General features: G+C 70.7%; 98 protein-coding genes (2 of these 98 running past the window's edge). 56 read left to right on the forward strand and 42 right to left on the reverse strand.

Going from position 1 to position 114011, the window contains the following annotated elements:
• On the forward strand, nt 1–1983 hold the 3' portion of the coding sequence (locus O0S08_RS05535) for a poly(A) polymerase (protein ID WP_269037949.1). It extends 1041 nt beyond the left edge of the window; only the last 1983 of its 3024 coding nucleotides appear in the window; its start codon lies beyond the left edge, outside the window; the stop codon is at nt 1981–1983.
• A 286-nt stretch (nt 1984–2269) separates the two neighbouring features.
• Complete coding sequence (locus tag O0S08_RS05540) at nt 2270–4144, forward strand: NHL repeat-containing protein (RefSeq protein WP_269037950.1); 1875 nt, start codon at nt 2270–2272, stop codon at nt 4142–4144.
• A 170-nt stretch (nt 4145–4314) separates the two neighbouring features.
• Here the strand turns inward: O0S08_RS05540 and O0S08_RS05545 are convergent, their stop codons facing one another.
• Nucleotides 4315–6480 (reverse strand): lamin tail domain-containing protein, encoded by a 2166-nt coding sequence (locus O0S08_RS05545; RefSeq protein ID WP_269037952.1) that lies wholly within the window; start codon nt 6478–6480, stop codon nt 4315–4317.
• 31 nt (nt 6481–6511) lie between these two features.
• Between O0S08_RS05545 and O0S08_RS05550 the strand changes: the two genes are divergently transcribed.
• Both O0S08_RS05550 and O0S08_RS05555 read left to right on the forward strand, forming a co-directional pair.
• A complete protein-coding gene (locus O0S08_RS05550; RefSeq protein ID WP_269037953.1) occupies nt 6512–6883 on the forward strand; it encodes a hypothetical protein in 372 nt (123 codons plus the stop codon).
• A gap of 970 nt (nt 6884–7853) precedes the next feature.
• Nucleotides 7854–8324: a GlcG/HbpS family heme-binding protein gene (locus O0S08_RS05555; RefSeq protein WP_269037954.1), complete on the forward strand. Its 471-nt coding sequence runs from the start codon at nt 7854–7856 to the stop codon at nt 8322–8324.
• 217 nt (nt 8325–8541) lie between these two features.
• On the opposite strand, the gene O0S08_RS05560 is transcribed toward O0S08_RS05555, so the two are convergent.
• The 3 genes from O0S08_RS05560 to O0S08_RS05570 all read right to left on the reverse strand — a co-directional run bounded on the left by O0S08_RS05560 (nt 8542) and on the right by O0S08_RS05570 (nt 10226).
• Nucleotides 8542–9099, reverse strand: coding sequence for an NUDIX hydrolase (locus tag O0S08_RS05560; RefSeq protein ID WP_269037955.1), 558 nt, complete (start codon nt 9097–9099; stop codon nt 8542–8544).
• An 89-nt stretch (nt 9100–9188) separates the two neighbouring features.
• Nucleotides 9189–9710: an EXPERA domain-containing protein gene (locus tag O0S08_RS05565; RefSeq protein ID WP_269037956.1), complete on the reverse strand. Its 522-nt coding sequence runs from the start codon at nt 9708–9710 to the stop codon at nt 9189–9191.
• A 159-nt stretch (nt 9711–9869) separates the two neighbouring features.
• Complete coding sequence (locus O0S08_RS05570) at nt 9870–10226, reverse strand: hypothetical protein (protein ID WP_269037958.1); 357 nt, start codon at nt 10224–10226, stop codon at nt 9870–9872.
• A 90-nt stretch (nt 10227–10316) separates the two neighbouring features.
• Between O0S08_RS05570 and O0S08_RS05575 the strand changes: the two genes are divergently transcribed.
• The gene (locus O0S08_RS05575; protein ID WP_269037959.1) at nt 10317–11003 is read left to right on the forward strand and encodes a trimeric intracellular cation channel family protein; all 687 of its coding nucleotides are present in this window, start codon (nt 10317–10319) and stop codon (nt 11001–11003) included.
• Between the two features lie 4 nt (nt 11004–11007).
• Here the strand turns inward: O0S08_RS05575 and O0S08_RS05580 are convergent, their stop codons facing one another.
• Together O0S08_RS05580 and O0S08_RS05585 are read right to left on the reverse strand one after the other, a co-directional pair.
• Nucleotides 11008–11682 (reverse strand): glycoside hydrolase domain-containing protein, encoded by a 675-nt coding sequence (locus tag O0S08_RS05580; RefSeq protein ID WP_269037961.1) that lies wholly within the window; start codon nt 11680–11682, stop codon nt 11008–11010.
• Between the two features lie 143 nt (nt 11683–11825).
• Entirely contained in the window at nt 11826–13031 is a 1206-nt protein-coding gene (locus O0S08_RS05585; protein ID WP_269037962.1) for a hypothetical protein, read from the reverse strand.
• 708 nt (nt 13032–13739) lie between these two features.
• Between O0S08_RS05585 and O0S08_RS05590 the strand changes: the two genes are divergently transcribed.
• The 4 genes from O0S08_RS05590 to O0S08_RS05605 all read left to right on the forward strand — a co-directional run bounded on the left by O0S08_RS05590 (nt 13740) and on the right by O0S08_RS05605 (nt 17133).
• Nucleotides 13740–14810 (forward strand): tetratricopeptide repeat protein, encoded by a 1071-nt coding sequence (locus O0S08_RS05590; protein WP_269037963.1) that lies wholly within the window; start codon nt 13740–13742, stop codon nt 14808–14810.
• 85 nt (nt 14811–14895) lie between these two features.
• Entirely contained in the window at nt 14896–15390 is a 495-nt protein-coding gene (locus O0S08_RS05595; protein WP_269037964.1) for a hypothetical protein, read from the forward strand.
• A 107-nt stretch (nt 15391–15497) separates the two neighbouring features.
• Nucleotides 15498–16007, forward strand: coding sequence for a hypothetical protein (locus O0S08_RS05600; RefSeq protein WP_269037965.1), 510 nt, complete (start codon nt 15498–15500; stop codon nt 16005–16007).
• Nucleotides 16008–16155: 148 nt separating this feature from the next.
• Nucleotides 16156–17133, forward strand: coding sequence for a fibrinogen-like YCDxxxxGGGW domain-containing protein (locus O0S08_RS05605; RefSeq protein WP_269037966.1), 978 nt, complete (start codon nt 16156–16158; stop codon nt 17131–17133).
• Nucleotides 17134–17334: 201 nt separating this feature from the next.
• On the opposite strand, the gene O0S08_RS05610 is transcribed toward O0S08_RS05605, so the two are convergent.
• The 6 genes from O0S08_RS05610 to O0S08_RS05635 all read right to left on the reverse strand — a co-directional run bounded on the left by O0S08_RS05610 (nt 17335) and on the right by O0S08_RS05635 (nt 24196).
• Nucleotides 17335–18648, reverse strand: coding sequence for a WD40/YVTN/BNR-like repeat-containing protein (locus tag O0S08_RS05610; RefSeq protein ID WP_269037967.1), 1314 nt, complete (start codon nt 18646–18648; stop codon nt 17335–17337).
• Between the two features lie 330 nt (nt 18649–18978).
• Complete coding sequence (locus O0S08_RS05615; protein ID WP_269032845.1) at nt 18979–19299, reverse strand: hypothetical protein; 321 nt, start codon at nt 19297–19299, stop codon at nt 18979–18981.
• On the reverse strand, nt 19296–20402 hold the full coding sequence (locus O0S08_RS05620) for an IS630 family transposase (RefSeq protein ID WP_308477869.1): 1107 nt from the start codon (nt 20400–20402) through the stop codon (nt 19296–19298). The genes O0S08_RS05615 and O0S08_RS05620 overlap by 4 nt, the downstream gene beginning before the upstream one ends.
• Before the next feature lie 99 nt (nt 20403–20501).
• Nucleotides 20502–22055, reverse strand: a complete 1554-nt coding sequence (locus O0S08_RS05625; RefSeq protein WP_269037969.1) for a right-handed parallel beta-helix repeat-containing protein — start codon at nt 22053–22055, stop codon at nt 20502–20504.
• A gap of 207 nt (nt 22056–22262) precedes the next feature.
• Entirely contained in the window at nt 22263–23411 is a 1149-nt protein-coding gene (locus O0S08_RS05630) for a BPSS1187 family protein (RefSeq protein ID WP_269037970.1), read from the reverse strand.
• An 80-nt stretch (nt 23412–23491) separates the two neighbouring features.
• A complete protein-coding gene (locus tag O0S08_RS05635) occupies nt 23492–24196 on the reverse strand; it encodes a glutathione S-transferase N-terminal domain-containing protein (protein ID WP_269037971.1) in 705 nt (234 codons plus the stop codon).
• A 174-nt stretch (nt 24197–24370) separates the two neighbouring features.
• Between O0S08_RS05635 and O0S08_RS05640 the strand changes: the two genes are divergently transcribed.
• From O0S08_RS05640 to O0S08_RS05650, 3 genes are all read left to right on the forward strand, one after another.
• On the forward strand, nt 24371–25558 hold the full coding sequence (locus tag O0S08_RS05640) for a sensor histidine kinase (RefSeq protein WP_269037972.1): 1188 nt from the start codon (nt 24371–24373) through the stop codon (nt 25556–25558).
• Between the two features lie 276 nt (nt 25559–25834).
• Nucleotides 25835–27202, forward strand: a complete 1368-nt coding sequence (locus O0S08_RS05645; RefSeq protein ID WP_269037973.1) for an MYXO-CTERM sorting domain-containing protein — start codon at nt 25835–25837, stop codon at nt 27200–27202.
• A gap of 160 nt (nt 27203–27362) precedes the next feature.
• Nucleotides 27363–28385, forward strand: a complete 1023-nt coding sequence (locus O0S08_RS05650) for a hypothetical protein (RefSeq protein ID WP_269037974.1) — start codon at nt 27363–27365, stop codon at nt 28383–28385.
• Between the two features lie 3 nt (nt 28386–28388).
• Here O0S08_RS05650 and O0S08_RS05655 read toward each other — a convergent pair whose 3' ends face one another.
• Nucleotides 28389–29834 (reverse strand): DUF1552 domain-containing protein, encoded by a 1446-nt coding sequence (locus O0S08_RS05655; RefSeq protein ID WP_269037975.1) that lies wholly within the window; start codon nt 29832–29834, stop codon nt 28389–28391.
• A 24-nt stretch (nt 29835–29858) separates the two neighbouring features.
• Nucleotides 29859–31964 carry a DUF1588 domain-containing protein gene (locus O0S08_RS05660; RefSeq protein WP_269037976.1) on the reverse strand — a complete coding sequence of 702 codons (2106 nt, stop codon included), beginning with the start codon at nt 31962–31964 and terminating at the stop codon, nt 29859–29861.
• 397 nt (nt 31965–32361) lie between these two features.
• Between O0S08_RS05660 and O0S08_RS05665 the strand changes: the two genes are divergently transcribed.
• The 6 genes from O0S08_RS05665 (at nt 32362) to O0S08_RS05685 (ending at nt 39068) form a co-directional block, all read left to right on the forward strand.
• On the forward strand, nt 32362–33399 hold the full coding sequence (locus O0S08_RS05665) for a DUF2169 family type VI secretion system accessory protein (RefSeq protein ID WP_269037977.1): 1038 nt from the start codon (nt 32362–32364) through the stop codon (nt 33397–33399).
• 113 nt (nt 33400–33512) lie between these two features.
• Nucleotides 33513–34469 (forward strand): beta-ketoacyl synthase N-terminal-like domain-containing protein, encoded by a 957-nt coding sequence (locus O0S08_RS51210; RefSeq protein ID WP_371879598.1) that lies wholly within the window; start codon nt 33513–33515, stop codon nt 34467–34469.
• The gene (locus tag O0S08_RS05670) at nt 34466–35638 is read left to right on the forward strand and encodes a DUF4150 domain-containing protein (protein WP_269037978.1); all 1173 of its coding nucleotides are present in this window, start codon (nt 34466–34468) and stop codon (nt 35636–35638) included. Before O0S08_RS51210 ends, O0S08_RS05670 begins: the two co-directional genes overlap by 4 nt.
• 7 nt (nt 35639–35645) lie before the next feature.
• Entirely contained in the window at nt 35646–36392 is a 747-nt protein-coding gene (locus O0S08_RS05675; RefSeq protein ID WP_269037979.1) for an SMI1/KNR4 family protein, read from the forward strand.
• 160 nt (nt 36393–36552) lie between these two features.
• Nucleotides 36553–37545, forward strand: a complete 993-nt coding sequence (locus tag O0S08_RS05680; protein WP_269037980.1) for an STAS domain-containing protein — start codon at nt 36553–36555, stop codon at nt 37543–37545.
• Between the two features lie 263 nt (nt 37546–37808).
• Nucleotides 37809–39068 (forward strand): hypothetical protein, encoded by a 1260-nt coding sequence (locus O0S08_RS05685; RefSeq protein WP_269037981.1) that lies wholly within the window; start codon nt 37809–37811, stop codon nt 39066–39068.
• Nucleotides 39069–39072: 4 nt separating this feature from the next.
• Here the strand turns inward: O0S08_RS05685 and O0S08_RS05690 are convergent, their stop codons facing one another.
• Together O0S08_RS05690 and O0S08_RS05695 are read right to left on the reverse strand one after the other, a co-directional pair.
• Complete coding sequence (locus tag O0S08_RS05690; RefSeq protein ID WP_269037982.1) at nt 39073–40218, reverse strand: serine hydrolase domain-containing protein; 1146 nt, start codon at nt 40216–40218, stop codon at nt 39073–39075.
• Nucleotides 40219–40319: 101 nt separating this feature from the next.
• On the reverse strand, nt 40320–41066 hold the full coding sequence (locus O0S08_RS05695; RefSeq protein ID WP_269037983.1) for a hypothetical protein: 747 nt from the start codon (nt 41064–41066) through the stop codon (nt 40320–40322).
• Nucleotides 41067–41668: 602 nt separating this feature from the next.
• On the opposite strand from O0S08_RS05695, the gene O0S08_RS05700 reads away from it, so the two are divergent.
• Entirely contained in the window at nt 41669–42316 is a 648-nt protein-coding gene (locus O0S08_RS05700) for a hypothetical protein (RefSeq protein ID WP_269037984.1), read from the forward strand.
• 62 nt (nt 42317–42378) lie between these two features.
• Here O0S08_RS05700 and O0S08_RS05705 read toward each other — a convergent pair whose 3' ends face one another.
• From O0S08_RS05705 to O0S08_RS05720, 4 genes are all read right to left on the reverse strand, one after another.
• Nucleotides 42379–43350 (reverse strand): hypothetical protein, encoded by a 972-nt coding sequence (locus O0S08_RS05705; RefSeq protein ID WP_269037985.1) that lies wholly within the window; start codon nt 43348–43350, stop codon nt 42379–42381.
• 305 nt (nt 43351–43655) lie between these two features.
• Nucleotides 43656–44453 (reverse strand): leucine-rich repeat domain-containing protein, encoded by a 798-nt coding sequence (locus tag O0S08_RS05710; protein ID WP_269037986.1) that lies wholly within the window; start codon nt 44451–44453, stop codon nt 43656–43658.
• 80 nt (nt 44454–44533) lie between these two features.
• A complete protein-coding gene (locus tag O0S08_RS05715) occupies nt 44534–44923 on the reverse strand; it encodes a hypothetical protein (protein ID WP_269037987.1) in 390 nt (129 codons plus the stop codon).
• 339 nt (nt 44924–45262) lie between these two features.
• Nucleotides 45263–46624 carry a serine/threonine protein kinase gene (locus O0S08_RS05720; RefSeq protein ID WP_269037988.1) on the reverse strand — a complete coding sequence of 454 codons (1362 nt, stop codon included), beginning with the start codon at nt 46622–46624 and terminating at the stop codon, nt 45263–45265.
• Between the two features lie 109 nt (nt 46625–46733).
• Here O0S08_RS05720 and O0S08_RS05725 point away from each other — a divergent pair, with 109 nt between their 5' ends.
• From O0S08_RS05725 to O0S08_RS05770, 10 genes are all read left to right on the forward strand, one after another.
• On the forward strand, nt 46734–47378 hold the full coding sequence (locus tag O0S08_RS05725; protein WP_269037989.1) for an RNA polymerase sigma factor: 645 nt from the start codon (nt 46734–46736) through the stop codon (nt 47376–47378).
• Between the two features lie 31 nt (nt 47379–47409).
• Nucleotides 47410–48759, forward strand: coding sequence for a hypothetical protein (locus tag O0S08_RS05730; RefSeq protein WP_269037990.1), 1350 nt, complete (start codon nt 47410–47412; stop codon nt 48757–48759).
• A gap of 154 nt (nt 48760–48913) precedes the next feature.
• The gene (locus O0S08_RS05735; protein WP_269037991.1) at nt 48914–49855 is read left to right on the forward strand and encodes a matrixin family metalloprotease; all 942 of its coding nucleotides are present in this window, start codon (nt 48914–48916) and stop codon (nt 49853–49855) included.
• A 33-nt stretch (nt 49856–49888) separates the two neighbouring features.
• Nucleotides 49889–50743 carry a hypothetical protein gene (locus O0S08_RS05740; protein ID WP_269037992.1) on the forward strand — a complete coding sequence of 285 codons (855 nt, stop codon included), beginning with the start codon at nt 49889–49891 and terminating at the stop codon, nt 50741–50743.
• Between the two features lie 33 nt (nt 50744–50776).
• Nucleotides 50777–52000, forward strand: a complete 1224-nt coding sequence (locus O0S08_RS05745) for a DUF1501 domain-containing protein (protein WP_269037993.1) — start codon at nt 50777–50779, stop codon at nt 51998–52000.
• Nucleotides 52001–52111: 111 nt separating this feature from the next.
• Nucleotides 52112–55099, forward strand: a complete 2988-nt coding sequence (locus tag O0S08_RS05750; protein ID WP_269037994.1) for a hypothetical protein — start codon at nt 52112–52114, stop codon at nt 55097–55099.
• A 642-nt stretch (nt 55100–55741) separates the two neighbouring features.
• A complete protein-coding gene (locus tag O0S08_RS05755) occupies nt 55742–57601 on the forward strand; it encodes a hypothetical protein (protein ID WP_269037995.1) in 1860 nt (619 codons plus the stop codon).
• A 130-nt stretch (nt 57602–57731) separates the two neighbouring features.
• A complete protein-coding gene (locus O0S08_RS05760) occupies nt 57732–58544 on the forward strand; it encodes an aKG-HExxH-type peptide beta-hydroxylase (protein ID WP_269041940.1) in 813 nt (270 codons plus the stop codon).
• Nucleotides 58545–58557: 13 nt separating this feature from the next.
• Nucleotides 58558–59478: an aKG-HExxH-type peptide beta-hydroxylase gene (locus O0S08_RS05765; RefSeq protein WP_269037996.1), complete on the forward strand. Its 921-nt coding sequence runs from the start codon at nt 58558–58560 to the stop codon at nt 59476–59478.
• Nucleotides 59478–60254 carry an aspartyl/asparaginyl beta-hydroxylase domain-containing protein gene (locus O0S08_RS05770; protein WP_269037997.1) on the forward strand — a complete coding sequence of 259 codons (777 nt, stop codon included), beginning with the start codon at nt 59478–59480 and terminating at the stop codon, nt 60252–60254. The genes O0S08_RS05765 and O0S08_RS05770 overlap by 1 nt, the downstream gene beginning before the upstream one ends.
• Here the strand turns inward: O0S08_RS05770 and O0S08_RS05775 are convergent.
• Complete coding sequence (locus O0S08_RS05775; protein ID WP_269037998.1) at nt 60220–60867, reverse strand: nucleotidyltransferase domain-containing protein; 648 nt, start codon at nt 60865–60867, stop codon at nt 60220–60222. The two genes, O0S08_RS05770 and O0S08_RS05775, sit on opposite strands and share 35 nt — an antisense overlap.
• Before the next feature lie 181 nt (nt 60868–61048).
• Between O0S08_RS05775 and O0S08_RS05780 the strand changes: the two genes are divergently transcribed.
• The 3 genes from O0S08_RS05780 to O0S08_RS05790 all read left to right on the forward strand — a co-directional run bounded on the left by O0S08_RS05780 (nt 61049) and on the right by O0S08_RS05790 (nt 63679).
• Nucleotides 61049–62248: an FAD-dependent monooxygenase gene (locus tag O0S08_RS05780; protein ID WP_269037999.1), complete on the forward strand. Its 1200-nt coding sequence runs from the start codon at nt 61049–61051 to the stop codon at nt 62246–62248.
• A gap of 18 nt (nt 62249–62266) precedes the next feature.
• On the forward strand, nt 62267–62899 hold the full coding sequence (locus tag O0S08_RS05785; RefSeq protein WP_269038000.1) for a TetR/AcrR family transcriptional regulator: 633 nt from the start codon (nt 62267–62269) through the stop codon (nt 62897–62899).
• Between the two features lie 138 nt (nt 62900–63037).
• Nucleotides 63038–63679, forward strand: coding sequence for a hypothetical protein (locus O0S08_RS05790; protein WP_269038001.1), 642 nt, complete (start codon nt 63038–63040; stop codon nt 63677–63679).
• Between the two features lie 183 nt (nt 63680–63862).
• Here the strand turns inward: O0S08_RS05790 and O0S08_RS05795 are convergent, their stop codons facing one another.
• The 9 genes from O0S08_RS05795 to O0S08_RS05835 form a co-directional block, all read right to left on the reverse strand.
• Nucleotides 63863–64093, reverse strand: a complete 231-nt coding sequence (locus O0S08_RS05795) for a hypothetical protein (RefSeq protein ID WP_269038002.1) — start codon at nt 64091–64093, stop codon at nt 63863–63865.
• 207 nt (nt 64094–64300) lie between these two features.
• Nucleotides 64301–66565 carry a glycosyltransferase gene (locus O0S08_RS05800; RefSeq protein WP_269038003.1) on the reverse strand — a complete coding sequence of 755 codons (2265 nt, stop codon included), beginning with the start codon at nt 66563–66565 and terminating at the stop codon, nt 64301–64303.
• A complete protein-coding gene (locus tag O0S08_RS05805) occupies nt 66565–67386 on the reverse strand; it encodes an FkbM family methyltransferase (protein WP_269038004.1) in 822 nt (273 codons plus the stop codon). Before O0S08_RS05805 ends, O0S08_RS05800 begins: the two co-directional genes overlap by 1 nt.
• A gap of 14 nt (nt 67387–67400) precedes the next feature.
• Nucleotides 67401–68819 carry a hypothetical protein gene (locus O0S08_RS05810; protein WP_269038005.1) on the reverse strand — a complete coding sequence of 473 codons (1419 nt, stop codon included), beginning with the start codon at nt 68817–68819 and terminating at the stop codon, nt 67401–67403.
• A 36-nt stretch (nt 68820–68855) separates the two neighbouring features.
• Entirely contained in the window at nt 68856–69464 is a 609-nt protein-coding gene (locus O0S08_RS05815) for a phage tail protein (RefSeq protein ID WP_269038006.1), read from the reverse strand.
• Complete coding sequence (locus O0S08_RS05820) at nt 69464–72316, reverse strand: hypothetical protein (protein ID WP_269038007.1); 2853 nt, start codon at nt 72314–72316, stop codon at nt 69464–69466. The genes O0S08_RS05815 and O0S08_RS05820 overlap by 1 nt, the downstream gene beginning before the upstream one ends.
• Nucleotides 72317–72368: 52 nt before the next feature.
• The gene (locus tag O0S08_RS05825) at nt 72369–72986 is read right to left on the reverse strand and encodes a hypothetical protein (RefSeq protein WP_269038008.1); all 618 of its coding nucleotides are present in this window, start codon (nt 72984–72986) and stop codon (nt 72369–72371) included.
• Between the two features lie 27 nt (nt 72987–73013).
• Nucleotides 73014–73631: a hypothetical protein gene (locus O0S08_RS05830; protein WP_269038009.1), complete on the reverse strand. Its 618-nt coding sequence runs from the start codon at nt 73629–73631 to the stop codon at nt 73014–73016.
• Nucleotides 73632–73712: 81 nt separating this feature from the next.
• Nucleotides 73713–74702: a GH25 family lysozyme gene (locus tag O0S08_RS05835; RefSeq protein WP_269038010.1), complete on the reverse strand. Its 990-nt coding sequence runs from the start codon at nt 74700–74702 to the stop codon at nt 73713–73715.
• Nucleotides 74703–75061: 359 nt separating this feature from the next.
• On the opposite strand from O0S08_RS05835, the gene O0S08_RS05840 reads away from it, so the two are divergent.
• From O0S08_RS05840 to O0S08_RS05870, 7 genes are all read left to right on the forward strand, one after another.
• Nucleotides 75062–75949, forward strand: coding sequence for an FHA domain-containing protein (locus tag O0S08_RS05840; protein WP_269038011.1), 888 nt, complete (start codon nt 75062–75064; stop codon nt 75947–75949).
• A gap of 1 nt (nt 75950) precedes the next feature.
• On the forward strand, nt 75951–76859 hold the full coding sequence (locus O0S08_RS05845; protein ID WP_269038012.1) for a serine/threonine-protein kinase: 909 nt from the start codon (nt 75951–75953) through the stop codon (nt 76857–76859).
• A 310-nt stretch (nt 76860–77169) separates the two neighbouring features.
• A complete protein-coding gene (locus O0S08_RS05850) occupies nt 77170–78045 on the forward strand; it encodes a M23 family metallopeptidase (RefSeq protein ID WP_269038013.1) in 876 nt (291 codons plus the stop codon).
• A 110-nt stretch (nt 78046–78155) separates the two neighbouring features.
• Nucleotides 78156–79055 (forward strand): DUF8467 domain-containing protein, encoded by a 900-nt coding sequence (locus O0S08_RS05855; RefSeq protein WP_269038014.1) that lies wholly within the window; start codon nt 78156–78158, stop codon nt 79053–79055.
• A 110-nt stretch (nt 79056–79165) separates the two neighbouring features.
• Nucleotides 79166–80008: a hypothetical protein gene (locus tag O0S08_RS05860; RefSeq protein ID WP_269038015.1), complete on the forward strand. Its 843-nt coding sequence runs from the start codon at nt 79166–79168 to the stop codon at nt 80006–80008.
• A 56-nt stretch (nt 80009–80064) separates the two neighbouring features.
• Nucleotides 80065–80622, forward strand: a complete 558-nt coding sequence (locus O0S08_RS05865; RefSeq protein ID WP_269038016.1) for a hypothetical protein — start codon at nt 80065–80067, stop codon at nt 80620–80622.
• A 257-nt stretch (nt 80623–80879) separates the two neighbouring features.
• Nucleotides 80880–81305, forward strand: a complete 426-nt coding sequence (locus O0S08_RS05870; protein WP_269038017.1) for a hypothetical protein — start codon at nt 80880–80882, stop codon at nt 81303–81305.
• On the opposite strand, the gene O0S08_RS05875 is transcribed toward O0S08_RS05870, so the two are convergent.
• Nucleotides 81292–82629, reverse strand: a complete 1338-nt coding sequence (locus tag O0S08_RS05875; RefSeq protein ID WP_269038018.1) for a cytochrome P450 — start codon at nt 82627–82629, stop codon at nt 81292–81294. The two genes, O0S08_RS05870 and O0S08_RS05875, sit on opposite strands and share 14 nt — an antisense overlap.
• Nucleotides 82630–82780: 151 nt before the next feature.
• Complete coding sequence (locus O0S08_RS05880) at nt 82781–83425, reverse strand: TetR/AcrR family transcriptional regulator (protein WP_269038019.1); 645 nt, start codon at nt 83423–83425, stop codon at nt 82781–82783.
• 199 nt (nt 83426–83624) lie between these two features.
• Between O0S08_RS05880 and O0S08_RS05885 the strand changes: the two genes are divergently transcribed.
• Together O0S08_RS05885 and O0S08_RS05890 are read left to right on the forward strand one after the other, a co-directional pair.
• A complete protein-coding gene (locus O0S08_RS05885; RefSeq protein ID WP_269038020.1) occupies nt 83625–84536 on the forward strand; it encodes an alpha/beta hydrolase in 912 nt (303 codons plus the stop codon).
• A gap of 242 nt (nt 84537–84778) precedes the next feature.
• A complete protein-coding gene (locus O0S08_RS05890; RefSeq protein WP_269038021.1) occupies nt 84779–86431 on the forward strand; it encodes a DUF4419 domain-containing protein in 1653 nt (550 codons plus the stop codon).
• Nucleotides 86432–86434: 3 nt separating this feature from the next.
• On the opposite strand, the gene O0S08_RS05895 is transcribed toward O0S08_RS05890, so the two are convergent.
• A complete protein-coding gene (locus O0S08_RS05895) occupies nt 86435–89452 on the reverse strand; it encodes an FG-GAP repeat domain-containing protein (protein WP_269038022.1) in 3018 nt (1005 codons plus the stop codon).
• A gap of 579 nt (nt 89453–90031) precedes the next feature.
• Here O0S08_RS05895 and O0S08_RS05900 point away from each other — a divergent pair.
• The gene (locus O0S08_RS05900; RefSeq protein ID WP_269038023.1) at nt 90032–91594 is read left to right on the forward strand and encodes a hypothetical protein; all 1563 of its coding nucleotides are present in this window, start codon (nt 90032–90034) and stop codon (nt 91592–91594) included.
• A gap of 83 nt (nt 91595–91677) precedes the next feature.
• Here O0S08_RS05900 and O0S08_RS05905 read toward each other — a convergent pair whose 3' ends face one another.
• The gene (locus O0S08_RS05905) at nt 91678–92394 is read right to left on the reverse strand and encodes an MBL fold metallo-hydrolase (protein ID WP_269038024.1); all 717 of its coding nucleotides are present in this window, start codon (nt 92392–92394) and stop codon (nt 91678–91680) included.
• Between the two features lie 344 nt (nt 92395–92738).
• Here O0S08_RS05905 and O0S08_RS05910 point away from each other — a divergent pair, with 344 nt between their 5' ends.
• Nucleotides 92739–93290 carry a hypothetical protein gene (locus O0S08_RS05910; RefSeq protein ID WP_269038025.1) on the forward strand — a complete coding sequence of 184 codons (552 nt, stop codon included), beginning with the start codon at nt 92739–92741 and terminating at the stop codon, nt 93288–93290.
• A 74-nt stretch (nt 93291–93364) separates the two neighbouring features.
• Here O0S08_RS05910 and O0S08_RS05915 read toward each other — a convergent pair whose 3' ends face one another.
• Nucleotides 93365–95098, reverse strand: a complete 1734-nt coding sequence (locus tag O0S08_RS05915; protein ID WP_269038026.1) for a hypothetical protein — start codon at nt 95096–95098, stop codon at nt 93365–93367.
• A 239-nt stretch (nt 95099–95337) separates the two neighbouring features.
• On the opposite strand from O0S08_RS05915, the gene O0S08_RS05920 reads away from it, so the two are divergent.
• Together O0S08_RS05920 and O0S08_RS05925 are read left to right on the forward strand one after the other, a co-directional pair.
• Nucleotides 95338–95823 carry a hypothetical protein gene (locus O0S08_RS05920; RefSeq protein WP_269038027.1) on the forward strand — a complete coding sequence of 162 codons (486 nt, stop codon included), beginning with the start codon at nt 95338–95340 and terminating at the stop codon, nt 95821–95823.
• Nucleotides 95824–96245: 422 nt separating this feature from the next.
• A complete protein-coding gene (locus O0S08_RS05925; protein ID WP_269038028.1) occupies nt 96246–97319 on the forward strand; it encodes a DUF4215 domain-containing protein in 1074 nt (357 codons plus the stop codon).
• A gap of 155 nt (nt 97320–97474) precedes the next feature.
• Here O0S08_RS05925 and O0S08_RS05930 read toward each other — a convergent pair whose 3' ends face one another.
• The gene (locus O0S08_RS05930; RefSeq protein ID WP_269038029.1) at nt 97475–97624 is read right to left on the reverse strand and encodes a hypothetical protein; all 150 of its coding nucleotides are present in this window, start codon (nt 97622–97624) and stop codon (nt 97475–97477) included.
• A 134-nt stretch (nt 97625–97758) separates the two neighbouring features.
• Here O0S08_RS05930 and O0S08_RS05935 point away from each other — a divergent pair, with 134 nt between their 5' ends.
• Nucleotides 97759–98190, forward strand: a complete 432-nt coding sequence (locus O0S08_RS05935; RefSeq protein ID WP_269038030.1) for a hypothetical protein — start codon at nt 97759–97761, stop codon at nt 98188–98190.
• Between the two features lie 269 nt (nt 98191–98459).
• Here O0S08_RS05935 and O0S08_RS05940 read toward each other — a convergent pair whose 3' ends face one another.
• On the reverse strand, nt 98460–99197 hold the full coding sequence (locus O0S08_RS05940) for a hypothetical protein (protein ID WP_269038031.1): 738 nt from the start codon (nt 99195–99197) through the stop codon (nt 98460–98462).
• A gap of 1183 nt (nt 99198–100380) precedes the next feature.
• Between O0S08_RS05940 and O0S08_RS05945 the strand changes: the two genes are divergently transcribed.
• Nucleotides 100381–101370, forward strand: coding sequence for a hypothetical protein (locus O0S08_RS05945; RefSeq protein WP_269038032.1), 990 nt, complete (start codon nt 100381–100383; stop codon nt 101368–101370).
• A gap of 76 nt (nt 101371–101446) precedes the next feature.
• Here O0S08_RS05945 and O0S08_RS05950 read toward each other — a convergent pair whose 3' ends face one another.
• Both O0S08_RS05950 and O0S08_RS05955 read right to left on the reverse strand, forming a co-directional pair.
• On the reverse strand, nt 101447–102631 hold the full coding sequence (locus O0S08_RS05950) for an FG-GAP repeat domain-containing protein (RefSeq protein ID WP_269038033.1): 1185 nt from the start codon (nt 102629–102631) through the stop codon (nt 101447–101449).
• Nucleotides 102632–102946: 315 nt separating this feature from the next.
• Nucleotides 102947–103432 (reverse strand): hypothetical protein, encoded by a 486-nt coding sequence (locus tag O0S08_RS05955; protein ID WP_269038034.1) that lies wholly within the window; start codon nt 103430–103432, stop codon nt 102947–102949.
• A gap of 317 nt (nt 103433–103749) precedes the next feature.
• On the opposite strand from O0S08_RS05955, the gene O0S08_RS05960 reads away from it, so the two are divergent.
• The 3 genes from O0S08_RS05960 (at nt 103750) to O0S08_RS05970 (ending at nt 105896) form a co-directional block, all read left to right on the forward strand.
• The gene (locus O0S08_RS05960) at nt 103750–104577 is read left to right on the forward strand and encodes a HEAT repeat domain-containing protein (RefSeq protein WP_269038035.1); all 828 of its coding nucleotides are present in this window, start codon (nt 103750–103752) and stop codon (nt 104575–104577) included.
• A gap of 154 nt (nt 104578–104731) precedes the next feature.
• Nucleotides 104732–104938, forward strand: a complete 207-nt coding sequence (locus tag O0S08_RS05965) for a KTSC domain-containing protein (protein ID WP_269038036.1) — start codon at nt 104732–104734, stop codon at nt 104936–104938.
• 91 nt (nt 104939–105029) lie between these two features.
• Nucleotides 105030–105896, forward strand: coding sequence for an alpha/beta hydrolase (locus tag O0S08_RS05970; RefSeq protein ID WP_269038037.1), 867 nt, complete (start codon nt 105030–105032; stop codon nt 105894–105896).
• Between the two features lie 49 nt (nt 105897–105945).
• Here the strand turns inward: O0S08_RS05970 and O0S08_RS05975 are convergent, their stop codons facing one another.
• Together O0S08_RS05975 and O0S08_RS05980 are read right to left on the reverse strand one after the other, a co-directional pair.
• Nucleotides 105946–107145: a hypothetical protein gene (locus tag O0S08_RS05975; RefSeq protein WP_269038038.1), complete on the reverse strand. Its 1200-nt coding sequence runs from the start codon at nt 107143–107145 to the stop codon at nt 105946–105948.
• 582 nt (nt 107146–107727) lie between these two features.
• A complete protein-coding gene (locus tag O0S08_RS05980; protein ID WP_269038039.1) occupies nt 107728–109173 on the reverse strand; it encodes an aminotransferase-like domain-containing protein in 1446 nt (481 codons plus the stop codon).
• A 132-nt stretch (nt 109174–109305) separates the two neighbouring features.
• On the opposite strand from O0S08_RS05980, the gene O0S08_RS05985 reads away from it, so the two are divergent.
• The 5 genes from O0S08_RS05985 to O0S08_RS06005 all read left to right on the forward strand — a co-directional run bounded on the left by O0S08_RS05985 (nt 109306) and on the right by O0S08_RS06005 (nt 112764).
• Nucleotides 109306–109803: a cupin domain-containing protein gene (locus O0S08_RS05985; protein ID WP_269038040.1), complete on the forward strand. Its 498-nt coding sequence runs from the start codon at nt 109306–109308 to the stop codon at nt 109801–109803.
• Nucleotides 109800–110693: a dihydrodipicolinate synthase family protein gene (locus tag O0S08_RS05990; protein ID WP_269038041.1), complete on the forward strand. Its 894-nt coding sequence runs from the start codon at nt 109800–109802 to the stop codon at nt 110691–110693. Before O0S08_RS05985 ends, O0S08_RS05990 begins: the two co-directional genes overlap by 4 nt.
• Before the next feature lie 204 nt (nt 110694–110897).
• Nucleotides 110898–111290 carry a hypothetical protein gene (locus tag O0S08_RS05995; protein ID WP_269038042.1) on the forward strand — a complete coding sequence of 131 codons (393 nt, stop codon included), beginning with the start codon at nt 110898–110900 and terminating at the stop codon, nt 111288–111290.
• Nucleotides 111291–111581: 291 nt separating this feature from the next.
• On the forward strand, nt 111582–112136 hold the full coding sequence (locus O0S08_RS06000; protein WP_269038043.1) for a hypothetical protein: 555 nt from the start codon (nt 111582–111584) through the stop codon (nt 112134–112136).
• Between the two features lie 103 nt (nt 112137–112239).
• Nucleotides 112240–112764, forward strand: a complete 525-nt coding sequence (locus O0S08_RS06005; RefSeq protein ID WP_269038044.1) for a DUF3565 domain-containing protein — start codon at nt 112240–112242, stop codon at nt 112762–112764.
• Between the two features lie 24 nt (nt 112765–112788).
• Here the strand turns inward: O0S08_RS06005 and O0S08_RS06010 are convergent, their stop codons facing one another.
• Complete coding sequence (locus tag O0S08_RS06010; protein ID WP_269038045.1) at nt 112789–113340, reverse strand: hypothetical protein; 552 nt, start codon at nt 113338–113340, stop codon at nt 112789–112791.
• 266 nt (nt 113341–113606) lie between these two features.
• Between O0S08_RS06010 and O0S08_RS06015 the strand changes: the two genes are divergently transcribed.
• A protein-coding gene (locus O0S08_RS06015) for a hypothetical protein (protein WP_269038046.1) crosses the window boundary here: on the forward strand, nt 113607–114011 show its 5' portion. It continues 123 nt past the right edge of the window; 405 of the gene's 528 nt are visible here — the first part of the coding sequence; its start codon is at nt 113607–113609; the stop codon falls past the right edge of the window.

The raw sequence follows: 114011 nt of genomic DNA on the forward strand, positions 1-114011 counted from the left end.
CTGGCGGCGCTGGCGACCCGCACCGGCAGGGCGGCCCGCTTCGACCGCGCGCTGCTGCGCTCGCCGGCCGGGGCGCTGGCGGCCATCGACGCCACGCTGTTCGGGGACATGCCCTTTGCGACAGGTCCCGATGGACAGGGAATGTTCGCGTCGGACCACTTCGGCGTGTGCGCGCTCTTGCAGGTGGTCGCCGATGCCGACGCGGCGGCGCGCCGGGCCCGGCTGGCGGACGCGAGCCCGGTGCACCGCAGCGCCCTGGTGGTGATCCCGCCGGCGCAGGCGTGGCCGCCGATCGAGGCGATCCGCGAGGGCCACGACCCGAGCCACGGGCGCTGGATGCCGCACATCAACCTGGTCTACGGGTTCGTGCCGGAGGAGCTGTTCGCCGACGCGGCGGCGGCGTTGACGGCGGCGCTGCGCGGGCTGCTGCCGCTGCGCGTGGAGCTGAAGGAGCTGCGCCGCTTCGACCACCGCGGCAGCACGACGGTGTGGATCGAGCCGATCAGCGATCCGCCCGGCGCGTTGATGGCCCTTCAGGCGGCCGCGGCGGCGCTGTTCCCCGGCTGCGACGAGCAGTCGTCGCGCGGGCCCGGGTTCGTGCCGCACCTGACGATCGCGCGGCTCACTGGCGGCGAGGCGGAGATCGCGGCCGCGATCGCGCGCTGGCAGGCGAGCTGGCGCCCGCTGTCGTTCACGGTCGAGGCGGTGCATCTGATCAGCCGCCGCGACGACGAGCCGTTCGCGATCCGGGCGTCGGTGCCGACCAGTCCCGAAGGACAGGTCGAGGCGGAGGGGCCGTGGGGGACGCTGCCGCCGTTCGGCCGCTGGCCGTCGCCGACGCACCAGCGGGTGACCGAGGCGTTCAAGCGGGCGACGGCGGCGGTGCGCGATGGTTCGCAGCTGCACGTGGTCGGCTCGGCGCGGCTCGGAGTGGCGCAGCCGGACGGCGACCTCGACCTGGTGTGGGCCGGCGAGGACGGGGTCCGGCGCGAGGAGCTGTTCGCGGCGGTGACGGAGCGGCTGGCCGCGGCCGGCGAGCTGCAGGCGGTGCGCACCGTGAAGAGCGCCGGGCTGCCTGTCCTGAAGTGCAGGTTCGAGGGGATCGCGGTCGACCTGCAGTACGCCGGGCTGCCGCCGCCGCTGCAGACGCGGGTGCTCGGGTCGCTCGACCCGGACGAGCTGGCGACCCTCGACGAGGCCAGCCGCCGCGCGGCGCTCGGCTGCATCGACGCCGACGCGCTGGTGTGGCTGGTCAGCGAGCACTTCGACTCCGGGGTGTTCCGCGAGACGCTGGCGCGCGTGCGCCGGTGGGCCCGCGCGCGCCAGCTCGACGCCGGCGCGTGGGGGCTGCTCGGCGGCTACACGTGGGCGATCGTGGCGGCCTGGGCGGTGCGCGCGGCCGGAGAGGCGGGGGTGGCTGCCGAGCCCGAGGCGCTCCTGCGGCACTTCTTCATGCTGCTGGCCGCCCGCACGCCGGGGGCGCCGATCGCCCTGGCGCCGCCGCCGGAGACCAGGGGCGGGCGCAAGCTGCTGTGGCCGATCTACACGCCGACGCCGCCGTCGTTCAATTCGGCGCGCCACGTGACGCGCTCGACCCTGATGCTGCTGCACGAGGAGCTGCGCCGCGGACACGCGCTGGCGAGCGCGGGCGACCCCGCGCTGACGAGCGCGGTCGATCCGGCGGCGCACGAGCGGCGGATCGAGCTGACGCTGACGGGCGCCGGAGACGAACCGGCCGAATGCATCGGCTGGCTCGAAGGACATGTGATGGGGCTGCTCCTGGCGCTCGAGGACGCAGGGGCGCGCGTGCGGCCGTACCCGCGACCGCTGCGCGCGGGCGAGTCGACCTGGGCCATCGGGCTCGCGGGCGGGGAGCCGGCGGCCCTCGCGGCCGCAGGGGCGGCGTTCGCGGGGAGCTTCGCGGCGTGGACGGAGCGGCCGACGGCGGCGGAGCTGACGGCGCGGTTGATCGCGGGGGCGTGACAGACGCCTGACAGCAGGTCGGCTCGAGAGCAATGCACGGCCGGGGTCGTGGCGAGGCGTGACGCCTTCGCCGCACAGATCTTCCTCGACGGGTCACGCTGCGGCGTCAGCACGCCTCAAGTCGCATGAAACGGGCTGTCCGTCGCGACGGACGCGCGCGCCGGCGCCTCTGATCGGCCGAAGGCGTGTCTCTGCGCGCCGGCGCACTCTCGGCTCGAGCCGAGATTGCGCGCTCGACTTCTTGCCCCAGCGACATCGAGGTTCGGCGCGGGTTGTAGGCCGGCGTATGCGACAGCTTCCATTTGTTCTCTTCCCTGCGTTGCTCGCGGCATGTCCCGGGGCTCCTGGCGATACGACCGCGACCGCCACCACCGACGGCACGGCCTCGACGACGACTGGCACCGCCGATACGACGAGCACGCCATCCACCACGGCGCACGAGCCGACCACGACGAACCCGGGCACCGAGACCCAGGGGAGCGTGACGAGCGTCGAGTCGACCACGACGGACGACCCGACGGCGGTCGATCCGACGACGCTCGACACGACGACGACGCTCGACACGACGACGACGCTCGATACGACGTCGAGCAGCACGACGACGCTCGACACCACGACGGGCGAGACCACCGTCGCGGACACCAGCACGAGCACGGACACGACGGACACCGGCGTCTCCGGTGATTGCGTCCCCGGCGACTCGCAGACCTGCTACAGCGGACCGGGCGGCACCGAAGGCGTCGGGAAGTGCATCGCCGGCGAGCGGCAGTGCCTCCCGGACCAGACCTGGGGGCCGTGCGAGGGCGAGGTGGTGCCGGCGCCCGAGACCTGCGACGAGGCCGGCGACGAGGACTGTGACGGCGCCGACCCGTGCGTGGGCGACGGCGCCTATGCGTGGGGTCTGACCTTCGGCGAGGGCGGCAACGACGAGGGCGAGCGCGTCGTGTTCGACGGCGCCGGCAACCTCGTGCTCGCCGCGTGGGGCGACGGCCCGATCGATTTCGGCGGCGGTCCGCTGGTCAACGCCGGCCACGACGTGTTCCTGGCCAAGTTTTCGCCCGCGGGCGACCTCCTGTGGGGCAAGCGCTTCGGCGACGCGAGCGCCCAGGGCGGCCCCAACTACGGCCTGGCGACCACGCCCACCGGTGAGATCGTCCTGGCCGGCGGGTTCGTCGGCGCGATCGACTTCGGCGGCGGTCCGCTGCAGAACCCGTCGCAGTTCAGCGATCTCTTCCTCGTCAAGTTGAACGGCGACGGCGGGCATGTGTGGAGCAAGTCGTTCCACTCCGGGGGCGGAGCGGGGCCGTCCGATCTGGCAGTCGCCAAGAATGGGGACATCCTGGTCACCGGCAATTTCCGCACCTCCCTCGACCTCGGCGGTGGCCCTCTGGCCAGCGCCGGCGAGACAGACATCTTCGTCGGCAGGCTCACGTCCGCCGGCGCGCACGTGTGGAGCCGGGGCGTCGGCGATCCGACGGACCAGGTCGTCTCCGGCATCGACGTCGATGCGACCGGCAATGCTTACGTGACCGGGTGGTTCCACGGCACCATCGACCCCGGGAGCGGTCCGCTCGTCTGCGCCGGCTCCGACGACATCTTCCTGTTCAAGCTCGACCCCACAGGCGACGCGGTGTGGGGCAAGCGCTTCGGCGACGCGGGCGCCCAGGACGCCCGCGGCGTGGCGGTCGACGGCAAGGGGCGCGTCACGATCACGGGTGCTGCCGATGACGTCGACTTCGGCGGCGGCCTGCTGGACGGACCCTCGGTCATCAGCTACCTCGCCCAGTTCGACAGCGACGGGGCGCATCTGTGGAGCCGCGAGCTCTGCGTCGACAGCTCGCTCGCCGAGGACGTGGCCACGGACGGCCTCGACAACATCCTCGTCACGGGTACTTTCAGGAACACGTGCGAGCTCGGCGGCGTCCCGCTCGTGTCGGCCGACAAGTGGGACGTGTTCGTCGGCAAGTTCAGCCCGGTGGGGCAACACGGGTGGAGCAAGCGGCTCGGGGGCGCTCAGGACCAATTCACCGCCAATGTCGCCGGGTCGGCCGGGGGCTCCGTCGCCGTGACCGGCACCTTCTACGGCGGCATCGACCTCGGCAGCGGCGTCGAGGCCCCCAAGGGCGGCCGGGACGGCTTCGTCGTCGTGTTCGATCCGTGAGCGGTTCGACGCGAGCAACCTCGGCAAGTACGCGACGATCGGCGTCGAGCCGGGTCGGCGCCCGCGGATTGAATGCGTATAGTACAGAAGGACATGGACATTTCGCCATGTCCTTCGGCGCTATCGATGAGGTCGACCGGCAGCGCCGCGTCTGAACGCGGCCCGCGCGATCAGGGCACGTTGGCGGTGCCCGGGGTCGGGGTGGCGACGAACTTCCAGTCGACGCCCATCTGGTTGGTGTCGATGCCGTTGGGGATCCGGCTCAGCGAGCCGGGGTTGTTGCTGGAGTCGGCGAGGTTGGCGGGCATGCCCTCGACGAGGTCGAAGGGGCCGACGCCCATGAAGGTCACGCCGGTGATCGAGCCGGTGTAGGAGAGGGCGTCGATGTACTGCTTGCTCGGCACGTGGACCAGCGCGACGCCGTCGGGCGCGCCATTTTGCAGGATGTTGCTGATGGCGCTGGTGATCAGCTTGAGCTGGCTGCCGGGGACGGTCGTGTCGCCCCAGATGACGACGAGGTACTGCCCCGCGTTGAGGGTGGGGAACGCCGCGCCGAGGTCGACGGGCGAGTAGGACTGCTTGTTCGCACCATTGATCGGCACGAGGTGATAACCCGCGAGGCTCACCGGGCCGCTCGAGACGTTCAAGATCTCCACGAACTCCGCGGTGTCGGTGCCAGGCTGGTCGTAGTCGACCTCGTTGATCACCAGGCACTGCTTGGGGCAGGGGCCGCCGCAGTCGACGCCGAGCTCGCCGGCGTTCTGGATCCCGTTGACGCACAGGCCGAGGGTGCAGCTGTTGGTGCAGGCGTCGTCGTTGTTGGCGTTGGCGTCGTCGCACTGCTCGTGGCCGGCCCAGACGATGCCGTCGCCGCAGGTGGCGGGCTTGCAGGCGTTGGTGCAGGCGTCGGTGGCGACGTTGTTGTCGTCGTCGCACTGCTCGACGCCGGCGTGGAGCAGGCCGTCGCCGCAGCTGGCGTCGACGCACTCGAGCACGCAGGCGTCGGTGTCGTCGGTGTTGCCGTCGTCGCACTGCTCGACGCCGGCGTGGACGAAGTCGTCGTGGCAGGCGGCGGACTTGCAGGTGGCGAGGCAGGCGTCGCTGCTCGACAGGTTGCCGTCGTCGCACTGCTCGCCGGCGCCGGCCTGGACGAAGCCGTCGCCGCAGGCGGGGAGGGTACAGGTGAGGGTGCAGGCGCCGGTGTTGTCGTTGGCGACGCCGAGGTCGCACTGCTCGCCGGGCTGCTTGAAGCCGTCGCCGCAGGTGGCGGGCTTGCAGGCGCTGGTGCAGGCGTCGTCGTCGTCGTCGTTGCCGTCGTCGCAGCCCTCGCCGGGGCCCTTGTCGCCGTCGCCGCAGAAGTTGGCGAGGCAGCCGGCCTTGCACGCCTTGCCGGGGCCGTTGTTGGCGCCGTCGTCGCACTGCTCGACGCCGGCCTGCACGAGGCCGTCGCCGCAGGCGGCGTCCTTGCAGAGCAGGGTGCAGGCGCCGGTGTCGCTGTTCTGCGGGCCGAGGTCGCAGCCCTCGCCCTCGTTCGGCTGCTCGAAGCCGTCGCCGCAGGCGGGCAGCTTGCACAGGTCGGTGCAGGCGTCGTCGTTGTCGCCGTTCTGGCTGTCGTCGCAGGCCTCGCCGGGGTCGAGCACGCCGTTGCCGCAGGCCTCGAGCGTGCAGCTCGCGGAGCAGCCGTCGCCCGGATCGACGTCGCCGTCGTCGCAGGCCTCCTCGGGGCTCTGGTCGCCGTCGCCGCAGACGTTGAGCTTGCAGTCGGACTTGCACGCCTTGCCGGGGCCGTTGTCGCCGCCGTTGTCGCACTCCTCGTCGCCGTCGCCGGTGGCGAAGACGTGGCCGTCGCCGCAGACCGCGAGCTTGCATTCACTGGTGCAGGCGGCGGCGTCGGCGTTGTCGGGGCCGTCGTCGCACTCCTCGCCGATGCCGGCCTGCAGGTGGCCGTCGCTGCAGGCGGCCAGGGTGCAGGTCTCGGTGCATTCGTCGGTGCTGTCCATGTTGCCGTCGTCGCACTCCTCGCTCGGGCCGACGATGGCGTCGCCGCACGAGGCGAGGGCGCACATGTTGTTGCAGTCGTCGTCGTCGACGTCGTTGCCGTCGTCGCAGCCCTCGCCGGGTCCCTTGGCCCCGTCGCCGCAGACGTTGTTGGTACAGTCGGCCTTGCAGCTGTTGCCGTCGGCGTTGTCGGCCCCGTCGTCGCACTCCTCGCCAGGGCCGGCGTCGCCGTCGCCGCAGACGTTGAGGACGCAGGCGGCGCTGCACTGCTGGCCCGGCCCGTTGTCGACCCCGTCGTCGCACTCCTCGCCGGCGTCGAGCGTCCCGTCGCCGCACACGCCGTCGCCGCCGGTGGTGTCGGGTTCGCCGGTGGTGGTGGTGGTCGTCGTCGTCGCCGTTTCGCCGGTGGTGGTCGTCGTGGTCGTGGGGATCGTCGTGGTCGGCGGGGTCGTGGTCTGCGATTCGGTGGTGGTCTCGGTGCCGCCGCTGCTACTGGTGGTGTCGGTCTCGGTGCCGCTGGTGGACGGTGTATTCGGGCAGGCGGTCAGCCACAGGCAGCCGGCCAGGCCGAAGCTCCAGCGCCGCGGCGCCGAGGGGCGAGAAACAGAGCGAGCTATGCGTCGAATGGAATGCATCGCGCGGACGCTACCACAGCGAGGTGTGGCCGCCGGCCGGCGGTCCGCCGCGGAACAGGACGGCGATCGCAGGCGGGGGCCCGCAGTCGTGGTCGCGCGACGATGACGGCGTCGCGACGCGCTCGCGAGCCGGGCCCCGGTGCGGCTAGCGACACGATCTCGGCCGCCCGATCGTGAGATCGCGGGGCGTCTCGGGCGAGATCGATCTGCCTGCTGCGCCATGTCATGCCAGTCGCTGGAGTGAGGAGGTGGCCGCGACGACGGCGCGAGAATGGTTCGCGTCAAGGCGGCGATGCCATCAATCCGGATCGTGCGAGCGTCCGAGCGTTCGACGTCGGCGACCAGGTGTCCGATTGGGTGGAGAGCCGGACGGCGACGTCGGCGACCAGGTGTCCGATTGGGTGGAGAGCCGGACGATCGTGCGGTTCGACGACGGCGTCGAAATCGTTAAAGGGCCTCGTGGGCGGCTCGGCGGCTTTGCAGGTCCGCTGAACGACCGAGGTAGGGGCTGCGCAGGCGGTTGCGCGGGCGGACCGACGGCGGGCGCCGATCGGTGTCCGGTGGAACAGGATCGAAAGCGGTCGGCGCAATCGACGGTCGGCGCATTGTCGGCGATCGGGCGTCACCGACGGCACCGGGAGCGATCGGCGTATTCGGCCGCGGCTCGTGGTATCCGCCGGTGCTTCCCCTCGGGGCGCGTCACGACGACGCGATGGCGTAGCCGTCGGAAAAGGAGCGAGAGGGTGGTTGACGATGATACGTCGCGCGACTGAAATGTGTCGGTCCGCACGCGCTGGCGCCGTCGCAATCGCGGACATGTGTACTGCCAGGCCCAGCCTGCCATCGACGCATTCCTGCGCCGGCGGACGCGGGCGCGAGGCCGGCGGCGCTGCGGCCGGTTCACCCCCACGCCGGCCGGCCGCAGACGGCCGCGCTGGCCCCGCGTGAGGCGAGTATGATTCGCCGCCGCTGCGTCGGCGGGTGAGCGGGGCGTCGTGAGCGTCGTTTCGACCGATGGGATCGCGGACTTGCGGCCAATGAGCGTTACGAACGATCGCGCGGCAAACGAAAGGACGATGATGGAATCGAGCCACGTCAAGTTCAGCGTCTCGCACCTCACGGCGCAGGCGGTCGTGCACGCCGTGATCGAGCGTGCGCGAGCGCTCGGGGTGCCGCAATCGGTGGCGGTGCTCGACGCTCGCGGGCTGGTGCTGGCGCTGTGTCGGATGGCCGGGGCGCCGCTGGTCAGCATCGAGACGGCGCGGAGCAAGGCCCTCACCGCGCTGTTCGGGTCGTCGGCGCCGGCGGACGCCGAGGCGCTGCCGCCGGGGGTGTCGCGCCTGCCGCGATTTTCGTCAGTCGGCGGCGGGCTGCCGATCGTGAGCGGCGATCGCTCGATCGGCGCGATCGGGGTCAGCGGCGGGACTGCCGAACAGGACCTCGAGTGCGCGCACGCCGGACTGGCCGCCGTGCACGGGGCCTCGGCGCCGAAGGGTCACGACGGCGAGGTCGCCGGGCGCCGCTCCGGCGGCGCGGACAGGCGCTGATTCGGGGCCTCGCGGGCCCCGTCCGCGGGAGCTCGGGCGCAGCGGGCCGCCCGAGGCGGGGAGCTTTCAATTCAAGATCCTCGTCGCCACGAGCATCATCATCCGCCGCTCGTGCTCGATGCCGTCGTCGCGGCTGTCGGCGCCGAGCACGGGATCTCCATCACGCGCTCCTGGGTCCGCGGCATGTCCTAGAGGACATGACCTATGAGAAATGTTCTCAAGGCCATGTGACTCGGCCCTGGCGCTCGAACCACCAGTAGAGGCCGCAGAAGACCATCGAGTTGAGGACGGTGTCGCCGAGCTGGGGCCGCAGCTCGGCGGGGCTGCACAGGACGATCTCGATGTCCTCGCCCTCGTCGAAGGCGGTCTCGCCGGTGCGGCGGCAGCCCTCGGCGAGGACGGTGAAGCAGCGGTTGGCCTGGAAGGCGGCGTTGGGGGCGACCTCGCCGAGGCGGACGATCGAGGCGGCGGAGTAACCTGTCTCTTCGAGCAGCTCGCGGGCGGCCGCCTGCTCCGGCGTCTCGCCCGGCTCGATCGCCCCGGCCGGTAGCTCGAGCTCGAAGCGGCGGGTGCCGTGGCGCCACTGGCGGACCAGGACGAGCTGACCCTCGGGGGTCAGCGCGATCAGGTTGACCCAGTCGGGCGCGTCGAGGGTGACGTACGGCCGCAGGCTGCCGGTGCGCGGGTGCTCGGCCTCGACCTCTTGCAGGCGGAAGATCGGGGTGGTCGCCAGCTCGCGGCTCGCCCCGTAACGGAAGGGCTTCAACGTGGTCACGCGGGTGCTCCGCCGCCGACGTTAGCACGGGCCCGAGGTGCGCCGCGGCGGGCGAAGTCGCGGCGCCGTCGCGCGCCCGCGCCGCGCGATCACGCGGCGGTGCTGGTGCCGCGCAGGCGCGCGGCGAGGTAGCGGCACGAGTCCCAGGCCATGTAGGCGTAGCCGAGCAGCCACGGCAGGTTGGGCGCGTAGAACAGGAAGAACGTGTAGGGCGACTGGTACCGCATGTCCGGGTAGCCGGTGACGTGCGCGGCCCAGAAGTAGAGCACCACAGAGTAGGCGAGGTACGAGCCGACCACGAGCTGCAGGATGTGGCGATAGTACACGCGCTGGACGATCGCCCACAGCAGCCAGACGTTGACGATCTGGGTGATGAACACGTTGATCTGCTCGAGCCCGATCGCCATCGGCGTGACCCGGTCGAAGTAGGCCCGGTCGGCGTCGCCGTAGATCTGGAACAGCCGGGCGAACAGCTCGTGGTCGGCGCGGGCGACCAGGCTGTCGTTGTAGACGATCCAGTAGAGCTCGAGCGAGAAGGCGATGCAGAGGAAGAACGCCAGCAGGCCGATGATGACCCGGTCGCTCGTGGACATGGTGTCTGGGGTGGACATGGCCGGCGCAGTCTAGAGGCCCGGCGCGCGCGGCGATGCCGACCGGATCACACCGCGATGCGCGGTGAATCCCGATGGACACGCGTGGATCGCCGTGCATCGCGCGACGGACGTCCCGCTCGCTGCAGGCTTCGCGGCGCGAAGCGGACGTAGCGAGGCTCAGCGCGGGCGGGTCACGTAGGTGACGTCGGCGATCGCGTCGGACAGCGCCTGGTAGCGCTCGGCGAACCGCGCCTCGACGTTGAGGGTGCCGCGGCCGGTGGCGGCGTTGTAGAAGCTGCTCTCGACGCGCGCCTCCTCGGTCTCGTTCGGCAGGCGGACGAAGCCCTCGAGGAGGAACTGGCCGGTGTGTTCGGCCTCGCGCCTGAGGCCCGTGACGCGGACCAGGAGGGCCGCGCCCGGCTTGTCGCCGTAGAGCTCGACGGTGCCGCCCGCGGGCAGCGCGAGCAGCTGCTCGGCGCCGGGATTGGCCGGGTTGGCGGGGTTGTTGACGATGTCGATCGACTGCGTGGCCATGCGACGGATGGTAGCAGCGAGCGCCGGCGGGCGACGCGGCGGAGTTGTTTGCGGATCCGCGCCCGCGCCTCGAGGGCTATGCTCGGGCACGTGGTCGCGGTCCACCCCGAGGCGTTCTTCCAGCTGCCGCTCTACTTCGACCTCGGCGCGACGCTGCTGTTCGGCCTCAGCGGGGCGCTGCTGGCCGCGCGCCGCGGCTACGACCCGGTCGGGCTGTTCGTGGTGGCGCTGGTGACGGGGGTCGGCGGCGGCCTCTTGCGCGACGGGCTGTTCCTGCAGCAGGGCCCGCCGGTGTGCGTGCAGGACGGGCGCTACTTGCTGGTGGTGCTGATCGCCAGCGTGGCCGGCTACTTCTTCGCGGCGGCGCTCGACCGGATCCGCGGGCTGCTGTTCGTGGTCGACGCGATCGGCCTCGGCACCTACGCGGTGGTCGGGGTGCAGAAGTCGCTGGCGCTCGGCCTCGGCGTCGGCGCGGCCAGCTTCGTCGGGGTGCTCAACGCCGTCGGCGGCGGCCTCCTGCGCGACGTGCTGGTGCGCGAGGAGCCGTTCCTGTTCAAGCCCGGCGAGTACTACGCGCTGGTCGCCGGCGCCGGGGCGTCGCTGTTCTGTCTGCTGACCGTGGCGCTCGAGTGGCCGGCTCCGCGGGCGGCGGCGGTGGCGATCGCGGTGACGTTCGCGCTGCGGGTGGTGTCGCATCGCCTCGGCTGGACGACGGCGCCGGCGCGCACGGGCCCGCACCCGCGCGTGGAGGCGCCGCTGCGACCGGACCAGGAGTGAGCGATCAGCTGACGGGCAGGTCCTCGCGCGCAGTCCACCACGTCGGCAAGCCGCCGAGGTTGTCCGCCTGGATCGCGTCGTGATCGACGTGGATGCCGTGGACGAGGTCGTTGGGCGGCCCGAGCTGCAACATTTGATAGCCGCGGGTCTGGACGTCGACCTGGGTGATGCCCGACTTCCAGTAGTTGCGGAACTTGAAGCCGCGGTACAGCTGCGCGCTCGTCAGCGGCAGGCGACCGACGTAGAGCCCGGGCGTGAAGCCGGCCGCCGCGACTGCGGCGTACCACGCGTTGCCGTAGGTGAGGATGTTGTTGGGCGGGGCGTCGGGGTCGACGCCCTCGACGTCCGTCCACACGGTGAGCCGCGGCGGCGCGCCGAGCTCGGCGAGGTGCCGCGCCGCGAGGGCGCCGTCGCTGCTGCCGAGCGCCGCGGTGGGCGACCAGCCGGAGCGGCGGACGTGCTGGACGATCATCAGCGCCAGGCCGGCGCCGAGGATCGCCTCGACCTCCGTGCGCGAGATGTCGGACTCGCCCTCGGTGGCGCTGTGGCTGACGTAGCGCACGCAGAAGCGATAGCCGTCGGCGACGAACTTGCGCGCGACGTCCGGCGCGACGACGACGTTGGTGTCGAACCCCCGCGCCGCCGCGGCGCTCTCCACCAGCCCGAAAAGATCACTCATGCAGAGCTCCCCCTCGCGTCATGATGCGACCGGCGAGGGCGGGCGCGTCAAGCCGCGATTGCGCGCAGGGGCGCCGCGCGCGGACGAACGCGGGAGCGAGGCCGGTGCGAATCGTCGTTATCGCCGGCGCGGCGGCGCTGCCCTCATTGGGGGATCGGCGGCGGCGGCTCGAAGCCCTGGACGATGTAGACGCGATCCTGCCCGGCGCCCCAGGTGAGGAACATGAAGTCGCCGGTGAGCGGCTCGAAGTAGGCGCCCCACGGGTTGGGGAAGTCGAGGTAGAAGTCCTTGCGCGACTCGGGCAGCGGGTCGCCTTGGTCGTCGACCTGGTAGACGCCGACGGTCCCGGCCGACCACTCGGAGACGATCAAATGGTCGACCTCGAAGCCGGGCGAGCCGTCGGGCACGTAGGCGAAGCCGCCGGGGCCGAACGGGAGGGTGGCGACGTGCTGGGCGCCCGCGAGGGTGAAGGTGTTGCCATTGGCGGCGCGGTCGAGGTGATACCATTTGCCGCCGGACCAGGTGATCGTGCGCATGCCGCCCTCGTCGACGAAGCCGGGCGGGACGAAGCCGAGCCCGCTGACCGAGCTCTCGACGCCGAGCGCGGTCATGTCGGTGGTGACGGCCGGCATCATCTGGCCGGGCAGCAATTGACCGATCTGGTTGATCGGCCAGGCGGTGTAGAACATCAGGCCCGACTCGACCAGCGCGAGGTTGGCGTCGACGTAGGGCGCCTCGGCGACGACCTGGGCGATGCCCTTGAAGTTGACGATGTGGTCGCAATTGCCGCGCACGACCTCGATCGCCCACACCTTGCCCGTGGAGGCCTCGGAGTCGCCGGCGATCAGGAGGATGTCGGGGTTCTCGTTGGAGATCGCGCAGCCGCCGAGGCGCGAGTCGGTGGGGATCCCGGGGACCTGGCCGAGCTCGTAGGTCTTGTAGAACTCGGCGAACTCCGGCGCGAGCACGACGTCGGGCCCGGCCGGGATCGGCGGCTCGTCGCTGCAATCGACGGGCTCGCCGGTGGTGCCGGGATTGGCGGTGGTGCCGGAGGTCGAATCGTCGGTGGTGAGATTGGCGGTGGTGCCGGTCGAGTCGCCGGTGGCGCCGGTGGTGGAGCCGGTGACGCCGGCGGTCGTCGTCGCGGTCGGGCCGGTGGTCGGCTCGGCGGCGGTGGTCGAGCCGCTGGTCGCAGCGGTGGCGCTCGTGCCGGTGGGATCGCCGGCGGGCCCGCCGGTCGGATCGCCGGGCGGCTCGCTGGTGTCCGTCGTCATCATGCCCTGATTGCCAGGACAGGCCGCGACGGCCAACCCCGCCAGCGTCACCCCGATCGCCGTGTGCCTCTGCATCGCCCGCGAGTCTACGCCAGGCTCCGCGCATGGCCGCCCATTCGCCCGCAAGCGGGGGATTGGCGGGAAAATGGTCGTTGTGGTCTCGGTCCCCCAGTGGTCCGCGGGGCCGGCGTTCATTGCATCATCGACAGACACGCGGCGGCGAGCGCCGCGTGGTGCTCACATTGATGAGCCGCGAATGCGATGAGAGGATGAGCGGTGCAGGTCGTCCTCGCGAGGCGCGGACAGGTGTCACACCGGACGCTCGTCGGAGCGCGGCTCGCCGTGGATCGCGGGCCGCGCAGGGGGCGAAGCTCGCATCTCCGGAGCTGCGCCGCGCCCGGCCGATCGGCGCCGCGTGGCTTGCGAGGGCCGCGCAGGGCCGCGATCGCGAGGGCTCGGCGAGCACGTCCGCGAGGGCGCGATCCAGCGCACGGCGGCGCGAGCGAGCGAGTGTGTGAGGGCGACAGATTCATCGCTGCGTCGCCGGTATCCGCTGGGCGCCGAGCGACATACAGGCCGCCGTGGCGCACCGCTGCGAGATTTTCGTTGACGTGGCCGCGGACCTGGCCTTTTTATGGCGGGGTGCGCCGCAAGGGTCGCTGTCTCCGCTTCGCATTCATGCTCTCGCTCGCGATTGCGGGCTGTCACAGGGAGTCGTCGCAGCCGCCGCCGAGCGATGACTCGTGCTTCGGCGCGCAGTGTGTCGAGCAGGCCGAGGCGGCCATGTTCTACAAGGATTACGACAACGCGCGCGAGCCGTTGAAGGCGGTGTGCGAGAAGAACGACGGGTTCCAGTGCTTCCGCCTGGCGGAGCTGTACCAGAACGGGCGCGGCGGGCCGGTCGACCTGCCCAAGGCGGCGGAGGTGTACGAGAAGTCGTGCGCGGCAGACTACCCGGAGGCGTGCGAGCGCCGCTCGGACATGGCGCGCGACGGCACGGGGACGCCGGCGATCGAGCTCGAGTACGCGATCAAGGCGTGCACCGGCGGGCGACCGGCCGCGTGCACGCGGGCGGGCCAGCAGCTGAGCGCCGGCCGCGGGGTCGAGGCCGATCAGACGCAGGCGATCGACCTGTATCAGCAGGGCTGCAAGCTCGGCGACATCGACGGCTGCACCGGCGTCGGCGACATCCTGCTCGCGCCGGACAGCTCGGCCGAGGCCAAGATGCGCGGGGTGACGGCCTACATCAACGCGTGCATCGGCCACAGCGCGTACGGCTGCTTCAAGGCGGGCCTCGCGTTCCACGACGGGACCGGCACCAAGCGCGACGTCGTCAAGGCCGAACAGCACTTCGCCCGCGCGTGCGAGTGGCAGCACGACGACTCGTGCCACGTGGTCAAGCAGCTGGCCGAGGCCGCCGGCAAGCCGGTGGAGCTCGAGCTGACGACGAAGGCGGCGGAGCTGGGCGCCGGCGGGCTCGAGACGCGCGACGTGTCGTGCCGCATGAGCGAGCAGGGCGTGCCGGCGCTGGCGAAGGTGATCGCCGGGGTGGCGAAGAGCAAGGATTCGCTCGACTCGTGCGCGAAGGAGGGCGCGGCGATCGCCGTCCGCTGGGCGTTCGAGGACGGTAAGCTCCGCGAGGCCAAGGTGGTCGGCAAGGCGCCGAAGCAGTTGAAGGAGTGCGTGTCGTACGTGCTGCGCAAGAAGGCCAAGTACGCGCGCACGGGCACGTGCCAGGCGGTGCTGCTGGTCGGCGATCCGGACGGCGCGGCCAAGGCCCTGGCCGCGCGGGCCAACGCGCCGGTCGACGACGGCCGGAAGCACATCCGCATGAGCCACGAGGACGAGGAGTAGCGCGCTCGCGTCCGCCACGGCTCGCGCGTTCGCTCCGCGGATGAGCCTGGTTGTGGTACGGCCGACGGCGGGGTACCGTCGGCGAATGAGTGGCTTGCGACTCCACCCATTCCTGGCCGCGCTCGCGCTGCTGGCGGCGTGCTCCGACACGGGCAAGGACACCGACGGCGACACGACGACGACGACGACGACGAGCGGCGGCACCGCGGCGACGACGAGCGGTGGCGGCACCGAGACGACGACGGGCGACGACACCGAGGCGACGGCGAGCAGCACTGCGCCGACCGGCAGCACCACGGTGATGCCCGATCCCGACTACCGCCGCGAGTGCCAGGCCGGCGACTTCGTGTGCGACGATTTGGGCTGCGAGGAGGTGACGATCCCCGACGAGTGCTACAAGCGGTGCACCCCGGACGGCGAGGTCGGCGGGGTCGACAGCGAGTGCGACGAGCCGGAGCGGCCGTTCTGCAGCCAGGTCGGCCTGGCCGACGGCGGCGACTTCGCCTGCAACGCGTGTGTGCACATCTGCAAGGCGGAGTCGGAGAATTGGTGCGACTTCGCGGCCGACGAGTGCCAGTAGGCGGATGAGCGCGACGCGGACGTCACGGCTGCGTCTGCAGGGCTCGCGCGCTCACCCGTGATTGGGCGGGGGCGCGGCCGCGGTACGCCGGTTGCACGGCGAGCCGCATGCGCTTCGCCTCGTTCTTCGCCGCTCTCCTCGTGTCCATCTCTGCCTGTACGTCCCGCGAGCCCGGCACCGGCTCCGACAGCGACGCGACCTCCGAGGCGACGAGCGGGACGGGGACGGGCTCGAGCAGCACGGTGGCGAGCACGGTGGAGGCGAGCACGTCGGAGGCGAGCAGCACGGAGGCGAGCACGTCGGAGGCGAGCAGCGAGCCGACCGGGACCGGCAGCACGACCGCGGACCCGAACTACGAGCGCGAGTGCCAGCCGGGTGACTTCGTGTGCCATGATTGGGGCTGCCAGGAGGTGACGAAGGAGGGCGAGTGCTACAAGCCGTGTACGCCGGACGGCGAGATCGGCGGGGTCGACAGCGAGTGCGACGAGCCGGAGCGGCCGTTCTGCAGCCAGGTCGGCCTGGCGCTCGGCGGCGACTTCGATTGCAACGGCTGCGCCCACGTCTGCATCGCCGAGCCGCTCAACTGGTGCGATTACGGGACCGATCAGTGCGAATGACGATGTCGTGAGCCATTGTCGCGATATGCCCTTTTGGGCATGTTCTTGGAGACATGGTCGCGCCGAGCGGCCGCGGGTGCGGGGGCGGACACCCCCGAGGGGATTCCCGCGCGCGGGCGGGCGTGGCTCGCGGTATGAAGGCTCCGTCGTGCCGCGTCCACCGCTCACCGTCGTCGTCTGCCTCGCCCTCGCCTGCGCCCCCGAGGCCGTCCAGGGCACCTCCACCGAGACGGCGGGCACGGACGACGCGGGCACGGCGACCGGCGGCGACTCGGAGGCAGGCACTGCGCCGACGTCGACCGCAGGCGGCGTGTGCGGCGACGGCCAGGTCGACCCGGGCGAGGCGTGCGACGACGGCAACGACGCCGACGACGACGCGTGCACGCAGACCTGCGCGCTGCCGAGCTGCAGCGACGGGCTCAAGGACGGCGACGAGAGCGATGTCGACTGCGGGGGCGACTGCTCACCGTGCGCCGACGACTCGACCTGCCACGAGGCGGCCGACTGCGCCTCGGGCGTGTGCGCGGGCACCTGCGTCGGACTCTACGCCAGCTGCCTCGAGCTGCACGGCTGGCAGCCGAACCTGCCCGATGGGATGTACGGCATCGACCCGGACGGCGACGGCGTGGCGGTCGAGGTCTGGTGTGACATGATCGGCGGCGGCTGGACCGAGGTCGCGCGCGAGACGATGGAGGCGCCGAGCGGCTGGAGCGCGGGCGCTGCGGGCAGCTGCGGGGCGCTGAGCGACCACCTGCTCGGCGGCGCGGGCCAGTTCGGCGCCGGCGCGACCACCGAGAAGACCTTCAGTCTCATGGGCGTGCCGCACATGGCGGTGCGGGTGATCGCGCAGGCGATCATCGTCGATTCGTGGGAGGCCGAGACGCTCCGGCTCGAGATCGACGGCCAGGCGGTGGCCTCGGGGGTGTGCTCGCAGGGGATCCCCGGCAGCTGCGGCAACATGGACAGTCAATGCGGCGACCCGAATTACAAGGAGGGGAAGCTCGAGCTCAACGGGATGATCGACCTGCCGGGCGACGCAGCGACGGTCCGCTTCTCGAGCACCCTCGACCAGGGCCCCGAGGACGAGGCGTGGGGGATCGACGCGGTGTCCGTGCGCGTGAAGTGAGCCGCGCGAGGATGAGTTTTAAGGACATGTCACCGAGGACATGTCCTTGTGGTCATTCATACGAGCTCCGGCGCCAGCGGTCGGAGCGGCTGCCGCCCATCTCGAGCGCGAGCGAGGTGAGCTGCGAGCTTCGGATCACGTCGACCCACGCGGGCGGTCACCTCGTCGCCTTTGACCCGGCGAGGGCCGGCGGTCGGCCCCTCACTCTTTCGGATCACCTGTCTCTGCGCGGACATGTACCGCCTGCAGCATCAGCGGCGCGCGCATCGGTCGCGTCGTCAGGACCGCCATGCGCCGGCTCCTCTGCAGATCCCACGAGGGTCGCGGCTCGCCGAGGCTCGCCAGCAGCCACAGCTCGTCGCGGCCGAGCGCCACCACCCTGAGCGGCGTCAGCGGCTCCGGCCTCGCCAGTCTCTGCTTCGGCTCCGGCACCTCGATCGGCGCCAGCGGCACCGGCTCCCACTGCCCGGCCGTCTCCTGTGCGGGCGGTGGCCGGCGGTGCAGTCCGCGATCGTTGGTCAGCCACAGCGTCCCGCCGACCGCCTCGGTCAGCGACGTCACGCAAGCGCCGTCCGGCAGCGCCTGCGGCTGCCACGCCCCGTCGGTCAGGCGATCGAGCGACGGCACTTTTTCCTGTGTGCAGCGGGCGACGTAGAGCCGCGCGGGATCTCGGCCCACCACCATCGGCCGATCGCGATCCGCCAAGTCCGGTCGCTCGCGGTCCGGCGGGCGCGGGAGCTCCGTCCATTCGCTCGCGCCGGGCGACCAGCGCAGCAGCGACGGCTCACCCCGCTGCACCACCAGCGACCCGTCGGCGAACGCCAGCAGGTCGACCGCGACGGCCCCCGGCGGCAGCGGCGGCCACTGCGTCGCGCCGCCGTCCAGGCGATCGACCGTCGTCCGCGGCACGGAGCCCCGCTCCTGCAACCAACTCAACCCCATGTCGCTTTCGCCGAGGTTGTAGTCGAATGCGAAGCCGCGCACCGCGATCGGCGTCCCGTCGGGCAGCGCCGCATAGGCGCTGTGGTACTCGTCGAGCACCGACGCGCCGGCCAGCGGCGTCCGCGTCCACGCCGCGCCGTCCCACCGCCACGCCGCGAAGTACACCGCGGCACGGGTCATGCGGGTGAACCCCGTTACGAACGCCAGGTCCGGCCAGCGCCCGCCGATCGGCCCCGACATTCGGCCCGGCCAGCCGCGGGCCCACGCCGGGTCGCTGCGCAGCGGGCCCTCGCCGGCCGGCGCGAACGCGACGACCGCGTCGCCGTACACCGCCACGCCCTCGTCGGCCATCACCGCCAGCGCCAGCGAATCGTCGTGCAGGGCCGCCAGGTACATCCCGCCGGCGGGCCGCGGGATGTCCTCGGGGACAGGCGGCGCCTGGTCCTCCTTCGAGCTGTCCTTGGGGACAGGCGGCGCCTGGTCCTCCTTCGAGCTGTCCTTGGGGACAGGGCCCGTGCTCGACGTGCACCCGGCCGCGAGCGCGCACGCGAGGAGCCGCCGGAGGATCGCCATCCGCGCAGCTTACCACGTCGCTCGGCCGTGTCTCGTGGGGGCCGCTCCGCGGTGGCGAGCCCGACGCGCTCCAGGCGTTCGCGCGTCACGCAGAGATGGGCGCGACCCACCTACGTCCGCGTGAACGCGCTCGAGCTCGCGCGCGAGGTGATGGGCGGGCTCCTGTCGACCGTCACCCGGGACCGCGACAGGTCACCGCCGCGCCCCTGGCGGGCTGCGGGCAACCGTGGACATTGCCCGACAGGGGCCTCCTCGCGCCTCGCCGGAGCCCGGCGCGAGGGCGGGTCGAGAGGCTCCTAGTACATCCGGCCCGAAGTTCTCCAGGGGTTGCTAGGCCCTCTCTGCAAGGGTCCAGCCGAAGTTGCCGAGGAGCAGCTCGAGCAGTTCGTCGCGAGAGGCGCGGAAGGGTGTTGGTTCCCAGCGCCCGGTATGGGTAGCCATCTCCAGCTGCCACAAGTTGGCGGCGAGACGGCGCAGGCGCGCGTGCGGGATCGGATCGTGGGTGGGGCCGGACTCGAGGGTGATGAGCGGGGCGCGATGCCGGACACGGATATGTGCGAGGCCCTGGTGTTGGCGCAGGAACTGCTCGACAGCGCGAGCGTCATCATCCGATTTCGCAGCGGCGTTGCGGGTGGTGCGTGGACGGCTCATGCGGCGTGGTGCCGCTGAGTGTGGACGAAGTGACCGCGGAAGGTCCAGTTGAACGGGTGCGCTTCGTCGCTGTTCCAGCGCCGGATGAAGCTCATCACGGCGCGGGGCAAGGCTCCGGCGCAAGGAAAGTCGGCGTAACGAAGGACGCGGCGCTGCAGCAGCGAGAACCAGATCTCGATCTGGTTGACCCACGAGGCATGGATCGGCGTGTATACGAAGTGGAAGCGGTCGCCGTGACGCCGGTTGAAGCGAGCCCAACGCTGGTCCGCACCCTCATAGTGGATGTTGAGGTTATCCCAGACGACGTAGAGCTGGCCGGTAGGATATTTGCGGGCAAGGCTCTCCATGAAGTCCAAGAGGTCCTCGGCCCGTCGTTGCGGCTTGCACTCGCCCAGGACTTCACCGGTGCGGACGTCGAAGGCCGCGAACAACGACCAGGTACCGCGGCGGACGTACTCGAACTCGAAACGGCCCGCGCGGCCGGGCGCGGGGAGCTTGCTGGGAAATCTCCGTCCGAGCGCCTGCATGCCGGTCTTCTCGTCGACGCAGAGCACATGAGCTCCGTCCGGGGGATGATGGTAGAGATCGCAGATGCGCTGAACCTTGCGACAGAAGTCGGGGTCGGGGCTGTGCAGCCAGAGCCTCATCTTGTGCGGCCGGAAATCCTCGTTGCGCAAGATTCGCCCCACCTCGGACACGCTGAGCCCGACACCTGTCTCATGAAGCAGGCGCCTTGCCAACGTCGCATATGTCCACGTCGAACGGGTCTGCTGGCCATGCCTGGCAGGCTTGTCACAGGCGAGTTTGATGAGCTTGCAGCGTGTCGCCGGCGATACCCGAGGAGGTCGCCCACTTCGCGGACGATCCTCGAGCGTCACGACTCGCCCATCACGCGCGAAGCGCCCACGCCACCCCCTCACCGTGTCCACGTGGCAGCCCAATCTCCGCGCAATCTCCTGGTTTGAGTGCCCTTCGGCAGCGAGGAGCACGAGCCTCGCCCGGAGTACGAGGCGTGCCTCGGCGCGGCCACTCCGGGCCAGCACCTCCAGTTCGTCACGGACCGAAGGTGCCAAACGAAGCCGTTGTGCTCGTGGGCCTGGCACATCGACGAGATCGTTTTCGCGCCTCGCCTATTCCACCGCCTATACCGCCCTGGCGATGGATCCAGGACAGAACCCCTGGAGAACTTCGGGCAGGCAGTACTAGCGACGGCGGCGGCGGCCGGTGAAGCCCAGGATCGCCAGGCCGGCCAGCAGGGCCCCGGCCCCGCCGTTCGCGTCGTTGCGGCAGCCGCAGCCGCCGTCGTCGTCGCCGGCCGAGCCGGTGTCGCTGTCGGTGTCCGTGGCGTCGCCGCCGGTCGCGTCGGTGGTGCCGAGGCCGCCCTCGGTGGTCGGCTGCGGGCCGCTGGTCTCGGTCTCGCCGTCGCTGTCGACGTTGCCGGAGGTCGGGCCGTCCGTGGTCGGATCGGCGGTCGTCGGACCGTCGGTGGTGGGGTCGTCGGAGGTCGGACCGCTCGTGCCGGGATCGTCGCCGGTGGTGGAATCGTCGCCGGTGGTGGAGTCGTCGGTGGTGGTGCCCTCGTCGACGCCGAACTCGTAGGCGCCGATGTCGGGCGCGCCGACGACCGGGCGCGACTCGGTCTGGGTCGGGTGCAGGTACTGCGAATCGGGGATCAGCAGCGCGTCGAGGGCCTCGCCGGCGTCGATCCCGGGCGCCCCCTCGAGCAGGTGATAATCGTAGCCGGAGCGGTCGACCAGGCCGGCGTCCTCGGTCTGCAGGTTGCCGAGGTCGACGATCTTGGTGTTGGGGTCGCCGGTCTTGATCGGCGTGCCGGGGCCGACGAACAGGTTGTTGTAGACGTTGACCTCGGTGCCGGCCGGGGCCTCGACGAACGTCGCGTTGGGCGCGCCGTCGTTGACGAAGGTGTTGTGGCTGACGTAGAGCCGCAGGTCGGGGTTGGTGCCGCCCTCGCCCTTGTAGAAGACGATGCGGTACTTGTTCTCCGCCATCGGCCCCTTCTGGATCAGGTTGCCGATCACGTACGAGAGGCCGCCCTGCGGCAGGTCGATCAGCGCCGAGCCGTTGCCGTCGGCCTCCTCCATCAGGCGGTTGTAGACGATGTGGTTCTCGAGCGCGCGCGACTTGAGGGCGTGGCCCGACTTGGCATGGTGGGTGTAATTGCCGCGGAACACGAACTTCGGTGCGGTGCCGATGTAGACGTTGTGCTCGTAGCCGGCCTCGCCGTTGTAGGCGAACTCGGAGTACTCGATCGTCATCAACCCGTCGCCGGCGAGGATGCCGTTCTGGTTGTCGTGGAAGTAGCAGTTGCGGACCGTCAGGTCGGTGCCCTGGGCGCGGATGCCGGCGCCGTTGTTGCCGTCGCCCTCGCTGATCTTCGCGCCGGAGAACTCGAGGTTCTCGACGGTGACCGGGCCGACGCCGAGCTCGACGACGAAGATGCCCTTCTTGTTGGGCGGCGGCACCGTCGCCTTGAGGTGCGGCCGCGCGTCGCCGACGCCGCGGATCGTCAGGTCGCCGACCTTGATCGACGAGATGTCGTCGATGTATTCGCCCGGATCGATCTCGATGACGTCGCCGCTCTTGGCCGCCGCGACCGCGTCCTTGACGGCCTTGTACTGCTTGTCGGCGCCCACGGTGAGGGTGGCGGCCAGCGCCAGCGACGGCGCGAGCAGGCCGAAGACCGCGCCGCACGCCGCGGCGGTCGAATGGTGCGCGTAATTGAAAGGTGTACGCATGGGTCGAACTCCGGCCTCTCGTGTGCCCGTCCGACCTCCCGACGTCAAGGCTCCCCGTTCGTGGGAGACGCGGCGCGATCGGGGCCAGGGCCGCTTCCTGAGGCCTTCTCGACCCCAGGTGCGGGCCGCGGGGGGCACGCGTGTGCGCGCGTCGCTCGTGTCCCGAGAGTCATATCATATGTCCCCGGGGACATGCGGGAACGCCGCTCAGTCGGCGCCGTACATGACGCGCCAGACCGGCTCGAATACGTACAGGTCGGCGTCCTTCGGGGACGAGCCGCCGGCCTGGGTCGAGCCGTGGCCGTCGCCGGTGGGGGCGGAGGTGACGAGGCGGTGCGAATCCATGTAGGGCGGGGCGGCGCCGTCGACGACCACCGGCTCGCCGGGCAGCATCATGTCGGCGAAGCTCTGCAGGTGGCCGGGGTGCTGGTCATCGCCCGTGTGGGTGAAGCCCCAGAAGCGGTCGATCGGGGTCAGCGGGTCGCCCTCGAGCCAGGCCTGGTTGCTGTCGAGCGGGCCCGACAGCATGACCACGCGCTCGACCGCGCGGTTCATGCCGATCACGCCCGAGCTGCTGGCGCCGTGGGAGATCCCCGAGATCACGATCTCCGACCAGCGCGGCTTGCCGTCCTCGATGAAGTACTGCCAATCGCCGCCGGGGTGCAGCGTCTGCAGGTGCCCCAGCATCTTGACCACGCGCGTCTCGATGCTGTCCGGCGGCGGGATGTCGATGAAGTCGTGGTGGTCGACGCCCTCGAACGCCTCGAGCCGGCAGCCGCCGATGTCGTCGCCGCAATTGCCGACGCCGTAGTCGCTGACGTAGCACGGGTGGATCACGTGAAAGCCCATGCGCGCGAGCACGACCCCGTGCGCCTGCGAGCCGCAGGTGGTCGGCTGGCCGGCCCCGTGCAGGTACACGACCAGCCGGCCCTGCAGCGGCACCGTGGTGTCGAGCTCGGCGAGCTGGGCGCCGAGCGCGAGCGCGGCCGCGGGGTCGGCCTCGTCCGGCTTGAACGAGAACTCGTACAGCTGCGGGTCGGACACGTCGACGTTCGGCCCGCTCGGCATGGCCTCGGTGGTGGTGCCGGTGGTCGTCGTGGTGTCGTCGGCGGCGGTGGTGGTGCCGGTGGTCGGCGCGTCGCCGGTGGTCGTCGGCGAGGTCGACGTCGAGGTCGTCGACGTGGTGTCGTCGGCGGCGGTGGTGGTGTCGTCGCCGGCGGTCGCGGTCGAGGTGCCCGTGGTGTCCGTGGTCGAGGTCGTGGTCGAGGTCGTCGTCGTGTCGGTGGCGGTGTCGACGGGCTCACTGCTGCAAGCGGCGAGCAGCGCCGCCGCGCAGATCGATCGCGTGCGTGGCATGCGGCGAATATGCCAGAGAAGGCCGCGCACGGGTGCGCAGGGCTCGTCGTGGTCTCACCGAGCTCGCGCCAGTGCGATCGTCACGCCGCAATTGCATACATCGGAGTGGTGCGGCCGAGCCCGCCGTGCAGGTCGCGCATGCGCTCGAACCACTCGACCACCGGATCGTCGCGCTCCAGCAGCGGCAGCGTCGTCACCGAGGCGACCCAGAAGAGCACGCCCGCGGCGATGTAGTCGGCGTACCCCGCCTGTTCGCCGGACAGGAACGGCTGGCCCTGGACCGCGAAGGTGATGCGCAGCGGCTGGAGGCGCGAGCGCAGGTCGGGGAGCCGCTCCTCGCGGCCCTCGGTTGCGGCCTCGAGGCTACGGCCGAGCCGCTGCTCGCGGTTCTCGCGGAAGTACGCGCGATCTTCGGGCCGCGCGTGATCGTGGATGTCGAGGGCGACCATCGGGAACAGCTCGGACACGAAGGCGCCGAACAGCCACGCCTCGGTGAATCGACAGAGGGCGCGCTCGGCTGGCCCTTCGAACAGGCGCGGGCGATCGGGGTAGCGGGCGTCGAGGTAATCGGCGATGGCCCACGAGTCGGGGACGACGTGGCCGTCGTCGTCGAGGATCGGCACGGTCCTGTGACCGCCGCCGTACAGCCGCGGGATGTCGAGGAAGCCCTGCGGGCGGGCCTCGAACTCGAGGCCCTTGTGGGCCAGCGCGAACTTGCTGCGCCAGCAATAGGGGCTGATTCGGCGATCGTCGAGGCAGGCGAGGTCGTGGAGGATTCGTGGCACGATGCGCCATGGTGGCGGAAGCGGCGACGGCGGACAAGCGCGCAGTGGCGCCGACCTCGCCGGGCGACACGCGCGGTCCGGCAGGTCGCGGACTCGCCCGCGCGCGCCCGTGAGGCGCCGCTCGCCGTGCGGACGGGCGCCGCGCCGACGAGGCTCCGCTACCCTTGGCCGGACATGCCGACGCGCTCGCAGCAGGCGCAGGTGCTGGCCGGCCGGCTGGAGAGAGACCAGCAGGTGATCATCGACCGCTGGCTGCACCGCCTGCAGGTGTCCGACCCGGCCAAGCTGCCGCTGCCGACGCCGGAGCTGGTCGACAGTCTGCCGGAGTTCCTGGCCCGGCTGGCCGCGGCGCTGCGCCGCGGCGCGTCCGACGACGAGGCGGGCGAGGCCGGCGGCGAGCCGCCGTGGTCGACTGCGACGGTGGCCCGCGAGCACGGGACGCAGCGGTACCGCCACGGCTTCGACATCCGCGCGGTCGTCGACGAATACGGGATCCTCCTCGACGTGCTGTTCGAGACCATCGCCGAGTCGATGCAGTGCATCGACCCCGGGAACTCGCGCGTGCTGGTCCACGCGGTCTCGCTCGGGGTCGCCGCCGCGGTCGATCAATTCTCGGCCGAGCGCGAGGCCGACGTGAACGCGGCCCAGCAGGCGCTGCTGCAGGCGCGCGAGTACGAGCGGCAGCTGATCGGCGTGGTGTCGCACGACCTGCGCAACCCGCTGTCGATCATCGTCCAGTGCGCGGAGTTGATCCGGCGGACCGAGCACCTGGCGACGCCGGTCTGCCGCCAACTGCAGCGCCTGCGCAACAACGCCGACCGGGCGATGCGGCTGATCGGCGATCTGCTCGACTTCACCCTCGAGCGCAATCAGGGGCGGATCCCCGTCAAGCCCGCGGCCGCCGACATGCGGCTGCTGCTGCGGGAAGTGATCGACGAGGCGATGCTGACGCACCCGGACCGCACGATCGAGCGCAGCGGCCCGGACACGCGAATGGTGGGTTGCTGGGACCCCGACCGGATCTCGCAGGTGCTGACGAACTTGCTGGACAACGCGCTCAAGTTCAGCCCGACTGGCTCGGTGGTGCGGGTCGAGTCGGGGATGACGGGCGATCGGGTGGTGGTGACCGTGCACAATTGGGGCGACCCGATCCCGCCGGCGCAGCTCGGCTCGGTGTTCGAGCCGTTCCACCGCGCGGACCCGGACGCGAACACCCGCGGGTCCCTCGGGCTCGGTCTGCACATTTCACGGCAGATCGCGCTGGGCCACGGGGGCGATCTGGCGGTCGAGTCGTCGGCGGAGGCCGGCACGCGCTTCACGCTGACGCTGCCGCGCGCGTGTACGCGGGGCGGGACGTCGTAGCCGAACTCGAGGTCGGCCTCGCCGTGCGTCGGCGGCCGGCGAGGCGCTCGACGGCCAGGACAATATCGTGGACCAGGCGAGCATGGCCGCGTGCAGGAAGCGCACGTCGGCGCCGCATGCCTCGAAAGTCTCGTCGGTGACAAGACAATGCACATTGACGAACAGGACGTCGCGGGTCTCGGAAGCGAGGACCTTCGACACCTCCACGTGCAGCAGCTTCGCACTCTTCTCGAGCCGGTCGCGCTTCGGCGGCGGTGCCTCGTGGTAGCGTCGCGCATGTCCTATTTCGCTTGCTCGCTGGAGCGCTCCACCATCGTCGCGGCGGTACTCTTCCCGACGCTCGCCTCGGCCGCGGTGCCGATCGGCGAGCCGGTCGGCTCGCTACCGACCCACAACGAGCGGGTCCTCGGCTTCATGACCAACCGGATCCGCGCCGACCCTGCCGCCGCCGACGTCCTGCCGAGCATGGACGGCAAGACGCCGTCGGGACGCCCGATCCCGCCGGCCACGCCGCCGCTCGAGCTCGTCGCCGACCTCGCACGCGCCGCTCGCTTTCAATCGACGCACATCGCCACCACCGACTGTCCGCTGTGCGTGGACCACTCGACCTGCTGCGCGCTCGCCGGCATGGACGACGACACCCACTGCGACGGGCCGGTGACCGACTGCGGCGTCACCAGCATGGTCGAGCGCTTCACCCACTTCTCAAACCGGGCCCACGGCGAGAACGGTGCGGAGGGCCACGGCTCGCCCGAACTGGCGATGCTGGGGTGGATCGGGTCCGACGCCCACTGGGGCTCGATCAACGGCGCCGGCACCACCGCGCTCGGTACCGGCGCTGCGCAGGGTTTCGGCAAGCCGGTGTACCACCTGGTCTTCGGAGCAGGTGGGACCTACCCGGTCGTCGGCGACGGCGTGCACTTCCGCGACATCATCCACGGCGCCTCCGGGCCGAAGATGCAGCCGGAGGACACCCCGACCTTCGGCATCACCTACGCCCTGCCTGGCGGCGGCCCGCCCGAGGTCGCCCAGGTCGTGCACTACACCGAGGGCGTCACGCCCGTGTGCGAGCCGCTGGCGCTGCGCCACGGTCAGCCCGAACAGGGCACCTACGAGGCAGTGCTCTCGCCCGGCCCCGGCTGTCACCGCTACTTCTTCCACATCGTCGACGGCCAGGGCGTCGAGCGCCTCTACCCGACCACCGGCACGCTCGGCTTCCCGCTCCTCTCGCTCGGCGCCGACCCTGCCTCCTGCCCCGACTTCGAGCCCACCCGCGCCGAGGCCCCGTGCGCCGGTACGGCCCCCCAGGACACCACCGGCAGCGACACCGGCAGCGACACCGGCGGCGATACCGACGGCGGTGACGACGGCTCGAGCAGCGAAGCGAGCGAGACCAGCCCGACCGGCAACCCCACGAGCGACGGGCCGACCGGCGCCGCGACCGGCGACGATGCCACAGGCGACCTCACCGGCGCTGCGACGGCCGCCAGCACGACCGATCCGGCGACGGCAGGCGAGCCCGCGACCGGCGACTCCGACGCAGGCTGCGGGTGTCGCACCGAAGGCCGCGATCCGGGCGAGGGCGCCGCGTTCGCCTCGCTGATCGTGCTCACGGGCTGGTTGCTTCGCCGCCGCCGCGCCTGAGCTCGACGCGGAGCGCCCTGGCGATCGGGGCCGCCGAACTGCGCGCCCGGGAGCGCCAGCCATGGCCAGCCGCGCGGGTCGGCCGGGGCGCGGGCCGGCGGCTGAAGGATTGAGGGCGCGGGCCGCTGTACGCGGGCCGCGAGATCGTACCATCGCCGGAATGAGCCGAGGTCACGCGAGCAGAGTGATGGGGGTCGTCTCGGCGGGGTGGCTGCTCGGCGCCTGCGGCGGCGACAAGAGCACCAGCTCCGGGAGCGGAGCGAGCGAGGGGACGTCCACGAGCGCGAGCGAGGCCACCGAGAGCGCGTCGTCGGGCGCGGGGCCGACCACCGGGGAGGCCCAGTGGCGGCGGATCTGCGACGGCTCGCAGGAGCTGCGGCTGGCGGCGCGCAGGCTCACCGGCAGGTTCGAGTTGATCACGAGCATCGGCGTCGAGCTCGGCGCGAGTTATTTGTACGTCCGCGGTGATTGCCGCTACTGGGTGGCGAGCGAGTCGCGGCCGGAGCTGCCCGGGATGTTCGATCGGGTGAACTGGCAGGTCACGCGCACGGGCGTGTTGACGCCGGAGCTCGAGCAGGAGCTGTCGCAGTCGCTACTATTCGATCGATGGTCCGAGCGGGCGGGTGATTACGGCGATAACGACGAGGGGGCGGCCAACTACTTCTATTCGGACGGCGAGGCGAGCGTCCGCTGCGGGCATGATTGCTCGGGGGGGCAAGATCCGCCGCCGGAGCTCGCGGGCTTGAACGATGTGGCCGCCGCGTGGTTCGAGTCGCTGTGGGACGCGGGCGAGCCGATGGCGCCGGCAGATCCGGTGACTGTCGACCTCATCGCGCCGGAGGTCGAGGGCGACCTGCCCGTCACGGAGACGTGGACCTGCGCGGTGCCGTGGCCGTTCGACCTCGATCCTGCCAGCATCTCGCACGACGGGAAGACCGTGATCGAGCCGGTCGCCACGCGGCCCATCCACGACCCGGAGCTGGCGGCGGAGCTGCGGGCCCTGCGGGACGCGCTGTTCGTCGCGCCCGTGTTGGAGGCGTGCGACCCGCTGGCCGGCGGGGGCCCGCTCGCGTACTACCTGCCGTCGGCGCCGACCCTGCCGCTGCTGCTGTGGATCCGCGACCGGGTCCCGCTCGAGGCGGAGCTCGGCGGTATCACGTTGCCGTGGCCGCCGAAGCCGTGACCGTCAGCCCCACACCTCGGCGAGCGGGCCCTCGGCGACCCGCGTGGCGGGGTTGCTGTGGCCGAAGTCGTCGGTCGGCAAGCCGGCGCCGTGGAGCAGCGAGTTGAACATGTTGGAGGTCTGACGATTGTTCTCGTGACCGCTCTTCGGATAGGTGACGCTGCGGCCGTCGGTCTTGAAGCCCATGTTGTTGCCGCCGAGCAGCAGCATGGCCCACTCCTCGGAGTTGGAGTGGTGCTTCTCGCCGTTGTCGGACATGTAGAGCAGGAGGGTGTTGTCGAGCATGGTGCCGCCCTGCTCGGGGACGGCGGCGAGGGCCCGGGCCATGCGCGCCATCTCGGCGACGCCGCGGCTGGTGACCTCGTGCAGCACCTCGTAGAACGCGGGGCTCTCGCCGTGGCGCAGGTCGTGGCCGCCGATCACTTGCTTGCCGGGGTAGAGGTCGACGAGGCCGGGGTATTGCAGCGACCAGTAGTAGCTGCCGGCGCCGAACGAGACGACCGCGACGTTGGTCAGGCCGGCGATCAGCGAGGCGGTGGCGATGTCGGCCTGCAGGCGCAATTGCTCGAGCGGGTCGTCCGATGCGTAGGGGTCCGGGTCGGTCTCGCCGGGGCCGACCGGCTTGACGTTCAGCAGCGCGCCCTTCATCCCGAGGATCTGGTCGTTGCGGGCCAGCATGGTCAGCAGCGAGGCCTCATAGGTCTCGAGCTTGTCGCGCCCGCGCTTCGAGCCGCCGAAGTTCTTGAGCTCGCGGGTGACGTCGTCGAGCGCGAACTCCAGCAATTCCTTGCGGGTCTGGAACTCCTCGCCGGCCTGGCCGCTGGCGACCGAGCCGAACAGCGAGGCGAACGCGGCCGAGGGGCTGAGCAGCAGCGGCGCGGGCTTGCCGGCGTCGAAGGCACAGCTGGCGTAATTGAGGGGAGTCGTGGCCGCGCCGACGCCGATGCGGATGGCGTCGAACGGGGTGTTGCCGCGGACCTCGGGGATCGCGGACAGCACGGTCTCGATGGTCGGGCCGGCGGGGCCGCCGGCGGCCCGCGAGGCGCTCAGGGCCCCGAAGTCGGTCGAGTGGCCGCCGCCGAGGTAGGCGGCCGACAATCCGAGCACCAGGCAGGCGCGCTCGACCAGCGAGATGTCCTCGTCGAGGCCGGCCAGCGCGCCCAGCGAGCGCGCCTCGCTGAGCGGCGCGCCGGGAATGATCACAGGATCGTCGTGGCCGTAATCGCGGCTGCTCTCGATCGGCTTGCCGGCGAATCCTTCGAGCGTCTCGAGCGTCAGCGGGTCGCGCACGCACGACGGGCGGATGCCGTTGCCCTCGAGGAAGATGACGACGCGGCGCGGGTCGCCGTCGGCGGCGCGGGTGCTGCGGCCGGTCAAGGCGGCGCCGCCGAACAGGCCGGCGCCGGTCAGAAGGCCCGCGGTGGTGAGGAAGTTACGACGCGTGAACATGGTGGGTCTCCTGGTCGTCGCCGCTCACTCGGGCACGCGGTACTGGAAGCTGTCGCTGTTGAACAGGGCGATCAGCAGCTCGCTGAACGCGCCGCCGCTCTCGTCGTAGGCGGTCTCCATCGCCACGAGGGTGCAGCCGTCGTGCATGGTCTCCTCGCGGCCGGCGAAGAAGCGGAAGGCCTGGCGCATGAAGCAGCGCTTGGCGTACTTCGAGCCGGCGAGGCGCTGGCTGAGGTCGATCGCGCTGGTGACCGCGCCGTCGAGCTCGGGCGCCGGCATGTTGGCGAGCACGCTGGTGCCGTTCGGCGGGCCGCCGTGATCCTCGACGCGGAGGAAGCCGGCGTGGTTGTAGATCTCGAACGGGTAGCCGAGCGGGTTCATCATCTGGTGGCAACCGCTGCAGTACGCGTCGGCGTCGATCTGCTCGGAGATCCGCTGGCGCGCCGACTGCTCGCGCGACTCCTCGGACAGCATGGCGTCGACGTTGAGCGGCAGGTCCGGGATGTCCTGGCACAGCAGCTCCTCGCGGATCCACTTGCCGCGGTGGACCAGGTTGGGGTCGTTCTCGAACGACAGCGAGTGCGCGCCGAGCCACGCCGGGTGGGTCAGCACGCCCGACCGCTCGCCCTCCGGCAGCTCCTTCCAGCGGGCCTCGCGGGTCTGCGGGGTCACGGTCGGGACGTTGTAGACGCGGTTCATCTCGGCGGTCGACTTCCAGATCGAGGTCTCGCCCTCCTGATAGCCGCCGGTGGCCGGGGTGTAGAACATCCGCGAGGTCAGCAATTGCGTGTAGACGTCCTGGTCGCCGGCGATGATTCGCGCGATCATGTCGTCGAGCTGGGTGACGAGGGTGTTCTCGTAGCCGTAGATGCCGGAGACCGTGTTCTGGTAGCTGAACTCGACGATGCCGCCCATCCACCCCGAGGTCTTGGCGACCTCGACCTTCTCCGGCTTGTCGGCGAGGCCGCCGTAGCCGAGCCACTCGCGGAAGAAGGCGCGCACGCCGGTGGCCATCCAGTACTCGCCCTGGTTCTCCCACCAGCGCCCGTCGTGCGGCTCGAGCAGGAGGTCGCGGCGCTCCTCGTCGAGGCCGCCGAAGTGCGCGCGGACCAGGTTGGCGACCACCTCGGGGTCCTTGATCGTGCCGTCGGCGGCGGCGTCGAGGAAGTCGCCGAGGTCGCCGTCGATGTCGCCCTTGGTGAAGCCGGCCTCGTAGTTGCGATTGACGCTCGGGGTGCCGGCGGGGGCCCGCGTCAGCGCGTAGGCGATCGACTGCGCCAGCTCCCAGTCGCCGAGCCGCAGGCGGCCGTGCTCGTCGGGCTCGCCCGCGCCGAGCTCCGGCCGGTGCAGCGCGGCGGTGGTCATCCACGCGGCGGCGGCGATCCGCTTGATCGTCGCCGGCCGCGACTCGACGCCGCCCTCGGCCGCCAGCACCGACTGCGCGAACTCGCGGAGCGACGCGAATTGCTCGTCGCTCGCCGGGCGGTACACCGATCCGTATTCGAGGTAGCGGCGGACGAAGTAATCGACGCACTCGGGCGAGGGGGCGGCGTCATTCAGGAAGCACTGGCACTCGGGATCTTCGATCACCGTGCGCACGCGGCCGGCGTCCCACTTGCCGATCGTCCACGAGGTGCCCGAGCCGCCGACGACGTCGAGGTAGAGCGACAGGACGCTGGGGTCGAGCGCCTCGCCGTCGCTGTAGGTCGAATAGCGGTGAGCGGCCCGCGGGTACAGCGGGTTGTTGGCGAGGTTGGTGCCGGTCCAGCTGCCGACGCTGCGCGTCCACTCCTGCCGGTCGAGCAGCCGGACGTCGGCGGGCGGCAGGGCCGGGCGGTCGTCGCATGTGAACAGGGCGTTCTGATCGAGCGCGTTGCCGGACGGCTCGCCCGGGGGCTCGCCGGTGTCGCCGGTGTCGCCGGTGTCACCCGTCGCGCTGGTCCCGCTCGACGTCGGTCCCGGGCCGCTGGCGCCGGTGGTCGGGACGTCGGTGCCCGTGGCCGTGCCGGTGCTCGCGTCGGCGGTCGTGCCCGGGCCGCCGTCGCTCGCGACATCGCCGCCCTGCGGGCAGCCGAGCGCGACGAGCACCGGCAAGAGGAGCGATCGCTGGATCGTCGACAAGTTGCGCACGAAAGCGACATTATCACGCGAGCCCGCGCGTGAACGGCGGAGCGGCGCGCGAGGCCGGGAGTTTTGCCGAGGGTCGCGATTCCCGTGGGCGAGATGCTGAGGGCAACGCCGCGCGGGGCGGCGTACTTGATGACCTCTGCGCGCGAGCGAGTGCCCACATTCGCGGCGCGGCCGCGCGCGTCGGGATACGCGAGAGAGGGCGAATGTATCGAGCTGATGTCAACATGTCATGCCGCGACGTGAGGGGAGGCCATCGGAAATCGGCTGCCGGGTCATTCGACGGTGATCCGCGAACATGGGGGACGGAATCGCGCATGTGGCCGAACGCCGCGGTCGGCGGCATCACACGCGGCTTCCCAGTCCGGCCGTCGCCGCGTATCTTTGCAGGCGCCTCCGCATGACCCAGATCGAGAACCTGTCACCGTTCGCCGCGACCAGCTTGCCGTCGCTCGGCTTTGACGATCAGCGGCTCGTGGTCGTCGTGGTCGCAGGGCGGTTCTACATGCCACTGCCTGGCTCGGACGCGCCCGACGAGCCGGTGTTGGCCCATGAGCAACGGCCGGTTCCGCTCGCCGACGAATACTGGGGGATGCCTGGCGCCTCGAGCTTGCGGTGTGAAGGTCAAACCACCCATATCAGGCCCGGTACGGACATCTATGTCGAGGGGCTGGCATGGGCTCCGGGCGGCCGACCGACCGAGTGCGCCACGGTCAGTGTATCGGTCGGCCCTTGTCACAAGGTCGCAACGGTGTTCGGAGATCGCGTTTGGCGTTCCGGGGTGGGTTCACCGGCGGTCTCCAGTCCGCTGCCCTTCACATCCGTACCTTTGGTCTACGAGCGTTGCTTCGGCGGCGCTCCGGGCAACGTCACCGGTTCGGCAGCGCTCGCGTCTGAACGGAACCCTGTCGGTCAGGGGCTCTACCTGCGGGCGAAGGATGCGATCGACCAGCCCTTGCCAAATATCGAGGACCCCCGCCAACAGATCGGGTCGCTGGCCGATCATCCTCGACCGTCGGGTTTCGGCCCCATTTCTCGTCATTGGCGACCGCGTCGCGATTATGCTGGCACTTATGATGATGCATGGTGCCGGATGCGAGCACCATTGTGGCCGAAGGACGTGGACCCTCGGCTGATGAACGCGGCGGCTTCGGGGCTCGTGGCTAATCCGGCGCTGAAAGGGGGAGAGGTGGTGCGGCTGTTGGGCATGCACCCCGACGGCGCGATCATGTTTTCCTTGCCACGATTGGCCCTGCAAGCTAAATTCATGATGCGGCGCGGGAGCAGCCGGATGCGCATGCAACTCGACGGCATACGGCTCGAGCCTGAAGATGGTAGCTTCACACTCTATTGGCGGGCTGCGATGGCAGTTGAGCCGGATCCTTTTGAACTTGAACACATTGTGGTTCGGCAACTCGATGCGTGGGAGCGGGGATGATGGCAACCGAGGCCCGTGTGATCGCTTATGGCATGGCTTGCCCGCTGGGGCTCCGCGCGGACGCTGCACTGGCGGCCATGTATGCCGGCGTCAACCGGTTCACCGAGTCCGAGATGGTGCTCGACGCTACAGGCGAGCCCGTCCGGGCCTCATTGTTTCGCCGGCTTGCGCAAGTGCTGTCGCGCACCGAGCGGGCAGAATTTTGGGCCCGGCGCGCGTTCAGCGAGGTCGTTCCCACGCTCGTCTCGTCAGGGATAAGTGCCGTCCCTTGTTTCGTCGCTTCGCCGCAGCTTGGTCTCGGGCCGGCGGTCGACCTGAGGGTCGTCCATCGAAGTCTCACGGATGTCGCGCGGCGTGGCGGTGGAACTCTGGCGCTCGAATGGCACACGTCGAGCCCGGCGGCCACAGGACGAGCAGGCGCGTTCATCGCCTTGCACGCGGCTCTCGAGTTGCTCGCACGCGGCGGGTGCCCCTTGGTGTTGGTGGGAGCGTTCGACTCCTGCGTCGATCCCGCCACGTTGCGAGCTCTGAGCGACGCGAACCGTTTGCTTGGCCGTCGCAACCCGGACGGCTTGCTGCCCGGCGAGGGCGCGGCTTTCGTGGTGTTGACGCGGGCACACCAGGGTTCGAGCGTCCCGGCGCTCGGGCATGTGACGAACTGCGCCCTAGCCCGTGAACCGCATCCACGAGGGCTAGGCGGACCTTACGTGGCCGCTGGGCTCACGGACATTCTGCGAGAGTTGCGGCAGGAACGCCGCGACCGGGTGGATGTCGTGATCTCGGCCCAGACAGGCGAGGGGTGCTACGGACGCGGGTTCTCGTACGCGTACTTGCGCAATACGGCCCTGATGCCGGAACCCCTCTGCGTCAGTACTCTTGGAGCATCGCTCGGGGACGCGGGCGCCGGGGCGGGCGCCATGGCGCTTGTCGTCGCGGTCGCAGGGCTGCAAGCTGGACCTGTGCCCGGCCGCCCGCCCCGGCATCGCTCGGCGCTCGTCTACGGCGAGTCCGACGATGGAGCGGTGGGAGGGTGTATCATCGAGACTGTGGCTCAGGGGAGGCGAAGATGAGCGAAGTTCACGCCAACGGCCGATCGATTTTACACAAGGGCGACGGGCTCACGCAGATCTCAGGGCCGCCCGACGTCTGCAAGACTCCGTCGCCGGGCGGGCCCGTCCCGATCCCCTATCCCAACATCGCCATGGACAGCGATCTGGCCCAGGCTACCAAGGCGGTGAAGATCGGCGGCAATCCGGTCGCTCACGAGGGCTCGAACCTCCGCACCAGCACAGGCGACGAGGCTGGCACCGCGGGTGGCGGCATCATGTCTTCCAAGACAAAGGGCAAGCTCACCTTCGGGTCCTCCAGTATCGACGTGAAATTCGAGGGCAAGGGCGTCGCGCGGTTCATGGATGTGACGCACCACAACGGCAACACTTTCAATACGTCGCTCGTCGCCAAAGGTGAGGTGGGCTATGGCGACGATCCAATCGACGGGGAAGAATGTATCATCTGCGAGGAGGCCAAGAGCAAACACAAGTTGGTGCCGGCCGACGACGTGGTGAAGAAAGCCAACGACTTGCGCGCGGCGCTGCAGGACAAGAATGGCGCCTTCGCGAAAGCGTTCGTGACGAAATCGGGATCGGCGACGCCGCTCAAAAAAGGAGTCATGATCGGAGTCTTGTCATGTCAATGCGAGGCTCGCAAGCAGTACGCAGGGTTGGCGGGTGGAAAATACGACGACGGTCAGTATAAATTGTCGGCGGACGCGTTCGAGGTCGAGGCGGGCAACTTGGGGCTGGTTCCGGTGGTGACCATGCCGACTCCACCCCCGAGAACTGGATTTGCCTCGCCCACTGGACCGAGCGGTTTTGGCACCATTTCCGAACCTCAATGGAGCGATACCCTGCAGCGAGTCGCGGAGGCTCACAACGAGCGTGGTCGGGGCAATCCACCGCTCTTTTGCGCCGCGCCCAAGATGATTCAGAAGTGCCTCGCGGATGGTCACAAGCCGGGGACTCTGATCGAGATCTGGGTCTCAATGAAGAGTGACTCGACAGTGGCTGTGTCATCCATCTTCGGACTGGTGGCTGATCGCTCTACCACTCCACCGACCGTTTCCGGAGAGTGGATGAAGAACAAGGAGTTCGGCGACGGAGACACGGTGCCGTCCTGCACTACTTGCCAGGTTATTTGCACCGGGATGGTATGTAGGCTAGGACAACCCCCTTGCCCCTGAGAGCACCATGCGAGACCTCATTCAATTCCTCGCTGCCTACCAACCCAAGTATGCAGAAATTGTCCGGGGTTATCCAGAATCTCGGATCGCGCAGCTCGAGCACGCCCTGGGCCGGTCGGTGCCGAATGCTTATCGTGACTTCTTGGCCACTGCGGCGGCGAACCTCGGCTTTCGTGTCGACGAGGTCACCTTCGACCTTGACGAGGTCATCGAGCTCGCGGAGTTCAAGCGGGATACGATGCCCGCGCATATCTATCCGATCGCGGTCAACGACGTGCAGCCGATGTCGGACTACTATTTGGACGTCTCCAGGGCGCCGCGCGCGGGCGATGGTAGGGTGGTCAGCTTCCCGTCCGGGAGCCTGTCCTTCGGCCAGGGGCGCGACGAATATTCGAGCTTGCGAGACATGCTCTTCGCCACCGGCTTCCGCGAGGTCCGAATGCTGACGCTGCCGTGTCGAGAGTCCGTAACATGGTCGTCCGCCGACTTCGCGGAGCCTCGCCAGGCTCCTCGTCGGGGCGAACTCGACAGGATCCTCTCACAACTGGGATTGGGCAGGCTCGGGGTCACCAGCGAGGCCAATGCGCTTCATGAGCGTGGTGATTGTGCGGCGATCGTCTACGAGTTGCCGGAGTCGCCGGCGTTCATGGTCTTCATCGCGGGTGAGCAGCCCGAAGCGGTCGGCAGGGTCGCAGAGGCGCTCTGCGACGGATTGCGAGGTCACGGCAAACGCAGAGCATTGCCGCCTCCGTGAGCTGTCCTTCGCCTCCGGCACGTTCGGGAGCCCGTGGTCGTGCGAGGATATGGGACGGAGGCTCGGGAGCGCGCGCGCCGGTGTGATGACCTCCGCATCGACCGACCGCAACCTCGGGCAGGTGCCTGCGCGCGGCTCGGGTATGGTCGCGTCCCCCGACATGATGGAAGAAGCACCGACCGTCGCCGAGCTGCGCGCCCAGAACGAGGAACTTCGCGGGCGGATCGCCCGGCTCGAGCGCGAGGCGGCCGAGGCGAGGCAGGCGAACGAGGAGCGGCTCAAGCTCGCGGCGGCGCTCGAGAACATCTACCGCGGGGTGCCCGACCTGTTCTTTCAGCTGCGGCTCGACGGCACGATCACGCACTACCTCGCCAGCCCGACGAGCCCGCTGTACGTGCCGCCCGAGGTGTTTTTGGACAAGCGCATGCAGGAGGTGCTGCCGCCCGCGGTCGGGGCCCAGTTCGTGGCGGCGTTCCGCGAGGCGGAGGGCCCTGCGGGCAAGGCTCGGCTCGAGTACATGCTCGAGTTCGACGGCCTCAGCGAGTGGTACGAGGCGCGGGTCATCCGCATCGGCGCGGACGACCTGATCATCGTCGTCCGCAACATCACCGAGCAGCAGCGCGACCGCGAGGCGGTGCTGCGCCTCAACGCCGAGCTGGAGGAGCGCGTGCGCGAGCGGACGGCCGAGCTCGAGGTCGCGGCGGCCGAGCACGTCGGGCTGCAGCAGCAGGTGATCGAGGCCCAGCGGGCGACGCTGCTGGCGCTGTCGACCCCGCTGGTGCCGATCGCCCGCCACGTGGTGGCGGTGCCGCTGGTCGGCGACGTCGACGCCGATCGCGCGGGCCGTCTGCTCGAGGCGATCCTCGAGGGAGTGCAGGCGCGGCGGGCGGCGTTCGTGCTGCTCGACGTCACCGGGGTGCCGCGGGTCGACGAGGTCGCGGCGCGGGCGCTGGCGGACGTCGTCCGCGCGGTGCGGCTGCTCGGCGCGGAGATGGTGCTGACGGGCATCAAGCCGGAGGTCGCGCGCGTGCTGGTCGAGCTCGGGGCGGACTTCGGCGGGGCGCGGACGCTGCCCAGCCTCGAGCACGGGATCGCCCACGCCATGCAGTCGACGGCGGGGGCCCAGCGGCGCTCGATCGGCGCGCGCCCGTGACGAGGAGCGGCGCTGGCCGGGCGAGCACGCGGTGAACTGACGACAATCCCGCGCCGGCCGGTCGAGTCTCGCCGGTGGCCTCGCCACGAGGTACGAGCATTGGCTCGCATAGCACCGACGCGGCTGCGTGCAAGGGCCCAGAGCGCGCAGGAAAAGGGGGTCCGCGGCCCCGTGCCGACGTCGGCGGCGCGGCGGGTGGTGAGTGGAAATATTCGCAGGGCGATCGTGGTTCGACGCTCATGCTTCAGAACCATCCTGAATGGATGCAGCGGTCGTTCGCGCTGCTGGTCGGTGGGGTGTGCATGTTCGGGGCGGCCGGCCCGGCGCGGGCGGCCGAGGAATCGCTGGACGTCGGGGTGCGCTACTCGATCCTCGACGAAGACGGCGATGCCTCGCGGACGCTCGAAGGAGAGGCGCTCGCGCGCTTCGTCAACCGGGCGCGTTGTGAGTGCGGGACGCCGATCCAGGCGGAGTTTCAGGCGACCGGCGGGGTGGGTGAGGTGGCGCGGACGATCCTCGGCTTCGTCGGCAGCCGCTGTGCCGATCGGGAGGCCGCAGAGGGGCGCAACGGGCTGTGTGCGCTGCTGGCGGAGGAGCCGGCGGCGGCCCTCCGGGACGGATTCGCGGCGCTGTTTCACCCGGCGTTCCTGGGCAGCCACGTCGATTCGGCCGGGCGCGACGTCGGCTCGCCGTACACCGCGCTGGCGCGCGGCTGCGAGGGCGAGGGGGACGGCGGGGCGTGGCTGTGCGACCCGGAGGCCAACGGGGTCGCCGGCTGTCAGGAGGATGACTTCGTGGTCGCGCCCGAATCGGCGCGGGGCCTGTTGCATTACGACTTCGAGCCGCCGTACGAGCTGCCGTACGACCTGCGAGCCGAGTCGCGGGCGGGCGGCGTGCTCCTGAGCTGGAGCTCGCCCGATTCGCCGGACATCGCCGGGTTCAGGGTGCTGTGCGAGACGGACTGGCAATATTCGGCGGAGCTCGACGTGCCGGCGCCGGCGCGCGACGGGGTCCCGGACGGGACAACTTACTACACTGCGGGCAGCGTGTGCGGCGGCGAGCCCTTGACGGTGGTCAAGGTCGAGGACGACGGGACGCCCCGCTTCTGCGGCGACGGCCGGGTCGACGCGGGCGAGGAGTGCGACGACGGCGATCAGAACTCCGACGAGGGGCTGTGCGGGGCGGACTGTCAGCTGTGCGTGAGCCGGGAGATGCAGCAGCTCGACTGGAGCCGGGTTTGCAGCGGGTTCATCCCGCCCGACCAGACGTCGGTGTTCATCGAGGGGCTCGGGCCGGGCTCGGACTACGTGTTCGCGCTGGTCGCCCACGACGCGGCCGGCAACGCGCGCGCGCTGGGGCAGCTCGCCACGATCGCGTGGGACGAGGACGAGACCGACGACTTCGACGACGCCGACGGCTTCCTCGGGCTGTGTAGCGTGAGTCCGGAGGGACAGGGCGCATGGGGCATGTCCTTGTGGACATGTTTCGCCCTGGCGTGGGCGCGCCGGCGCCGGCGCGCGTAGGCGATCAATCGCGGGCGGCGAGGTGCTGCGCGATTCGGTCGGCGAGCTCGACCAGGCGGGTCTGGGACTGGGGGTCCGACTCGTTGGCGAGCAGCACCAGGCCGAGCTCGCGCGCGGGGTGGAGGACGAGGTAGCTGCTGAAGCCGAAGGTCCCGCCGGTGTGCCAGATCGTCGGCGCACCGGCGGCGCCGCGGTCGATGTGCCAGCTCAGGCCGATGGCGTCGCCCTCGGCCTCGACTGTGACGCGGTGGCCGAGCGCGACCTCCTCGCGGGTCTCGTCGAGCTGGAAAGCGACGTACTTCAGCATGTCCGCGCTGGTCGAGGTCAGGCCGCCGGCGAGCTTGAGGTCCTGCATGTCCACATACGGCATTTCGCGGCCCGAGGCGTCGTAGCCGCGGGCCAGCGAGGCGGGCGGCTGGCCGGCGTGAAACGCGGTGCGGTCCATGGCCAGCGGGCCCAGGATGAATTCTGCGAGCAACGCCTCGTAGGGGCGCCCGTAGACGCGCTCGAGGATGAATGACAGCAGCTGGGCGGAGACGTTGGAGTGGCGGGGGCGGCTGCCGGGCGCGGCGGCGAGGCGGACCTGGTGGAGATCGCGGTAGAAGTCGGCGCGGCTGTAATCGCGGTGCACGGCGAGGAGCGCGGCGGGGATCTCCTCCGGCTTCAGGTCGGCGAACAGCTCGGGTCGATCGGGCAGCCAGTTGGGCAGCTCGGCGGTGAGGTTGGCGAGGTGCACGACGCGGATCGGCTGGCCCGCGAATTCGAGGTCGGGGTAGGGCTCGGGCAAGAAGCGGCGGATGTCGTCGTCGAGCTGCAGCCGCTGCTCGAGCACTGCCCGCGCGAGCAGGGCGCTGGCGAAGGTCTTGGTGAGCGAGCCGATCTCGTAGACGGTCTGCGGCGTCGGCGGTGCGCCGGTCGCCCGGTTCATCACGCCGAAGTCGTAGCACTCGGCCGCGCCGGCGCGCTGGATGCCGATCGACACCCCGACCGCCGGCGCCGATTGCACGAAGGCTGCGCCCAGCGCCCTGATCTCCGGGTCGGTGCCGATCGGGCAGGCGCTCGCGGGAGCGTCGGGCGAGCGCGGCGGAGGGCCGCCCCGGTTGCAGGCGAGGAGCGACAGGAGGGCGGCCGCGAGGAGAGCGAGGCGCATGCGCGGCGCGGTTCTACACCACGCGGCCGGCGGCCGTCAGCGCCGCGGTGGCCGCGGGTTCGACCGCGCCGCGGCGGCGCGGACGAGGGACGGGGCCGGCGTCAATCCTCGGTGAGGCGGCGGCCGGCTTCGCTGGCGGCGTAGACCTCGACGCGGGCCGATTGCAGCAGGCCGTCGGGGACGAGGCCCATCGCCGAGGTGCCCGGGTGGAACTCGAAGTCGTTCTCGTCGACCTCGAGGCGCTCGCGCAGGTGGACGGTGGCGAGCAGGTGCCAGGTGTCGCCGAGCGCCTCGGCCTGGAGCTCGAGCCGCAGGATCGCCCGCTTCTTGCCGACCGCGAGCTCGAGGCGCTGGCGTCGATCGGCGCCGGGGGGAGAGGCGTGCTGCGGGACGAGGCGGAGATAGACGCGGCCGATGTCCTCGAGGCGATACGGCAGGATCGTATGATAGGAGTTGTCGAGGAAGTCGCCGGTGTCGGTGGCGAGCGCGGCGATCGGCATGCGCATCAGCGAGGTCGAGGTGGCGAACGAGAGGTCCTGGTCGCCGGGCAGGAGGCGCAGGGTGACCTCGTCGTTGCCGCGGAGGCGCAGCGCCACGCCGAGCAGGTCCGGGCGGCGGCGCCCCTGCGGCCAGCGCCAAAGGGCCCCGGACAGGCGCACGAGCGCGGTCCCGGCCATCCGCTTGGCCAGCGGCTTGAGGGCGTCGTGTTGCGCGGCGGGATCGACGTCGGCCCGGTAGATCACCCCGTCGGGGTGCACGATCCGGTCGCGGCGCAGCGCGCTGGCGACGAACGCGGCTGGGGCCATCGCCACGCCGAGGACTCGACCGATGTAATTCTGGATGCTCATGACTTCCTCCGGCGCATCATGATGAAGCGGCGATTCGGGCGCCCCCGAGCGCAGGATCGCCCTGAGGCTCGGTGGTGGGGAGAAACCCGGCCGATGGGGGAATGTTGCCTGTCGTTTTGATGCAGCGTCGGCCACCCGGACCCAGGTGCGTAGGCGCCGCAGGAGCGCGCGCAAGGGCCGCGCTCAAGAGCCGCGAATTCGCGCCGGGAGCTCGTCGGTGGCGACGCGGAGCGTGCTCGACGAAAACCGCTCCTCGAGTGCACGGGGTCGGGTGAATCGAGGGGGACGACGCCGACGAATCGTGGGCCGCGGCGATCCGACGTCATGGCATTCGTGGGATTCGTGGCAGTCGCCCTGGAGCGCGACGAGGTGGCCGAGGATCGGTGAGATCGAGGGGCTCGGTGCGTCGACTGCGGGCGCGTGAGGCTCGGGGGCAGGAGGCGGCGCGTCGCGTCACGGTGCAACCTCGCGCAGAGCCGGAGATCGGGCCCGTAGACTGGCAGGCGGACCGAAGGTGACAGGGCAGGCGGCGTCGCCTATGCTGCGCAGGCCGGGCGGCAGTCTGCGCGCTCCGGCCTTACTCCTTGCCCTCACGAGCCGCCATGAAGTCCCTCGTTCCCCTGCTCTGTTGTCCCCTCGTCGCCTGCCAGATCGTGTCCGACCTCAAGCACGAGCGAGAGCCGGCGATCGTCACCTCGTCGCTGGCGATCGTCGCGGGGGGCGAGGCGCTCGAGTTCGACGCCGAGCGCGACGAGTGGGCCGCCGACCCGACCGCGTCGTGCGAGATGGACGGGACGGACAATGAACATACTGGGGCGTTCAATCGCAGCTTCGCGTTCGCGATGGCGGCCAACGAGGGCGAGCCGCTGGCGTTCGGGGTGGCGATCGAGCTGGCCGAGTACGGGGTGTGGCAGGCCGACATCGGCCTGCACGCGCGCGGCAAGGACGGCTGGCGCCCGGCCGAGGGCTGCCTCCTGGAGCTGGGCGAGTGGGACTACGAGGCGCGGTTCTTCGAGTTCAGCGCCGACTGCACCTTCACCCTCGAGGGCGAGGAGGACATCGTGGTCAGCGGGGAGCTGCGCGCCGAGCGGTGCTTCGACCGCGGCGCGGTGTCGATCGAGCTGGCCAAGTCGATCGTGGCCGACGGCAAGCAGGTCGCGCTCGAGCTCGGCAGGGCGCTCGTCGAAGACCCGGCGGGCTTCGCCAAGACGATCGCCCTGCTGCCGCTGTACGCGGCGGGCGCTCACTGACGCCGTCGAGTTTGATGTCCCCGAGGGCATGTCCACGGGGACAGGTTAACAATACGGCGGCGTCACTGCGGGGCGCCGCACAGGCCGAGGCCATCGAGCAGGCAGGCCTCGTTGAACTCGGGGTTCCACTGCGGCCACGGGTTGCAGACGGTGCCGGGCAGGGCGGCGTCGCAGGTGTCGGGACCGGCCTGGTCGCACACCGGGGCGCAGCAGAAGTCGCCGGCGCAGCTCGGCAGGAAGTCCTTGTGGATGCACGCCGAACCCTGCTGACAGGCCGGCTCGGACATGCACGGCATCCCGGGCGGCACGCTGGCGTCGTTGGGGATGCAGAAGAAGTACGGGGCGTGCGTGAGGGTCCTGCACGAGGCACCGCCCAGGCACGCGGGCGCGCGGGGGTCGCAGAGGGCCTTGCAGGTGCCGTAGGTGTCGAGCGCGTCGACGAAGCACGGAGAGCAGGCGTCGGCGCAGGTCGCTGCGTCCGGCGTGCCCTCGCACAGCGCCAGGCACTGGCCGTCGCCGATCTGGCCGAGGCAAATCGCGCCCTTGTCGCAGGAATCGATCGGCTCGCCGGCGTCGCACGGGTCGCCGATTTGGTCGGGGTTTTGGACGATGTCGACGCAGCCGGGCCCGCGCGGGAGGGCGCCGGGCTGACACTTCTGTCCGGGAGGACAGGTGTCGTTCCAGGCGTCGCAGGCGGTCGGGGGCGGCAGATCGGGCATGGCGACGAAGTTGCCGGTGGCGTCGCCGGCGGTGGCGCCGGTGCTGCTCGGCAGGTCGTCGGTCGTCGGCGCGCCGGCGGTCGAGGTCGCGCCGGGAGCGGTCGTCGAGGTCGAGCCGGGCGGCTCTCCGGTGGTCGCTGTGCCGGTGGGCGCGGTCGAACTGGTCCGCGAGGTCGAGCCGTCGGGCTCTCCGGTGGCGTCGGTGCCGGTGGTGCTGCCCGCGGGCTGCTTGCACGCGAGCGACAGCGCCGCTGCCAGCAGCGCGAGCGAGGGCAGGAGGCGAGGGCCGGTGCTGCGAATGGACGGGGCGTGCATCGGAGGTTCTCCATCGGACGGGGAAGCCGGCCGGGATCGAGGTCGAGGCAGCGACGGTACCCGGGTCGTGCGACTCGGATTCCCGGACGGAATATCCACGCCGCGAGCAGGACGATCCACCTGAGACCGCCGCTTCGTGGGTGCGGGTGCGCAGAAGACCTGACCTGAAGTGCAGGTCGCTGGCGACCGCCGGAGGGGCGCCGTGCCAGGTGAATAAGCGGCGCTGTCCGTTGCGCTCGGCGATGGGGGATCGTCAGGATCTTTCTCGGTGACGTCATTGCCGGGCGGCCAATGGCAGGAGTGTGTCACCCGGGATCGCGGTCGAGCGCGGCATTGGGGAACATCCTCCGCAGCTCGGCCTCGGTCGCGTCGAAGCGGGAGAGGTGGGCGTCGAGCCGCCGCAGCGAGGGCATGACGACGTCGTGCGGCATGGCGATCGCGCGGCCGAAGGACGTCAGGGTCAGCGCTTCGAGGGCGTGCAGACCGGCGATTTCGGCGGGCAGGCGGTCGAACACGACGTCCGGCCACGAGGCGTTGTCGGGCTCGCCGAGCGTCAGCGAGGTCAGGGCCGGCAGGTCGGCGAGGAGCAGGAACAGCGCCGCGAGCGGCTGCTCGAAGCGCGGCCGGAAGTGGGCAGGGCGCTCCCAATCGTGGACGTAGAGGTGGCGCAGCAGGAGGGTCAGCTCGCGCAGCTCCTGCAGCTCGCGCAGGCAATCCGGCAGGCCGCACAAATGGTGCGAGTCGACGTGCAGGGCGCGCAGGCGCGTCAGCGCGGCGAGGCTGCGCGGCAGGGACGCCAGGTGGAACAGCTCGAGCCGGAGGCTGCGCAGGCGCGTGAGCTCGGAGATCGCGGCGGGCAGGCCCGGGAGCGTGTCGTCGACGAGGTCGAGCTGCTGCAGGCCGCGGAGCTCGGCGAGGGCCGGCGGCAGGGCGCGCACTCGCGAGCGCAGGCGCAGCGACTTGAGGCCCCGGGCGTCGCGCAGGCGGGCGAGCGCCGCGGCGAGCTCGTCGGGCTCGACGGCCTCGGCGCGCAGCTCGAGCGCCGGGAGGTCGCGCAGCGCCGCGAGCTCGAGGGATTCGTGGGCGAGGTCGACGACGTGCATCGAGGCGATGGTACCTCGAGCGGCCCGGGATCTCGCTGTCGCGGCCGCATCATGGCAGCCACCGGAATGGCGACAGTCGCTCAGAAGCGGCCGCGGACGACCAGGCCTGCGCCCTGTCCCGAGAGCCAGGCGCCGAGCGGCGGCTCGCGTCGACGGACGGCGCGGTAGCGGAGGGCGGCGCCGACGAGCAGGGCGGCGCCGACGAACGCGGCCGAGCCGGCGGCCCACTGCAGCGCGACTGTCTGGCCCCGGCGCTGGTGATATTCGCTGTGCAGGTCCTGCCGCGCGGCGTCCTGGTGGGCCCAGCCTGCCGCGCCGGCGAGGGCGCCGGCAGCGACGACGCTGGCGACCCCGAGGCCGAGCAGCACCCCGCCGGCCGCGTCGCGGTGCCACGGCGGTCGCCCGGGCGGTACGCTCGGCGCGGGCTCTGGCGCGGGCTCTGGCGCGGGTTCGGTTCGGGAGGCGTGCACGCGGCGATCCCGTCGCGCGCCTGACGGGTCGCGGCCTCGGACGGGTTGGTGGCGATGAACTCGCGGTACAGCGACGCTGCGGCCTGGCACTCGTCGAGCTGGCGGCGCACCTCGGCGCGGATGAACAGCAGCTCGGGGTGCGGCTCGATGGCGTAGGCGGCGTCGAGCTCGGCGGCGGCGCTGCGCAGGTGGCCCTTGCTGGCGTAGCGGCCCGCGAGGTCGTAGTGGGCTCGCGCGGCCCGATCGACGAGGAACGGCTCGTCGCCGGCGCGCGCGCGACACGGGGCGGACGCGAGCGCCACGACGAGTCCGGCCGCGAGGCAGCGCATCGGGATTCGACTACTTGCTCGGCCGCAGCGCGTCAAGCACGTTGTCCTGTTTGACCGGCTTCTTCTTGTTGCCGCGCTTGCCCGGGCGCGGTGTCGGGGCCGGCTCGGAGGTCGTGACGGCTGGGTCCGCTGGCGGAGGCGTCGGCGAGGCGGCGACCGGAGCGACGAGCGTGGTCTGCGTCGACGCGGAGGCGACCTTCTCGGGTGCGGGCTCGATCTTCTCGGGCGCGGGCTCGGCGAGCGGCGCGGGCTCCGGGGCCGGCGGGCGCCAGGTCAGCGCGAGGCCGGCGAGCGCGGCGATGCCGAGGATGAGCGGCACCACGGGCGGCCTCCTGCGCGCGGGCTCCGGTGCGGGCGTCGGCGTGATTGCGACCGGCGGCGGCGGCTGGGGCGATGGGCCGTCGCGCGCGGTGAGGGCGTCGTTGAGCGCGTCGAAGAACACGACGGTCTGCGCGTCGACGGCCGGCAACGACGGCGCGGCCTCGTCGCCGACGAGCTCCTGCACGAAGCGGCCGAGGGCGAGCGGCGAGGGGCGGAGGCCGAGCTCGTCGGCGACGCGCTCGAGGTCTTCGTGAAACTCGAGCGCGGTCGCGTGGCGGCGCTCGGGGTCGCGGGCGAGCGCCTTGAGCACCACCGCCGCGAGCGCGGGCGGGTAGTCGGCGACGCGGCTCGACGGCGGCGGCACCTCGCCGGCGGTGATCATGTTCATCGTCGCGAACTCGTTGTCCGCGCGATAGAGCCGCGTCATCGTCGTCAGCTCGTACAGCAAGATGCCGAGCGAGAACACGTCGCTGCGGCGGTCGAGCGGCGCGCCGATGCACTGCTCGGGCGACATGTACGGGACCTTGCCCTTGCGCACCCCGTCGCGCGTGACGCCGGTCGAGGACAGGACCTTGGCGATGCCGAAGTCGAGCAGCTTGACCTCGCCGGCGCGGGTGAGGAACACGTTGGCCGGCGAGACGTCGCGGTGCACGAGCCCCAGCGGGACGTCGCCCGAGCCGCGCAGCTCGTGGGCGAAGTGCAGGCCGGCCGACACCCCGAGGCCGACGGTCAGCGCGTGGACCAGCGGCAGGCGCCGCCCGGCCTGGGCCAGCTTCGGCAGCAGGCCCGCGAGGCTGTCGCCGTGCAGGTGCTCCATCACGTAGAAGAAGCTGCCGCCGGCCTCGCCGAAGTCGTACACGCGGACGATGTTGGGGTGGTCGAGCGCGGCGGCGAGGCGCGCCTCCTTGACGAACATCTTCACGAACTCGAGGTCGTTCGCGAAGTGCGGCAAGATCCGCTTGATCACCGCCGGCTTGCTGAAGCCCGCCGGGCCGCTCGCGGCCGCCAGGTAGACCTCGCCCATGCCGCCGCCCGCGAGGCGCCGGATCATCGTGTACTTGCCCGCGATGTGCCCGCTGGTCGTGAATGGAGGTTACCCGAAAACGCGGCGCCCCGGTCGCCTTGCGCGGCGCGGGGCGATGGGCGATCATGCCGGTCGCATGCGAGGCCGCGAGCTCGGCGACTTCGAATTGCTCGAGGCGTGGAGCGCGGGCGACTCCCAGGCCGGCGACGCGCTGGCTCGCCGCCACTACGGCGGCGTCCTGCGCTTCTTCGACCTGCGGGCCGCGAGCCACGCCGAGGACCTGACGCAGAAGACCTTCCTGGCGTGCACGACGGCGATCGCCAACATGCGCGAGCGCGTCAGCTTCCGCGCGTTCCTGTTCGGCATCGCCAAAAACCAGCTGCTGCACCACATCCGCAGTCGGTCCCGCGCCGCGCCGACCTTCGACTTCGACGACCTGCAGACGGGCGACCCGGCGGCGACGCCGAGCCGCGTGGTCGCGATGTACGAGGAGCAGCGGCTGCTGCTGCGGGCGATGCAGCTGCTCGCGGTCGAGGCGCAGATGGTGCTGCAGATGTTCTACTGGGAGGGCCTGAGCAACCGCGAGATCGCCGACGCCCTCGGTGTGCCGCTCAGCACGGTCACGACCCGCGTGTCGCGGGCCCGCCAGGCGCTGGAGCGGGCGGTCGCGCAGATCCCCGGCCTCGATCGTCACCGCACCCTGCTGCTCGAGGGCCTCGACAGCTGGGTCGCGTCGATCGCCGAGCTCAGCCTTGGCGAGGCGCCGGCGCGCGGCTTGTGAGCGCCGCGAGGCCCGTGCGACACTGCCGCGGATGCGCAGGGGCTCCGCTGCGTGGGCGATCGTCGCGAGCGTGGCGGGCTGCGTCCCGCCGCCGTTCCAGTGCGGCGAGGACGCCGCCTGCGACCTGATGCCCGGCGGGCGCTGCGAGGCGGGCCGGTGCAGCTACGAGGCGACGTCGACGACGACCGGGGGCACGACTGCGCCGACCGGCGGCGAGGTCACGGGCGGCGCGGCGAGCTGCGAGGCGTGGGAGCGGGCGCTGGCGATCCGCGGCAAGGCGACCGGCGTGGCGCTCGCGGACGACGGCGGGGCGTACGTGGTCGGCTTCACCAGCGAGGTGCCGCTCGAGCTGCGGGCGCTGCGGCTCGACGACGCCGGCGAGGTCGGGTGGTCACACGCGGTCGACGGGACCGAGAGCCCCAGCGTCGACGACGACACCGATCTGTGGGCGCGCCTGTTCGTGCATCAGGCGGACGAGCTGGTGGTGGTGTATTCGCGGCGAGATCCGGACGACGTGACGATCACGGTCAAGACCGGGCCGCACGTGCGCCGGCTCGCGGCCGAGGACGGCGCGGTGATCGGCGAGGCCGACGAGCTGGCGCTGCAGACTCAATCGCTGCGCGGCGTGAGCATGCCGGACGCGAAGACGATGCTGCTCGCGGGGGAGCGCCAGGACGACGTCTGGTACCAGAGCGCGGCGCTGCTCGGCGGGGTGTGGTCGCCGGCGTGGCCGGCGGTGCCGGAGCCGTTCGCGCCGGACGCCGACTTCGATTCGCCGGCCATCGCCCAGGCGATCGCCCTGTCGTCTGTGGGCGACGAGGTCGCGGTCGGCGGCACCTGGAACCTGCCCGACGGCGACGCCTACACCGCGTGGGTCCGTCGTGTCGCGCTCGCGGACGGGGCGGTCGCGTGCGCGTGCGAGGTCGAGGCGGCGGGGATCGTCGCGCTCTTGCCGGCGGAGGACGGCGGGCTGTTCGTCGCCGGCTATCGCCAAGATCGGTCCATGCGCTCGGCGGCGTGGATCGCCCGCCTCGAACCGACCTGCGCGCCCGCGTGCCCGATCGCGTGGGAGCAGTCGATCCCCGGCGCCGAGGCGGACACCTACTTCGGTCGCGCCGAGCTGGTGCGCGACGCAGTGTTCGCGCTGATGCCCGCGCCGGGCGGCGTGATCGCGGCCGGCACCGTCGATCGCGAGCCGTGGGCCGCGCGCTACGCCGACGACGGCGCGGAGCAGTGGGTGATGGAGCGCGGGACGTCTTCCGGTGCGGCGCTGGCGATCGCGGCGTCGACCGACGCGGCGTGCCTGACCCTCGTCGGCAGCGAGAAGTACGGCAACTACGCCGAGCGCAGGTGGTGGGCGCGGCGCGTGGCGATGCAGTGATTCCGGGACGTCCGGCGCGCGCCGGGTGAAGCGTGTGAACGCGCGGACGCGCCGGCGCGGGCGAAGAGGCGCGCGCGGGGTCCGAAAAAAAATCTTTGTGCCGGTGAGACAAGCCGGGCGGGGCCGGGAACTCCAGCGTCATCAGGAGAGCGCGATGACTCGAATGCGCACCACGAAGACTCTCGACTTGCCCCTGCTCGCCATGCTCCTCGCCATCGGCTGCGTCGAGGAGGGCGAGGCCGTGCCGGATGACGACGACGCGCCGATCGACGTGGGAGTGGACGTCGAAGAGGATGAAGAAGGACAGCTGGGCGGCGAGCTCGACGGTCTGGCCGCGATCCCGCCGCCGCCGGGGACGTCGGTGTGGTCGGAGACGCTGTACGACGACGGCTCGACGCGGCAATTCATGCTCCACACGACGCCCGAGGGCGAGGTCGTGTTCGAGGAGCTGGTCGAGGACCGGATCTCCGCCGGACCGCCGGAGGAGTCGACCGCGCTCGACGCCTGCTCGGACGACGCCTACATCCTGACCGGCTGGCGGTGGGAGTCGAAGCTGCGCTGGTACTTCCACGCCGGCTCGACGCCGAGCGAGCTGACCGCGGACGACGCGGAGAAGGCGATCAAGGCCGCGACCTCGAACATCACCGGGAGCCACAACAGCTGCGGCTTGGCCGACGAGGTCGGGGCGTCGCACGAGTACCTCGGGCGCAAGAGCAAGGCCGCGAACATCAGCACCGGCGGAAACTGTCTGGCGGCGGACGGCGTCAACGTGGTCTCGTTCGGCGACCTGCCCGCGGGGACGCTGGCGACCGCGTGCGTGTGGTTCAGCGGCGGCGTGGCCAAGGAGGGCGACGTGCAGCTCAACAAGGCCGATCACGAGTGGACGACGAGCCCGGGCTCGGCCACGTGTGCGCAGCAGTTCAGCGTGAGGGCGGTGATGACCCACGAGCGCGGTCACACCTTCGGCCTCGGCCACGTCGGCGAGGGCTCGCACGGCCGGCTGACGATGAGCCCGACGATCGACGGGCCGTGCCAGGACAGCGAGTCGACGCTCGGCGAGGGCGACGTCGCGGGGCTGCGGGCGCTCTACGGGTGACCTCGAGGGATTCAGCGAGAAAGGAGTGGACGTATGAAAATCGGCGCGACCATCGTCAAGGACGAGATCGGGTACTGGAAGCCCAAGCTGGCGAAGAACGAGTGGATGCGGATCTTCCCCAACTCGGACGGGATGCTGCCGTCGTGGAGCGACCCGCGGTTCGTGTACATGAAGGACGTCGGCGGCCAGCCGTTCGCGTCGACCAAGCTCGACGGCGACACCGACAAGATCAAGGCGCTGCGGACGCGGCTGCTGGAGCTGCCGGACTGGATCTCGACGCTGTGGCTGACCGATCGCCACGAGCCCGAGGGCGACTTCACTGCGTCGCAGTACAAGGCGCACTTCAAGCTCTACTACGACATGATCAAGGGCCTGCCGGCGGCGATCCGCGCGCGCGTCCAGTGCGGGCCGGTGCTGACCCGCCAGGCGACCGAGAACTCCGGCGGCCTCGGCACCTACGCGACCTACGACCCCGGCGTCGGCGACTTCTTCGGCGTCGACATGTACGGCAACTCGTGGGGCTCGGGCGGCAAGGCGGCGACGTCGTACGTCGACCCGAAGACGTTCCTCGCCAAGGTCAAGGCCTACGATTCGAAGGGCCGGCAGAAGCTGTTCCCGGAGATCGGTTACGTCGGCCTGCCCTTCGACGCCGACGGCAGCAAGCGCGCGGCGTGGATCGGCGGGATCACCGAGGAGCTCAAGACCTGGTCCAACTTCGTCGGCTACATCTGGTGGAACGCCAACGGCAAGGAGGGCAGCTCGATCTCCGGCCTCGGGACCAAGCGTTACTTCCAGCTCGATCGCCGCCACACCGGCACCGACGGCTCCTATAAAATTCTCAACCCGGCCCACCCGCTGAACAAGCTCAACGGCTACAAGGGGATCTGACGATCCGCCATCATCGAAAGGAATCAGCACACCATGGATCGTCGCCAATTCCTCGGACTCGCCTCGTTCGCCGGCCTCTCGGTCGCCTCCCTCGACGCGCTCGCCCGCCCCGGGTCGCGCGGCGGGCTCCTGCCGCTGGCAGAGACGTACAGGGGGCCGCTGTTCCTGACGATCAACGCCCGCGGCGGCTGGGACCCGACCCTGCTGTGCGATCCCAAGGGGTCGGCCGGCGGCGCGGACGTCGACGCGGTCAATGATTCGTTCCTCACCCGCGACATCGCCGCGACCGCCAGCGGGATCCGCCACGCGCCGCTGGCAGACTTCCGGCGCTTCTTCGAGAAACACGACCGTCGATTGCTGGTGATCAACGGCGTGCAGGTCGGCACCCGCGGTCACGCCGACGGGGCTCGCCACACGTGGTCGGGCCGGCTCGCCGACGACACTCCGAGCTTCGCGGCGCTGGTCACCGCGGTCCACGGCGGTGCGCGGGAGACCGGCTACCTCAGCTTCGGCGGCTACGACGAGACCGCGGGGATGGTCGCGCGGCTGCGCGGCGCGGACTCGCGGGCGCCGGCCCGCGCCGAGAACTTCGACCGCGTCGCCGACGACGCGGTGCGCTTCGACCAGCTCGGCACGGTGTACGCGGCGCGCACCGGCGCTGACGAGCTGCGGGCGCTGCAGCGCCGGCTGCCGGCGCTCGACGAGGGGCCCAACCCGCTGATCCGGCAGATCCAGGTCGCGCTGGCGGCGTACCGCGCCGGGGTCACCGTCGCGGTCAACCTCGAGCTCGACGGCTTCGACACCCACGTCGATCACGACGCCGAGCACGTGCCGCTGCTGGCGCGGCTGCTCGCGGCCCTCGACTTCGCCGGCGAGGAGGCCGAGCGCCAGGGCGTGGCCGACGAGCTGGTGATCGTGGTCGGCTCGGAGTTCGGCCGCACCCCCGAGTACAACGCGCTCCGCGGCAAGGACCACTGGCCGGTGACGAGCGTGCTGGCGATGGGCAAGGGCATCACCGGCGGCCGGGTCGTCGGCGCGACGAGCGAGCGGTGCGAAGCGCTGCGCGTCGAGCCGGGCAGCCTCGCAGTCGGCGACCGCGGTGTGCACATCGAGCCGAAGCACGTGCACCAGGAGCTGCGACGCCTCGCCGGCATCACCGAGGCGTGCGAGGCGCTGTATCCGCTCGAGGTCGCCGACGGCGAGGACCTGAGCCTGTTCGGCAGAGGTGGGTCCTCGCATTCGGAGAGGGTGTCGTGATTGTCGCCGCGGCGGCGGCGGTGAAGCACGAACTGCAGCGACATCTGCGATTGTAGTGTGTCGACGATCTCGCAAGGACATCCCGTGGTGCCGTGATACCGTCGCGGTTCGATGGTTCGACGGCACCTCAGGCTCCTCGCTCCGCTCATGATGCTGCTCGGCTGCGGGCAGGACGCCACGCAGGACCCGGCGACCGAGGGCGCGAGCGAGGGGGCGATGACCGCAGGCACCACCGGCGGCGCTGCTTCGAGCGGGGACGGCGAGGGCAGCGACACCGGGAGCAGCACCGCGGCCGAGCCGACGACGTCGACGACCGCGACGTCGACGGCGACCGGAGGTGACGTGCCGGCGCCGGTGGAGCCGGCGTGCGAGGTCGTGACGTGCGAGGGCGACGAGTGCGACGCGTTCACGCCGAACGCGGAGATCGTCGAGGCCGCGGGGGGCGGGCCGGAGGCGCCGAAGGTCGTGCGGCCGCCGGTGCCGGTGCTCGCGCGCAAGGTCCGGCTCGGCGAGCAGGGCCAGTACCTCCGGCCGGTCGTGCCGGCGTTCCGCACCAGCGCCGATGGCCGCGTCGCGCTGCTGCGCGGGGACCTCGTCGCGCTCCGGCTCGAGAAGCTGAAGAATCAGCCGCTGCTGCACCAGGCGCCGAAGCTGAGCGGCGAGCTGTTCGGGCCGGGCCTGCCGACCGGCGACATCGTCCACCCGAGCGTGAAGCAGGAATTCACCGTGAAGAGCTCGTCGGCGGCGTTCCTGTGCCAGCGAAAGCTCGCCCAGCCCGAGGTGTGCCCCAACTTCCCCGCCCAGGACTGCTACGACTTCGACCTGATCGCCACCGTCGACGTGTCCGCCGGCAAGAACGGCGTCGTGCTCGAGTCGATCCCAGTCAGGGTCCGGGTCAACAACCCCAAGACGGTCGACGCCGAGGTCGTCGCGGTCGACGTCGCCCCGCACGCAGAGTGGAAGGTGACCGCATCGATCCCGGTCACCCTGATGGCCGAGATGGTCGCGAGCGCCGACGGCCGCGTCGTCGCCGGGCGCGTGCTCTCGGTCCAGGACGAGGGCGAGGAGGAGCCGGGCATCGAGGCCGAGTACCGCCTGAACGGCGGCGGCACCCACAAGGCCAAGTTCAGCCTGTTCTACGCCTACGCCGACGACCCCTGCGACGTGACGCAGTGGATGAAGCGCAACGGGACCGGCGTGTTCGAGTCGATGCGGCCGGTGCCGGCGGCCGCGTACGACCAGCGGATGAAGGATCGCGGCTACGGCCTGGCCGCGCAGCCGCTGCGGGCGATGAACGGCGACGTCCTCGGCGAGAAGGACGTCCTGGCCGGCTCGTACCCGTGGCTCGACCGCGAGGTCAACAACCTGATCTTCTCGTACACCAACCCGATGCCGATCGACGGCTCTGGCGAATACTCGCGCTACCCGATCGCGCGCGAGGCCGGGGCGGTGAAGTCGGTCGGCAGCTCGCCGCGCGGCTTCTCGGTCATCGGCTCGTGGACGCAGGGCAAGCACGTGCTGCTCGACGGGATCATCAACAACGAGGACTACGGGTTCGCGGCCGACGACACCCACCGGGTCAGCCTCTATTCGTCGCCGGACGGGCCGCTGGCGGTGCGCGCCAACGCGGGCGGCAAGAACGGCGCGGACCAGCTCGGGCTGAAGAACGTCAAGAACAACAACCACCACCTCGAGTCGCTCGAGAACAACCTCGGCATGCACCTGCGGTCGCTGCCGGTCACGCCGCGCGACGTGGTGTGGAACGTGGGCCGCGGCCTCGCCTCGGACGAGATCGTGTTCGACGACTTCCTCGACCCGCATGTGGTGTTGTTCGCCGAGATGACCGCGGCCGCGACGCCGCTCGACGGCTCGGCGCGGAACGGCCGCTATCAGGACGGCTTCAGCCAGAAGAACGGGGCCTACGTCCACGACCCCGCGGCGATCCGCCTGCAGAACGCGGCGGCGTCGGCGGTCTACCCGATCGCCTCGCACGGCAAGCTGACCGGCGACGGGCGCGTCGAGCCGGTCGCGCTCGGCGGGGTGCGCGGCCGTGGCCTGTGGCTCGGCAAGAACGCGGGCGCGCGCTTCAGCTTCCCCGCGGCGACGGCGGAGGTCGAGCCGATGAGCTTCTACGCCGGCGTGTTCGTCGACGCCCGCGACTCGCTGGCGGGCGAGAGGCACCTGTTCCACTTCGAGTCCGACGCCGGCACCGTGGCGGTGACGATCGAGGACGGGCTGCTGCTGCACGTGCGCCGGCCGGGCGGCGAGGCGGCGTCGTTCGACGTCTCGTGCGGGGTGGCCAGCTGGAAGCGCCGCTTCCATCACGTCGGCGTCCTGTTCGGCGAGGCCGGCGCAGTGACTGCCTTCCTCGACGGCAACCCGCTGGCCGAGGTGCGGCTGTCGACCGCGGTCCGCCTGGCAGCCGGCGACTTCGTCCTGGGCGGGGCGCACGAGGGCCTCGACGGCGTCCGCGGCTGGTACGACGAGGCGCGCGTGGTGCTGCAGGGGGCCGCGGGCCAGCTCGAGGGGCCGGGCTCGGTCGAGCTGCTGTGCAACTACGCCCGCGGCACGACCGTCGCCGTGCCGGCCGAGGCGCCGCTGCGCGAGCGGGCCGAGCGGTTCCCGTTCGCCGGCGTGCGAGCCGAGCGGCTCGGGATCCAGCTCGACGCGGCGGCGGGCATCGTCACCTGCGCCGTCGATTACACCGACGACGTCGGCGTCGGCCGCAATCGCCTGCCCGAGCTGACGACGTGGCTGCGCGACCCGATCCTCCACGAGGGGACGCCGCTGCTCGTGCACGACCAGCCGCGCGTCGACACCCGCGGCGTGACCTTCTGCCGCAGCTGCCACGTCGACGCGGCCGAGACGGGCGATCGCCCGCCGACGTTGACCCTCGACGCCCTGGTCGCCGCGCCCGACTCGGTCGACACCGCCAGCGACCCGCGCACGCAGCCGATGCAGCCGCCGTCGCCCGGCGACGGCCCCGCGATGGCTCGCGGCGCGATCCCGGCCGACTGGGTCACGGGCTCCGACGGCCAGACCCGCCCGGCCGACGCCGCCAAGGGCCCCGTGCCGATCCTCCGCTACATCCTGCGCTGAGCGCCTCGCCGCCGCAGGGAGCGAATCGCGGCGGGGCGCCGAGGTGCGTGAGCCTCGATGCTGCGGCCGCGCGGGCTCATCCTCGACGTGCCGCGCTCGATCGCCGCGTCGCGGTCCGAGGTGCGCGAGCCTCGAACCAGGAGAGGGGCGAGACGCGTCGTCGCCCTGCTGCAGGTCTGGCGAATCGATTCGCTGCATGCGTGCGCGACTATGGTCAATTCCCGATCGCGGATTACGAGTGATGATTCCTCTCGGCGCTGATTCATGATCGCCGCGCACGAGCGCCCGTGCGGTTCGGAGAGCGTGTCGCGGGGGGAGGTCGACCCCCGGCGCGGTGTGGAGGATCTGTCGCAGCCGCTGTTCCTGCTGGTTCTTCGTGCGGTTTACGGTGTTGCTCGGGCGAGGCGTCACCGGCCGAATCGCGGGCGAGGTCCCGGCGTGCAATGTTTAGAGCGGCGAATCGTTCGATCTGCACTGCAGCGAGCGATCGCGATGTGATGATTTCGAGCCGTGATTCGCTCGTGTCCGCGCCGCGGTGAAGGTTGACCGGCAATATCGATCTGGCTAGCATCACCGTCCGTCGCGGCGCGGGCGCGCGCCGGGCATGGTCTGCTGTTTGGTAGCAAAAAGGGGAGGTGAGGGGTGCAACACGATACGATCGACGCGGCGTCGGACGCGGTCCTTTTCAACATCAGCGCATTCGCCGACTTCAGCGAGGTCGAGCTCCCGCGCGAGGCGATGGAGCGGTTCCGGGCCGGCGGCGGCACGACTGTGGTGCAATGGATGGCGTGCGAGCCGCGGGTGACCGCGCGCGTGTGCTACGAGGAGAGCGGCGGGACGGCCACGCTGAGCTTCGAGTTCCCGCTGACGAGCCCGCTCGGCGAGGGCGATGTGCAGGAGCGGGCCGTCGAATTGCTGCGACTCGGGCGGCAGGTGGCGGCGACGTGGAGCTTCGGCCTGTCGCCGGCCAATCGCCTGACGATCCTCCACAGCTTCGATTTCTCGCTGGCGGCCGGCGGCGAGGCGCTGGCGGCCCGCACGGCCTCGGTGATGGTCCAGGGCGTCCTCGCGGCGCGTAACCTGCGGGCGCTGCTGGCCGAGCGCTTCGGCTTCGACACCGCGGTCGATCAGGACCGGATGATCCGCTACCTGCTCGGCCACTCGGTGACCCTGTCGCCCGCGGAGGCGGTGGCCGCGGTCGGGGGCTGGGAGCCGATCGCGTCGTTCTCGGAGGAGGCGGGCGCGGCGGCGGAAGCGACGCCCGACGCCGACGGGACAGTGCTGCGCCGCGCCGACAGCAAGGCGGGGGTGCGCGCGCCGCAGGGGCTGACCCGGGCGGCGGGGTTGCGAATGGCGGAGGGGATCCGTCAATCGCTGCGGATGGCGTCGATCGATCAGCTGGGCAAGGCAGGCCTGCGGATGGCCGACGCGGGCGTGAAGGGGGTGCTGCGGATGGCGTCGCTCGAGGGCGCGGCCAAGGCGGGGCTGCGGATGGCGTCGCTCGAGGAGGTGGCGCAGGCGGGGCTGCGGATGGCGTCTCTCGGCGAGGAGGCTGCGGCCGCCGGATTGCGCATGGCGGCCATCGACGAGGCGGTGAAGGCGAACCTGCGCATGGCTTCGCTCGAGGAGGCGGCGAAGGCCGGGCTGCGGATGTCGTCGCTCGAGGAGGTGGCGAAGGCCGGGCTGCGGATGGCGTCTCTCGGCGAGGAGGCGGCGGCCGCGAGCCTGCGGATGGCGTCGCTCGACGACAGCGTGAAGGCCAACCTGCGGATGGCCGCGATCGACGAGGGCGTGAAGGCGAGCCTGCGGATGGCGTCGCTCGAGCAGGCGGCGAAGGCCGGGCTGCGCATGTCGTCGCTCGAGGAGGTGGCGAAGGCGGGCCTGCGGATGGCGTCTCTCGGCGAGGAGGCGGCGGCCGCGGGCCTGCGGATGGCGTCGCTCGACGACAGCGTGAAGGCCAACCTGCGGATGGCGTCGCTCGAGGAGGCGGCGAAGGCCGGGTTGCGCATGTCGTCGCTCGAGGAGGTGGCGAAGGCGGGCCTGCGGATGGCGTCTCTCGGCGAGGAAGCGATGGCCGCGGGCCTGCGGATGGCGTCGCTCGAGGAGGGCGTGAAGGCGAGCCTGCGGATGGCGTCGCTCGAGGAGGCGGCGAAGGCCGGGCTGCGGATGGCGTCGCTCGAGGAGGTGGCGAAGGCGGGCCTGCGGATGGCGTCTCTCGGCGAGGAGGCGGTGAAGGCGGGGCTGCGCATGGCCTCGCTGGCCGAGGAGGCGGCGAAGGCCGGGCTGCGCATGTCGTCGCTCGAGGAGGTGGCGAAGGCCGGGCTGCGGATGGCGTCGATCGACGAGGCGGCGAAGGCGGGGCTGCGAATGGCGTCGCTCGAGGAGGTGGCGAAGGCCGGGCTGCGGATGGCGTCGCTCGGCGAGGAGGCGGCCAAGGCGGGCCTGCGCATGGCCGCCATCGACGCCGCAGTCAAGCAGACGCTCGAGAAGAAGGGCGGCTGACCCAAAGGCCAGCCGGCGCGCGGGCTGCTGCGCGCGCGCCGGCGGGCCACGATTCACGACGAGAGGAGCCAACCGCATGTATTACCTGCTCGGAGACGACGCCAGCCACACGACCATTTGTCGCTTGGCCGTGCCCTACCTCGACGGCGACCCGGCGCGCGCCGGCCGGCCGGCGTGGAAGCACGCCTACAACCGCTACCTGTCGTCGCTGCAGCCGCACATCCCGCGCCGGCGCGGCTGGGGGCCCGAGCTGGTCGACGACCACGCGCTCGAGGAGCGGCTCATCCGCGGGTTTTACAGCGAGTCGTCGCTCGACGACCTGCCGCGCTACCGCGACGACACGTTCTTCGACCACGGTGATCACCTGCGCGCGGAGATCCGCGCCGACGCGGCCTATTTGCGGGTCGCGCTCGACGAGTTCGCGGCGCGCGACCCCGAGTTCTGGGCGTTCTTCGGCCTGCTCGTCAACTTCGTCCTGTGCCCGCGCTCCCGCTATTCGCGCGGCGGCGCCGACTCCGACGCGATCGGCGTGATCTACATGTGCGAGCCGCGGGGCCTCGCGCCGCAGGACCTCTACGAGCTGTTCGTGCACGAGTCGACGCACAACATCTATTTCCTCGACGAGCGGATCTACGGCCATTACCGCAGCTACCGCGCGCTGCCCGAGCCCGACAACTGGTGCCGGGCGGTGATGTCGGGGCTGCGGCGGCCGCTCGACAAGGTGCTGCACAGCCTGCTCGTCACCACCGAGGTGTTGCTGCACCGCGAGCACGGCCTCGGCCACGACGGCGAGACCCGCGTCCACGGCCCCACGCGCGAGCTGGCCGCCAGCGCGGGCGAGTCGATCGCCGCCCTGCGGGCGATGCCAAACTACCACGCGCTCCTCACCGACCGCGCGATCCACCTCATCGACCGCTGCGCGGACGTCATGGCCGCGCTCTGAGGAGACGACGACGATGTACAGCCTGCTGGGTCCGTCCGAGTGTGTGAAGAGCGTGCGGTCGTGGGTGCGGCGGTCCGGCGGCCGCGGCGACGGCGACCTGCTGGCGCTCAAGGCCGAGTACAACGCCCTGCTCGCCGAGCTGCAGGGCGACGCCGCCTGCACTCGCAGCGGCCGGCCCGAGTTCGTCGACGACCCGGTCGACGAGGCGCGCCTGTTGGCCGCGTTCGTCGAGGCGCCGACCGAGAACGACATCCTCGCGGCGATCACCCCCGAGGTCGTGGCGGCGACCATCGACGCGCGCGACCCCGATTTCATCGGCTTCACCCGCGCGGCCACGATCGCCGCGGCGCAGCGCCTGTACGACCTCGACCCGGATCGCGGCGCGGTGTTCGGCCTGATCGTCAACCGCCTGTTCTGCGCCCGCCTGGCCCACAACCTCGGCGGCTCGACGCACCGCTCGGTCGGCGCGGTGTGGATCAACCTGCCGGAGTCGACGCCGGCGCTCGACCGCGTCGAGTTCCTGATGCACGAGCTGACCCACAACCTGCTGTTCGTCGACGACCGCGCGCACGGCCACTTCGCCAGCGCGGCCGCGTTCAGCGTGCGCGAGGGCGGGGCGACGTCGGCGATCCGCCGGACCCCGCGCCCGCTCTATTGCGTGTTCCACAGCCTGTTGGTGGCAGTCGAGATCTTCGCCTTGCGGGCCCAGGTCCTCGGTCACCCCGACGCGCCGGTGCTGCACCCGGCGTCGCCCAAGTTGCTCGCCGATTGCATCGCCACTGCCGCGTCGATCCGCGAGATCGCGGGATGGCAAGAGATGTTCACCGCGCGCGGGCGCCACCTGTTCGACCTGTGCCAGATCTTCCTCGCCGAGCAGGCCCGGAGCACCCGCGCCGATCGCCCGCCCGTCGCGGTCGCCCTGCAGGCATTGTGATGTGGCGACTGTCGGACGCGGACATGTTCCTCCTGTGGAAGGAGGTCGAGCGGCGCCACGGGCCGCGGGCCAGCGCGCGCGTCGAGGCGATGCTGGTCGGCATGACGGGGCGCGGCGAGCCGGCGGCGGCGCCCGGGCAGCACGTGGCCGACTTCGTGTTCCCGGGCCTGCCGACGCGGCCGTGGTACGAGGCCGAAGAGTTCGCGTGGGTGCCGGCGCTCGAGCAGCGGGCCTCGCAGATCCACCGCGCCTTTCGCTCGGTGCGGGCCGGGGGCGCGGGGGTCGAACACTACCTGCCGCGCGACCAGGGCCCGACGCGCACGACCGCGGCCGGGCTGGCGCCGCCCGAGGAGGGCTGGCGCGCGTACTTCTTCGTCCGCGACGGCAGCGTGCGCGCGGAGGCGTGCCGGCGCTGCCCCGAGGTCGCGGCGGCGCTCGACGCGACGCCGCTGGGGCTCGGCGACGCGATGTTCTCGATCCTGGCCGGTCGCTCGGAGATCCCGCCGCACTGCGGCCTCAACAATTTGTGTTTGACGTGCCACCTCGCGCTCGAGGTGCCCGACGCGTGCGGGCTCGAGGCCGAGGACGAGGCGCGCGCGTGGCAGGCGGGTCGCTGCCTGATCTTCGACGACACGTTCCGTCACCGCGCCTGGAACGCGAGCGACCACGAGCGCGTGGTCCTGCTGTTCGACTTCTGGCACCCGGCATTGACGGCGGTCGAGCGCGAGGTGCTGCGCTGGCTCATCCCGCGGATCCGCCGCTGTCAGCCGGGCTGAACACGAGGTCGACGAGGTGCTGCAATGCGGTCCGCGTGGCGCTCGGGGCCACGGCGTCGCGATAGGCGTCGTACACCGCGCGGTCGTGCAGGCGCGCCCAGGCGACGCCCTCCTTGAAGCCCGACCACCGGCGCCCGACCAGGCCGTGGCGGATCTCGAGCAGCTGCGTCAGCAGCTCGGCCCGGCGCAGGCCGGCGAGCACCGGGTCGGGATCGTCGAGGCGCACCAGCATCTTGTCGGCCCACGCGCGCAGGGTCGCGACCTCGGTCGCGGCGGTCGTCGCGGGAGGCCTCGCGTGGGCGGCGGCGATGCGCTGCAGCAGCGCGGCGCCGCGGCCGTGATCGTCGCGCAGCACCACGGCCCCGTGCAGCCGCAGCAGCGCCGGCGCGGGCTCGCCGGCGACTGCAGCGTCCGACTCGACGAACACGTCGATCGCGGCGCCGCGCCAGGTGAACACCTCATGCAGCGAGGGTCCTGCGTCGCGCAGGGCGAACAGGTCGTGGTCGCTGTCCGCCTCGTGGTCGCCGCGGGCGCGCGAGCCGTAGAGCAGGACTGCGTGGCAGCCGTAGCGCCCGGCGATCATCGCCGCGATGTCGGACAGCGACGGCGTCACGCACGGACAAGGTAGCACCGTGCCGTCGGGCCAAAACGCAGGCGCAGCGAGGGTTCGAGCGGGACCACCTGAACGGGGTTCAGAGGCGAGAAAACGTCCATTCGTGCGCGCCATCGCGCTCCGGGCTCTTGTTTTTGCGACGGACCGTCGTAAACCATGGACCACCAGCGCGGGAGATCGTATGAGCACGCAGCGTAGAGCCCTCGTCGTCGGACTCGGCATCGCCGGCATGGCCTCGGCGATCGGGCTGCGGCAGGCGGGGTGGCAGGTGACCGTGATCGAGCGGGCGGCGCAGCGTCGGCTCGGTGGTTACTTCATCGGCCTGTTCGGCACCGGCCTCAGCGCCGCGCGGCGGCTCGGGGTGATGGATGCGGTGCACATGCGCACGCCGAAGAGCACGAAGACCTGGGCGGTCACTCGCGCCGGCGACCGCAGCCGCACCAATGGTTTCCTCGATCAGCCGGGCGAGCCGCAGGGCGTGCTGCGCGGCGACGTCGAGGCCGCGCTGTTCGAGCACCTCGGCGATGTCGAGGTGCGCTACGCGACGGTGCCGACGAGCATCGTCGACGTCGACGGCGGCGCGCTCGTCACCACGCGCCACGCCGCGACCGGCGACGAGCGGTGCGAAAAGTTCGATCTGGTCGTCGGCGCCGACGGCGTGCGCTCGACCGTCCGGCGCCTCGTGTTCGGCCCGCACGAGCGCTACGTGAAGCCGCTCCACGCGATGATCTGCGCCTTCCAGCTCGAGTCGCAGGTGCCGTACTTCCCGGCCGAGCACGGCCTCGTCCTGGCCGAGCCGCGGCGGTCGCTGTGGGTGTTTCCGTTCGAGGATTGCCCGCCGACCGCGCTGTTCTCGTACCGCACCCGCGACATCGACGCGCAGTTCCAGGGGCCCGTGCGCGAGGTGCTGCGGCGCACCTACGGGCCCGAGCCGCTCGGCGAGATCCTCGGCCACGTGCTCGAGCAGTTCGACCGCGCCGAGCACTGGCTGTTCGACTCCGTCAGTCAGGTGCACATGCCCTCGTGGCGCTCCGGTCGGACCGTCCTCGTCGGCGACGCGGCGTGGTGCATGACGTTGTACTCCGGCATGGGCGCGTCGGTGGGCCTGGCCGGCGGCTCGCTGCTCGGGCGGCTGGTCGCGCGGCATGGCGAGGACCTCGAGACCGCGCTGCGCACCTGGGAGGCGCGGCTGATGCCGTTCGCCCGTCAGCATCAGCGGGCCGCGCTGTTCAAGTCGCAGGTCTTCACGCCGAGCGGGCCCGTCATGCACTTCCTGCTCAAGGGCCTCAATCGCCTCGGCGCGAAGCGCAGCAAGGACAACGAGCCGACCGCGCTGGAGCAGTGGTTCGTGCGGCCGATGAACGTCGACTTCGCCGACTGATCTCCGCTATCACATGTCATGCCCAAGATCGACGCGCCCACCCTCGCCGAGCATCGGGAGACGATCTGGAAGCGCCTCCACGACGGCTTCCTGCAGGCCGTCGACGAGGAGGGCTACGGCGCGCTGACTCTGGCCTCGATCGCCCGGCACGCGGGCATCGCCCGCAACACCATCTACAACTATGCGCCGACCAAGGACGCGCTGCTCGTGGCGGTCGTCAAGGCGCAGGTCGAGCCGTTCGTGGCCGCGATCGTCGAGGAGTGCGCGCGCATCGACGACCCGGAGGCGCGGCTCGCCCTGGTCGTGCGGCGCCACCTGGCGGCCCTCGTGCCGGGCGTCCACGGGCTCTCGATCGTCAACGCCCTGGAGAACATCCTGCCCGCCGAGGTGAGCGGCGCGATCGCGTCGTTCTTCCAGCCGGTGTTCGCAATCGTCGCCGGCATCGTCGAGCAGGGCATCCGCGCGGGCATGTTCCGCCCGGTCGCGGACGTGCGGCGCCTGGTCGAGATGATGGTCGGGGTCATGCACGCGGCCCGGCGCTCGGTGGTCGCGGGCGAGCCGGTCGAGGTGGTCGTGGCCGAGACCACGGAGTTCTTGCTCGGAGGCCTGCGTGGCCGGCAGGAGCCCGGCCGGCCGGGTCGCTCCGCGTAGCGCGGATGCACCGAGGGATACCGTCGCGGGCTCGCGGACCCGGGCCGAGGACGCGTGGGTTCCGGTCGCGGCTCGCGTCTCGCGCAGCCGGTCCCGTGGCGCTTGCGTTGCGAGGTCGAGGCCGCGACCATCGCGGCGATGGCCAAGCTCACCAACCTTCCGCGGGGTCCGGTCGCGCTCGCGCCCGACGTCGAGGCGCAGCTCGGACGGCTCGCCGCGCAGCTCGGGCGCCCGGCGGCGGTGACCGTCGATCCCGCGCTCGTCGAGGAGGTGGAGGCGGAGCTCCGCACCGCGATCCCCTTCGAGATCCTCGCAGTGCTGGCGGTCGAGAATCGCTACCCGATCTGGCTGGCGGCGTGGACGCGGGACATCGACGATTACTACGTGACGAGCGGCGGCGGGATGCGGTTCCCCCACGTCGCGTTCGCGCAGCTCGTGGGCACGGCCGGCGACTGGACCGCGGAGCCCGTCTTCGCCGCGTTCAAGCGCACCGACGATCGGAGCGAGGCGCGGCTGGTGCGGTGGGACCTGCGCAAGCCGGGCCCGAACGGCGAGCCGTATTCGCTGGCGCAGTACCTCGCGGAGCGCCACGAGCCGCTGCGCCCCGGCCCCGCAGCGCCGCTGAAGCTGGCGATCGAGCCGCCGCCGGTGGTCGAGCGCTGGGCGACGCACGCGAAGTTCGGCCGCGGCCGCGTGCTCGTCCGCGCGGAGGGCAAGACGAAGATCGAGTTCGCCGACGGGGTGCGCACCCTCGCCGACAACTTCTTGAAGTTCGAGTGATCGCCGCGGCGGCACGCGGCCCGTCTTGAGCGATGGGGCGCTCGACGGGCCGATGTGGAGAACCAGGGGTCCTCCGTCAGACCAGCGCCGGCGTGACGGTGGGGGTCCCTGCGATTGCCCGCGAGCTGCGAAAACGTCCGCCGACGTCGCCGCTCACGAGCAGTACACTCGAGGGCATTCGCCTCAAGGCTGCACGGAGCTCACCTGGACGTTCTGGTGCTCCGAATGGTGCGCCGCGTCGAAGGTGATATCCACGCTGGTGGCCCCCTGGATCGTCGCCAACGCGTTCGAGCACTGGAATCGGACACCCTGGCCGGTGAGGGCCGTGAGGGCGATTTTCATCGGTTGCGCAGTCATCAGAATGATCGCGTTGGCGTCGTGGTAAGCATTGTCGCGCAAGGTGATCGTGGGCATCGTCTCCTCCTCTTCGTGTGAAACGCCAGATGTGCCATGAATTGAACGCTGGCGAGTTTGCTCGAAGGATGGGTCGTCAGCGACGTCCGATCGAGCGGTTCAGCTCCGAGATGCGGCTCGCAGGATCGCGGCCGAGTCGCCCGGAGTCATGCCATGAAACCACATTATCACGGTCTTTGTCCCGAAGGCAACGCCCGATCTTCCGCGTCAGGTCGCATTCGTCGCCCGCATGAGCTGCTCCAGCCGGGCGGCGGAAAAGCTGTGCCAGCGCGCGCTGGAGACGAGCTTCGGGCTGGTGTTGCGCGGGTGGATCGTGGCTATGTAGAGGTCGGTGTGGGGGTTTACCGCGAGTCGCTTCGGATGCGGGCTCCAGACCATCGCGTTGTCTTCACCCACGTCGACGTTCGGGAACCGGACCCGCTCCCAGAGCTGCCGGGTGTAACAGAGCGTGCCGCCGCACACCCACGGCCGGGCGCCGTCATAGACGTATCGCCAGGCCTGGCGGCTCTCCGGAGCATAAAAGAACACCTTGTTCAATCCGCAGACGTCGGCCCCCTCGGCCCGGAGGGTCCGGACCTGTGAACTCAACCACTGCGGCGACATCCAGTCGTCGTCGTCCCAGTGGGCAATCAGTGCGCCGCGCGCCATCTCGCACGCCAAATTGCGCTTTTCGCCCAGGCTGACGCGGCGGTCGAGACGGCGGTAGCGCACGTTGTCCAGCCGCGGGATCAGGTCCTCGACGCCTTCTCCGCCGTCGTCGAGCACGATCAGCTCGCGCTCCGGATAATCCTGGGCCACGAAGTGCCGGATGGCCTGCGCGACGAAGGCCCGGCGATCGGCGGTGGGCATGATACAGGAGACCAGCGGCCGCGCGGAGCGAGGCGAGGGCGGCGTGAGAGCTGCCGGCGCGCGGTAGAACTCCCGATCCGGCCCGATGAAGTCGGGCTCGGGCACCTGCGACCAGCCGCTCTGCTGCAAGTAGCGGCCTTCCTTGAATTTCCACGTGTTGCCGTCATGGCGCACATAAACGTAGAGATCCCGCCCGGGCACGCGGCACAGCCGGGCGCCGTCGCGCATTGCGTTGACCATGAAGTCCGCGTCCTCGCGCAGAGACGTCGCGGGATAGGGTCCGCTGCGCAAAAAGACCTCCCGGCGAAACACCAGCGTCCCGCCGCTGACGTTCTCGACGAACAGCCGGCGAAAGAGGGCACGCGTGACCGCCCAAAACTCCGCGGCGTGGAGCACCAGAAACAGGATATCGCTGAGCCCGGTGATGTCCGCGAGGCCGCGGACGATCGGCATGACCTGACGGGTCAGCCGCTGGTCGCTCTGCCAGTCGTCGTCGTCCCAATGGGCGATGATCTCTCCGCGAGCCGCGCGGAGCGCCTCGTTGCGCTTGCCGCCGATGCTGCGCTGCGTGGTCCGGACCGCGCGAACGTCCGGGCCCTCGATGGCTCCCGGCAGATCGGCGTCGTCTTCATGGACGATGATGAGCTCGCGGTTGGGGTAGGCCTGTCGGCGAAAATAGGCGATCGATCGGGCCACGAACTCCGGCCGGCCCCGGGTCGGCATGATACAGCTGACGAGCGGCAGGGCGCAGCGCTCGCCGGCCGCGCCGGGCGCAGCGCGGAGCGGCAAGCGGACGCGGGTCGTCGACGCGGGCGCAAAATCAGGGCAGGCGTCCCCGTGGCAATGAGCGTGGTAGGGCGCATCATCGCCGCCGGGTCCGGCCCGGCGACCGCAGAAGCGATCTTGATACAGACGTTTGTTCACCTCGAACAGCGCCAGCTCGTCGGCGATGCGCCAGCTCGTGATCGGCCCCCGCCGCACGAACGCAGCCTGGACCCAGACCCCCCTGAACCCCGCGCGGGCCGCACGGACGCCGTAGTCCATCTCCCAGCACGGGCCCCGCCCGTAGCTCGCATCCGCGGCCCCGATCGCGGCGACGACCTCCTTGCGGACCGCCAGGCAGAAGTCGGACAAGCTGTGCAACGGCGCCATCGACCGCCAACTCTCGCCGAATCGCTGCACCAGCGACTCTGCCTCGCGCTCGACATCATGGGCCGAATCACCGCACTCGGCCGCCACCGCCTGCTCGTTCCAGCAGCGGTTGGTCGAAGGTCCGGCCAGGCCGTTGCCCGGATCCGCGTCGAGCGCTCGCAACAGCCGCTCGAGCCAGTCGGGGCCCGGCCTCGCGCCATCTTCGAGAAATACGTAGATGTCGGCGGGGTGCGCCACGAGCTCGTTGAAGCTGACCGCCGCCCCCCCTGGCCCCGGCACCGCGAGCCGGGCGACGTTGCAGCTGGCGAGCGCCTGCGCGAGCGGCTGCGCCTCGCCCGGGGCAGGATCGACGAGCACGATCAATTCAAAGGCGTGAGCGGTGGTCTCGTGGAGCGCCAGGAGCGTCTCGGTCGCCGTGTGCGCCGAGGTGACATGGACGCCGATCAGGATCCGACGCGTCGAGCTCTGCATCACCACACCTCGTCGCTGGCGACCAGCCCGTCGCCGAGGAGGTGCTCCAGCGCTCGCCACGGGCTGTCCGGCGAATCGTCGGTCCAATCCCGCACCTCCGAGAGGCGCTGGTCGACGCGGTCGCGATCGCGACCCGCGGCGCCGTGGAGGTAGCGGTAGCACCGGCGCAACTCCTCGATGCACGCGCCGATATGGGCCTGGCGCAGGGCCGGCGCGGGGGCGTGGAACGACACGTAGGCGGTCGGCATGCCGAACGCGGCGAGCTCCCGCCAGCGGCCCGGGATCAGCGAATACTCTCCGCCCTCGACGTCCATCTTGATGAAGCCGCAGTCGTCGATGGCATGGTTCACCAAGAACTCCGCGAGGGCGACCCCGTCGACGCGGCAGCTCGGCTGCCCGGGACGATGGGCGGTCGCCACCATGCCCGACATGCTGTCGCCGAACGCGCTGGCCTCGCCGTGATACATGCCCCCGGCATAGAGCTCGACGGGCCCCGACCGCGGCGCGATGCATTGGCGATGAAGGACGATGCGTTCACGCAGCGCGGGGTTCTCCGCGACATTGACCGCGAGCGCCGCGTGGGCGACGCTGTCGGGCTCGATGGCGTGGACCCGACGGGCGAGCTGAGCGGCGTAGAGCGTCGTCGGCCCGATCCACGCGCCGATGTCGAGGCAGCTGCGATTCGGGGTGAGGAAGCGATCGAACACGTCGAAGGTGTGAGGCTCCCAGTGCCCGGCGTTCACGCGCTCCCAGAACTTGCGGTGAGCTCCACCGGCATGGACATGGAAGCGACGGTCATGGACGGATACGATCGAGATCATGGGTTCGGCTCCTGTCAGATCGTCTCGGGAGCTCCGTCCGCGGCTCTGCCGTGGAACAGGAAGGCGTTCCCATGGAAGTCGAAGCCCGGTAGATCGATGTCACACCAGACCCCGTGAGTGAACCTGTCGGTGCCGGTGACCAACTTCATGCTGATGCGGACGTCCGGATCCTCGTAGCCAGCCTCGACGGCCTCGCTCGAGAAGATCTCGATCGAGACCGGCAGGATGAAGTCCTTGCCGTAAAACCTGGCCTTCCTGCTGATCGGCTCGACCAGGACCGCCTTGAAAACACCCACCTGGTCGTAGATCAGGCGAAATTCGAAATGGTAGTCCTCGCACGGTCGCCAGGTCAGCGGGACCACCGAGCCCGGCACGGTGCTCGCGGCCGGCAAGGGCTGGGCAGGGTAGATGGCGACCTCGCCGGCCCCGTCCGGGTAGAGCTCATTCACCCGCACGCTCTCGACCGGAGATACCGAGTCGACCGAGAGGTCTTCATCGCCGACCGCATGGCGGGAGAGCGCCCCGATCTCGCTCATCGATGCCTCCACGCGCTCGAGGTTCGAACTCGCGTCCCCGAGGCCGTCGCAGCCGAACACATAGCCGCCCTGCTTGGCGACGACGTTCTCCTCCACGATGCTCATGCCGCACGAGACCACGAGCTGCACCTGCACCTCGGCCGCGCCCGGCAGCTGCGGCGAGTTCAACAGCCGACCGCCAGCCTCGCCGTCGTGATCCAGACAGATCTCTAGCCCCCACGTGATGCCGTCGAGGTCGAAGATCCCCGCCCCGTCATAGTTGACGCGCTGCTGCTCCCGGCCCGGCCCGGGTGCGCGACTCGGATCGAGGTGCTCGACCGCCGCCCAGAGCAGGCCGTCGTCGGTCGCAGCGCCGGCGATGAAGTCGATCCCCGACTTGAGCTCCTTCACGACCACGCGCGCGCCGGCGTCGCCCCGGGCCGCGGTGCCGCCCTTTTGGATCAGCGAGAAGTTGTAGACCTCCTTGACGGTCGTCGGATCGATGACGGGCGGGCTGCCGATCGCGGGCGCCGAGACCCCCAGGATCGTGCCGAAGCAGAATATCCAATCCTTCCAGCGGTCCTCGGCGACCATCGCCTGCAGCAGTCCGATCGCCCGCTGAACGTCCTCCATCGGGTACGCGCCCTGGGGGCCGCGAAAGAAGAACTCCGGGGCGACGAACACCGTGAGCGTCGTACCGTCGTCCTCCGGCGCCGTCGGCGGCGAGGACCCGTGCGGGAGGTTGTCGCGCGCGGTCTGTATGGCGCGCAGCATGAGCCGGCACCGTGTCTCGACGTCCAGGTCCAGTCGCTTCAGGCCCAAGTACGTGCCGCTGTCGATCACGTCGTCATCCCAGACCGTATTGGCCGGGGCGGTGCCGATCTCGTAAGCGATGAATTGAACGTGCGTGTACGGCATGGTCGTTTCTCTGAGCGGATCGCGAGAGGGATGACATCACCAGGGCCTGGCGCGCAGGCCCGAGGTGAACTTGATGATGTAGTTCACGTAGATGTTCGACGGCCGGGTCTCGTACTGGCTCACGTGGACGGGGCTCGGCGCGGCGTTCCCGGTGACCGGGCCGCCGCTCGTGAGCTGGGACTCGCCGACCGGCGCACCCGCTGCGGAGCCGCTGTTGGCCGGGGCGGCGGTGGTCCTGGCGGCCAGATAGGTGTGCTCGTGCGTCTGGGTCGCGAACGGCTGGATCGAACCGACGCCGCTGTTGCGGGCCGCGCCGCCGGCCGGGTCTGTGCGCGTGGCGGCGTCCCTGTCGACGCCGGCCCCGGCATCGACGCCGCGCAAGAAATAGCCGCGATAGTCGGGGATGCGAAAGCTCCCCGCACTGCCGCCATACACATAGCCGAGCACCGAGAACAGCTCCGGATATTGCGCGACGCTCAGCGAGCGTCCGTCGCACAGCATCCAGCCCCAGCCCTCGAGCGGGCGGGTGACGTGATCGCCGTCCGTCGGCGCGAGGGCGCCGGCGAAGGCCACGAGCGCGCCGACCGGTACCTCACCGAAGGGGGTCGACCCGAACCCCAGCGGACGCTCGCCCGCGAAATGCATCACGCGTCCTCCGGGGTCGAGACAGGCACGTTCGGGCCCGCGACGAGGGATTCGTCGAGGATCTGCATCGACGTCGGGACCACGATCTCCCAGGACCGCCCGACCTCGCGCTCCGATCGCTCGGCGTGCACGGTGCGCTCGAGGTCGTTGACCAGCGCGAGGTCCCCCGCCAGCACCGGGACCAGCCGCTCCATGCCGCCCCACAGCCCGCCGGACGAGAACGCGTACAGGAACGACGTCACGTGAGCGGGCCGGACCGGCAGCAGCACCCGCGCTCGCTCGGCCTGCAGGAAGCTGGTGAACAGAGGATCGTCGTTGCGCTCCGCAGTCTCGGCGCCCGCGGGGTCCTGCAGGAGCCTCGCGCGGGGGCTGACATGGAAGCTGTAGGCCATCTCGCTCCATTCGAGCGCCTCGTCGAGGAACTGGAGATAGCGGGGCTCATCGACGATGGACGGCGACGGCGGCGAGCTCACGGCGCCGGGGTCGCAGGCCCCGGTCAACCGGGCCATGCGCTCGAGCAGCAGGTGCGTACAAGCTTGCATGAGTTCGCCCCGCTCGATCTGCCGGTTGGCCAGGGACGAGCGGGCGGACGGGGTCTGCCCGCCGGCGCCGAGCTCGGCGTAGTACTCCGCGAGCCGCTGTTGATGCGCCTTGAGCAACGACCGATAGACGCCGATGCGCCACTCGTCCGTGGTACGGATCGTGGGCTCGCATTCGACCTCGACGTTGACGAGCACCTGCGCCTCCGAGGGCGGCGACAGGCCGGCCTCGAGGCCCATCACCGACACGGGGATCGTCGAGTCCTCGCCGTAGGGGCGCAACGCGGCGCTGGCGCTGCCCGCGTTGAATGCCTGGCGGCCGACCAGCACCACCGGCGGCGGGAGGCCGGCGGGCGTCGACACGCAGTCGACGAAGGCGTTCGTCGCACAATACCCGGTAGGCACGGCGATCTGTTGCACCTCGCCCGCGCGCAGCGTCGCGGTCACGTACTTGTGGGCCAGCGGCGGCGGCTCGAGCTCCGTCACACCATAGACGGCCCCCGTCTGCGCGTAATTGTCGGGGTCGATATCCTTGAACGAGAGTATGCCGAGCGCCGCGGGCGGGACCGGGCGGGCGAGGGCGTGTCCGGTCAGGGCCGCCGCCTGCGCGATATGGCGGGCCGCCGGCCGCGAGATCATGAACTCCATCATGAGCCGATTCCCATAGTTGATGACGGACGCCTGGTAGACCTTGTTGAGCCAGCGGAACACGGCGCACATGTTCATCTCGCCGCCGGTGTTGTCGATGACGCTCGTGACGACGTCCTCGACCTGGTCCGTGGTGCTGGTCGTCCTCGCCACCTCGATCTTGCGGCGAATCCGGTTGACGGACTTGTTGAGGGTCTCGCGGGCGAAACGGGTGACGTCGTCGACGCCGGGGTTGGGCCCCTGGGTGGTCGTTCGATTCTTGCTCCCATTGAGGGTGGCCAGCGTCGGCGGACCGTAGCTGGTGTTGAAGTTCGAGTAGTTGTCCGCGACCGACTTCTCCGCCACCAATCTACGGGTCTCCTCGAGCAAGCTGCTGCGCTCGTCCGAGTCGTCGTTCTGCAGGAATTGTTCCTCGCTACCCTGATTCTTCTGGACGTCGACTCGTCGCGTCATGTGGCGTCTGGAGGACTCCCTGCGTTCGCCGCGCATGACGTTCTCGATTCGTGCGATCTCCCCGGGCATATAGCGGAGCAGCCGGTGGCGAACCATCTGCAGGTCACCGATCGCGTAGGGCTCGATCCAACCCGCCGCGACCGCGGGCGCCGGGGCGCCGGGCCGGGTCGTCGCGGGCGGGAGCGGGAAGATGCTCACGGGGAGCAGCACCCTGGCGTCGAGGAGCTCGGCGAGCTGGCTCGGCTCGAGCTCGGGGACCGTCGACTCCCGGGTCGTGGTCATGACGAGACCGATGATGTGACCGAGCCAGAGCGATTGGGCGAGATCGTTGAGCAGGGCCCAGTCGTAGCCGAGCGTCACGACCAGCGCGAAGTAGCTCTGCCAGATCCGGTCGAGCTTCGCCCGGTAGTCCGCGCCGCTGAAGTAGATCGCCGGCTCGCCGTGCCGCTCGAGCAGCGCCTCGATCTCCTCGAGGAGCCGCTCCATCGAGACGTCCGGGGACCGCTGAACGCGACCTGCCAGCGCGGCAAAATCACCGATCGGGCCCGCGAGGTCGCGCACGTCGCCGATGAATTGGCCCTCGTACGGTGAATCTCCGTCGATGAATTTCACCGCGAGATCCTCGGCCGCGGCGCGCCCTTGCTCGCGGGCCGCGCCGAGGTCCTCATAGAAGCTGCTCGATGGCGGGCTGCTGGCGAAATACTCGATGAAGCCGTACCTCTGGTCGTCCTCGGGCACCCGGGGCCAGCGGCGGACGTAGACGTAGGTGAACAGGGAATTGGGCTGAGCCGAGATGACCGGCAGCGGGCTGCCGGCCGCGGTCGGGGCCTCGGATCCGGGGGTGGGCGGGGGCGGGATCCAGGGCGCAGGTCCTTTGCGGCTCGGGCACGCCACCATCAGGCCCTCGAAGTGTTGTTCGTAGTCCAGGCCGAAGTAGATATCGGCGAAAATGCCGGTGTTTTCGACCCCGTCGATATGGATATGGGCGCGCTGCTCGAGGGTGCCTCGCACGCGGCAGCCCGAGCGGAATCCGAGGTCGATCCGCTCGACCCGGGCCTCGGGGATGGTGACGAGGCGCTCGTCCCACGGCGTCTGGGCGCATGAGACCCTGGCGGTCGAAGGGAGACCATCGCTCGGATCGCGGCTGATGGTAAAATCGAAGACCAACCGCCCGTCGAGGCCTGTCCAGACTCTTTTTACCATCTCGTTCATATGCGACCCGATGTGTCGTCGCCCGCTCCCCGACGGAGCAGGCGGCCGTGAATCAGCCCATGACCACGTTCTCGAGCCGGAAGGTGAACGGCGAGGAGTCGCGCCCCGGGCCGCCGCCGGTCATGACGATGTCGGCGCTGGCGATGCCGAGCAGCGACAGCTCGGTGTTCACGCTCGAGACGATCGCGGAGTTCATCACCTGGCCCTGGACCACCTGGGACGCCACGCCGATCCAGATGGTGGGCTTGAACTGGAAGACCGCCTTCTGCTGGGGCGAGATCGAGGTCTTGGTCGCGAGCAGAGCGCCCCCCTTGTAGATGTTGGCGTTGATCGACCCGCGCGGCAGCGCGTTGAGCACCTGGACCTCGCTGGAGCTCGTGCCCGAGCCGGCCAGCGCCAGCCGATCGCCGGAGGTCGTGAGGGTCATGTTGAACAGCTGGCCATTCTGCGCGGGTAACTGGGGGGTGAAGTTGCCGTAGCTGTCGCTGGCGGACACGGCCATCTGCATGGGAAAGGTGAAGGGGTGGTTGTCACCCTGCCCGCAGTACTGAATGACGCGCCACGCCACCGCCAGCTCGTCGAAGGTCGTCGCCACGTTCTTCTGGAAGATGACGATCTGGGAGTTGTTGGCGTCGTTCGAGTTGTTGATGAAGTTCAGCTTGATGTCCATGATTCTTCCCTCTCTTCGAATCGCTACTCAGTACGGTTGTATGTTTTCGAGTGTGAACGCGTGCGGCCGGGCGTCTGGACCCGGGCCTCCGCCGGTCATCACGATGTCGGCGCTGCCGATCCCGACCAGGGACAGGCGGGTGTTGATGCGCTCGAGGACGGCCGACTCGAGGGCGGCGGATTGAACGACCTGCGAGGCCACGCCGATCCACAAGGTGGGTTGAAAGCGAAAGACCGCCTTCTGTCCCGGGGCGACCGCGGTCTTGCGGGACACCAGCAGGCCTGCCTTGTAGATGTTGACGTCGACCGAGCCGCGCGGCAGCGCGTTGGCGACCTCGATCTCCGCCGAATGCGCCGCGTTCGGGTCCCGATCCAGCCGCCGCCCCGAGGGCGTGGGTCTCACCACCAGCGCCTGGCCATTGGCGACCGGCGCGCGGGGCGAATAGTTGCCATGGGAGTCGCCGATGGCGACCTCGAAGTCGGTCGGGTAGACGAAGGGGTGGTAGCAATCTCGGCCGCAATTGCGGATGACCTTCCACGCCAGCGTCAGCTCCTCGAGGTCGGCCAGGACGTTCTTTTGGAACAGGACGATGTTCGGCCTGTGCTCGTCGTCGGACCGATTGATGACCTTCAGTCGAATATTCATCGTAGCAGCTCCTGAACGCCGAATGGACGAGTTTGCGGTCGCGGACGACGCCGGCGGGCGAGGTCGGCCAGGCCCGGGCGCTCATCCGACGCCGTGGGCGCCGCCGAGATCGACAGTGAGGCGCCGGAGCTCCTGGATGTCACCGAGGAAGCGATCTGCGTCGACCTCCGACCTGATCCCGGACATTGCCTTCTTCCCGTACTGCCAGAACGAAGGGGCCCATCCGGTGTAGGTGTTGAATCGCCCGGCGATCCAGAGCGGGTAGCGGTGGAGCTCCGCGGCGCCCTTGAGCACCAGCTCGTAGTACCAGTCCTGAATGTAGACGATGGGGACGCAGCCGAGGCGCTTCTCCAGCACTTCGAGGCAGGTGAGCACGTTCTGCAGGGTCGGGTGCTCGCGTTCGCGTGGCTCGACGTCGAGGGTCGGCGGGAGGTCGCCGTTTCCGAGCCCCCCGGCTTCCGCGAGCACGCCCGCGAAGTGCTCGGCCTGTTGGACCGGGTTGGCGCCGGCCTCGAGGAAGTGGTAGGGGCCGCGGAGGACCCCGGCCGCCCGCGCCCCGGCCCAGTTGGCCGAGAACTGAGAGTCCGTCTTCGTGACGCCCTGGGTGGCGCGGATGAACGCGAAGGCGTTCGCGGTGGCGACCCTCGGCCAGTCGATCTTGCCTTGATAGAACGAGACATCGATGCCCTGGACGCGCGGCTGGTCGCGGCTGAGGGCGTCGAGCGCCTCACGGGTGTTCGGCCCCGCCTTGCCGTCGACGAGCAGGCCGCTCGCGTGCTGCACCGCCTGCGCGCCCGCCTCGATCAGGAACGACTGTCGATCCGGGGAGACGGCGCCGCTGGCGAGCATCTGCTGGTTGTAGACGAACGCGGCGCTGTCGCTCGGCGCCACCTCGCCGGGGTTCAGGGCGCACGGGATCTTGCTCAGCGTCGCGGGGTCCGCCTTGCCGTCGACGGCCAGGCCGCACGCCCGCTGTACTTCCCGCACCCCGAGCTCGAGGAGGTGGGCGACCTGGGCGAGGTCAAGGCGATGACGATAAATCTCAAGCTCGTTGAATTCTTGCGCGTCCATTCGAACCACCTCATTCAGTTCATGTCACGTGATACGCGCGCGCTCCGAGGCCGGGCAGGCGAGCGCTCAGACGCGCCCGCGGCCGCGACGGGGGCGCGTCGTCGGCCGGTGCGCTCGTGCCGATCGGCGCGCGGCGCACCATAAGTATCATCATCCGGGGATCGTGCTCACATGATGTTCGTGATAGCGAGCCCAGGCTTATGCTCGATGTCGTGCTCCTCGCGCGTGATTGCGCGAGACATCCGGATTGTATGGCGATCCGTGGTCGATGTATATTTCGGTGTATTTCGCGGCGGGGTGGCCGAGCTGAGCGGGGGTACATTCCTATGGGACAAATCGCGCGTGAGGATGGATCGTCGATGGTGGATCTACGAACACTGCATGTTATCGGCCGCGGCGCCGGCTGTCATCTGCGCCTGGAGCAGCCGGAGGTATCCAGCCTCCACGCTGCCCTGAAGTGGAGCGGGGGCGGGTGGGAGCTCCGCGATCTCGGGAGCCGCAACGGCACCTGGCTCGACGAACGGCGTATCCCTGCGGGTGATCACCGTCCCGTGGCAGTTGGCGCATTCCTGGCCTTCGGCCGCGCAGACCTGCGCTGGCGAATGGTGTCAGATGCCGCGCCGCCGGCTCGGGCTTTCCCATGCGACGGCGGCCCGGCTCGTACGGAGATAGGGGGCGTACTCTCGCTCCCCACGCCGGCGCTGTCGGAGATATTGCTGTTTCGTGACGAGACCGGCACCTGGTGCCTGGAGAGCGCGCAGGGGCTCCGGGCGGTGGCCGACGAGCGGGGCGTCCTGGCGGGAGGGCAGTACTGGGACCTCGATCTGCCGGATCTCGATTCGCGGACGCCTCCGCAGTCGGCGGCCTCTGCCAGCGTCTGCGAGCTGCACCTGAGCTTTCGCGTCAGCCCCGACGAGGAGCACGTGGCGTTGACGGCCGTGTATCAGGGCGTCGCGTTCCCGATGGAAGCTCGCGCCCACAATTACCTGCTACTGACGCTCGCGCGTCGTCGCCTCGCCGATCGGGCTCGCGCCCCGACGGACGTCCATAACCATGGGTGGATGCTGGTCACGGAGCTGCAGCGCCTGTTGCGTGTCGAGGAGACGGCGCTCAATCTCATGATCTTCCGCATTCGCAAGCAATTCGCGGAGCGCGGCTTTCGTCAGGCCCAGCACGTCGTCGAGCGGCGACGGGGCACCGGTTTGCTGCGCATCGGGCAGAGCGCGCTGAGCATCGAGAGAAGCTGACGTGCGCGGCGATACCATGCTCACCCACGCGCCGACACTCCCGTGGCGGGCGCCGGCCGGCGCTGACGCGCCGCCGTTGCTCACCGAGCGCTACTTCGACCACGGCCTGATAGGCGCGGGCGGCATGGGCGAGATTCGCCGGGTCTGGGATCGCCGGCTCGAGCGCACCCTGGCGATGAAGATCTTGCGCTGGTCGCCCCTCCTCGACGAGGAGGCTTGCCGCCGCTTCCTCATCGAAGCCAGTATTTCCGCCGAATTGCAGCATCCGGGGATCGTCGCCGTGCACGAGCAAGGCTGGCTGAGCGACGGCCGGCCCTGGTTCACCCTGGACGAGGTGCGCGGACGAACGTTGGGCGAACTCATCGTCGCGCACGAGCGGGCCGAGGACCGCAGGGTCCGTCTTCAGCCCCTCATCCGCGTCCTACACGCCGTGTGCCACATCGTGGCCTTCACTCACCGGCACGGCGTCGTCCACCGCGATCTCAAGCCGCAGAACATCATGATCGATCACCACGGCGGGGTGCTGGTCCTGGACTGGGGGCTGGCGACGCGGATGGGTGTCGACCTCGCGGAGGCCGAACGCGGGCTCACGGGGACCCCTGGCTATATTTCGCCCGAGCGCCTTCATGCGGCTCGGAGCGCCGACCCGTGCGAGGACATCTATTCGCTCGGTTGCATGCTCTACGAAATCCTCACCGGGCGCCGACCCTATGGTGGTACGCCATCCGAGGCGCTGGAGCGGCTTGCGCGGGAGGCTCCCCTGCCGGTCGCCCTGGCCACGCAGACGCACCGCGCCGCCGGGGAGCTCTGCGCGCTCTGTGAGCAGGCGATGGCCCGCGAGTCGGCGCTCCGACCCGACGCCGAACGGTTGGCGCTCGGATTACGGAGCTGGCTGGAGCGGCACCCCTGAATCCTGTGGGGGCCGCTCTCGCTCGCGGACGGCCGAATGCCAGCTGCCAGTGAGGGCGCCGAGCACCGGCCTCGTTCTGGACGTGCGGTGCTGTCGAATCGACCGGGGCCTCCTCGCGGGTCATGGCTCCGAATGTCGAGAACGCTGGGGCACCGTCTCCCGCTGCAATCACCGTCTGCCCACATAACGATGATTCCCGCGATATCGATCTCGCCGCGGCGAAGGCGCAGGTTGACGCGACGCGCCCGGCCTGGCGATCGTGGAGGGTACGATGATCAGGACGATCCGTGTTCGTGTTCTTGTTGCAGGCGTGCTCGCCGTCTCGTGTCAGGACTTCGCGGAGCCGGACGGCGCGACGATCACTGCCAGCAGCACCTCGCCGGCCTCCGGCCCGGCTCCCGGGACCAGCGGCGCGGAGCCCAGCACGACGGGGCCGACGAGCGGCACCTCCGAGGCCGAACCGACCACCACCACCGACCTCTCCACCACCGGGACGAGCGCGGCCAGCTCGTCCGTGACCACCACGTCGTCGGCGATGCCGGATCTGCCTGGGCAGTGCCTGGGAGCCACGGAGCCCTGCGCCGACGCCTCCGAGTGCTGCGCGGACGCCGGGCTGACCTGCAGCACGACCACTCTGGGGATGGTCTGCTGCGGCCTCGAAGGGGCAAGCTGCGGCACGCCGAACGGCGAGGACTGCTGCGGCGATCAGCTGTGCGTCGGCGGCACGTGCATCGCCCCCGACGCGGTGCCCAATTTCCAGGCGCCGTACCCGTGCGGTCAATCCTGGACCTACTCGCATCACGACGCGGAGGTCCGGCGCGCCCTCGACTTCATCGACAACGCCGGCAACACCGACGGCGCGCCGGCCATCGCCGCGCTCGCCGGCGTCGCCACCCGCCATTATCAAGAGGGCGGGGCCGGCAATTACATCGTCATCGACCACTGGGGCGGGTGGCAGACCTATTATTTCCACCTGCAGGCGTACTCCGTCGAGGATGGCACCTACGTCCAGCAAGGCCAGCAGATCGGCGTGGTCGGCTCGACCGGCGCCAGCAGCGGGCCGCACATGCACTTCGAGGAGCTGCGCAACGGCGAGGGCAAGGACATCTGGCTCAACGGCCAGCTCCTCGCGCCGTACCCGGGCGAGTATTTTCGACAGAGCCACACGAGCGCGAACTGCCCATGAACCGGCCGCGGCGAGCGAGCGCGCGGAAGGGGCGACGGGTGCAATAGCTCACCACGTGGACGCGATTCGAGCTCGTCGCTCCCGGCCCTGGCCGTGGCAAAGTGGCGGGCGTGCGTTCGCAGCTCATCACGCTCATGGCGCCCGAGGATGAAGCCGCCTTCCTGAGCTTCGTGTTCGAGCGATCGACCGTCTCGCTGATCACCGACGTGAGGAGCCCGACCCCCGAGATCCCCCACACGCGCGAGGTCCGGGGGATCCAGAGCCTGAATTGCATGCTGTGGGACGCGGCCATTCTCCCTCGACCGCGGGTCGAGCACGTCGCTGCGTGCGGCGACTACTACCTGGGCTCGGACGAGTCGCTCATCCAGTTCCTGCGCTCTCCGGTCCGAGACACCTCGATCGCGGTGGGCCGGATTGCGCTCGCCACGGGCTGGAAAGGGGCGCCAGCGACGAACCCGAAGACTGCGCGCGCGATGACCACGTGGTTCAACGCGCTCGGCCGGTGGATCAAGGCGAGCTTCGAGAATTCTCTCGTGTACGCGTCGGACTTCAAGCCCGATGTCGGGAGCCGGGAGCGGACTGTCTGGGTCGGCCCCCGCGCCGTCGAGCTGTCGCTGCAGGGCTGGAAACTCAAGCACGACGGGCCCCCCGAGTATTCACTGCACTACTTCGATCCTTCCGAAGAGGCCGACGTGCTGGCGCGCTACCGGGCGCCGAGGAATCTCCTCGGCGTCGGGCGCGTGGTCCACGTCGGTGAGGTGGTGTCGGTGACGCTGCAAAAGCAGATCTTCCGGATCGCGCTGGAGCAGGACGCTCCTTTCGCGGAGTTCGAGGGCCCCTTCTCGTGCACGAGGCCGGCGCCGAAGGTCGGCGACGAGGTGGCCTGCGTGTTCAACGAGAACACCCTCGGGAGACACGCCGAGCCCTGGGAGCCACGCGAGATCAAGAAGCTGACGCTCGCCAGCCGGGACCGTGTTCTCGACGGGCTCAGGAAGGCGTGGCGCCTGTGACAGCATCGAGCTCCCACGACACGCTCTCGGAGCTGGAGCTTGTTCACCTCGGGGCGCGTCGTGCGACGATGCCGGTGACGATGCTTGCGAGGGAGCGGACGAGCTGGCGCGTGCTTGTGGGTGCTGCCGCGTGGCTGACCGCCTGCGGCCCGAGACAGGCGCCGGGTGACGGCGCGAGCGGGGAGACGACCACCGGCTCCGACACCACGGCGGAGCAGCCGGCCGGCGACTCCGACACGACGGGCTCGCCACCGCCGGCGACGACGACGGAGCATGCGACGACGGAGGCCGCGAGCACCGGCTCGAGCGTCACGTCGACGGGCGGAGAGGGCGAGTCCTGCGATTTCTACGCCCAAAACTGCGCGGCCGGGTTCAAGTGTGCCCCGAGGTTCGACGGCCTCGGCGAAGACCTCTGCCTCGACGAGCCGTTCGTGTGCGTGCCGCTGTTCGAGGCGCCGGTCGGGCTCGGCGCGCGCTGCCGGCGATTCGACGGCGTCTGCGGCGGACGCGACGAGTGCGGCCCGGGGCTGTTCTGCGCGTATGTCGACGAGGACAACGTGTTCGGCACGTGCATGCGGATCTGCGAGCTCGGCGACGGCATCGAATGCCCGGACGAGAGCGAGACGCCCCTGCGGATCGGCGGGGTCGTGAGCGTGTGCATCAAGAACTGTGAGCCGCTCGCCGACGACTGCCCGCGCGGGATGACCTGCGCGATCCTCCCGGGACCGGAGTGGTTGCTCGGGTGCGCCGCGCTCGACCCGAACGCCGGGGGGCTGAAAAGCCCCTGCGAGAGCCACGATGATTGCCTGCCGGGATTCACCTGCGCGTTCGCCCCCTCGTTCGAATGCGTGCCGTATTGCGAGCTCGGCGTCCCCGGCGCATGCGACGCGCTGCCGGGCTCCGAATGCCAGGAGCACGAGCTCGTGAATGTCGCCCTCTGCCTGCCGCCGTAGGGCCGCCGACGTTGCAACGTGGATCTACCGAGTGGCGCTCGCCATCTCGGCGCGTCGTGATCGTCCTCGGCAGGGCGAGAAAATGCCAGATTGACAGCCCGCGTATCGACGACCCTGCATCGCAGGGCGCTTCGGCCTGGCGCATGGCTTGCAGCACCGGCCGCGTGCCGATCGAGATCGACCATCCCTGCACCGCGACCCCCGAGATTTTGAGCGGACCGCCCGAGCTCCAGCACTGCGCGATCTGCCAGCGGGACGTCCACAACCTCTCGATGATGAGCGAGGCCGAGGCCCGCGCGTTCATCCGTTCGCGCCGCGAGCGAGGCGTTTGTGTGCGTATCGACCGCGCAGCCGACGGCACCGAGCGCTTTCGCGATCTGGTACCCGCCGCCTCGCTGAAGCGGCGCCTCACCCCGCTCGGCGTCGCCGCGGCGATCGTGACCTCCATGGCCGCCGGGGTTTGTCATGTCATGAACAACGCCCTGGGGGGCATCGGGGCCCGCGACCGCGAACATGTGCTCGAGCCGACGCCGGACGCCGAATCACTGCTCGTCGATCAAGCCCCCTCCGCCCTCACGGCCGTTCCGCCGGCCCGTTCTTTGAACAACTCCTGAGGCGACGAGCGCGCGAGGAGCGTCATCGGCAGCACTCGACCGAAAGCGAACCGAAGGGCAAAGCCGATTCCGCGCGACACTGGCGTGGCCGGACTCACCATCCAGCGCTCGGGATCAGTGACACCTTAAGGCGCATGAACGAGCACCCCTCCGTGAAGGCCTCTTGCGCCGCCCCGAGCGCCCGGGCGCTGGCGGCCGTGGTCCAACGAAGTGCCGCTGGCAGCAGGTACCAACGAGCTTCATGGGGCCCGTTTTCCATGCTCGACGACAATTACCGGCCGGTCATCACATTTTATGCAACGAGAACGGTGTTCGCCGGCGCGATGATCGACGGCGTCAAGGAGGCCTACTTTTTCTTCGGCGCCCAGGTGCTCGAGCTCGTGGGCCTGAACTGGGACCTGTGCGGGCAGGTGCGCGCTCTCCAGGATGGCGGCGTCATTACGGTCGCCAGGGGTAGCTCCATTGCCCGTGCGAATGTGTACAGCATGCTCTCGGGCTGGGTCTTCCCCGCGAATCAGACGATCGCGGACTCCTGGTATGATGCCCTGGACAAGCCCACGAGCTCCGACCCGCTATTCTTCGCGCGGGGCGGCGCCGCCGTCCCCGCGGCTGAAGATGGCGACGGAATCGAGCCAGCGATCGGCTGCGACCGACCGCGGGGCGCACTCGTCAGCGCGCGGTGATCGTCATCGGCAGCCCCTCGGCGAAGCCGAGCGTCCCTTGCATGACCCACCGCGGCTTGAAGCCCGTGCGCAGGCGAGGCGTGAAGCGTTGCGCGAGGATCGCCAGCAGCAGGTGGCTCTCGAGCAGCGAGAAGTTGTTGCCGATGCAGATCCGCGGACCGGCGGCGAACGGGTGGTAGGCGTGGCCGTGGCGGCCGTTCTCGCGCTCGCGGGTCCAGCGATCGGGATCGAAGACCTCGGGGGCGTCCCAGAACTGCGGGTGCCGGTGCGTGTAGTACGGCGACAGCATCACCGCCGCGCCCGGGGGCACCTCGAAGCCGCCGATCGTGTCGGCGTTCACTGCGTCGCGCACGTAGAACGGGGCCGCCGGGTAGAGCCGCAGCACCTCCTTGACGACCTGCAGGGTGTACGGCAGCTGGCGCAGGTCTTCGGCGGTCGGCAGGCGCCCGGCGAGCACGCGATCGAGCTCCGCGTGCAGCCGCTCGGCCACCTGGGGGTGGGCCGCCAGCGCGTACCAGGCGAAGGTCATGGTCCGCGCGGTGGTCTCGTGGCCGGCGAAGAAGGTCGTGATCGACTCGTCGCGCAGCAGGCTCTCGGACATCGCCTGGCCGGTCTCGTCGTCCCGCGTCTTCATCAGGCGCGACAGCAGGTCGTCGGGCCACGACGATTGGTCGGTGGCGCGCCGCTGGGCGATGAGGCCGGAGATCGAGCGATTGACCAGCCCGCTCGCCGCCAGGTACCTGCGGTTCCTGGCCGTCGGGACCCATACCGGCAGCCGCAGGCCCATCATCTGCGTGTCGACGAAGGTGATCATCGTCGACACCGCGTCCTTCATCTGATGGATCGACTCCATCGTCTCCGAGCTGAACATCGCCTTGAGGATGATCGAGGCGGTGACGAGGGTCATCTCCTCGGCGATCTCGACCTCGGCGCCGTCGCCCGCGAGCGCCTCCCAGCGCTCGACGAGCCGCGCGCCGTCGCGGATCATCAGATCGGCGTAGGCCTGCACGCCCTTCGGCGTGAAGAACGGCGCCATCAGCTTCCGCTGGCGCCGCCACAGCTCGCCGGTGCTGACGACGAGGCCGTCGCCGAGCAAGAACTTGCGGACCGCGTCGTAGCTGGCGCGCTTGTCGTAGTTCTGCCGGTGCGACACGTTGACGTGCTCGACCGCGTCGGGGTGCATGGCGAAGATCAGCCGCTTCGGGCCGAGCTTGACCTGGAAGACGTCGCCGTGCTTGCGCCACAGCTCCCCGGCATAGTCGAGGAAGCCGCGCGTGCGCACGCCGTGGAGGAACTGCAAGAAGCCGGGGCCGGCGATCTGCATGCTCAGGCCCCCTCGCCGGCCGGCGCGCCGTGGACGGGCGCGGGGAGAGAGTGCACCGCGCGGGCGCGGACCTTCGAGGCATCACGACGATTCATGGCAGTGGCTCCTGAGTGTGGGACCGAAGCGGAAGAGCGAGCAGCAGAAGGGTTCGTCAGCTGGCCGGGCGAGCGGGCCTGTCGCGCCGACCGGGGGCCAGCGCGCCGTCGAGCAGCAGGTCGATCGTGCGCTGCAGGAACACCTCGTCGACCGGCGCGCGCTCGAACAGCAGCCACCAGTTGAGGGCCGCGCCGAGGACCGCGAACAGCAGCGAAGGATCGACGCCCGGGGCGATCTCGCCGCGCGCCTGGGCGGCCGCGAGGACCTCGCGCGGCACCGACTCGAAGGCCTGGCGCAGCGAGCCGACGATCGCCATCAGCTCGGCGTCGTCGCCCTCGGCGACGAAGATCCGGAACACCCCCTGGTGCTCGGGCTTGGTCGCCAGCTCGGCGTTGCGGCGCGCGTACGCCAGCAGGTCGGTCCGCAGCGAGCCGGTGTCCGGGGTCGAGAAAGTCTCGGTGGCGATCGACAGCAACGCGTCGCGCACCAGCTCCTGCTTGGTCGGCCAGCGCCGGTACACCGTCGTCTTGTTGACGCCCGCCCGCGCGGCGACGTCGTCGATCCGCAGCCCGTGGTAGCCCGCGCGCGCGACCTCGGTCAGCGTCGCGGCGAGGACGCTGCGGACCACCGGCTCGCCCCGCACGAGCGCCCGCGCCTTCGTCTTCCGCCTCCGCTGGACCTTCGCGACCTTCGCGTTCATCGCCCTCCGGCGCGCCCACGGGCGCTCTCGGTCGGCGTGGGTATATCGCAAATTTTTGTTGCGGTCGAGCCGAGCGCGTGACAGGTTGATGGCAACGGAAAGTTGCGGTCCGCCGAAGAGGCCCCTCGCAGCCATCCATGTGCGCGCGCAGGCCCGCGTCGCCGGCCCGCGCGTCGCCAGCACCCGCGTCGCAACTGCCATGAGCGCATTCCACCCCGACCTGGCCCTCCTCGCGCGCTTCTTGCCCCGCTTCGCCGTCGGTCGCCGGCTGGTGAAGCTCGCCCGTCGACTCACGCCCGAGCCGTCGCCGCCGCGCAGCTCGCCAGGGGTGAGCGCGTCGCTGCGGACGATCCCGGGCGGCGGGAAGGTCCGCGTGTTCGTGCCCGAGGGCGCCACGCGGCCGACACCGGCGATGCTGTGGATCCACGGCGGCGGCTTCATCATCGGCTCGCCGGCGCAGGACGACGAGCTGGCGACGACCTTCGCGCGCGAGCTGGGGATGACCGTGGTCGCGCCGACGTACCGCCTGGCGCCCGAGCACCCGTTCCCCGCGGCGATGGACGACCTGTACGCGGCGCTCGCGTGGCTGCACGCCAGCGCCGACGCGCTGCAGGTGCGGCCCGACCGGATCGTCGTCGCGGGTGCGAGCGCCGGCGGCGGGCTGGCGGCCGGGCTCACGCTGCTGGCGCGCGACCGCCAGCAGGTGCCCGTCGCGTTTCAGATGCTGGTGTATCCGATGCTCGACGACCGCACTGTCGGCCGGACCATCGACGGCAAGCATCACCGCCTCTGGACCGCGGACAGCAACCGCTTCGGCTGGACTTCGTACCTCGGGCGCGAGCCGGGCGGGGCGGAGGTGCCGGTCTACGCCGCACCCGCGCGCGCCGAGGCGCTCGCCGGATCGCCGCCGACGTGGATCGGCGTGGGCACGCTCGACCTGTTCCACGACGAGGACGTCGAGTACGCGCGACGGCTCACGGCCGCCGGGGTCCCGGTCGAGCTCGAGGTCGTGCCGGGGGTTTTCCACGCCTTCGACAGGATCGGCCGCGCCAACGTCTCGAAGCAGTTCCTCGCCGGCCAGATCGCGGCGCTGCGTCGCGCACTCGCGTGAGCTCGAGCGCGAATCGCTGGATCACGAATCGGCGCAGGCGAGTCGACGCAGGACCTCGGGCGCTCGTGTGAGCGCCGGCGAAATCGGCGGAGCGCTCGATCGAAGGACTCGTGAAGAACCGGCGTCGACGGCGGAGGGCGGCCGCGCGGACGACGTTTCGAGCCGTCACCGCACCGATGCGCTCGGCGACGGCGCTTGACGCGTCTCTCCCGCGTCTGAAACACTCGGCCGAGGACCTGCTCATGGCCGTTACGTTTCGCCTCGACGATGTCGACCGCGCGTCCGACCGGCGCCCCACTCGCACGCTCGCCGAGGCGCTCGGGGAGGCGCTCGCGCTCGGCGGAGATCCCGGGCTCGCGGTGATCGACCATGGATCGACGCATCCGCTGCTCGGCGCGGTGCACGTCGCGTTCGCCGAGCATCGCCCGCTCGTCCTGTCGCCCGACGCGGTGTGGCTGACGATCGCGCAGGGGGTCGCGCAGCATGTCCGGCGGAGCGCGGAGGTCCTGCGCCCGCGGCTCGTCCGTCACGCCGGCAAGAAGCAGCTCAGCATCGACGTCGACGGCCCGATGCCGGCCGACCCCGCCGCATGGGCGAGCGTCGTCGCGGCCTTCCGCGGCCGCCTCGCCGACGAGCTCGGGGAGGGCCGTGCGCGCCTGCTCGAGTGCGACTTCTCGACCAGCACCGAGGTCGAGCTCGTCGCCAGCCAGATCGCGCTGATGGATGTCTACAGCGCCTACTTCGATTTCTATATCTATTGCGTGTGCGGGATCCCCGAGATCACCCTGCTCGGTACGCCCGACGACTGGCGGCGGATCCGGCAGCGGATCGACGTGCTCGCGGAGCTCGACCTCGAGTTCTGGACGCGTTCGCTGGCGCTGATCACCGACGAGTTCGTGCGCGCCGCGTCCGGTGATCCGGACATCACCTTCTGGCGGCGGATCTACAAGCCCCGCGACTCGTACGGCAGCGAGCTGATCACCGGCTGGATCGCTCGCCTCTACCCCTATCTTCGCTCCGCAGGGACCGAGTCGTACGTCAATCCGCTGCTCGGCCTGCCGATCGACGAGCCCCGCGACCTGGGTCCCGACGACGGTTCCTGGTTCTGGGGGCCCGGTATCACCTCGCGCTCGGTCTCCACGGGGCCGTGCGTCGCGCGCGTCCAGGTGGTCGATCGCGTCCACGACGAGCGCCGCGACCTCGCGCTGCACGGCGGCGTACTCGCGGTCGCGCAGGACAGCGAGGGCCGGCTGGCTCCGGTCTGCGGGTGGTTTTTACGCTCCGCCCCGTCGATCGCCATGGTCGTCGAGCGCATTCGGGCCGAGCACGCGTCGACGCCCGCGCCCCCGCTCGACCGCGACCTCGAAGGTCGCGTTCAAGGCCCTGCCGACTTCATCGGCCTCTATCGGGAGATCGGCGAGGCGACCCTGTTCGCCGCGACCCGTCCGTGGCGGATCCGCCCGATCGCAGAGCACCAGCAGATCGAGTTCTCGTCGCCTCACGACCGGACGATCGACGCGTTGCGATTCCTCGACCTGCCCGACGGCACCTTCGTCGCGCACACGAGCTTCGGCGCGGGTGAATGCTTGCTCCGCGGGCGAATCGATGCCCTCGAGCCCGGCCCGCCCGAACAGCTGTCGTACCCCGCCCAGAACTGCCGCTCTCGTCAATCGCTCGACGAGGTCGAGGTGATCGACGGGACGCTCGCGGCGGTCCTCGCGGCCGCCCTCGATTCCGGCGGCTCCACGGAGCTGCCTTCGACGAAGCGGATGATGGAGGTGCTGCCCGAGTATATGCTCGAGTCGCGTGACATGTTCTGGGCGCGACTTCGGGGCGCGGCGAGCGAGGCCGAGAAGGTCGAGAAGGACATGTCGGACGAGACAGGTCCTTCGTGACAGCTAGCGGCGCGTGGTGCGGACGAACAGCAGGTTGTAATTGCCGACGCCGACGATGTCGGGTCGGCCGTCGCCGTCGATGTCGGGGAACTGGACCGCGGCGAGCTTGTGCTCGCTGACGCGGACCTTGGCCGGCCGGTCGTCGCCGAGCAGCCACACGAAGGTGCCGGCATCCTCGGTGGTCACGAGGTCGTAGCGGCCGTCGGCGTCGGCGTCGCCGACCTGTCGCAGCGCGCCCTCGACCAGCGACTCGTGCTGCACGAGGGCGACGCGCTGCTGTGGGTCGCCGTCGACGTGGCGGTAGACCGTGGTGCCCTCGTGCGAGAGGAGCTCGACCCGCCCGTCGGCGCCGCGCGGGCTGAACAGCGCGGTGGTCCCCGGTATCGTCTCGGGCTCGGCCCACGTGCGGGGCCCGTCGGGGCGGATCAGCAGCGCCGGGCGCTGCGAGGGCGGGCGGATCAGCAGCTCGAACGCGCCGTCGCCGTCGACGTCGCCGACCTCGAGCGCGCCCCGCTCGAGCCCGACCACCGCCGCCGCCTGCGTCCACGGGCCGAAGCTCAGCGGCTCGGTGCCATACGCGACGTACAGGGTCAGCTGGTCCCAGGGCGGGAGGATGTAGGCGAGCGCCAGGACGTCGGGCAGGCCGTCGTGATCGACGTCGTCGATGGCGAGATCCTCGACCTTCTCGAGCGAGCCGAGCAGATCCAGGAGCAGGGATTGCCCGCCTGCAGGGCCCAGGCGGTGGAGCTCGATGGCATAACCGTTGACCGCCGAGATCAGCTCGGGGGCGCCGTCGCCGTCGAGGTCGCCGATCGCGATCCCGCCGTTGGGGTTGTCGCCGTTGACGCCGTCGGCGCGGGTCAGCGCCGCGTCCTCGCTGCCCCACAAGACCGACAGGCCGCCGCCCTCCCGGCGGCACACTGTCACGAGGTCGTCGTACCCGTCCTGATCGATGTCGGCGGCCGCGAGCTCGGCCACGTCGCCGTGGAAGTTGAATGGGTCCTCGGCCTCGACCGGCCGCACCACGTCGCGGAACAGATGGATCTGCACCCCTTCCTCCCCGAGCGACACCAGGTCGAATTGCGCGTCCGGCCGGGACGCCAGCGCGAGCACCATGCCGTCGGCGAGACGGGCGAAGGACCCCTCGGTCTCGAAGCGCTTGGCGCCGAGGCCGCGCTGGTAGTAGAAGTTGAAGCTGCCGAGCTGCACTGCGTCGAGCCGGCCGTCGCCGTCGATGTCGTGCAGGTGGGAAGGGCCGCCGATGTCGGGCGACAGGAGAGCGACGGGCGCGTCGTCGAGCATCCCCGACACCACGATCGCGCCGCCATTCGTCATGAGCAGGACCTCGGGCGCGCCGTCGTCGTCGATGTCCCCCGCGGCCAGGCGATGCAGGCGGATGTCCTCGGCGGATACGCCCGACAATGTCGTCAGGTCGTGCTCGACGCCGAGGCTGTAGCCCTCGCCGTCGGGGCTCGCGTGGACCAGCACGGGCGCCTCGTCGCGCGTCCCCAGGATCAGCGGCTCGTCGACGCCGTCCCCGTCGAAATCGACCGCGATTACCATGGCGGCGGCGAGCCCCTCGCCGAGGACGCGCTCCTCGAGGAGGCTGCCGTCGGCGGCGAATCGCAGCACTGCCGCCGGGGCGAGCTCCGGCGGGAAGGTGTGATGATTGGCGGGCACTGCGACCACGACTGCGGGCGTGTCCGGCCCCGTGCGCAGCGGCGTCAACGCGCGCGAGGTCACGTTCGTCGGCACCGGCGAGCCGGGCGGCTGCGGCCCGCCCTCGCTGCCCAGCGCGACGGACAGCGATTGCTCGCCGGCGACGAGGACGTCCGGCAAGCCGTCGCCGGTCAGCTCGGCGATCGCCAGCGACAACGCCGACGATTGTGACCAGGCGGCGAGCGCCTGCAGCCCGGGCTCGGCGCGACCGCGGTAGACGCGGACCTGCCCCGACCCCGAGGCGACCACGTCGAGCAGATGATCGCCGTCGAGATCGCCGGTCACCAGCGCCGATTCGCCATAGTCGCCCGTGATGCCCCCGGCGCTGCCGATCTGGAGCGGCGCCATGCCACGGGCGTACGCGTACCGCGTCACGAACCCCTCGCCGCCGACGAGCATTCCGCTGTCCGTGCCGCCGCCGACCCAGGTCGAGACCCGGTGCAGCGGATCCTCGGTGCGACCGAGCCACGCCGCTCCCTTGCCGTACCACGTGGTGAGCACCTCGCCCCCCGGCACGCTGACCCCGGCCAGGCCGCCGGTGGCGACCGGCGCCGCCGCCAGCCCCTGGCCGCTCAGCCAGATCCTGTTGAACGGCAGCGACGTCGGGCTCGAGAGCCGGCCCGTGCCGTCGTTGCGGTGCAGCTCGACGCTCTCCGAGAGCCCGCGCGTGAGCGCGTCGAGGTCGCCGTCGCCGTCGTGATCGGCGAGCGCCACGGACAGCATGAAGGTCCGGGCCGTGCTCGTGCTCGCAGGCATCAGCGCGCCGTCCCCCGCGCCGCGCAGCACCTGCAGCGCCCCGTCCCTCGCGCCGACGACGTCGAGGTGCGAATCGCCGTCGACGTCCCCGAGAGCGAGCCTGCTGGGACCCTTGCCCGCGGGATAGGTCCGCACCGCGCCGGTCCGCGGATCGATCACCGCGACCTCCCCGAGCTTGTGCAACCCGGCGATCAGCTCGCGCCGCCCGTCGCCGTCGAGATCGCCGCTGACGAGCGCCAGCGACACGTCCGGCAGCGGAATGTCCCGCCTTCGCTCGAGCCGCCCGTCGCCGTCGACGCCGAAGATCGCCGCCAGCGGCACACCGTCGAAGAGCACCGCGAACTCGCCGTCCAGCGGCGCGACGGCCAGCGGGACCTCGGCGAAGAGCATCGCCGAGCGCCAGCCGGTGCGGCCGCCGACGACGACTTGCCGCGAGGTGTCGCCGGTCAGCGCGACCATCTCGTCCTCACCGTCACCGTCGAGGTCGACCGCCGCCGCGTCCGCGACCCGGGTGGCGAGGTCGAGCCAGCGCTCGTCCGTGCACAACGCCGCGAGCGGCCAACAATCACCATCGTCGCCACAACCCGCCGCCAGGGCCAGCGCAATGCTCGCCGCATGGGGCGAAAACGAGCGCGAGCGGAGCGGCCGAACCATGCGAGGCGCCATGAGCCCGCTGAAGGTGCACGCCGGCCTCTCCCCGCGCAAGCAACCCCCGCCGCGACGCCGCAAACCACGTCCCGCGGCCCTCCGCGGGCCCTGCGCGGCCGGCTGGCGCCGATCCACGAAGTTCATGACCGGTCCGACGAGGCTGGAGGAACCGGCGAAATCTTCACAGGTGAATCATCGGTGCGAGCAAGACATGTCCTGAAAGACATATGGAGCATTTCTGCCGGCAGGCGATGCGCCGCCCGTCCGGAAGAGCGTCGAGGTCGAGCGATCGACGGCCGTGCGAGGCGACGCGCGTCGACTCTCGGGGGCGGCAGGAAGGCGAGACCCGCACTGTCGCAGCGCGGCCACGCAGGTCGACGTCGGCGCGGGCGAGCTCGGCGGGCGCAGGTTCGCGCCGCCGAGGCGATGCGCCGCCGCGGGCCTCGAGCGGCCGGAATGTGTATCCTCCTCGCCGGCATGCCTCACCCCGCTCTCGCGTACCGCACCGCGCTCGTGGTCGCCTTGTTCGCGCTCGCCGGTTGCAGCCGCGGCTGCAGCCTCGAACCGGCCGACCCTTGCGACGAGGACGGCGACTGCGACGCCCCCGAGACCTGCCTGCGTGGTTATTGCCGGAGCCCGCACTTCGTCGCGCTCGACCGCGAGTGTCGGGCCGCTCCGGACTGCCGCGAGAAGGGCAACTGCGGGGCGCTGATCGTCCGCAGCTTCCTCGGCGCCGACAACAGCCTCGAGTGCGGGGCCGTCGACGAGGCCGACTGCCGCGCCGCCCAGGTCTGCGCGACGTACGGCAAGTGCTCGATGTACGACGGCTTCTGCGTGGCCGCGAAGGACGAGGACTGCGTCGCCTCGCAGCGCTGCGGGAGCCACGAAGAGTGCAGCGTCGACTCCTTCGAGTGCGTGCGCCGCTGGCCCGAATGCTCGCGGTTCTCGCCGCCCCCCGGCGCCCCGGGCTGGTATCAGGCGGCGGAAGCGGCGGTCGTCGTCGACATGCAACGGATGGGCGGACCGTGGCAGCCGGGCGCGGTCGAGTCGGCAGTGATCGCGTGCGAGGCCCGGCTCGCGCAGGGCGGCTGGAGCCGGGTGCGGCTCGCAGGGCGCTGCAAGGACGGCCCCGGGTTCAGGAGCGAGCCGGCGACTTTCTTGCTGTCCGGCGTGCGCCTGGCCCCGGGCGACGAGCTCGCCGTGGCCGTGCAAGCGAACAACGAGCGCGGCCGGGCGTCGAGCGACTCGTTCGTCAAGGCCAAGTACACCGGCGCCTCGCCGTTCCAGGGCGGGGCGGGCGAGGAGACGCTGATCTGCCACGTGGTCGCCCGCGAGGTCGCGCGCTCGCTCGTCGCCGACGCGCTCACCCGCGCCGGCGAGGAGCTGTCCGGGGTGAGAGCGATCCGCCCCCGGAGCTTCGGGCCGCCGCCGCTCGAGCGAGCGCGCGAGGCCATCGGCGAGGCCGCAGTGTGGATGGGCTGGACCGACCCCGAGGTCGGCGCGCTCCTGCAGCAGACGACCGAGGTCGAGCAGGCGTGGCGCCAGCATCTGGTCGCCTGGCTCACCGCGCTGCGCGAGCAGGCCACGCCCCCGGGCGCCGCGGCCAGAGCCGAGAAGCTGGCGATCCAGGCCACCGCGCACGTGTGCGGCGAACGGCTGGCCGCGCTCCGTAAAGGCGCTCGCCCAACCGAGGCGTCCGCCTGCGGCCTCGAGCTCACGGTCACCAACCGGGGCAAGGCCGCGGAGACTTTTGCTCCGCGGTTCTTCGAGATGGAGTGGCTCAGCGTCGTCGGCGGCGTGGCCGAGCGCGTGGAGGTGGAGCCGATCGGCGGCGTGCGCGTCGTCGAGCTGCCCGCGCGCGGCACCGCCAAGTTCGTGCTCACCGGCAAGGAGAAGGACCTCCCGCTCGCCACCAGCGCCCCCGGCGACTTCACGCTGCTGCACGGCCGCGTCACATTTTTCAGTGAAATCACGCTGCGCGCCGAGCCGGCCGCGGATCGACCGTCCGGCAAGAAGGCGAAGCAGACGAAGCGCAAATAGCCGCGGCGGCGCAGCTCACAAAGGACATGTTCTAAAGAACATGTCCTTGAGGCAATCCATGGAGACCTGGGCCGATTCGGCCCTCACGCGGGGAACGCCTCGGCCACGCTGGCGGCGATGCGCGCGTGGGCCTCGTCGCGCAGCGGCTCGCCGTGGGCGCTGATCAGGTGGCGGAACGGCAGGGCGAGCAACCGGCGGAAGTCGTCCGGGCTCGGCTCGCAGGCGTGACGCCACGTCGCCGGGACGTTGGCGGGGCGGATGAAACCCTGGGTCGCGAACAGCTCGCCGCACTGCGGCGAGAAGAAGCGGTCGACGTGGGTCCAGTTCTGGATCGCGTCGCAGGTGATGAGAATTCCGCCCTCGCGGGCGAGCAGGATCGCGGCCTCGGGGAAGCGCGCGGAGGTGAACTCGAACACCTGGCCGTCGGCCAGCGGGAACGGCCCGCCGGGCGCGAGCGTCCGCCCGGTCTCGCGGCCGTCGACGTGGGTCGCCCCCGCGAGCGCCCACAGCTCGGCGCCGTAGCGGTCGCAGTAGAACGGGTCGTCGCGGCCGTGGAAGGCCCCGAGTCGAACGACGTGGCGGACCTGCCCGAGCCGCTCGAGCGCGGCCAGACCGTCGTCGTCGAGGCGCACCGTGTTCAGCAGGGTCAGCGCCCCGTCCTCGCGGACGACGGTCATCGTCCGGCTGGTCTGGATGTCGACGCCGGCGTGGTGCGTCCGGTTGGTGCCGACGACGAAGAAGACCTCGGGGAACGCGGCCTGTAACTCCCCGTGCGGCCATGCTGGGCTGTACTCGAACATCGGCGCAGCTTGCCGCCGCGGTCGCGTGCGGTCAATCGCGCCGCTCTCCGGCAGGCCGTCGGCGAGCTCGCGGGCGCGTGTGAATGGACCATGCGCGCGGGCTTGCCAGCGCAGTCACGGTCCGGTAATTCATCTCCCCCAGGCGGCTGGAGCGGGCTATCGTGTGAGCATGTCGGCTCTCGCCGCCCGTGACGAATCCGGAGTCGCCGCTCGTCGACTCGACGTCCGGGCGGCCGTGCGCCGGGCTCGGGCGGACTGCGTGGTGCACGAGCGGGTGTTCCACGACCGATGCGGCGACTACGATCCCGAGCGCCACGCCGTCCTCTGCCCCGGGAGCCCGCCGCATGTCTGAGCGTCCCCGCGTCGACGACCCGACGATCGCGCCCACGGACGAGCCGGTTGCTTGCGAGCCGCTGCCGGCGACCTTGCGCGCCGAGTACCTCGCCACCATCCGCGACCTCCTCGCGGTCGACGTCCCGGTATGCGTGATCGGCAGCTTCGCTCTGCTGTTGCGCGGCGTCGATCTCGGCGGGTACTGCTTCACCGACTGTGACCTCCTCCTCGACGGCAGCCTCGCCGTCGCCTGCCGCGCCGCCGAACGCCTCGCCGCCACCGGCCACGCGCTGGAGGTGTGGGGTGTCCCGCTCGCAGTCCCGGTCGACCCGCGCGTCCTCGCCGGCAAGGTCTACTTCCGGGCCACTCGTGGTCCTGCCGACCTCGACCTCACCCACGAGCTCGGCGAGGAAGGCCTGGTCGCCCAGCTCCGCAGCGCCGCGCCGGTCGACGGCGTCACGGTCGCCGCGGTCGACGCAGTGCTCGCCTCGAAGCGCGCCCGCGGGACCGCCCGCGACCTCGCGCTCCTGTCCATCCTCCAGGCCTCGAGCCCTGCTCGTTGAGCGCGCTCCGTGGCGGCGCTCTGCATCGCGTGCCCGCACCGCGCCCTGGTCTGCGCCGCGTCGACGCCCGACAGTCACTGCGGGGCGCGGTGGATGAACAGATCCATCTCGCCCACGCTCTCGAGCAGGCCGTCGCCGAGATCGAGGGTGCCGAAGAACCGGCCGAGCAGGGCGAGCTCGCCGTCGGGGCCGCGGTCCGCGGCGGTGAAGTAGCCCCAGCTGCTGTCATGAAGGCTGCTCGTCAGGGGGGCGCCCGCGAGGTCGTAGTGCGCGAGGAACGGGCGGAGCTCGTCCGGAGGCGTGGTCAAGGCGCCGCCGCCGAAGTCGAAGCTGCCGCGCAGGGAACCGCCGAGGACGATCCGGTCGTCGACCGCCAGCGCGTGGACGTTGAGGTGCGTGTCGCCGGGCGAGATGTCGTGGTTCCACGCCAGCTGGCCGGTCTCGTCGTAGCGAGCGACGAAGTGGTCGAGGCCGGAGCTGCCGGTGAAGACGACGCCGCGGGCGGCGTCGGTGCCGAGGCGATAGGGCGAGCGCTTGTCGTCGAAGAAGCGGGCGCTCCAGCGGTGGGCGCCGTCCGCCTCGAACTGGGCGACGAAGGTCGGGTCGCCGGTGAACACCACCGGGCCGCCGCCGAAGTCGGTGTCGCCGCCGGCGTGACCGAAGGCGGACAGGATGTCGTCGGGGCCGACCGACAGGGCTTGCACCGCGACGTCGGAGGCGGCCTCGTAGGTGCGTTGCCAGACGAGGGAGCCCCCGGGATCGAAGGCCGCGAGCAGGCCGACGTAGTCGTCGCTGACGATCGGCTCGCCGCCGAGGTCGAGGTCGCCCCTGCTGGCCCCGCCGACGACGATCGTCCCGTCGGCCTGAATGACGAGGTCGTGGATCCGCTGGTGGTCGTCGTCGCCGAAGCGGCGCGCCCAGTGACGCGCGCCGTCCGGGCCGAACTTGACGAGGAACATGTCCTCGGTGGGGAAGACGAGGTCGTCCTGCGTCTCGGTGCCGGGCACGGCGGTCAGGATCTGGTTCTGGATGGCGATCCGGCCGGTGAAGCTGCCGCCGACGACGACATTGCCGGCGCAATCGACGGCCATGGCCGTCTCCACGATCTGCGAGTAGGTGTTGTCGAACACCACGGGCACGACGTGGGCGCTCCACTGGAACTCGCCGGTGGCGGCGTAACGGACGAGGGCGTGATAGCTCTGGCCCTGGGTGTCGACGGTGCCGTCGCCGAGATCGAGCGCGCCCACGAAGGTGAGGTGCGAGGTGACGGCGCCGTCGGGAGCGACGGCGACCTCCCACGGCGCCGTGTATTTGCCAGGAACTCCGTGGCCGCGGGTCCACAGCGCGGGATCTGCGGCGGTGTCCGAGTCCGTGAGCGCGAGGCAGACGGCCTCCTCGTCGGTGGCCGTGGTGCTCTCGAAGGTCGTCCCGCCGTCCGTCGAGGTCCCGGTGGTCGAGGTCGTGTCCGTCGTGGTGGAGGTCGTGGCGCCGTCCGTGGTCGTGGTGGTGCTGGCGGTGCCGGTCGTCGAGAGGTCGCCGGTCGTGCCCGTCGACGAAGTGCCGGTCGGCAGGAGGTCGCCGGTGGTGCCGGTCGTGTCGGTGGTGCCGGTCTGCGGCGGTGCGCTCGTCGGCGTGGTCGAAGATCCGTCCGCATCGGTCAGGGAGACCGCGGTCCCGCTCGAGGTGGCGCCGGAGTCCGGGGTGGTGTCGCCGTCGCCGCAGCCGACCTGCGCCGCCACGGCCGTGACGGCCAGCCACAGAGCGAAGTCGAGGTTCCGGAGGTTCGAATCGTCGCGAGCAGTGTCCATCGGTCGGCGCCCTCGGCAGGAGCGGTGGCCAGGTGGAGCCTATTCTTTCACGATCGGTCCCCCGCCACGGGCACGGATCGTGCGGTCGTTCGCCGTCACGTGCGGCGGGCCGGGCAGGCGTGCCGGGCCGCGGCCGGACGGGCCGCGCTTGCCAGCCGGATCTCGAGCCGATAGCGTGACCGAAGTCGGACAGGTTCACGTTCGCCAGCTTGAACGCGCGCCGCATCGCGGGTTGACACATGGCCGACACATGCACGCTCTTCGTCTCGCGGCGGATCGTGACGCAAGTGCGGAGATTGGTGCTGGCGTTCGCGGCGCTGGTCTCGGCGTGCGCGACCGCGGCGGCGCCGCAGGCCAGGCCGCCGGAGCCGCGCATGGGGTACCTGGCGATCGAGGTCTCTCCCGCCGAGAACGCCCCGTCGGACGGTTACTGCTGGAGTTCGACCGCGCGTTCGGCCGCCGGCGGGGAGCCCGTATTCGCCGAGGACGGCTGTGTGCGCTCGGGCGGGGTGAGCCGTGGCGGATGGCTCGAGCCGGGCGAATACACCGTCGAGCTGGTCCACTGCGCCGGCGCGGACTGCAACGCCGAGCGCGACCCCTCGAGGTACCCGCTGGCGTGCCCGCCCATCCGGGTGACCATCGTCGCAGGCCGGCTGGCGAAGGTGCGGGAGCGGTGGTCGGTGCCCGACGATTGCGCGGCCGGGGTCCACGAAGCGCCCCTGTGAGCGTGGAGCCGAGCTTCGGCCGCGATGAGATGTCTCGAGGGACAGGTCGTCGCCGCGGCCCTTCGTGTCGAGCCGGACGTCGCCGTGTGAGGATATGTCTCGAGGGACAGGTTTTTTGGATGGCCTCTGTGCTGTCTTTGGAGACAGGTCGACGGGCTCGTGCGTGCTGCGTCCCGCGCGGTGACGGATCGGCGATCGAGATCTCGGGGGAATCTCTCGACCCGATCGCGACTGCGATCGCGGAGGTTTTGCCCGGGGGCCGAGGGCCGCGCATCCGGGGGAGCCTGGCTCGCTGGCGACCTCCGCCCATACGGCGTCGGGCGTGCGCGCTCGCAGCCGTTCGCCGCGCCCCTGGCGCGGTGGGCTCGAGGTGGCCTTGTGGCTTGGCGGACCGCGGGCCCGTTGGCACTCTCGGGGTCCGCATGCGCACGCTCGTCGTCTCGCTCTGCCTCGCCGTGGTCGCCTGTAGCACCGACGGCGGCGTCGCCACGGACGAGCCCGGGGAGAGCGGCGTCGGGGCCGTGACCGCGACCGGCGAGCCCGGGAGCACCACCGACGGGCAGGCGGCGACGGGCGAGGCGACGGGCGAGCCGCCGGGCGATTCGACGGGCGAGCCGCCGCCGGGCTGCGGCGACGGCATCGTGGAGTCGCCCGAGACCTGCGACTTCGGGGACCTCAACGCCGACGACGGCCCGTGCACGCTGTCGTGCCAGTTCGCCGTCTGCGGCGACGGCCTGGTGTACGCCGGGGTCGAGGTGTGCGACGACGCCAACCTCATCGAGTCCGACGGGTGCCCGAACGACTGCGTCCCGGGCGGCTGCGGCAACGGCTACGTCGAGCCCGGCGAGGCCTGCGACGACGGCAACGACAGCGACGAGGACGACTGCCTCGGCACCTGCGAGGACGCGCGCTGCGGCGACGGCTTCGTGCAGGCGGGCGTCGAGGAGTGCGACGACGGCGACGACGACGACAACGACCAGTGCACGACCACGTGCGTGCCCCCGACCTGCTCCGACGGGGTGGCCAACGGCTACGAGCCGGACGTCGACTGCGGCGGCCCCTACTGCGGAAAGTGCTCGCTCGGCGCCAAGTGCTTCAACAACCAGGACTGCGACCAGGCGGTGTGCAAGGACCAGCATTGCGTGCCGCCGCTGCCGCTGATGCCGCACGACTGCGCGCCGGCGTCGGTCAGCGCGGCGCAGGCCTGGCAGGCCGTCGCCGGGTCGTGCAGCTGCCACGGCAAGGGCGTCGGCACCAGCCTGATCTTCAAGGACGCGGGCAGCTTCCGCGACAGCATGCTCGGCGTGCCGTCGACGATGGCGACGATCGACATCGTCACGGCCGGCGACGTCGACCGCAGCTACCTGCTGTTCAAGCTGCTCAATCAGCAGACCAACGTCGTCGGCGGCGGCGGCAACCCGATGCCGATCGGGAAGGTCCTCACCGAGGCGCAGCTCTGCACGGTGATCGAGTGGGTCCGCAGCGGGGCGAAGTGACTGCGGGCGCCTCCGCTGAAGGCGCGAGCGGGAATGTCGAGACGAGCGAGAGCGCGGGCGGACGAGGTCCCGTGATTCGGCTCGTGCTCGCGTAGGCCTCGACACGCGGCTTACACGACGAGGATGTCGACCGCGTCCGACGCCGGGCCGCGGCCTCACTGGAGCGTCGCGGAGCGGACGCAGAGCGCGTCGGCGACGGCGAGCGCCTCGGCCTGGTGCGCGTCGGCGGCGAAGATCGACAGCCAGAAGCGGATCTTGTCGACCTCGAGCTCGACCAGCGTCTCTCGCGTCCCGGCCTCGTACACTTGCAGCGGGAGGGTGCCGCCCGCGAGGAAGCGCCGCAGACGCGGAGCGCAGCCCGTCGATGCGCCCGGTGGGTGGGCCGATTTCTCGGGCGGTCGTGGCCGCGGAGACGGTGAGCCTGTTCATGGTGCACCGCATGAGTGCGCGCCCCTCGACCGACCGCGCCGGCCTGGCGCGCCGCACCGGGACCGACGCGGCCCGGGCGTACGCGTGGCTGGCGGTCTGCCTGGCCGAGCTCGAGCGACCGGAGGAGGCGCGGGCGGCGATCGCCGCGGCCCGCGAGGCGGCGGCGCGACACGGCAGCCGGATCGCGGCGATCCTCGGCACCGCCCACCGGGTGCTCGACGATATCGAGGCCGCCGAGTCGCTGGCACGCGCGGGCCTGGTGGAGGCGTGGGCCGACGGCCCGGGGTACGCGTGGGTCGACGACCTGCGCGTGTGCACCGAGCTGCTCGAGGACCTCGACCTGCCGACCGAGCCGCCCGCGCTCGAGCCGGTCGAGCCGCCGCGGCTGGCGTGCGAGGCCGAGCTCCTGGCGTACATCGCCGAGCTCGAGGCCTGGGCGTGAGCAGAACGCGAGCGGCGGCAGGCGTGGTGTCGACTCGAGCTCGAGCTTCGCATTCGTACGATCCGCGCCCAGGGGCGGCGCGTGGGGGCGTCGAGCTTCAGGGGCCAGGCCTGCGGCTCGGCGCCGCGCGACCGCGAGTCGTCGCGTGAACCCGATCCTAGTACATGTCCTCGAGAACATGTAACGAATCGAGCTCGACGCGGCGCCGGCTGCGAACCTCGGAGGTTCGGGCCTCCTCCGAGGCGAGTGTCACGACGCCGATCGCGGCGTCACAGGCAGCCGCAGCCGCCGACGTAGAGGTCGGCGTCGCAGAACAGCGCCCCGTCGAGCTCGCAGGCGGCGTAGCACTGGGCGATGAGCTCGACCTCGCAGGCGGCGAAGGCGTGCAGGTCGGCGTCGAGGCCGAGCTCGGCGATGCAGGCGGCCTCGACCGCCAGGGGCTTGCACTTCGCCACGCACTCCAGGCCCAGCGCCACCTCGCACTCGACGTCGAGGTCGAGGTCGAGGTCGATGCAGGCGTCGAGCTCGAGGTCGACGTCGACGCCGAGGTCGACGTCGAGCGCCGCGTCGAGGTCGAGGTCGACGCCGAGCAGGCCGCCGAGGCAGATGTCGGCCCCGACGAACAGGCCGTCGCAGAACAGCGCGCCGCCGGCCTCGATCTCGGCCTCGCAGTGGGCCGTCACCTCGGCGAGGCACGCGGCGAACAGCTCGAGGTCGGCGTCGAGGCCGAGCTCGGCGACGCAGATCGCCTCGACGCTCAGCGGGTTGCAGGCGAGCGCGGCGTCGACGTCGACGACGACGCCGCAATCGGCGCCGAGGTCGAGGTCGAGGTCGAAGCAGGCGCCGAGGTCGAGGTCGAGGTCGAGGTCGAGGTCGAGGTCGATGTCGATGCCGCCGCCGCCGCAGCCGAGCAGGCACAGGTCGATCAGGGCGTTGGCCGGTGTGACCGCGCTCGCGGTGGCAGAGAACGCGAAGACGGTGAGGACGGTGGAAATGGTGCGTGACATGGGAATCCCTTCTCGTCGCCGGCGCCGTCGACATTGATAGGATCGACGGGTCCGGTGAATACCCGCGGCGTATCCGCGGCCATTGGTGGGCTTAGGATGGGTGCCCCGGCCGGCCCGGGCAAACGACAACGGTGGCCCGGCTCACATTCGGCGTGGGGTGCGAACCGGTGTTATCCGGGGAGTAGAGGCCGTCTCGCGCCGTCCGGCCGCAGACTCTGCGGTCGCGCCCGGTGGCGTGAATCGGGGGAGCGTACACCCCATTCTTCGCAGTCTGCCCCCGATACGCGCCCGCCTGCGTGCAAAGCAGGCCTCGCGCCACGCGACCGGCGTTCGAGCGGTCGTGTCTCCATGCGGACAATCGCGGGCGCTGGGGTGTGAAGTCGACATTGCTCGGAGTCGCAGGAACGGCCGAGGCTGCGGCGATGGCTCGCCGCGTCGCCGCGCGTGATGGGTCGTGAAGGGGCGCGGCGCGGGAAATTCGTGAGGTGCCGATCAGGCGGTGGCTGCGCGATCGCCTCGAAGGTCTGCGATTTTTGGCCCTCGTGATTCATGACCGTTCGCGGTCGGCGAGCCGGCGGAGCTGCGGGGCCCAGGCGAGGTCCCGGAACCTCGCGACCGGGGGCTCGATCGTCCATTGCGGGGACGCTGTCTGCGCATTCAAGCGAGCTCGAGTGTACCGGTAGCGACCGTCGTCAGGATTCGTGCATGCGATTCGCCGGAGTCGGCCCGGGCGGACTCGAGGGTCGACGGAGGCGTGAAGGTGCGCTGAATTCGTGGCCGAGGTAGCGGTCGCATCACGGGATGGTTGCAGCTCGCCGATCGGAATTCCGCGGGCGATGGGTGGAGCGGCGATCGGGGTCGGGCCGGCCCTCCGTGTCGGCCACCATGCACGAGGGCGCCGGCGCTCCCGCGACGGCCTCGCACGTCGTCTGCTGTCACGCCTCGGCGGGGGCCCGGGAGGCGAGTCGGACGGGCGACGCTGAAGGGCCTCGACGCGGTGGGGGAGGTCCGCGTCGGACGCGGGCCCGGACGCGGGCTCGGGCCGGATGCACGGCCTCCGGGGCTGCTGCGAGCGGCCGGTCAGATTCGCCGGCTGGTGCGAGTTCGGGGCTCGTACCCTCGGACTCTGTGCGCGGTTTCGTCGGAGGTTGCGGGGGCGCGCGGACGATGAAAGGCTCGGCGCATGACGAAGACTCCACGGGCGTCGAGTGGCCGGGCGGCGGCGCGGTGCGTCGGCCTCGTGCTCGCGTGCGTCGCGGGAGAAGCGGCGGCCGACGGGGTGCCGTTCGACTCCGAGAAGTACATGGAGGCCGAGTCGAGCATCGAGGTCTTCGGGGTGGCGGCGCTCGGCGACGTGGTCCTGGTCGTGTACCCGTATCCGTGCGAGACGTGGGGAGACTTCGAGCGCTTTGAGCAAGCGGTGAGAGAGGGCGCGAAGGGGAAGGTCGAGCTCGAGGTCGCGATCGACGACACCGAGGAGGAGAAGCGCGGATACCTGGTCGTCCGCGAGGGCGAGCGCTTCGAGAGCACGACCGGCTACGAGGGGCCGATGGCCAATTGCTACTTCTTCGGGCTGCCGCGCGCGGAGTTCCCGGCCTTGGACGGGGCGATCGCTCGCCTCGACGCGATGACGCACGAGGAGCGATGGCGGCTGTTCTCGCGCGATCCGTCGCTGCTGCGCACGGGCGTCCCGCTGGCGATGCCTGGCGTGGTCAAACTGTTCACGGAGCGCTCGCGGGTGGTGAGGTACGAGGTGCGGCGCGAGGGCACCGGGCTGGCGATCGAGGCCGTGCGCTGGACGTGGGGCAGCGGGCGCGTACAGGACCCGCGCAAGCCGTCGCGCAGGGACGTGAAGGTGATCGATCCGTACGAGGTGCTCGACGACGAGGTGGAGGCCAGGTACTTCGCCGGGAGCCTGGTCGGGACCCCGTGGGCGGCGGGCGCGGAGGAGCCGAGCGTCGAGAAGGCGCCGGCATCCGTAGGGGCGACGGTCGAGGCGAAGGCGGTGAGCGAGGCGAAGGCGGTCGAGGTCGAGAAGCCGGCGCCGGTCGCGGCGCCTGCGGCGAAGGACGAGGCGGACGCGCCGGCGCTCGACCCGGAGCTGGTCTACGGCGGGGTGTGCCTGCTCGTCGCGGCGGGGGCGGGGCTCCTGTTGCGGCGGCGGCGTGGGTAGCACGAGCTCGAAACGCCAGGCGAGAGTCCGCTCGGGCCAGGTGTCTCGATCGCCCGCGACTTCTCCTGGCATCCTGTTAGAAGACCGAGAAATACCAGTAGGAGCCGCTCGCGTGGATGACGACGAGATCGGTCTTGCCATCGCCGTCGAAGTCCGCAGGGACGTAGGAGACCTCGCCGAGTCGGAGATCTTCGTTGCGGTCGTAGGGCTCGCTGAAGGTGCCGTCTCCGTTGGAGATGTAACAGGAGGAGCCGAGCGCGTCGGTGACGACGAGGTCCGTCATGCCGTCTCCGTCGAAGTCGCCAGGGACGTAGGAGACCTCTCCGAGCCGGAGATCGTCGCGAATGTAGGGCACGTCGAAATTGCCGTCTCCACGTGAAAAATACCAGGAGGAGCCGGTCGCGTCGGTGACGATGAGATCGGTCTTGCCGTCTCCGTTGAAATCGCCAGGGACGTAGGAGACCGCCCCGAGCCGGAGCTCGTCGCGGGTGCAGGGCACGTCGAAATTGCCGTCCCCTCTTGAAAAATACCAGGAGGAGCCGGTCGCGTCGGTGACGACGAGATCGGTCATGCCATCGGCGTTGAAGTCGCCAGGGACGTAGGAGACCGCTCCGAGCCGGAGCTCGTCGCGGGTGTAGGGCACGTCGAAATTGCCGTCTCCTCTTGAAAGATACCAGGAGGAGCCGGTCGCGTCGGTGACGACGAGATCGGTCTTGTCGTCGGCGTTGAAGTCGCCAGGGACGTAGGAGACCGCTCCGAGCCGGAGCTCGTCGCGGGTGGAGGGGACGTCGAATGTGCCGTTGCCCCTGGAAAAATACCAGGAGGAGCCGGTCGCGTCGGTGACGACGAGGTCCGTCTTGCCATCCGCGTTGAAGTCTCCGGGGACGTAGGAGACCGCTCCGAGCCGGAGGTCGTCGCGGGTGGAGGGCACGTCGAAATTGCCGTCGCCCCGCGAGAAATACCAGGAGGAGCCGGTCGCGTCAGTGACGACGAGGTCCGTCATGCCGTCGGCGTTGAAGTCGCCAGGGACATAGGCGACCGCTCCGAGCCGGAGGTCCTCGCGGACGTGGAGCGGGGTGAAATCCCGCTCGAGCGCATGGCCAGCCAGCCACGACAGGGTCCCGTCAGGGTCTGTCTCCTGGATTGTGTCGACCGCGAGTGGCTCATTCGCGGCCTCGCCCGGCGCGTCGCACGCCAAGGCGGCAGAGACGGCCCATAGGGACGTCCGAGCGGACGACGATACACGCTTTTCGAGCGACATCGAGTCTCCTCCTGTACCCGCAGCACATTGCTCCGAAAAGGAGGGAGCAGCAAGCAAGCTCGGTCGCTATGACGTCCGAGGTCGGGACGCGCGGTGGAACGGCCGTCCCATGGGCAGTTGCGGCGCGTCATCCGACCGCCGCGCGCCCGCACCGGCCTCGCCGAGCCGCCCGAGCGAGCGATCGATCGATCGCGGCCGAGCCGGCCCCGGCCTTTCCGGCCGACCGGTTCGTGATGCTCATCGCAGGCTTCGCCCCGAATGTCGACAGGGCCGGACGGGCTCGCCCGCGCCGTACGTGCGAGTCACTGCGAGGCGTCAGCCGGGGATGCAGGTCCCGCCGGCGCAGACGCAGCATTCCTCGCAGCCGCCGTTGTCGACACAGTCGATGCACTGGCCCAGCGCGTCGCACTGATCCTGGAAGCCGTTGCAGTAGGTGCCGGCCGGGAAGGGCTTGAAGGTGCACTTGCCGTCGGTGCAGGCGGGCAGCAGGCATTCGCCGCCGTTGTTCGGGCAGTCCGAATGGAGCAGGCACTCCTGCTCGAGGGTCGTCGCGGCGGTGGAGCCGTCGCCGGTGGTGGTGCTGGTCGTCGTGGTGTCGGTGGTGGTGCTCGTGGAGGTCGAGCCGGTGGTCGTCGACGCCGTGGAGCTCGAGTCGTCGCCGGTCGTGGTCGTGGTGGGCGCGTCGGAGGTGGCGGTCGGCGAGGTCGTGGGGTCGGCGCTGGTGCCGGGCACGGTCGTCGTTTCGTGGGTCGGGTCCGCGACGGTCGTGGTCCCGGCCGGCGCGGTCGTGGTCCCGGTCACGGGCGAGGTGCCCTCAGGCGAGAAGCATGCCGCGAGAACCAGGACGAAGAGGCTCGCGCCGGGTCGAAAGATGCGCACGCGGCGAGCCTAACACGCTGAGGACAGCGCCCCGGGCGGCGGCCGCGGCGCCGATCATAAGAGTCGGGCGCGCTCGCAGGACCGCCCCGGAATTCTCCGGAGTGCGTCGCGCGAATCGAGGCTCGAGCTCGTCGGTGGGCCTCGTCGCGGACGAATGATGGGTGAGAGGATCAATCAGCGGACGTGCGTGCGTCGCTACCTGTTGACAGGCTCGCGCGGGTCGGGTTGAAGTTCACGCGATGGCCAGGCAAGATCCCGCGGTCCTCGCTCTGCTGCCCCACTTCGCCGATCCGTCGGCGCAGGGGCTCGACCGGCTGCTCGCCGCGGTGGCGGAGCTCGGCAGCGACGGCCTGGCGGTCCTGCGCCGGGCTGCGCGCGGCAGCAAGGCGCGGGCGCGCCGGCGGGTGGACGTGCTGCTCGCGCTCGGCGACGCGGCGCCCGCGGGGCCGGCCGATCAGGAGGTCCGCGAGCTCCTGGGCGCGCGCGACGACGAGACGCGCAGCTGGCTGGTGCAGGGCATGAAGCGGCGGCCGCGGTTCATCCCCGACCTGCGGGCGATCGCCCGCGACCGCGACGACGCAGCGTGGGCGTGGGCCGTCGAGGCGCTCGGCGAGCTCGGCGACCGCGGGAGCGCCGAGGTCCTCATGGCGCACACGGCGGGCCAGCAGACGCCGTTCGTCCTGCTCGACGCGCTGCGCAAGCTCAAGGACCCGATCGCCGCCCTGGTGTTCGAGCCCAACCTGAGCCACCCCGAGGCGCGCACGCGGGTGTTCGCGCTGTGGGGCCTGGCCGCGCTCGGTCACGAGACGCCGATCGCCGGCCTCGTGGCGATGCTCGAGGACCCCGAGGTGCGGACCGCGAACTCGTACGAGCCGGGCGAGTCGCGCCGCGCCGCGCAGGCCCTGTGCGACGTGCTCGGCTGGCCGTTCGAGTGGGCGCCGGAGGCGGTGGAGGCCACCCGCGCGCGCGTGCGGGCCCGCTTCACCGAGGTCTACCTGGCCACCTGCGCCGAGGCGCTGGCGCGCGGCCACTTCGACCTGCCGAAGGACGGCCCGGCGAACGCCTGAGCTCGGCGGAGACTTCCGGCTCCCCCTGTCTCATCATGGGGGGGACCTCGCAGGTTCATGCAACGATATAGATTCGTGCAACCATATCATGGTATCCGCCCGCCGCGGGCTGCGGCCGGTCCGGGCGCCTCGCGGTGCTATCTATCTCCGGGCCATGCCGTCCTTCACGTCTACGGCCATTCGCCGCGCAGAGTACGACGACAGGACCGAGACCCTGCGAATATGGTTCGTCGAGACCGGCGGCCCCTATGTCTACCATGACGTCCCGCGCCGCCTGTTCGAGAGGTTGTGCGACGCGGCGTCGAAGGGGCGGTACTTCAATGATCACATCCGCGATCGATTCGACGTGAGCGTCCCATGACCCGCGCGTGCCGCGTGTGCCGGAGCTGCGCCGCGGACGCGCGGCTTGACCTGCGCGCGGGTTCCGTGGTCTGGTCCGCACCCGAGGATCGATGCTTCGCTGCACCCGGACCGTCTCGCTCGCCTGCTTGTGGCTGTCTCTGAGCGGTTGTGCGGCGGCGCGGTCCGGGCCGACAGCGGCGCCGGCGGAGCTCGTCATCGGCCATTTCATCACGATCGACTCGCGGGTGCTCGGGGAGACGCGGCGGATCAACATTTACACGCCGCCCGGACACGAGGCCGGCGGCCCGCCCCTGCCCGTGCTCTACATGCCGGACGGCGGCGTCCACGAGGACTTTCATCATATCACCGGGATCGTCCAGGTCTCGACGATGAACGGCACGATGCGGCCGTTCCTCGTCGTGGGCATCGAGAACACCGAGCGCCGCCGCGACCTCACCGGGCCGACGGACGATCCGGAGGACCGGAAGATCGCGCCGCGCGTCGGCGGCTCGGCCGACTTCCGCCGCTTCATCCGCGAGGAGCTGATGCCGGAGATCCAGCGACGCTACGCCACCACCGACGAGGCGGCGATCGTCGGCGAGTCGCTGGCCGGTCTGTTCGTGCTCGAGACGTTCTTCCGCGAGCCCGACCTGTTCGATACGTACATCGCGATCGATCCGAGCGCGTGGTGGAATCGCGGGGCGCTCGCGCGGGAGGCGGCCGCTCACCTGCAGAGATCGGGGCAGCCTGCGCGGACGCTGTACGTCGCGACCGCCGACGTGCCGGAGACCCAGCGACAGGTGCAGCTGGTCGCCGAGGCGCTGCGCGAGGCCGCCGCGCCGGGGGTGCGCTGGCACCACGAGCCCATGCCCGAGGAGCACCACGGCACGATCTTCCACGCGGCGGCGCTGCGGGCGTTTCGCACGATCCTCGCGCCGGCCGCGAGCGCGGCCGAATCATCGGACTCGGCGCAATAGCCCGCGCGCCGGACTGCGCCGATACGCTCGCGTATCGGCGCAGTCCGGGTCACTGCGGCGCGCCGCAGAAATCCTTCGGCTTGACCCAGCTGACGATGTTCACCCAGAACTGCTGGACGTCGGCGTAGCCGACCCAGTCGCTGTCGAAGGTGATCCACTCGTCGCCCCACACGACCACGCGGCCGCCTTCCATGTCGGTCTGGTGGGCGATGCCGGCGGTCGTCGCCTGGATGGTGGCGAACACCTCCGAGACGCCCTGGTTCTCGACGTCGACCGGCTGGATGCCGCCGTCGAAGTTGACGTCCATGATGCCCATCGAGATCGGGTGGGCCTGATCGAAGTTCGGGAGGACCTTGTTGCCGAAGTACGGGCCCTGGTAGGCCAGGCCGAACGGCGCCAGCGCGGAGTTGGCCCGGTCGCGCTCGGGGGCCGGGTTGAAGTTGTCGAAGTTGTAGCCGATGAGGGTGATGAGCCCGCGGCCGTCCTCCTTGACGAAGGCCTCGAGCGCCGCGGCCTCCTCGGGGCTCAGCTGCCGCTCGATGCGGTCGATCAGGACGAGGTCGTAGTTGGCGAGGAACGCCGGCGTGACCACGCCCGGGTTGTTGAGCAGCTTGGTGCGGGTGACGGCGGTGCCCTGGTCCTCGAGCCAGGCCTGGAAGTTCGAGCTCGGCGCGTAGCCGGAGTCGCCGAGGATGCCGATGTTCAGGCAGTCGCAGATGCCGTCGTTGCCGGCGTCGACGTTGTCGACGTTCTCGTCGCAGTCGTTGTCGATGTTGTCGCACGAGACCTCGACCTCCTCGGTCGGCACGCAGTCGGGCGGCGGCGGCTCGGTCGTGCCCGAGGTGTCGGTGGACGTGCCGTCCGTGGTGGACGTCGTCGTGCCGTCCGTGGTGGACGTGCCGTCCGTGGTGGTGGTCGTGGTCGCGTCGGTCGTCGCCGTGGCGTCGGTCGTGGTCGTCGCGCTCGGGTCGACCGGGGTCGTCTCGCTGTCCGTCGTCGACGAGGTCGGCTCGTCGGTCGTCGTCGTGGTCGTGCCCGTGGCCGAGACCGAGTCGCCGCTCGTGCTCGTGGGCGTGACCGTCGTGTCGGTCGTCGTCTGCGTCCCGGTCTCGCTCGTGTCGCTGGTCGAACTCGTCGCACCTTCGGTCACTCCGGCGGAGTCGTTGCCGTCGGAACCACAGGCCATCATCAGCAAGCCGAAGCTCGCCACCACTCGTGCAAGGACAGTCTCGGTTTTGCTATCGAACATGGGGAGCCATGTTACCGGGCAGTCGCGAGCGGCGCTAGCAGAGCGTCGCGGCCGGCGGCCGCGGCGCCTGCCGTGAAACGAGTCTCACTACTCACTCGGCGCTCGCACTCGCGGCAGTGTTTTCTCGGCCGTCGGGTGGGGAGAGGTGAGCAGCATGGCAACGCCGAATGTTGAAAATCTCTCGCGCCGCGGAGACGCAGGCACCGACGGGCCGACCTCTATATGCGCACGCCAATCGCCACGCTCCGGCATCGCAGGCCCGAATCGTGCCCCCGCCCAGCGCCGCCGCGCCCGGCGGTCGACGCGTGCTCCCTGGACTTCAACGGAGCATCCACCGAAAGTCGCGAGCGCGTCACGAACCGTGACCGCACTTACCATCACAGAGCAGGTGTGGGCGCGCACGTCCTCGATCATCGGGATCGGCGGCGTGACCATATGTTCACGCCGATGTGGCCGGCGGCCGCGGGGCGATCGAGCGCGCGGTCTCGATCGCGGGGGATCGAACTCGTTCCATCATCGAGGGGAGCCACGCACCGCGCAGGAATAGCGTGTGTCGACCGACCGCGACTCATTGAACCATGGTCAACGCGATCTGCCGCGGCGCCTCGCCGCAGGCTCCTGGCTCAAGCACCGCTCCAGAATGTCACAGATCGCCGACAGCTCCTCGGGCATGTGTCCGGCGAAGCCGAAGCGAAACGCGGCCGCGTCCCCGTGAGCCAGGTGAACCGAGCCCGGGGCGAGGACCAGGCCCCGCGCCCCCGCTCGCGCCACCAGATCGTGGACGCTGGTCGGGCCCTTCATCCGGACCCACAGCGCGAGGCCCCCGCTCGGGCGCTCGCACTCGAAATTGGCGGACAGCGTCGGGCTCGCCGCCAGGCGCTGCAGCAGGTGGTCCCGCCGCTGCATGTAGATCTGCCGCGCCCGCCGGGCGTGGCGCTGCAGCTCGCCGTCCTCGATGAGCTCGGCGATGGCGCGCTCGAGCACGACGTCGCCCTGACGATCGAGCGACTCGCGGGTCGCCCGCAGGCGGGCGACGATCGGCGCGCCGGCGATGACGTAGCCGAGCCGCACCGCCGGGGCGAGCAGCTTCGAGAGCGAGGCGACGTAGACGAAGGGCGGGCCGTCCGGCGACGCCGTCGCGGACAGCGGCAGGAGCGGGGCGCCGTCGAAGTGGTACTCGTAATCGTAGTCGTCCTCGACGAGGACTGCGCCGTGCTTCTCGCAGATCCGCCGCAGATGCATGCGCCGCTCCGGAGACAGCGCGACGGTGGTCGGGTATTGATGATGCGGCGTGACGTAGACGGCCTTGAGCCGCCCGCGCAGCCTGGTCGCCGCGGCCGCGAGCTCGTCGGTGCGCAGGCCCTCGTGGTCGACGCCGATGTGCACCACCGAGGCGCCGGCCAGCCCGAAGGCGCGCCACGCCGGCGCGTAGCCGGGGTGCTCGACGGCGACGACGTCGCCCGGCTTCAGCATGGCGAGCGCGAACAGGCTGAGCGCGCCCTGGCTGCCGTGGGTGAGGACCAGCTCGTCGCGCGAGCAGGACAGGCCGCGGGCCTGGTTGACGAATCCGGCGAGCACGTCGCGTAGCACTGGGTCACCGGCGGGGTCGCCGTAGCCCTGGCCGGCGGCCCGGACGTGGGCCCGGAGGGCGCGCCGCTGGGCCCTGGCGAGCGCGTCCACCGGGGCGATGCGCGCGTCCGGCAGGCCGTCGCTCACGCGCACGGGCGCGGGGCCTGGCGGGGCCGCTCGCGGCAGCTGCGAGCGGCGAGCCTCGACGTCGCCCACCGGGAAGCGCGGCAGGTTCAGCGCCACGCGGACCCCGCGAGCCGGCAGCGCCTCCAGCCAGCCCTGCGCCACCAGCTCGTCGACGGCCGCGACCACCACCTTGCGGTTCACGCCGACCTGCGTCGCCAGCGTGCGGCTGCCCGGGAGGAACGAGCCGGGCGCCAATCGTCCGCGCTGGATCTCCGCGACCAGCGCCCGCGCCAGCTGGGTCTGCCGCGGCACCGCGGCCGCCGAATCGAGCATCAGGTCGAAGCGCCACGGGCGTCGATCTGGACCCCTCGGTATGTTCGTTCTGGCTCCTCCCACGGGTCCAGTCTGGCGCTACCTCTTTCACCACGCAAGCCGGCGGCGCGTCGGCGGCGAAGGAGGAGAGCGATGACGGACAGGTATCACTCGGCAGACTTCGACAAGACACCGCCGCGGCCGCGGGTCGTGATGCCCGAGCGGCTCGCCCACCCGGCGGTCGAGGCGGCCGGGCAGCACGGCGACTACTCGAAGGCGAGGAGGCACCCGGTCTTCTTCGTCGACCTGCCGTCGCACGCGATCAGCATGACGATCGGCTGGCTCGACGTCGGGCAATCTTCCAACCGGCATCGCCACACCTACGAGACGATCCTCTACGTCCTCGAGGGCGAGGGCTATTCGTACGTCGGCGGCCGGCGCGTCGAGTGGAAGGCGGGCGACGCGGTCTACGTGCCGGTGTGGGCCTGGCACAACCACGTCAACACCGGGACGGGCCGGGCGCGCTACCTCGCCTGCGAGAACGCGCCGATGCTGCAGAACATGGGCGGGGTGGCGCTGCGCGAGGAGGTGCCCGCGCGCGGGGACCAGCTGTTCGACCGCGATCACGAGGCCGAAGGAGGTGCACGATGAGCGCGCCGCTGCGGGGGATCGTCGCGTATCCCATCACTCCGTTCACCGACGCGAACCGCGTCGACGAGCGCCTGCTGGCGAAGCTCGTCGACGACATGCTCGCGGCGGGGGTCCACGCGCTCGCGCCGCTCGGCAGCACCGGGGTGCTGCCGTACCTGACGGACGACGAGCGCGAGGCGGTCGCGGAGATCGTGGTGAAGCGGGTCGCCGGCCGCGTGCCGACGCTCGTCGGCGTGTCGAGCCTCACCACCGAGCGGACAGTGCATCACGCGCGGCACGCGGAGCGGGTCGGCGCCAGCGCGGTGATGATCATCCCGATGAGCTACTGGAAGCTCACCGACGACGAGATCGTCGCCCACTACGACGCGGTCGCCGGGGCCATCTCGATCCCCGTCGCGGTCTACAACAACCCCGCGACCGGAGGGCTCGACCTGGGGCCCGACACGATCGCCCGGCTGCTGCGGATCCCCAACGTCACGATGGTCAAGGAGAGCACCGGCGACGTGAATCGCATGCACCGCCTCGTGCAGCTGTGCGGCGAGGACGTCGCGTTCTACAACGGCAGCAACCCGCTCGCCCTCGCGGCGCTGGTCGCCGGGGCGCGCGGCTGGTGCACCGCTGCGCCCCACGTCATCCCCCGCCTGAACCTCGAGCTCTACGAGGCGGTGAGGCGCGGCGACCTCGACGGCGCCAGGCGGTCGTTCTACCGCCAGCTGCCGTTCCTGCAATTCATCGTCGCCCACGGGCTGCCGCGCGCGATCGCGGCGGCGCTCGAGCTGACCGGCACCCGCGTCGGCCCGCTGCGGGCGCCGCTCCGGCCGCTGGCCAGGGAGCGCGTCGAGGAGCTGCGAAAGATCCTCGTCGACCTCCGGGTCCTCCCTGCGGCGTGACCGGCGGCCGCCCACGAACTCGGCTTCGGCGATTCGCCTGCTCCGCCGATACTGTCGGGGCCGGCCGCGGCGCGGGGGCGCGCGATACGATTTTTTGATCATGGGATGCGACATCGAATTGGGGCGCCTGTCATCCCCAACAGGAGGTCCTGCCCCATACGCGGGGGAGGGCCGTGAAACCCCACCGAGAAGGAGATCGATCCCATGACCAAGAAGATGTTGACGGGCCTGTGCGGGATGATGTTGTCGCTGACTTTCGCCGGCTGCGACGAGGAGGCGCTGCTGGCCGAGGAGGCGCGGCTGGCCGAGGAAGCGGCGCTGGCGGACCGTGACGAGGCGAGCGACGAGGACGAGGACGCCGAGGCGCGGATCTCCATCGATCCCGAGCTCGACGATCTCGCGGCGCCCGTCGAGCCCGCGGCCGACGATTGCAGCGATCAATACATCGAGCACAGCTACGCCTACCAGGCCTGCGGCACCTGCTCGAACGGCCGGATCAACAACATCATGAAGCGGACCTGCTGGGGCACCGGCGCCTGGTGCCCGAAGGAGTGCGGCTCCTGGGGGCCGTACTACTCGCCCTGTGTGCCGTGTTGACGGATCCGTCGATCGGCGCGCGCGCAGCGATCGCACCGGCGTGCGCCGCAGCTCGAGAGCGAGCTCGGCGCCGTCGGTTCGAGCGGTGGCCCCAATTCGTCTCCGGCCGAACGACCCGAGAGCGCAGGTTCGCCCTCGCATCATTTGGCGCGCGAGCGGTGGCCGCGCATTCCGACGATTTCGCCTCGAAGGCGCGTTCGAACGATGTCCACGCCGGCTGCCCGCCGGAGCCGGTCGCGCGACGGCGAGGACAACGCCGTTCGATGCTACGTCTTGAAGCGAGGAGGGTGCATGCCACAAATCGCGTTCTACGTGGCGAGCGTTTCCGTCGGGGTCGGCGCGAGCGGGGTGATGCTCGCGTGGGATCGGAACAACAGGGGGCCGGCTGGGGCCGATGACCCGAATGCGTTCGGAGACATCGGGCTCTTCACGTGGATCGGGATCACGACCGGCGAACACCTGGTCAAGGTCAAGACGAAGGCGCCGATCCAGATCCCGGCGGAGAACTGCCCGAACATGCCGGACGGGTTTCCGGACCATGACTACGTGACTCGCTTCGAGATCAAGCCCGGGGGCACGGCTTTCAGCGCGATCGCCGACCTCTCGCTGGAGATCTTCGAGGATTCCACGCGGGTGTATGGCGTCGCGCCGGTCGGCCAGACGCTGAAGTGGGAGGTGGCCGACGGCAGCTTCGGCTCCACCGCGGTGTCCTTTCAGGACAGGCTCACTTTGCAGGCCTGGGAAGATCCGCTCGAAGGCTGGGCGCAGTTGTTCAACAGTGACCTCTCGGCCAGGGAGATCTGGCAAGAACTCATGACCCCGAACCAACCGCTGATCTGGATCTGAGGGGTCTTCGTCGATTCGCACGGCGTGCGAGCTCGGACACGCGAGCGCGGCCGGGCGCAGCTTTTTCCGCGGCCCCGCCGGGCGGCGGCGATAGAATGATGCGGTGACCGACTCCGCGAACACGCAGGGCGGCGCGGGCCTCGCGGTCCCGCGGCGGATCCTCGGCTTCGAGCGCGACGCCGCCGACGAGTGGATCGTCCACCTCGATTGTGGGCACCGCCGGCACGTCCGGCACCGCCCGCCGCTGTCCGAGTACCCGTGGCTCGCCGACGCCGCGGCGCGTGCGGCCCGGGTCGGCGCGTCGATCGAGTGCGGGCGCTGCGGGCGCGGCGAGCTGCCGGACGGCGCTGCCGCCTATCGCACCACCGAGCTGTTCGACGAGACGAACCTCCCGGCCGGCCTGCGACGCGCTCATACGATTCGCGCCGGCGCCTGGGGGCGGGTCGAGGTGCTCGCGGGGCGGCTGCGCTTCGTGATGCCGGCGCTGGCCGTCGATCGCGTGCTCACGGCCGGCGAGCAGGCGATCATCCCGCCCGAGCTCCCGCACCACGTCGAGCCGCTCGGGCCGGTGCGCATGCAGGTGGTGTTCCTGCGCGTCCCGCCGGGCGACCTCCCTCACGGCTCGTGAGCTCGCCCGGGGTCCGTGCGTCGATCACGGGCGAGGCGAGGCAGCCGCGTGAGCGGGCGCCGGCGTCCTCGCGTGCTTTCTCGGGAACGGGCAGACCTCGTATTGCGCGGCGTACTCCGCGCCGCAGGCCCCCTCCATGATGAGCTCCCGGCAGGTCAGCTCGCCGACGCAGGCCAGAGAGACCAGGCTCGCCTCCAGGCACTCCTCCGTCGGGACCGGGAACAGGTCGATGCAGTCGGGGATGCAGTCCTCCACGTTCTCATAGAAGATCTTGCACTCGACGAACTTCTCGCAGTAGGGATGGCAAGCCGTCTCGATCTCGGGGTTGAAGCCGGTGGTCGTGTCGGGCGTGTCGTCCGTCGAGGTCGAAGTGTCGCCGGTCGTCGGCGTGGAGGTGCTGGAAGTCGAGGTGGCGTCGGCCGTCGTGGGCGAATTCTCGGAGGTCGACGTCGAGGTGTCGGTGGCGCCGTCGGTGTCCGCCGCCGTCGAAGTCGTCGGCTGGTCGGAAGGGCAGGCCGTGAGCGCGAGCGCTCCGGCGAGGCAGGCGTGCGCGAAAGGACGCGAAGAGAGATGCATGGCGGGGGAGTAACCATTCGGTCGCGGAAAATTGCGTCGACACGCCGCGATGATGGATTACGTCGGGAACCTCACGGAACGCGAGGGCTCGGCGCGAGCTGACTCTTCAGACAGGCGAGGATCCGGCGCGACGGGTCGTGCGCGACGAGCGTCCCTCGCGCAGGCCGCCTCCGCGGCGGCGCTAGTTCGTGCGCCCGCAGAACTCGCTCGGCGCATACACTTGAGGCTGCAGCGCAGTCTGTCCGCGCGACTTCAGGAGAGGACCGATGACCGACCCTTCCCCCGGCCTCCGTCGCAGCGGCGATGTCGTGGTCTCCCATGAACCTCCCACCGAGGAGATGTTCGCTCGATATGCAGTATGGCGCGAGTATTACGCCCCGGCGGAGCTCGAGGCCATGCGCGAGCACGGGGCCACGGACGAATGGATCGAGGAGAACGTGCTCGATTGGCTGGAGCGCGCAGATGTTTGGTATGTCCTGTCCGGTACGCGAGCCTCGCTGCCGACGATGTACATGGACGTCGCCGCGAACTTCCTCGTCGCGGGGCAGATCTTCGCCGGCTACCTGACCTTCGTGGACGGTGAGGCGACGAGCGGCACGATCTTTCACCCCGAGGTCCTGCTGTCGACCCGCGATGTCCTCGCCGACGACAATCGGAGCGCGCTGGACGAA

It is taken from the genome of Nannocystis punicea, from assembly GCF_026965555.1.
GTDB lineage: Bacteria > Myxococcota_A > Polyangia > Nannocystales > Nannocystaceae > Nannocystis > Nannocystis punicea.

What these genes read in the sequence shown, in the direction of transcription:
- O0S08_RS05705 (WP_269037985.1), bottom strand. Translation starts at nt 43,350, where the DNA reads ATGCACGCCCCGTCCATTCGCAGCACCGGCCCTCGCCTCCTGCCCTCG.
- O0S08_RS05645 (WP_269037973.1), top strand. Translation starts at nt 25,835, where the DNA reads ATGTCCTATTTCGCTTGCTCGCTGGAGCGCTCCACCATCGTCGCGGCG.
- O0S08_RS05825 (WP_269038008.1), bottom strand. Translation starts at nt 72,986, where the DNA reads ATGGACATCAAGCTGAACTTCATCAACAACTCGAACGACGCCAACAAC.
- O0S08_RS05965 (WP_269038036.1), top strand. Translation starts at nt 104,732, where the DNA reads ATGCCGTCCTTCACGTCTACGGCCATTCGCCGCGCAGAGTACGACGAC.
- O0S08_RS06010 (WP_269038045.1), bottom strand. Translation starts at nt 113,340, where the DNA reads ATGCATCTCTCTTCGCGTCCTTTCGCGCACGCCTGCCTCGCCGGAGCG.
- O0S08_RS05600 (WP_269037965.1), top strand. Translation starts at nt 15,498, where the DNA reads ATGCGCTTCGCCTCGTTCTTCGCCGCTCTCCTCGTGTCCATCTCTGCC.
- O0S08_RS05795 (WP_269038002.1), bottom strand. Translation starts at nt 64,093, where the DNA reads ATGCCCACGATCACCTTGCGCGACAATGCTTACCACGACGCCAACGCG.
- O0S08_RS05540 (WP_269037950.1), top strand. Translation starts at nt 2,270, where the DNA reads ATGCGACAGCTTCCATTTGTTCTCTTCCCTGCGTTGCTCGCGGCATGT.
- O0S08_RS05745 (WP_269037993.1), top strand. Translation starts at nt 50,777, where the DNA reads ATGGATCGTCGCCAATTCCTCGGACTCGCCTCGTTCGCCGGCCTCTCG.
- O0S08_RS05975 (WP_269038038.1), bottom strand. Translation starts at nt 107,145, where the DNA reads ATGTTCGATAGCAAAACCGAGACTGTCCTTGCACGAGTGGTGGCGAGC.
- O0S08_RS05750 (WP_269037994.1), top strand. Translation starts at nt 52,112, where the DNA reads ATGGTTCGACGGCACCTCAGGCTCCTCGCTCCGCTCATGATGCTGCTC.
- O0S08_RS06000 (WP_269038043.1), top strand. Translation starts at nt 111,582, where the DNA reads ATGCCACAAATCGCGTTCTACGTGGCGAGCGTTTCCGTCGGGGTCGGC.
- O0S08_RS05905 (WP_269038024.1), bottom strand. Translation starts at nt 92,394, where the DNA reads ATGTTCGAGTACAGCCCAGCATGGCCGCACGGGGAGTTACAGGCCGCG.
- O0S08_RS05615 (WP_269032845.1), bottom strand. Translation starts at nt 19,299, where the DNA reads ATGAGCCGTCCACGCACCACCCGCAACGCCGCTGCGAAATCGGATGAT.
- O0S08_RS05685 (WP_269037981.1), top strand. Translation starts at nt 37,809, where the DNA reads ATGCAGCGGTCGTTCGCGCTGCTGGTCGGTGGGGTGTGCATGTTCGGG.
- O0S08_RS05875 (WP_269038018.1), bottom strand. Translation starts at nt 82,629, where the DNA reads ATGCAGATCGCCGGCCCCGGCTTCTTGCAGTTCCTCCACGGCGTGCGC.
- O0S08_RS05720 (WP_269037988.1), bottom strand. Translation starts at nt 46,624, where the DNA reads ATGATCCGGCGCCTCGCGGGCGGCGGCATGGGCGAGGTCTACCTGGCG.
- O0S08_RS05780 (WP_269037999.1), top strand. Translation starts at nt 61,049, where the DNA reads ATGAGCACGCAGCGTAGAGCCCTCGTCGTCGGACTCGGCATCGCCGGC.
- O0S08_RS05890 (WP_269038021.1), top strand. Translation starts at nt 84,779, where the DNA reads ATGGCCGTTACGTTTCGCCTCGACGATGTCGACCGCGCGTCCGACCGG.
- O0S08_RS05830 (WP_269038009.1), bottom strand. Translation starts at nt 73,631, where the DNA reads ATGAATATTCGACTGAAGGTCATCAATCGGTCCGACGACGAGCACAGG.
- O0S08_RS05900 (WP_269038023.1), top strand. Translation starts at nt 90,032, where the DNA reads ATGCCTCACCCCGCTCTCGCGTACCGCACCGCGCTCGTGGTCGCCTTG.
- O0S08_RS05710 (WP_269037986.1), bottom strand. Translation starts at nt 44,453, where the DNA reads ATGCACGTCGTCGACCTCGCCCACGAATCCCTCGAGCTCGCGGCGCTG.
- O0S08_RS05940 (WP_269038031.1), bottom strand. Translation starts at nt 99,197, where the DNA reads ATGTCACGCACCATTTCCACCGTCCTCACCGTCTTCGCGTTCTCTGCC.
- O0S08_RS05945 (WP_269038032.1), top strand. Translation starts at nt 100,381, where the DNA reads ATGACGAAGACTCCACGGGCGTCGAGTGGCCGGGCGGCGGCGCGGTGC.
- O0S08_RS05810 (WP_269038005.1), bottom strand. Translation starts at nt 68,819, where the DNA reads ATGCCGTACACGCACGTTCAATTCATCGCTTACGAGATCGGCACCGCC.
- O0S08_RS05915 (WP_269038026.1), bottom strand. Translation starts at nt 95,098, where the DNA reads ATGGACACTGCTCGCGACGATTCGAACCTCCGGAACCTCGACTTCGCT.
- O0S08_RS05815 (WP_269038006.1), bottom strand. Translation starts at nt 69,464, where the DNA reads ATGCATTTCGCGGGCGAGCGTCCGCTGGGGTTCGGGTCGACCCCCTTC.
- O0S08_RS05950 (WP_269038033.1), bottom strand. Translation starts at nt 102,631, where the DNA reads ATGTCGCTCGAAAAGCGTGTATCGTCGTCCGCTCGGACGTCCCTATGG.
- O0S08_RS05555 (WP_269037954.1), top strand. Translation starts at nt 7,854, where the DNA reads ATGATGGAATCGAGCCACGTCAAGTTCAGCGTCTCGCACCTCACGGCG.
- O0S08_RS05925 (WP_269038028.1), top strand. Translation starts at nt 96,246, where the DNA reads ATGCGCACGCTCGTCGTCTCGCTCTGCCTCGCCGTGGTCGCCTGTAGC.
- O0S08_RS05805 (WP_269038004.1), bottom strand. Translation starts at nt 67,386, where the DNA reads ATGATCTCGATCGTATCCGTCCATGACCGTCGCTTCCATGTCCATGCC.
- O0S08_RS05725 (WP_269037989.1), top strand. Translation starts at nt 46,734, where the DNA reads ATGCGAGGCCGCGAGCTCGGCGACTTCGAATTGCTCGAGGCGTGGAGC.
- O0S08_RS05880 (WP_269038019.1), bottom strand. Translation starts at nt 83,425, where the DNA reads ATGAACGCGAAGGTCGCGAAGGTCCAGCGGAGGCGGAAGACGAAGGCG.
- O0S08_RS05835 (WP_269038010.1), bottom strand. Translation starts at nt 74,702, where the DNA reads ATGGACGCGCAAGAATTCAACGAGCTTGAGATTTATCGTCATCGCCTT.
- O0S08_RS05985 (WP_269038040.1), top strand. Translation starts at nt 109,306, where the DNA reads ATGACGGACAGGTATCACTCGGCAGACTTCGACAAGACACCGCCGCGG.
- O0S08_RS05585 (WP_269037962.1), bottom strand. Translation starts at nt 13,031, where the DNA reads ATGCAGAGGCACACGGCGATCGGGGTGACGCTGGCGGGGTTGGCCGTC.
- O0S08_RS05695 (WP_269037983.1), bottom strand. Translation starts at nt 41,066, where the DNA reads ATGAGCATCCAGAATTACATCGGTCGAGTCCTCGGCGTGGCGATGGCC.
- O0S08_RS05785 (WP_269038000.1), top strand. Translation starts at nt 62,267, where the DNA reads ATGCCCAAGATCGACGCGCCCACCCTCGCCGAGCATCGGGAGACGATC.
- O0S08_RS05765 (WP_269037996.1), top strand. Translation starts at nt 58,558, where the DNA reads ATGTACAGCCTGCTGGGTCCGTCCGAGTGTGTGAAGAGCGTGCGGTCG.
- O0S08_RS05595 (WP_269037964.1), top strand. Translation starts at nt 14,896, where the DNA reads ATGAGTGGCTTGCGACTCCACCCATTCCTGGCCGCGCTCGCGCTGCTG.
- O0S08_RS05935 (WP_269038030.1), top strand. Translation starts at nt 97,759, where the DNA reads ATGAGTGCGCGCCCCTCGACCGACCGCGCCGGCCTGGCGCGCCGCACC.
- O0S08_RS05980 (WP_269038039.1), bottom strand. Translation starts at nt 109,173, where the DNA reads ATGCTCGATTCGGCGGCCGCGGTGCCGCGGCAGACCCAGCTGGCGCGG.
- O0S08_RS05655 (WP_269037975.1), bottom strand. Translation starts at nt 29,834, where the DNA reads ATGTTCACGCGTCGTAACTTCCTCACCACCGCGGGCCTTCTGACCGGC.
- O0S08_RS05680 (WP_269037980.1), top strand. Translation starts at nt 36,553, where the DNA reads ATGATGGAAGAAGCACCGACCGTCGCCGAGCTGCGCGCCCAGAACGAG.
- O0S08_RS05790 (WP_269038001.1), top strand. Translation starts at nt 63,038, where the DNA reads ATGGCCAAGCTCACCAACCTTCCGCGGGGTCCGGTCGCGCTCGCGCCC.
- O0S08_RS05740 (WP_269037992.1), top strand. Translation starts at nt 49,889, where the DNA reads ATGAAAATCGGCGCGACCATCGTCAAGGACGAGATCGGGTACTGGAAG.
- O0S08_RS05990 (WP_269038041.1), top strand. Translation starts at nt 109,800, where the DNA reads ATGAGCGCGCCGCTGCGGGGGATCGTCGCGTATCCCATCACTCCGTTC.
- O0S08_RS05580 (WP_269037961.1), bottom strand. Translation starts at nt 11,682, where the DNA reads ATGAGTGATCTTTTCGGGCTGGTGGAGAGCGCCGCGGCGGCGCGGGGG.
- O0S08_RS05565 (WP_269037956.1), bottom strand. Translation starts at nt 9,710, where the DNA reads ATGTCCACCCCAGACACCATGTCCACGAGCGACCGGGTCATCATCGGC.
- O0S08_RS05840 (WP_269038011.1), top strand. Translation starts at nt 75,062, where the DNA reads ATGGTGGATCTACGAACACTGCATGTTATCGGCCGCGGCGCCGGCTGT.
- O0S08_RS05735 (WP_269037991.1), top strand. Translation starts at nt 48,914, where the DNA reads ATGACTCGAATGCGCACCACGAAGACTCTCGACTTGCCCCTGCTCGCC.
- O0S08_RS05970 (WP_269038037.1), top strand. Translation starts at nt 105,030, where the DNA reads ATGCTTCGCTGCACCCGGACCGTCTCGCTCGCCTGCTTGTGGCTGTCT.
- O0S08_RS05590 (WP_269037963.1), top strand. Translation starts at nt 13,740, where the DNA reads ATGTTCTACAAGGATTACGACAACGCGCGCGAGCCGTTGAAGGCGGTG.
- O0S08_RS05920 (WP_269038027.1), top strand. Translation starts at nt 95,338, where the DNA reads ATGGCCGACACATGCACGCTCTTCGTCTCGCGGCGGATCGTGACGCAA.
- O0S08_RS05630 (WP_269037970.1), bottom strand. Translation starts at nt 23,411, where the DNA reads ATGCCACGCACGCGATCGATCTGCGCGGCGGCGCTGCTCGCCGCTTGC.
- O0S08_RS05910 (WP_269038025.1), top strand. Translation starts at nt 92,739, where the DNA reads ATGTCTGAGCGTCCCCGCGTCGACGACCCGACGATCGCGCCCACGGAC.
- O0S08_RS05885 (WP_269038020.1), top strand. Translation starts at nt 83,625, where the DNA reads ATGAGCGCATTCCACCCCGACCTGGCCCTCCTCGCGCGCTTCTTGCCC.
- O0S08_RS05610 (WP_269037967.1), bottom strand. Translation starts at nt 18,648, where the DNA reads ATGGCGATCCTCCGGCGGCTCCTCGCGTGCGCGCTCGCGGCCGGGTGC.
- O0S08_RS05675 (WP_269037979.1), top strand. Translation starts at nt 35,646, where the DNA reads ATGCGAGACCTCATTCAATTCCTCGCTGCCTACCAACCCAAGTATGCA.
- O0S08_RS05625 (WP_269037969.1), bottom strand. Translation starts at nt 22,055, where the DNA reads ATGCGTACACCTTTCAATTACGCGCACCATTCGACCGCCGCGGCGTGC.
- O0S08_RS05770 (WP_269037997.1), top strand. Translation starts at nt 59,478, where the DNA reads ATGTGGCGACTGTCGGACGCGGACATGTTCCTCCTGTGGAAGGAGGTC.
- O0S08_RS05640 (WP_269037972.1), top strand. Translation starts at nt 24,371, where the DNA reads ATGCCGACGCGCTCGCAGCAGGCGCAGGTGCTGGCCGGCCGGCTGGAG.
- O0S08_RS05820 (WP_269038007.1), bottom strand. Translation starts at nt 72,316, where the DNA reads ATGAACGAGATGGTAAAAAGAGTCTGGACAGGCCTCGACGGGCGGTTG.
- O0S08_RS05670 (WP_269037978.1), top strand. Translation starts at nt 34,466, where the DNA reads ATGAGCGAAGTTCACGCCAACGGCCGATCGATTTTACACAAGGGCGAC.
- O0S08_RS05570 (WP_269037958.1), bottom strand. Translation starts at nt 10,226, where the DNA reads ATGGCCACGCAGTCGATCGACATCGTCAACAACCCCGCCAACCCGGCC.
- O0S08_RS05650 (WP_269037974.1), top strand. Translation starts at nt 27,363, where the DNA reads ATGAGCCGAGGTCACGCGAGCAGAGTGATGGGGGTCGTCTCGGCGGGG.
- O0S08_RS05690 (WP_269037982.1), bottom strand. Translation starts at nt 40,218, where the DNA reads ATGCGCCTCGCTCTCCTCGCGGCCGCCCTCCTGTCGCTCCTCGCCTGC.
- O0S08_RS05730 (WP_269037990.1), top strand. Translation starts at nt 47,410, where the DNA reads ATGCGCAGGGGCTCCGCTGCGTGGGCGATCGTCGCGAGCGTGGCGGGC.
- O0S08_RS05665 (WP_269037977.1), top strand. Translation starts at nt 32,362, where the DNA reads ATGACCCAGATCGAGAACCTGTCACCGTTCGCCGCGACCAGCTTGCCG.
- O0S08_RS05800 (WP_269038003.1), bottom strand. Translation starts at nt 66,565, where the DNA reads ATGCAGAGCTCGACGCGTCGGATCCTGATCGGCGTCCATGTCACCTCG.
- O0S08_RS05995 (WP_269038042.1), top strand. Translation starts at nt 110,898, where the DNA reads ATGACCAAGAAGATGTTGACGGGCCTGTGCGGGATGATGTTGTCGCTG.
- O0S08_RS05870 (WP_269038017.1), top strand. Translation starts at nt 80,880, where the DNA reads ATGCTCGACGACAATTACCGGCCGGTCATCACATTTTATGCAACGAGA.
- O0S08_RS05960 (WP_269038035.1), top strand. Translation starts at nt 103,750, where the DNA reads ATGGCCAGGCAAGATCCCGCGGTCCTCGCTCTGCTGCCCCACTTCGCC.
- O0S08_RS05700 (WP_269037984.1), top strand. Translation starts at nt 41,669, where the DNA reads ATGAAGTCCCTCGTTCCCCTGCTCTGTTGTCCCCTCGTCGCCTGCCAG.
- O0S08_RS51210 (WP_371879598.1), top strand. Translation starts at nt 33,513, where the DNA reads ATGGTGCTCGACGCTACAGGCGAGCCCGTCCGGGCCTCATTGTTTCGC.